General features: G+C 41.2%; 115 protein-coding genes and 1 other RNA gene (2 of these 116 running past the window's edge). 48 read left to right on the top strand and 68 right to left on the bottom strand.

From position 1 onward, the window contains the following. From KXV15_RS00720 to KXV15_RS00735, 4 genes are all read right to left on the bottom strand, one after another. Positions 1–575, bottom strand: partial view of an HNH endonuclease gene (locus tag KXV15_RS00720; protein WP_240006237.1) — the 5' portion only. It extends 607 nt beyond the left edge of the window; 575 of the gene's 1,182 nt are visible here — the first part of the coding sequence; it begins with the start codon at positions 573–575; its stop codon lies beyond the left edge, outside the window. Then, positions 575–898 (bottom strand): nucleotide pyrophosphohydrolase, encoded by a 324-nt coding sequence (locus KXV15_RS00725; protein ID WP_240006238.1) that lies wholly within the window; start codon positions 896–898, stop codon positions 575–577. Before KXV15_RS00725 ends, KXV15_RS00720 begins: the two co-directional genes overlap by 1 nt. Before the next feature lie 377 nt (positions 899–1,275). Further along, positions 1,276–3,636 (bottom strand): phospholipase D-like domain-containing protein, encoded by a 2,361-nt coding sequence (locus KXV15_RS00730; RefSeq protein ID WP_240006239.1) that lies wholly within the window; start codon positions 3,634–3,636, stop codon positions 1,276–1,278. After that, positions 3,633–5,195 carry a hypothetical protein gene (locus tag KXV15_RS00735; RefSeq protein WP_240006240.1) on the bottom strand — a complete coding sequence of 521 codons (1,563 nt, stop codon included), beginning with the start codon at positions 5,193–5,195 and terminating at the stop codon, positions 3,633–3,635. Before KXV15_RS00735 ends, KXV15_RS00730 begins: the two co-directional genes overlap by 4 nt. Before the next feature lie 282 nt (positions 5,196–5,477). Here KXV15_RS00735 and KXV15_RS00740 point away from each other — a divergent pair, with 282 nt between their 5' ends. The 4 genes from KXV15_RS00740 to KXV15_RS00755 are packed head-to-tail and all read left to right on the top strand — an operon-like array spanning position 5,478 to position 11,887. Continuing rightward, the gene (locus KXV15_RS00740; protein ID WP_240006241.1) at positions 5,478–7,607 is read left to right on the top strand and encodes a site-specific DNA-methyltransferase; all 2,130 of its coding nucleotides are present in this window, start codon (positions 5,478–5,480) and stop codon (positions 7,605–7,607) included. Positions 7,608–7,610: 3 nt separating this feature from the next. Next, a complete protein-coding gene (locus KXV15_RS00745) occupies positions 7,611–10,196 on the top strand; it encodes a DEAD/DEAH box helicase (protein WP_240006242.1) in 2,586 nt (861 codons plus the stop codon). 16 nt (positions 10,197–10,212) lie between these two features. Beyond that, entirely contained in the window at positions 10,213–10,854 is a 642-nt protein-coding gene (locus tag KXV15_RS00750; protein ID WP_240006243.1) for a hypothetical protein, read from the top strand. After that, positions 10,844–11,887 carry a phosphoadenosine phosphosulfate reductase domain-containing protein gene (locus KXV15_RS00755; protein ID WP_240006244.1) on the top strand — a complete coding sequence of 348 codons (1,044 nt, stop codon included), beginning with the start codon at positions 10,844–10,846 and terminating at the stop codon, positions 11,885–11,887. Before KXV15_RS00750 ends, KXV15_RS00755 begins: the two co-directional genes overlap by 11 nt. Before the next feature lie 285 nt (positions 11,888–12,172). Here KXV15_RS00755 and KXV15_RS00760 read toward each other — a convergent pair whose 3' ends face one another. From KXV15_RS00760 to KXV15_RS00785, 6 genes are all read right to left on the bottom strand, one after another. After that, positions 12,173–13,396, bottom strand: coding sequence for an AAA family ATPase (locus KXV15_RS00760; RefSeq protein WP_240006245.1), 1,224 nt, complete (start codon positions 13,394–13,396; stop codon positions 12,173–12,175). Further along, positions 13,386–14,297 (bottom strand): toprim domain-containing protein, encoded by a 912-nt coding sequence (locus KXV15_RS00765; RefSeq protein ID WP_240006246.1) that lies wholly within the window; start codon positions 14,295–14,297, stop codon positions 13,386–13,388. Before KXV15_RS00765 ends, KXV15_RS00760 begins: the two co-directional genes overlap by 11 nt. Further along, entirely contained in the window at positions 14,285–14,794 is a 510-nt protein-coding gene (locus KXV15_RS00770; protein WP_240006247.1) for a hypothetical protein, read from the bottom strand. Before KXV15_RS00770 ends, KXV15_RS00765 begins: the two co-directional genes overlap by 13 nt. Further along, entirely contained in the window at positions 14,794–14,973 is a 180-nt protein-coding gene (locus KXV15_RS00775) for a helix-turn-helix transcriptional regulator (RefSeq protein ID WP_240006248.1), read from the bottom strand. Before KXV15_RS00775 ends, KXV15_RS00770 begins: the two co-directional genes overlap by 1 nt. Positions 14,974–15,060: 87 nt before the next feature. Next, positions 15,061–16,086: a hypothetical protein gene (locus KXV15_RS00780; protein WP_240006249.1), complete on the bottom strand. Its 1,026-nt coding sequence runs from the start codon at positions 16,084–16,086 to the stop codon at positions 15,061–15,063. After that, a complete protein-coding gene (locus KXV15_RS00785; protein WP_240006250.1) occupies positions 16,076–17,299 on the bottom strand; it encodes a tyrosine-type recombinase/integrase in 1,224 nt (407 codons plus the stop codon). The genes KXV15_RS00780 and KXV15_RS00785 overlap by 11 nt, the downstream gene beginning before the upstream one ends. Before the next feature lie 305 nt (positions 17,300–17,604). Here KXV15_RS00785 and KXV15_RS00790 point away from each other — a divergent pair, with 305 nt between their 5' ends. Then, positions 17,605–19,752, top strand: a complete 2,148-nt coding sequence (locus KXV15_RS00790; protein ID WP_240006251.1) for a DEAD/DEAH box helicase — start codon at positions 17,605–17,607, stop codon at positions 19,750–19,752. Beyond that, on the top strand, positions 19,745–20,446 hold the full coding sequence (locus tag KXV15_RS00795; RefSeq protein ID WP_240006252.1) for a DUF2290 domain-containing protein: 702 nt from the start codon (positions 19,745–19,747) through the stop codon (positions 20,444–20,446). Before KXV15_RS00790 ends, KXV15_RS00795 begins: the two co-directional genes overlap by 8 nt. A 95-nt stretch (positions 20,447–20,541) precedes the next feature. Here the strand turns inward: KXV15_RS00795 and KXV15_RS00800 are convergent, their stop codons facing one another. Further along, complete coding sequence (locus KXV15_RS00800; protein WP_240006253.1) at positions 20,542–20,817, bottom strand: hypothetical protein; 276 nt, start codon at positions 20,815–20,817, stop codon at positions 20,542–20,544. 157 nt (positions 20,818–20,974) lie between these two features. On the opposite strand from KXV15_RS00800, the gene KXV15_RS00805 reads away from it, so the two are divergent. From KXV15_RS00805 to KXV15_RS00820, 4 genes are all read left to right on the top strand, one after another. Further along, positions 20,975–21,529: a dihydrofolate reductase gene (locus KXV15_RS00805; protein ID WP_240006254.1), complete on the top strand. Its 555-nt coding sequence runs from the start codon at positions 20,975–20,977 to the stop codon at positions 21,527–21,529. A gap of 96 nt (positions 21,530–21,625) precedes the next feature. Further along, positions 21,626–22,852, top strand: a complete 1,227-nt coding sequence (gene hflK / locus KXV15_RS00810; RefSeq protein ID WP_240006255.1) for an FtsH protease activity modulator HflK — start codon at positions 21,626–21,628, stop codon at positions 22,850–22,852. Beyond that, entirely contained in the window at positions 22,852–23,658 is an 807-nt protein-coding gene (hflC, locus tag KXV15_RS00815) for a protease modulator HflC (protein WP_240006256.1), read from the top strand. The genes hflK and hflC overlap by 1 nt, the downstream gene beginning before the upstream one ends. A 118-nt stretch (positions 23,659–23,776) precedes the next feature. After that, the gene (locus tag KXV15_RS00820) at positions 23,777–24,397 is read left to right on the top strand and encodes a trimeric intracellular cation channel family protein (RefSeq protein WP_240006257.1); all 621 of its coding nucleotides are present in this window, start codon (positions 23,777–23,779) and stop codon (positions 24,395–24,397) included. Positions 24,398–24,578: 181 nt separating this feature from the next. On the opposite strand, the gene KXV15_RS00825 is transcribed toward KXV15_RS00820, so the two are convergent. Together KXV15_RS00825 and KXV15_RS00830 are read right to left on the bottom strand one after the other, a co-directional pair. Then, positions 24,579–25,493, bottom strand: coding sequence for an electron transfer flavoprotein subunit alpha/FixB family protein (locus KXV15_RS00825; RefSeq protein WP_240006258.1), 915 nt, complete (start codon positions 25,491–25,493; stop codon positions 24,579–24,581). Further along, entirely contained in the window at positions 25,493–26,239 is a 747-nt protein-coding gene (locus KXV15_RS00830; RefSeq protein WP_240006259.1) for an electron transfer flavoprotein subunit beta/FixA family protein, read from the bottom strand. Before KXV15_RS00830 ends, KXV15_RS00825 begins: the two co-directional genes overlap by 1 nt. Positions 26,240–26,360: 121 nt before the next feature. On the opposite strand from KXV15_RS00830, the gene KXV15_RS00835 reads away from it, so the two are divergent. The 5 genes from KXV15_RS00835 (at position 26,361) to KXV15_RS00855 (ending at position 29,924) form a co-directional block, all read left to right on the top strand. Further along, the gene (locus KXV15_RS00835) at positions 26,361–26,762 is read left to right on the top strand and encodes a hypothetical protein (protein WP_240006260.1); all 402 of its coding nucleotides are present in this window, start codon (positions 26,361–26,363) and stop codon (positions 26,760–26,762) included. Between the two features lie 100 nt (positions 26,763–26,862). Further along, positions 26,863–27,933: a MaoC family dehydratase gene (locus KXV15_RS00840; RefSeq protein WP_240006261.1), complete on the top strand. Its 1,071-nt coding sequence runs from the start codon at positions 26,863–26,865 to the stop codon at positions 27,931–27,933. Positions 27,934–27,936: 3 nt separating this feature from the next. After that, the gene (locus tag KXV15_RS00845) at positions 27,937–28,347 is read left to right on the top strand and encodes an HIT family protein (RefSeq protein WP_240006262.1); all 411 of its coding nucleotides are present in this window, start codon (positions 27,937–27,939) and stop codon (positions 28,345–28,347) included. Positions 28,348–28,358: 11 nt separating this feature from the next. Next, complete coding sequence (locus tag KXV15_RS00850) at positions 28,359–29,027, top strand: HAD family hydrolase (RefSeq protein ID WP_240006263.1); 669 nt, start codon at positions 28,359–28,361, stop codon at positions 29,025–29,027. A gap of 75 nt (positions 29,028–29,102) precedes the next feature. Next, complete coding sequence (locus tag KXV15_RS00855) at positions 29,103–29,924, top strand: DUF4197 domain-containing protein (RefSeq protein WP_240006264.1); 822 nt, start codon at positions 29,103–29,105, stop codon at positions 29,922–29,924. 20 nt (positions 29,925–29,944) lie between these two features. Here KXV15_RS00855 and KXV15_RS00860 read toward each other — a convergent pair whose 3' ends face one another. Beyond that, positions 29,945–31,372 carry a pentapeptide repeat-containing protein gene (locus KXV15_RS00860; RefSeq protein ID WP_240006265.1) on the bottom strand — a complete coding sequence of 476 codons (1,428 nt, stop codon included), beginning with the start codon at positions 31,370–31,372 and terminating at the stop codon, positions 29,945–29,947. 181 nt (positions 31,373–31,553) lie between these two features. Then, the gene (gene lepA, locus KXV15_RS00865; RefSeq protein ID WP_240006266.1) at positions 31,554–33,356 is read right to left on the bottom strand and encodes a translation elongation factor 4; all 1,803 of its coding nucleotides are present in this window, start codon (positions 33,354–33,356) and stop codon (positions 31,554–31,556) included. Between the two features lie 176 nt (positions 33,357–33,532). On the opposite strand from lepA, the gene KXV15_RS00870 reads away from it, so the two are divergent. Further along, entirely contained in the window at positions 33,533–34,141 is a 609-nt protein-coding gene (locus tag KXV15_RS00870; RefSeq protein ID WP_240006267.1) for a DUF1134 domain-containing protein, read from the top strand. Positions 34,142–34,208: 67 nt separating this feature from the next. Here the strand turns inward: KXV15_RS00870 and KXV15_RS00875 are convergent, their stop codons facing one another. Continuing rightward, positions 34,209–34,586, bottom strand: a complete 378-nt coding sequence (locus tag KXV15_RS00875; protein ID WP_240006268.1) for a hypothetical protein — start codon at positions 34,584–34,586, stop codon at positions 34,209–34,211. A 36-nt stretch (positions 34,587–34,622) separates the two neighbouring features. Between KXV15_RS00875 and udk the strand changes: the two genes are divergently transcribed. The 3 genes from udk (at position 34,623) to KXV15_RS00890 (ending at position 37,317) form a co-directional block, all read left to right on the top strand. Then, positions 34,623–35,264, top strand: a complete 642-nt coding sequence (udk, locus tag KXV15_RS00880; RefSeq protein ID WP_240006269.1) for a uridine kinase — start codon at positions 34,623–34,625, stop codon at positions 35,262–35,264. Between the two features lie 129 nt (positions 35,265–35,393). Next, on the top strand, positions 35,394–35,831 hold the full coding sequence (locus tag KXV15_RS00885) for a DUF3617 domain-containing protein (protein ID WP_240006270.1): 438 nt from the start codon (positions 35,394–35,396) through the stop codon (positions 35,829–35,831). 211 nt (positions 35,832–36,042) lie between these two features. Next, complete coding sequence (locus KXV15_RS00890) at positions 36,043–37,317, top strand: hypothetical protein (RefSeq protein WP_240006271.1); 1,275 nt, start codon at positions 36,043–36,045, stop codon at positions 37,315–37,317. 55 nt (positions 37,318–37,372) lie between these two features. Here KXV15_RS00890 and KXV15_RS00895 read toward each other — a convergent pair whose 3' ends face one another. The 3 genes from KXV15_RS00895 to KXV15_RS00905 form a co-directional block, all read right to left on the bottom strand. Continuing rightward, positions 37,373–38,599 (bottom strand): EAL domain-containing protein, encoded by a 1,227-nt coding sequence (locus KXV15_RS00895; protein WP_240006272.1) that lies wholly within the window; start codon positions 38,597–38,599, stop codon positions 37,373–37,375. A gap of 76 nt (positions 38,600–38,675) precedes the next feature. Beyond that, the gene (locus KXV15_RS00900) at positions 38,676–39,389 is read right to left on the bottom strand and encodes an NAD-dependent deacylase (protein ID WP_240006273.1); all 714 of its coding nucleotides are present in this window, start codon (positions 39,387–39,389) and stop codon (positions 38,676–38,678) included. Positions 39,390–39,481: 92 nt separating this feature from the next. After that, on the bottom strand, positions 39,482–40,474 hold the full coding sequence (locus KXV15_RS00905) for an adenosine kinase (protein WP_240006274.1): 993 nt from the start codon (positions 40,472–40,474) through the stop codon (positions 39,482–39,484). 136 nt (positions 40,475–40,610) lie between these two features. Here KXV15_RS00905 and KXV15_RS00910 point away from each other — a divergent pair, with 136 nt between their 5' ends. Together KXV15_RS00910 and glmM are read left to right on the top strand one after the other, a co-directional pair. Beyond that, a complete protein-coding gene (locus tag KXV15_RS00910) occupies positions 40,611–41,495 on the top strand; it encodes an ATP-grasp domain-containing protein (RefSeq protein WP_240006275.1) in 885 nt (294 codons plus the stop codon). Positions 41,496–41,588: 93 nt separating this feature from the next. Continuing rightward, entirely contained in the window at positions 41,589–42,923 is a 1,335-nt protein-coding gene (glmM, locus tag KXV15_RS00915) for a phosphoglucosamine mutase (protein WP_240006276.1), read from the top strand. Positions 42,924–42,968: 45 nt separating this feature from the next. Here the strand turns inward: glmM and KXV15_RS00920 are convergent, their stop codons facing one another. The 6 genes from KXV15_RS00920 to KXV15_RS00945 form a co-directional block, all read right to left on the bottom strand. Further along, entirely contained in the window at positions 42,969–43,493 is a 525-nt protein-coding gene (locus KXV15_RS00920; RefSeq protein ID WP_240006277.1) for a response regulator transcription factor, read from the bottom strand. Continuing rightward, positions 43,490–44,785 (bottom strand): ATP-binding protein, encoded by a 1,296-nt coding sequence (locus KXV15_RS00925; RefSeq protein ID WP_240006278.1) that lies wholly within the window; start codon positions 44,783–44,785, stop codon positions 43,490–43,492. Before KXV15_RS00925 ends, KXV15_RS00920 begins: the two co-directional genes overlap by 4 nt. After that, a complete protein-coding gene (locus tag KXV15_RS00930; protein ID WP_240006279.1) occupies positions 44,785–46,482 on the bottom strand; it encodes a stimulus-sensing domain-containing protein in 1,698 nt (565 codons plus the stop codon). The genes KXV15_RS00925 and KXV15_RS00930 overlap by 1 nt, the downstream gene beginning before the upstream one ends. Further along, the gene (locus KXV15_RS00935; RefSeq protein WP_240006280.1) at positions 46,482–47,186 is read right to left on the bottom strand and encodes a response regulator transcription factor; all 705 of its coding nucleotides are present in this window, start codon (positions 47,184–47,186) and stop codon (positions 46,482–46,484) included. Before KXV15_RS00935 ends, KXV15_RS00930 begins: the two co-directional genes overlap by 1 nt. A gap of 24 nt (positions 47,187–47,210) precedes the next feature. Then, a complete protein-coding gene (locus KXV15_RS00940; protein ID WP_240006281.1) occupies positions 47,211–47,909 on the bottom strand; it encodes an acid phosphatase in 699 nt (232 codons plus the stop codon). Between the two features lie 142 nt (positions 47,910–48,051). Continuing rightward, complete coding sequence (locus tag KXV15_RS00945; protein WP_240006282.1) at positions 48,052–48,621, bottom strand: DUF4405 domain-containing protein; 570 nt, start codon at positions 48,619–48,621, stop codon at positions 48,052–48,054. A 139-nt stretch (positions 48,622–48,760) separates the two neighbouring features. Between KXV15_RS00945 and KXV15_RS00950 the strand changes: the two genes are divergently transcribed. After that, on the top strand, positions 48,761–49,738 hold the full coding sequence (locus KXV15_RS00950) for an acyl-CoA thioesterase (protein WP_240006283.1): 978 nt from the start codon (positions 48,761–48,763) through the stop codon (positions 49,736–49,738). 4 nt (positions 49,739–49,742) lie between these two features. Here KXV15_RS00950 and KXV15_RS13420 read toward each other — a convergent pair whose 3' ends face one another. Both KXV15_RS13420 and KXV15_RS00960 read right to left on the bottom strand, forming a co-directional pair. Next, on the bottom strand, positions 49,743–51,773 hold the full coding sequence (locus KXV15_RS13420) for a hypothetical protein (protein ID WP_275671512.1): 2,031 nt from the start codon (positions 51,771–51,773) through the stop codon (positions 49,743–49,745). 282 nt (positions 51,774–52,055) lie between these two features. Beyond that, the gene (locus KXV15_RS00960; RefSeq protein ID WP_240006284.1) at positions 52,056–52,727 is read right to left on the bottom strand and encodes an HAD family hydrolase; all 672 of its coding nucleotides are present in this window, start codon (positions 52,725–52,727) and stop codon (positions 52,056–52,058) included. Positions 52,728–52,966: 239 nt separating this feature from the next. Here KXV15_RS00960 and KXV15_RS00965 point away from each other — a divergent pair, with 239 nt between their 5' ends. Then, a complete protein-coding gene (locus KXV15_RS00965; RefSeq protein ID WP_240006285.1) occupies positions 52,967–53,140 on the top strand; it encodes a YdcH family protein in 174 nt (57 codons plus the stop codon). A 146-nt stretch (positions 53,141–53,286) separates the two neighbouring features. Here KXV15_RS00965 and efp read toward each other — a convergent pair whose 3' ends face one another. Then, positions 53,287–53,862 carry an elongation factor P gene (gene efp, locus KXV15_RS00970; RefSeq protein ID WP_240006286.1) on the bottom strand — a complete coding sequence of 192 codons (576 nt, stop codon included), beginning with the start codon at positions 53,860–53,862 and terminating at the stop codon, positions 53,287–53,289. A 110-nt stretch (positions 53,863–53,972) separates the two neighbouring features. Between efp and epmA the strand changes: the two genes are divergently transcribed. Further along, positions 53,973–55,007, top strand: coding sequence for an EF-P lysine aminoacylase EpmA (gene epmA / locus KXV15_RS00975; RefSeq protein ID WP_240006287.1), 1,035 nt, complete (start codon positions 53,973–53,975; stop codon positions 55,005–55,007). Between the two features lie 70 nt (positions 55,008–55,077). On the opposite strand, the gene KXV15_RS00980 is transcribed toward epmA, so the two are convergent. Then, entirely contained in the window at positions 55,078–55,350 is a 273-nt protein-coding gene (locus tag KXV15_RS00980) for a hypothetical protein (RefSeq protein ID WP_240006288.1), read from the bottom strand. A 303-nt stretch (positions 55,351–55,653) separates the two neighbouring features. Between KXV15_RS00980 and KXV15_RS00985 the strand changes: the two genes are divergently transcribed. Continuing rightward, the gene (locus tag KXV15_RS00985) at positions 55,654–57,963 is read left to right on the top strand and encodes a S8 family peptidase (protein WP_240006289.1); all 2,310 of its coding nucleotides are present in this window, start codon (positions 55,654–55,656) and stop codon (positions 57,961–57,963) included. A gap of 17 nt (positions 57,964–57,980) precedes the next feature. Continuing rightward, positions 57,981–58,517, top strand: coding sequence for a hypothetical protein (locus KXV15_RS00990; protein WP_240006290.1), 537 nt, complete (start codon positions 57,981–57,983; stop codon positions 58,515–58,517). Here the strand turns inward: KXV15_RS00990 and KXV15_RS00995 are convergent, their stop codons facing one another. The 3 genes from KXV15_RS00995 to KXV15_RS01005 are packed head-to-tail and all read right to left on the bottom strand — an operon-like array spanning position 58,518 to position 59,894. Further along, positions 58,518–58,973 carry a MarR family winged helix-turn-helix transcriptional regulator gene (locus KXV15_RS00995; protein ID WP_275671514.1) on the bottom strand — a complete coding sequence of 152 codons (456 nt, stop codon included), beginning with the start codon at positions 58,971–58,973 and terminating at the stop codon, positions 58,518–58,520. A gap of 8 nt (positions 58,974–58,981) precedes the next feature. Then, positions 58,982–59,458, bottom strand: a complete 477-nt coding sequence (locus KXV15_RS01000; RefSeq protein WP_240006291.1) for a glutathione peroxidase — start codon at positions 59,456–59,458, stop codon at positions 58,982–58,984. 19 nt (positions 59,459–59,477) lie between these two features. Further along, positions 59,478–59,894, bottom strand: coding sequence for an organic hydroperoxide resistance protein (locus KXV15_RS01005; RefSeq protein ID WP_240006292.1), 417 nt, complete (start codon positions 59,892–59,894; stop codon positions 59,478–59,480). Between the two features lie 305 nt (positions 59,895–60,199). Here KXV15_RS01005 and KXV15_RS01010 point away from each other — a divergent pair, with 305 nt between their 5' ends. After that, positions 60,200–60,982 carry a succinate dehydrogenase iron-sulfur subunit gene (locus KXV15_RS01010; protein ID WP_240006293.1) on the top strand — a complete coding sequence of 261 codons (783 nt, stop codon included), beginning with the start codon at positions 60,200–60,202 and terminating at the stop codon, positions 60,980–60,982. A gap of 49 nt (positions 60,983–61,031) precedes the next feature. Here the strand turns inward: KXV15_RS01010 and KXV15_RS01015 are convergent, their stop codons facing one another. The 4 genes from KXV15_RS01015 to KXV15_RS01030 form a co-directional block, all read right to left on the bottom strand. After that, positions 61,032–61,565 carry a hypothetical protein gene (locus tag KXV15_RS01015; RefSeq protein WP_240006294.1) on the bottom strand — a complete coding sequence of 178 codons (534 nt, stop codon included), beginning with the start codon at positions 61,563–61,565 and terminating at the stop codon, positions 61,032–61,034. Positions 61,566–61,617: 52 nt separating this feature from the next. Then, a complete protein-coding gene (locus KXV15_RS01020) occupies positions 61,618–62,496 on the bottom strand; it encodes a helix-turn-helix transcriptional regulator (protein WP_240006295.1) in 879 nt (292 codons plus the stop codon). A 220-nt stretch (positions 62,497–62,716) separates the two neighbouring features. Further along, positions 62,717–62,854 carry a hypothetical protein gene (locus KXV15_RS01025; protein ID WP_240006296.1) on the bottom strand — a complete coding sequence of 46 codons (138 nt, stop codon included), beginning with the start codon at positions 62,852–62,854 and terminating at the stop codon, positions 62,717–62,719. 333 nt (positions 62,855–63,187) lie between these two features. Further along, complete coding sequence (locus KXV15_RS01030; RefSeq protein WP_240006297.1) at positions 63,188–63,769, bottom strand: TetR/AcrR family transcriptional regulator; 582 nt, start codon at positions 63,767–63,769, stop codon at positions 63,188–63,190. Between the two features lie 118 nt (positions 63,770–63,887). Here KXV15_RS01030 and KXV15_RS01035 point away from each other — a divergent pair, with 118 nt between their 5' ends. The 3 genes from KXV15_RS01035 to KXV15_RS01045 all read left to right on the top strand — a co-directional run bounded on the left by KXV15_RS01035 (position 63,888) and on the right by KXV15_RS01045 (position 66,543). Then, a complete protein-coding gene (locus KXV15_RS01035) occupies positions 63,888–64,877 on the top strand; it encodes an NAD(P)H-dependent glycerol-3-phosphate dehydrogenase (RefSeq protein ID WP_240006298.1) in 990 nt (329 codons plus the stop codon). Continuing rightward, positions 64,877–65,167, top strand: a complete 291-nt coding sequence (locus KXV15_RS01040; RefSeq protein WP_240006299.1) for a YciI family protein — start codon at positions 64,877–64,879, stop codon at positions 65,165–65,167. Before KXV15_RS01035 ends, KXV15_RS01040 begins: the two co-directional genes overlap by 1 nt. A 98-nt stretch (positions 65,168–65,265) precedes the next feature. Further along, positions 65,266–66,543 carry a methyl-accepting chemotaxis protein gene (locus tag KXV15_RS01045; protein ID WP_240006300.1) on the top strand — a complete coding sequence of 426 codons (1,278 nt, stop codon included), beginning with the start codon at positions 65,266–65,268 and terminating at the stop codon, positions 66,541–66,543. A 472-nt stretch (positions 66,544–67,015) separates the two neighbouring features. Here KXV15_RS01045 and KXV15_RS01050 read toward each other — a convergent pair whose 3' ends face one another. Genes KXV15_RS01050 through grxC form a run of 3 tightly spaced genes read right to left on the bottom strand, consistent with a single transcriptional unit; the run spans position 67,016 to position 68,535 of the window. Continuing rightward, a complete protein-coding gene (locus tag KXV15_RS01050) occupies positions 67,016–67,465 on the bottom strand; it encodes a DUF1178 family protein (protein ID WP_240006301.1) in 450 nt (149 codons plus the stop codon). After that, entirely contained in the window at positions 67,458–68,279 is an 822-nt protein-coding gene (locus KXV15_RS01055) for a carbon-nitrogen hydrolase family protein (RefSeq protein WP_240006302.1), read from the bottom strand. The genes KXV15_RS01050 and KXV15_RS01055 overlap by 8 nt, the downstream gene beginning before the upstream one ends. Before the next feature lies 1 nt (position 68,280). Continuing rightward, a complete protein-coding gene (grxC, locus tag KXV15_RS01060; protein ID WP_240006303.1) occupies positions 68,281–68,535 on the bottom strand; it encodes a glutaredoxin 3 in 255 nt (84 codons plus the stop codon). A gap of 73 nt (positions 68,536–68,608) precedes the next feature. Between grxC and rsmD the strand changes: the two genes are divergently transcribed. Continuing rightward, positions 68,609–69,178 carry a 16S rRNA (guanine(966)-N(2))-methyltransferase RsmD gene (rsmD, locus tag KXV15_RS01065; RefSeq protein ID WP_240006304.1) on the top strand — a complete coding sequence of 190 codons (570 nt, stop codon included), beginning with the start codon at positions 68,609–68,611 and terminating at the stop codon, positions 69,176–69,178. Here rsmD and KXV15_RS01070 read toward each other — a convergent pair. The 8 genes from KXV15_RS01070 to ffs all read right to left on the bottom strand — a co-directional run bounded on the left by KXV15_RS01070 (position 69,175) and on the right by ffs (position 76,479). Next, a complete protein-coding gene (locus KXV15_RS01070; protein WP_240006305.1) occupies positions 69,175–69,549 on the bottom strand; it encodes a DUF4870 family protein in 375 nt (124 codons plus the stop codon). The genes rsmD and KXV15_RS01070 overlap by 4 nt on opposite strands. An 11-nt stretch (positions 69,550–69,560) precedes the next feature. Next, a complete protein-coding gene (locus KXV15_RS01075) occupies positions 69,561–71,747 on the bottom strand; it encodes a prolyl oligopeptidase family serine peptidase (protein WP_240006306.1) in 2,187 nt (728 codons plus the stop codon). Between the two features lie 63 nt (positions 71,748–71,810). Further along, positions 71,811–72,464: an inner membrane-spanning protein YciB gene (locus KXV15_RS01080; RefSeq protein ID WP_240006307.1), complete on the bottom strand. Its 654-nt coding sequence runs from the start codon at positions 72,462–72,464 to the stop codon at positions 71,811–71,813. A 115-nt stretch (positions 72,465–72,579) separates the two neighbouring features. Beyond that, positions 72,580–73,620, bottom strand: a complete 1,041-nt coding sequence (locus KXV15_RS01085; RefSeq protein WP_240006308.1) for an aldo/keto reductase — start codon at positions 73,618–73,620, stop codon at positions 72,580–72,582. Then, positions 73,617–74,231, bottom strand: coding sequence for an HAD-IA family hydrolase (locus KXV15_RS01090; RefSeq protein ID WP_240006309.1), 615 nt, complete (start codon positions 74,229–74,231; stop codon positions 73,617–73,619). The genes KXV15_RS01085 and KXV15_RS01090 overlap by 4 nt, the downstream gene beginning before the upstream one ends. 6 nt (positions 74,232–74,237) lie before the next feature. Continuing rightward, the gene (locus KXV15_RS01095; protein WP_240006310.1) at positions 74,238–74,558 is read right to left on the bottom strand and encodes a YbaB/EbfC family nucleoid-associated protein; all 321 of its coding nucleotides are present in this window, start codon (positions 74,556–74,558) and stop codon (positions 74,238–74,240) included. A 13-nt stretch (positions 74,559–74,571) separates the two neighbouring features. Next, positions 74,572–76,344, bottom strand: a complete 1,773-nt coding sequence (locus KXV15_RS01100; RefSeq protein WP_240006311.1) for a DNA polymerase III subunit gamma/tau — start codon at positions 76,342–76,344, stop codon at positions 74,572–74,574. A 38-nt stretch (positions 76,345–76,382) separates the two neighbouring features. Beyond that, an RNA gene (ffs, locus tag KXV15_RS01105) (signal recognition particle sRNA small type) lies at positions 76,383–76,479 on the bottom strand. Positions 76,480–76,622: 143 nt separating this feature from the next. On the opposite strand from ffs, the gene KXV15_RS01110 reads away from it, so the two are divergent. Then, a complete protein-coding gene (locus tag KXV15_RS01110) occupies positions 76,623–77,339 on the top strand; it encodes a gamma-glutamyl-gamma-aminobutyrate hydrolase family protein (protein ID WP_240006312.1) in 717 nt (238 codons plus the stop codon). Positions 77,340–77,344: 5 nt separating this feature from the next. Here the strand turns inward: KXV15_RS01110 and KXV15_RS01115 are convergent, their stop codons facing one another. From KXV15_RS01115 to KXV15_RS01165, 11 genes are all read right to left on the bottom strand, one after another. Next, positions 77,345–78,217, bottom strand: coding sequence for a ParB/RepB/Spo0J family partition protein (locus KXV15_RS01115; RefSeq protein ID WP_240006313.1), 873 nt, complete (start codon positions 78,215–78,217; stop codon positions 77,345–77,347). Further along, positions 78,214–79,005 (bottom strand): ParA family protein, encoded by a 792-nt coding sequence (locus KXV15_RS01120; protein ID WP_240006314.1) that lies wholly within the window; start codon positions 79,003–79,005, stop codon positions 78,214–78,216. The genes KXV15_RS01115 and KXV15_RS01120 overlap by 4 nt, the downstream gene beginning before the upstream one ends. Further along, a complete protein-coding gene (gene rsmG / locus KXV15_RS01125; RefSeq protein ID WP_240006315.1) occupies positions 79,002–79,664 on the bottom strand; it encodes a 16S rRNA (guanine(527)-N(7))-methyltransferase RsmG in 663 nt (220 codons plus the stop codon). Before rsmG ends, KXV15_RS01120 begins: the two co-directional genes overlap by 4 nt. Further along, a complete protein-coding gene (gene mnmG / locus KXV15_RS01130; RefSeq protein WP_240006316.1) occupies positions 79,654–81,513 on the bottom strand; it encodes a tRNA uridine-5-carboxymethylaminomethyl(34) synthesis enzyme MnmG in 1,860 nt (619 codons plus the stop codon). The genes rsmG and mnmG overlap by 11 nt, the downstream gene beginning before the upstream one ends. A 199-nt stretch (positions 81,514–81,712) precedes the next feature. Beyond that, positions 81,713–83,029, bottom strand: coding sequence for a tRNA uridine-5-carboxymethylaminomethyl(34) synthesis GTPase MnmE (gene mnmE, locus KXV15_RS01135; protein WP_240006317.1), 1,317 nt, complete (start codon positions 83,027–83,029; stop codon positions 81,713–81,715). Positions 83,030–83,037: 8 nt separating this feature from the next. After that, complete coding sequence (locus KXV15_RS01140; protein WP_240006318.1) at positions 83,038–83,322, bottom strand: DUF6489 family protein; 285 nt, start codon at positions 83,320–83,322, stop codon at positions 83,038–83,040. A 48-nt stretch (positions 83,323–83,370) separates the two neighbouring features. Further along, the gene (locus KXV15_RS01145; RefSeq protein ID WP_240006319.1) at positions 83,371–83,799 is read right to left on the bottom strand and encodes a hypothetical protein; all 429 of its coding nucleotides are present in this window, start codon (positions 83,797–83,799) and stop codon (positions 83,371–83,373) included. Between the two features lie 99 nt (positions 83,800–83,898). Further along, positions 83,899–85,392 (bottom strand): transcription termination factor Rho, encoded by a 1,494-nt coding sequence (gene rho, locus KXV15_RS01150; protein ID WP_240006320.1) that lies wholly within the window; start codon positions 85,390–85,392, stop codon positions 83,899–83,901. Positions 85,393–85,528: 136 nt separating this feature from the next. Continuing rightward, complete coding sequence (thpR, locus tag KXV15_RS01155; protein WP_240006321.1) at positions 85,529–86,071, bottom strand: RNA 2',3'-cyclic phosphodiesterase; 543 nt, start codon at positions 86,069–86,071, stop codon at positions 85,529–85,531. Between the two features lie 10 nt (positions 86,072–86,081). Further along, positions 86,082–88,274, bottom strand: coding sequence for a S9 family peptidase (locus tag KXV15_RS01160; protein ID WP_240006322.1), 2,193 nt, complete (start codon positions 88,272–88,274; stop codon positions 86,082–86,084). 221 nt (positions 88,275–88,495) lie between these two features. Continuing rightward, on the bottom strand, positions 88,496–89,737 hold the full coding sequence (locus tag KXV15_RS01165; protein WP_240006323.1) for an aspartate kinase: 1,242 nt from the start codon (positions 89,735–89,737) through the stop codon (positions 88,496–88,498). 181 nt (positions 89,738–89,918) lie between these two features. Here KXV15_RS01165 and ubiG point away from each other — a divergent pair, with 181 nt between their 5' ends. After that, positions 89,919–90,662: a bifunctional 2-polyprenyl-6-hydroxyphenol methylase/3-demethylubiquinol 3-O-methyltransferase UbiG gene (gene ubiG, locus KXV15_RS01170; RefSeq protein WP_240006324.1), complete on the top strand. Its 744-nt coding sequence runs from the start codon at positions 89,919–89,921 to the stop codon at positions 90,660–90,662. Here the strand turns inward: ubiG and KXV15_RS01175 are convergent, their stop codons facing one another. Further along, complete coding sequence (locus tag KXV15_RS01175) at positions 90,663–91,493, bottom strand: pyruvate, water dikinase regulatory protein (RefSeq protein ID WP_240006325.1); 831 nt, start codon at positions 91,491–91,493, stop codon at positions 90,663–90,665. Positions 91,494–91,843: 350 nt separating this feature from the next. On the opposite strand from KXV15_RS01175, the gene hemE reads away from it, so the two are divergent. From hemE to hemJ, 3 genes are read left to right on the top strand one after another with little or no spacing between them, the layout of a single operon-like run. Further along, positions 91,844–92,875 carry a uroporphyrinogen decarboxylase gene (gene hemE / locus KXV15_RS01180; protein WP_240006326.1) on the top strand — a complete coding sequence of 344 codons (1,032 nt, stop codon included), beginning with the start codon at positions 91,844–91,846 and terminating at the stop codon, positions 92,873–92,875. Beyond that, complete coding sequence (gene hemH / locus KXV15_RS01185; protein WP_240006327.1) at positions 92,875–93,831, top strand: ferrochelatase; 957 nt, start codon at positions 92,875–92,877, stop codon at positions 93,829–93,831. The genes hemE and hemH overlap by 1 nt, the downstream gene beginning before the upstream one ends. Beyond that, positions 93,831–94,283 carry a protoporphyrinogen oxidase HemJ gene (hemJ, locus tag KXV15_RS01190; protein WP_240006328.1) on the top strand — a complete coding sequence of 151 codons (453 nt, stop codon included), beginning with the start codon at positions 93,831–93,833 and terminating at the stop codon, positions 94,281–94,283. The genes hemH and hemJ overlap by 1 nt, the downstream gene beginning before the upstream one ends. Here hemJ and KXV15_RS01195 read toward each other — a convergent pair whose 3' ends face one another. Further along, entirely contained in the window at positions 94,284–95,639 is a 1,356-nt protein-coding gene (locus KXV15_RS01195; protein ID WP_240006329.1) for a globin-coupled sensor protein, read from the bottom strand. It lies immediately after the preceding gene. Between the two features lie 140 nt (positions 95,640–95,779). Further along, positions 95,780–96,439 (bottom strand): phosphoribosylformylglycinamidine synthase subunit PurQ, encoded by a 660-nt coding sequence (gene purQ / locus KXV15_RS01200; protein ID WP_240006330.1) that lies wholly within the window; start codon positions 96,437–96,439, stop codon positions 95,780–95,782. Between the two features lie 157 nt (positions 96,440–96,596). Here purQ and mutS point away from each other — a divergent pair, with 157 nt between their 5' ends. Beyond that, positions 96,597–99,263 (top strand): DNA mismatch repair protein MutS, encoded by a 2,667-nt coding sequence (gene mutS, locus KXV15_RS01205; protein WP_240006331.1) that lies wholly within the window; start codon positions 96,597–96,599, stop codon positions 99,261–99,263. 1 nt (position 99,264) lies between these two features. Here mutS and KXV15_RS01210 read toward each other — a convergent pair whose 3' ends face one another. Then, complete coding sequence (locus tag KXV15_RS01210) at positions 99,265–99,585, bottom strand: DUF1905 domain-containing protein (RefSeq protein WP_240006332.1); 321 nt, start codon at positions 99,583–99,585, stop codon at positions 99,265–99,267. Further along, positions 99,582–100,460, bottom strand: coding sequence for a LysR family transcriptional regulator (locus KXV15_RS01215; protein WP_240006333.1), 879 nt, complete (start codon positions 100,458–100,460; stop codon positions 99,582–99,584). The genes KXV15_RS01210 and KXV15_RS01215 overlap by 4 nt, the downstream gene beginning before the upstream one ends. A gap of 82 nt (positions 100,461–100,542) precedes the next feature. Between KXV15_RS01215 and KXV15_RS01220 the strand changes: the two genes are divergently transcribed. After that, complete coding sequence (locus KXV15_RS01220) at positions 100,543–101,322, top strand: DODA-type extradiol aromatic ring-opening family dioxygenase (RefSeq protein WP_240006334.1); 780 nt, start codon at positions 100,543–100,545, stop codon at positions 101,320–101,322. Here the strand turns inward: KXV15_RS01220 and KXV15_RS01225 are convergent. Then, positions 101,307–101,984 (bottom strand): YggS family pyridoxal phosphate-dependent enzyme, encoded by a 678-nt coding sequence (locus KXV15_RS01225; RefSeq protein ID WP_240006335.1) that lies wholly within the window; start codon positions 101,982–101,984, stop codon positions 101,307–101,309. The two genes, KXV15_RS01220 and KXV15_RS01225, sit on opposite strands and share 16 nt — an antisense overlap. On the opposite strand from KXV15_RS01225, the gene KXV15_RS01230 reads away from it, so the two are divergent. Further along, on the top strand, positions 101,979–102,542 hold the full coding sequence (locus tag KXV15_RS01230) for a thiamine phosphate synthase (protein WP_240006336.1): 564 nt from the start codon (positions 101,979–101,981) through the stop codon (positions 102,540–102,542). The two genes, KXV15_RS01225 and KXV15_RS01230, sit on opposite strands and share 6 nt — an antisense overlap. On the opposite strand, the gene KXV15_RS01235 is transcribed toward KXV15_RS01230, so the two are convergent. Beyond that, on the bottom strand, positions 102,539–102,940 hold the full coding sequence (locus KXV15_RS01235) for an NtrZ family periplasmic regulatory protein (protein ID WP_240006337.1): 402 nt from the start codon (positions 102,938–102,940) through the stop codon (positions 102,539–102,541). The two genes, KXV15_RS01230 and KXV15_RS01235, sit on opposite strands and share 4 nt — an antisense overlap. 395 nt (positions 102,941–103,335) lie before the next feature. Between KXV15_RS01235 and KXV15_RS01240 the strand changes: the two genes are divergently transcribed. The 8 genes from KXV15_RS01240 (at position 103,336) to KXV15_RS01275 (ending at position 113,512) form a co-directional block, all read left to right on the top strand. Further along, positions 103,336–103,803, top strand: a complete 468-nt coding sequence (locus tag KXV15_RS01240; RefSeq protein ID WP_240006338.1) for a DUF3576 domain-containing protein — start codon at positions 103,336–103,338, stop codon at positions 103,801–103,803. Between the two features lie 181 nt (positions 103,804–103,984). Beyond that, entirely contained in the window at positions 103,985–106,594 is a 2,610-nt protein-coding gene (gene leuS / locus KXV15_RS01245; RefSeq protein ID WP_240006339.1) for a leucine--tRNA ligase, read from the top strand. Continuing rightward, positions 106,594–107,088, top strand: a complete 495-nt coding sequence (locus tag KXV15_RS01250) for a hypothetical protein (protein ID WP_240006340.1) — start codon at positions 106,594–106,596, stop codon at positions 107,086–107,088. The genes leuS and KXV15_RS01250 overlap by 1 nt, the downstream gene beginning before the upstream one ends. Before the next feature lie 15 nt (positions 107,089–107,103). Then, positions 107,104–108,147, top strand: coding sequence for a DNA polymerase III subunit delta (gene holA / locus KXV15_RS01255; protein WP_240006341.1), 1,044 nt, complete (start codon positions 107,104–107,106; stop codon positions 108,145–108,147). Between the two features lie 69 nt (positions 108,148–108,216). Further along, positions 108,217–109,038: a diaminopimelate epimerase gene (dapF, locus tag KXV15_RS01260; protein ID WP_275671517.1), complete on the top strand. Its 822-nt coding sequence runs from the start codon at positions 108,217–108,219 to the stop codon at positions 109,036–109,038. A gap of 336 nt (positions 109,039–109,374) precedes the next feature. Then, on the top strand, positions 109,375–110,283 hold the full coding sequence (gene nudC / locus KXV15_RS01265; RefSeq protein ID WP_240006343.1) for an NAD(+) diphosphatase: 909 nt from the start codon (positions 109,375–109,377) through the stop codon (positions 110,281–110,283). Between the two features lie 146 nt (positions 110,284–110,429). After that, positions 110,430–113,027, top strand: a complete 2,598-nt coding sequence (locus tag KXV15_RS01270; protein WP_240006344.1) for a PAS domain-containing hybrid sensor histidine kinase/response regulator — start codon at positions 110,430–110,432, stop codon at positions 113,025–113,027. 65 nt (positions 113,028–113,092) lie between these two features. Then, complete coding sequence (locus KXV15_RS01275; RefSeq protein WP_240006345.1) at positions 113,093–113,512, top strand: group III truncated hemoglobin; 420 nt, start codon at positions 113,093–113,095, stop codon at positions 113,510–113,512. A gap of 7 nt (positions 113,513–113,519) precedes the next feature. Here the strand turns inward: KXV15_RS01275 and KXV15_RS01280 are convergent, their stop codons facing one another. The 3 genes from KXV15_RS01280 to KXV15_RS01285 all read right to left on the bottom strand — a co-directional run bounded on the left by KXV15_RS01280 (position 113,520) and on the right by KXV15_RS01285 (position 114,797). Further along, on the bottom strand, positions 113,520–113,657 hold the full coding sequence (locus KXV15_RS01280; protein WP_240006346.1) for a hypothetical protein: 138 nt from the start codon (positions 113,655–113,657) through the stop codon (positions 113,520–113,522). 218 nt (positions 113,658–113,875) lie between these two features. Further along, on the bottom strand, positions 113,876–114,010 hold the full coding sequence (locus KXV15_RS13425; protein ID WP_275671518.1) for a hypothetical protein: 135 nt from the start codon (positions 114,008–114,010) through the stop codon (positions 113,876–113,878). 145 nt (positions 114,011–114,155) lie between these two features. Beyond that, complete coding sequence (locus tag KXV15_RS01285; RefSeq protein ID WP_240006347.1) at positions 114,156–114,797, bottom strand: winged helix-turn-helix domain-containing protein; 642 nt, start codon at positions 114,795–114,797, stop codon at positions 114,156–114,158. Between the two features lie 23 nt (positions 114,798–114,820). Between KXV15_RS01285 and KXV15_RS01290 the strand changes: the two genes are divergently transcribed. Then, on the top strand, positions 114,821–115,343 hold the 5' portion of the coding sequence (locus KXV15_RS01290; protein WP_240006348.1) for a L,D-transpeptidase family protein. 5 nt of this gene lie beyond the right edge of the window; only the first 523 of its 528 coding nucleotides appear in the window; it begins with the start codon at positions 114,821–114,823; the stop codon falls past the right edge of the window.

A 115,343-nucleotide genomic window follows, 5' to 3' on the forward strand; every position in this document is an offset into this window, starting at 1 on the left:
CCGTTTGAACCAGCGTCTCTTGACTTAAGATGCGCCAGTAGGTCGCTCAGACTATCAAAATCTGATTTACCTGATAGACGGTTTTTTTTAGCAAAAAACCAATTTCCAACTTGACGCAATTGTGTTTCGAGTTTTCGCGTAAAATCACTGTCAGGTCTTGGTAATTTCGCGTTAATTAGTGGGACAATTTCTCTATTTTTAAGTTTTAGATCGGCATTATAGTAGTCATCTTCATGAATAGACACAGAAAACCCAATTTCCAGCCCGCGCTCATTTGCAATGACATAAACTTGAGGAAATCGCTCAAAAGAATCTGCTGTGTCATTGATTATCGAGGCCCATAAATCTGTCGGTCTCTGTCCTTGAATACCTCCATCTCGATAAAATCTGCAGTTCCAAGATTTAAACTCATTATTAAAAGAATTTTTCGCTATAGCAAATTCAACTGAATTAACTAGTTCCGCAAAAATTCTCTGATAAGAATCTTTGTCTTGTTCAGTGACAATGTTGTTTGAAAAAGCATGTCCTGGTGCATGCTTATATCTTTGGAAAACCTCCCAGTCTGTGCGTTCCATCAGCTATGCCCCTTGTTAAACCTTGCTTTATTTATTTCATGCTTTTCTACCACTGCTTGCAACAAGTCAATCTTCAGTACATCTGACAAATAAATTAGATAAATCATCACATCAGCAATCTCATCTGAAATTTCTTTTAGATAAATTTCATCATTAATCTTTATGCTAATTTCAACATTGGATAACCATTGGAATTTCTCTAGTAACTCAGATGCTTCGAGAACGATAGAGAGAGATAAATCTTTGGGGTTATGAAATTTTTCCCATCCCATCTCTTGCCTTAAACTGAATAACTCCAACCTAATTTTCTCAAGATTGTTCACTTCTTATCCTCACAACTTCGGCGTGATAGCCTGTTTATAAATGCATCAAGCGCCCTTACAGGGCGAGGCGTAGCCCAAACATGGTACAGCGAGCATGGGCATACTCGGTTTTGTCCGTCGTCATAAAAAATCGTCTCTAATATTTTTCATTATTTTTTGCGCGCCAAATTCAAATTTTCAAAATTAATAGACATTTAGGGTTATTAACAAGATTATTGTAATATTATTTGCAGATTCGTTTTAACCGCAAAATCAAACTATACTAAATTTGACCAGAACCCCCTGAAGAAATGCTAAAAATGCTCCAAGAAACGATACCACCACATCGCCAAGATGACATTTCAATAGTCGTTTTGGATTTGGAAAAATAAGGCTCTCTAACTTAAAATACCTCCAAATCTATCTTGGAATTTAGCCTCCAGAAGTTTTACAAGATCAGCATTAGCCTTTTCTTCCGAGATTGTTTGCGAGTATATAAGTCGGATTTGTTTAGATACGTTCTCAAAAATTTGCTTTAAAATACTAAGTTCTTTTGAGGACTCTATCGCCTTATTCACAGCATTTGCTGCCCAATTTGCTATCACTAAGTACTCTATTACACGGTTTTGCTCGTCTTCATTTGGCTCAAGAACCAAATTATTCCAAACCTGAAATCTCCCGAAATGGCAAAATAATATGCGGCAAATAAGCCTGGGCCAATCGAAACCCTCCCTGGTATAAAGAGGCAATATTTGAGGCTTTCGTGGTTTTCCCCTGATAGGCTGTGCGTAATTCAATATAATTTGAATCATTGCTCTGAATCTTACTAGCTCTGTTGTTCTGAAAGTGCTGCCAATCATGTGCTGACCGCGCTTTTCAAATTCGTTCACCAAACTAAGTATTTGTCTTGCATTAGTTTTATCCATTTCTTTCCGTCGATAGTTTTCAATAATCTCTGCGCTATTTGTGGCATTTTCTATTAATAGAGGAGGTTCATTGCTTTTTACTTCATCGCATACATCGACTGGTTCACTGATTGTAAAATCGAGACTTTCTGCTTTCAATATTTCTTGGGTTTCCATCGAGTCAAAATCATCCGACATAATGCCGATGAGACGGTTTAAGACTGTCGATAGCTGATTTGCAGCACTATTAATTCGCCCAACCGAAAACTCTGCCAATGACTTTGGGTCTTTTTGGGCTTCAATGCGCGCTTTTTCAAAGTCGTTCCTCTTAAGCAATTTATATGAAACATTTCCTGAGTCTTCGTTAGTATCTTGTTGCGCAGCTTTGATTGTAGGCTCAGTTTTCTCTAAGCTGTTAAGCTCGATCATTTCGAGTTCGTTTAATATTTCTATCAAACATAAATCCTCATCGTTGATACCCGATAACGTTTCAGACAATTTGCCAGCACGTCCAAGTTGCGGCGGCAGGGTCGCTTGAGAAATTGCGTTTAGGTCGGTAACAATAATCGGCGCCGAATAGGCATAATCTTCAAATTGTATAAGGCCATATTTTGGACGCGTGCCGTCTGCTTCTAAATCAATAGCCCAAACTTTACTTGGTTCGCCGTGTAAATCAAAAGGCTGTCCATATGAAATATCTTCGCGCGAAAAAAGTTGTAATTTTATCCAATTATTTGTTTTGACTTCAGGCGCCTTCCAAATAAGGCGGCTATTGCTAAGAGTTAATTGTCCACCGTCTCTTACGATATTTTCAACTACTCCTTTTGAAATTTGCAATTCTAAATCAGGTAGGTCTTCTTCTCGGATTGGCAGATTTAGATAATTTTGAAGATCTAATCTCTCTAGTGCTGTCTTTGTCTCAACTCGCGTGTATATACCCGCTTCCGCATTGCCTTGGTGCTTTGGGCCCATCAAAGCAGGAAAACTACAATTTATACTTCCAGATATGACATGATCCCATTCTTTGCCAATTGCTATAAACAACTTAGCATGAAGAAAACGACCTTTTGCATCTTCGTCCACCTCAAATAACTTTACACTAGACAATGAGGAAAGGGCTAATTTCGGAAAGTTTTGAGTGTTTTTCTCAACAAGTATATGCAACTCAGGGTTTCCAAGTGCCTCCCCTAGCCTGCCTAGCCCGCTTAACCGTTCATCCCAATACGGTGACATAATTATCAGCTTTTCAATTTTATCAGAGCCAACACATTCGACAATTTGTTCAATTAATGTCTTTTCCGGACGATCTGTCAAAAGCCTGATATGTTCCATTTCAGAAATATTATTTAGTTTTGAAACTGCATCAGATAACCAGGGTGCTGATTGAATTGCTCGATTATATGCCGCCTCAAACCAAGGGTCGTCATTAGGAACGTAACCTCTAATGTACTCGATAGCTTTTGCAAAAAATACTGAGTTTTCAGGAAGGTTTTTGTCATAGGAAATTGTTGCAAGCAATTCCCGATTTCCGCCTAACCCAAGTGCTGTTAAATTTGCCGAGCCCACATAAAGCTTCCCAATATTATTTCCTATAAGCATTGTAATTTTTGGATGGAATGCACCTGGTGCAGAAGTCTTTATTAGGTGATACCCACTTCCTGCAGACTTTGCTGCGCCAAAATCTGACAAGCTTTGATTTGTCATTTGTCTGTCCGCAAGAACAATAATATTCCTGCATCCCGAACGTCGAAGCTTTGGGTAAGGTATATCTTCGAAAGCTTGCGCTCCAAAGGCAAAAGTTGTCATAAAGGCAGAATGAAAGCCATGTTTGCCAAATTCCTCGAAGTATTTCATGCTTTTTCAAGCTCCGCTCTTCCCAGTTCTGTAATGCCGCTTTCATCTATAAGATCAATGTCTTTTAAGAATCGAATTGCTTGCTCTAACCTCGGGCTACTTGGAGTAACAGTAAAATCAGTTCTGTACCTTAAGAAGCCGTCATCCGGTTCCATAAGATATGTATAGGCCCTCTGGTTTCTAAACTTGCGTGAAGCAACCCAAAGGTGGCGCTTTAATACACGTTCGCCAATTACTTCTGCTATTACATTTCGGGCATTTTTGTTATCTTTATCGGATAAAAATTTCATTTCCGTATCAATTGATCTAAAATGCTCTAAGCCTCTTGGCACTTTTTCGATTGTTTCAATTAATGCATCATATCGCGAGGAAAGCGCAATGATTAACGCAAAGGAAGCACGAATCTGTAGCTCTACTGTCCCAGTTGCGTGGGCATCGCTTAATTCTTCATAAATTCTTTTGATTGTTGATCCAAATTCTTCATTTTCAATCATTGCAGATTTGAAAGATTTCCAAGACTGATTTTCAGAAAAAGTAAAATTGGACATCATTTCCGCTATTAATACGTTTAATGATAGCCTTCTATTTTCTGCACCTTCCAATATCGCAAGAGCCGCATACAACAGGTTTTCATACGCCAACCTCATCAAATCGAAAGCTTGATAGGCGGCCCAAAATTTAATGACGTCATTTTCTTCAAAATCAATGATTTGTGAACTTATTTTAGAAGAAGGCTCAAACCAGCTCCACTTCAACTCCTCGGATTTGGGTGTTTTCTTTAATAAGCTGGCAAGACTTAGGATTGCGAGCATAGTTTGCTTTCGCATTTGATCCGCAGGCAAAGGGTTAGACACCTTTCCGAGCAAAATATCCTTTAGTATTTTGTGCTCAGTTGACTGTGGGTTTAGCGAAGCGGGCTTCAGTACATTTAATTTATCAAGCAGAGATAACGAGACTTCTGCACTCTTAGCCGCTTGAAAAAAATCTTCGCACAAGCTCCCAATGTTTTTTTCAAAAGCCTCGGCAAGTGGTAATGCTCTTTCGCTGCAAAAAGGAATTGGACGTTTATCAAGATGCACCAAACCCATTTCAGACATTTGCGTGGAGTAGATTGCGAAAAATGCGCCACCATTGTTTCTCAGATATTTATGTTCTGGTTCCGATTTCAGGTCAGCACCAACACTAAAATCAATTTTAGTAGATTTGTCGTCTTGGTGTGAAACTTTGCCAATTTCTCTACCTGCCCACTCTATACCCGCAATTCCTAGTTCATAGTCGCCATAAAAACAAGCTAAAGCAAAAAGTGCTTCACATCTGCGTTGGAAAACACGAAATTGATGAGGATCACTATTTTCCTTTGTGTCCTCAATATGGTCTTCATAATATTTTAATATCCACGCGAAGAATGAGTAATACCTATAGCGCAGTGTGATTGTGCTTATTCCGGGAAGCAATGATTGGTAAATCAACTCAATCGGACGCTGCATACCCAACGGATCAAGGCCACTGTCCTGGCCAAGTTCTGTCCATTCGGGGAAGCCTTGATCTATTATATCCATAACAACTCCGCTTAATACATCTAAAGGTCCAAAACCCTATTTACCTTTGATTGAATTACGTTATTCATATTTGTTGATTACTTTCAAAACAAGTATTTTTATTTGTCAGTTATGTTCAAATATTTAGGGAAATGAATTGGTATTTTTGAACCATGCCCAAGCCGAAATCAGCATTAGACTTTGCAGAAAAGGTATAGTCTCATCTCGGCTTGTCAGTTATTGTAAAGGTAAAAACGGAGTGTCGAAGAATATGTGTGTTTTATCAAATGTGCGGAGGGGAAATTGTCCCGACTAACTGATTTAATAGCACAGGCAAAAGCAAAAGACCCTAAACTTGGACAAGAATTGGAGAGGGAGTTTAAAACTCTATCCTCCCGTCGCTCGTTCGGTCTAAATTTTGAAAGACATAAGCCCGAAAATGTTGAGCTTCCAGGGCGACCGGTTCGCAAGGGTGACAAGGTTCGAATATTGCCACCTCGCGGCACCACCGGCAAAGGCGATCAACGACTTTGGAAGGTTACAAAAATTGAAAACTTAGATGGTCAAAAGTTTGGCCAAATTGAATTGCTTGAAGGGCCTGAAAAGGAAAGCCAAAGGGTGAACACCTTGGACTTGGTGGTTGTCGCTGAATTTATGGATTATATTTACCCTGGTCTTGTAAGCACTGGAAAAGTTGAGCGTGGCGGGGAAAAACCTTATCACACGGTTATTAATGGTGAAAACTTCCATGCTTTAGAGGCACTTACTTTCACGCATCGCGGCAAAATTGACGTCATCTATATTGATCCGCCATATAATACAGGTGCGAAGGATTGGAAATATAATAACGATTACGTCGAATCTGAAGATATTTACAGACATTCTAAATGGTTAGCCTTTATGGAGCGCCGTTTGCAAATCTCACGCCAACTAATTAATCATACTAACGGAGTATTATTAGTAACTATTGACGAAAAGGAATACTTGCGCCTTGGAATGCTGCTTGAACAAATTTTTACTGACGCAAGAATTCAAATGATTTCCACGGTAATCAAACCCGGCGGAGTGAGTAGGGATGGATTTTTTGCTAGGTCTGTAGAGTATATTTTTATAGTTATGTTTGGAACAGCTTCACCTGTGGGATTACAGCTTAGCGAAGAATGGGGGGCAAAAAAGCAGAAAACGTCTGGGGATGTATTATATTGGAATACACTTTGGCGAAGCGGCTCTAGCCCTCAAAGAGAAGGCCATGCAGATACTTTCTATCCAATTTTTGTAGATTTAAGAGACGGAACTATTTCAAGTATAGGTGACCCAATTGGGGAAGGAACAGATAGAAAATCTATTAATCCACCCAACGGAACAATTTCAGTGTGGCCAATAAGAAATGATGGATCTGAAGGACGATGGCAACTTGCATCTCCAACAGCTAGGATCGCTTTAAGCAAAGGTTATATTAGGATTGGTAAATTAACAGGTGAGAAGACTAGAATTTACTATTTGGCTAGGGGTGAGCAGAGAAGAATAGAAGAAGGAACGATTTCGATAGTTGGTAGGCGTCACGATGGTTCAGTAATTGGGGGTTTTGAAAACAAAAGCAGGGATTTTATTCCGACTGACTCATGGTCAATAGCAAGTCATGATGCAACTCGCCATGGCTCTATTATGCTAAATTCGCTATTACCCAAGAGAGCATTTCCATTTCCGAAATCGCTGTATGCGGTTGAAGATGTTTTAAGGTTTTTTGTCGCTCAACATTATACCTCAACTATCTTAGATTTTTTTGCTGGGTCAGGAACAACGGCGCATGCTGTAATGAGATTAAATAAACAGGATGGCGGCAAGAGAAAAAGTATTTTAATCACTAATAACGAAGTTGCCTCAACTGAACAAAGAAATTTGCGCGAACTTGGCTTAAGACCTGGAGACCCAGAATGGGAAAAGTGGGGAATTTGCGACTATATCACTAAGCCCCGAATTGAGGCCGCGATAAAAGGAAGAACCCCAGAAGGTGATGAAATAAAAGGGGATTACAAATTCACAGATGAATTCCCAATGTCTGATGGCTTTGAAGAAAATGCCGAGTTTTTCACATTAGCCTATGAAACCCCAGTTTCGGTTAGCCACAACCGAGCATTTGAAAGAATAGCGCCGCTTCTTTGGATGCGCGCCGGAAGCGAAGGAAGACGAATTCAAAAAATTCCACCAAATGGTTGGGACTTAGCCGATACTTACGGTCTACTTATAGATTTGGACAAGTCTTCTCAATTCTGTGAAGCTATTGAAAGCAAAAATACAATTCGAATTGCATATGTGGTTACAGATGATGAAAGACGCTTCCAATCAATCGTGCGCCAATTACCCAAGAATGTTGAGCCAGTTAGGCTTTATGAATCCTATTTAACCAACTTCCGCTTCTCGATGGGGCGTTAAAATATGAAATTTACACTAAAAGATTACCAAGAAGATGCCGTTAAAGAAGTACTTGAAAGATTGCGAAAAGCAAAAAAGAGATGGCACGAAGACAATGACAAAAGCGCATTCTCTTTAACCGCAACCACCGGTGCCGGTAAAACTGTTATGGCCGCCGCTGTCTTTGAAGCTCTCTTCTTTGGAAGCGATGATTATAATTTTGAGCCGGACCCAGGCGCGGTGGTGATTTGGTTCAGTGATGATCCATCACTAAATGTTCAATCATTGTGGCGTTTACAAGAAGCTTCGGACAAACTAACTGTTTCGGATCTTGTGACAATTGAAAACTCCTTTAATCGGGATAGCCTTGAACCTGGCAAAGTTTATTTCTTGAATACCCAAAAACTGGGAAAGAATAGCTTGTTAGTTCGTGGCCATAATTCTGGAGAAGATTTAGATGATCCACAAATGCGCATTATGCCAGATATGCGCGCCTATACAATTTGGGACATAATTCAAAATACTATTGAAGACCCTTCTCTAACTTTGTATCTGGTACTAGACGAAGCGCATCGCGGTATGAAAGATGGCAAGTCAAGCAGTGTTGACGGAAAGCAGACAATTGTTAAGCAATTAATTAACGGCTCTGGCTCGGTGCCAGGAATTCCAATCGTTTGGGGTGTCTCTGCCACAGTTGATAGGTTTAATAAAGCAATGGACGGGGCCAAGAATAGGGACACTCTTTCAAATGTAGTTGTAGATTCGAAGAAAGTTCAAGATTCAGGCCTTTTGAAGGATACGATAATCTTGGATGTTCCAGATGAAGTCGGCGATTTTTCAACTGTTCTTTTGCGTCGTGGGACAGACAAATTGCGGGAAATTTCTGAAGCGTGGGAATCTTATGCCAAAGAACAAAATGAAGCATCAATCGTTCAGCCCTTGATGGTCTTACAGGTACCAAATTCGCCAGATAGCAAACAAATTGGGGAAGCACTTGACATTATTTTTGATCGCTGGCCAGTATTAAATACTGATTGCGTAGCAAATGTTTTTGGCGAACATAAAACAGAGATTTTTGGCGGCCATTCTGTAAGATATATTTCACCTGAACGCGTACAAGAATCAAACTGGATAAGGATTCTAATTGCCAAAGACGCAATTAGCACCGGCTGGGATTGTCCGCGTGCGGAGGTAATGGTTTCGTTTAGACCAGCAAACGACAAAACTCATATAACACAATTGCTAGGCCGTATGGTTAGGACACCGCTTGCGCGGAGGATCCCGGGCAATGAACGGTTGAACTCTGTTGATTGCTTGCTGCCACGTTTCAACAAACAAACCGTTGAGGAAGTTGTTAATTCACTTATGGTTGGTGGCGAAAGCGGCGATGATCTTCAAATTCGTCGAGTTTTGGTAAATCCGCAAGAAATGAAACCAAATCCAAATGTACCTGAAGCCGTTTGGGAAAAGCTATTGTCATTGCCTTCCCAAACTTTGCCTAAAAAGCTTTCTCGTCCGGTGAAGAGGTTAACTATTCTCGCTCACGAACTTGCCGCCGATAAATTGCTTGAGGATGCTGGCAAAAAGGCACATAAATTATTGCATGAATTCTTAGACAACGCGAGGCGCATATATGCTGAAGATTTAACCGTTGCGCGCAAATCTGTATTAATAGTGGAGGGAAAAGCCTTAAGAACTGATCTTCAGTCTAATAAAAAGACATTTGATGATTTTGTTGAAGAAGCAGACTATGTTGTAATTGAAGACGCATATAAGCGCGCAGGTCGAATTATCAGCCCGGATCTTGCCCTTACATACAGTGATCATTTGGCATCCGAGCTTTCCATTGACGACGAAGAAGCACTAATTGAAGCACATACAATTGTTGCAGCGGTGGGTCTTGTACCGAAAATTGCTGATTTATTAGACAAAGAAGCGGAAACGATAGCAAATACATGGCTGTCTAAATATAAGGATGCGATCAAAAAGCTAAAAGATGACCGACAAGAAATTTATAGACAAATCAGGGAAATGAGCGCCCAGCCTTTGGACGTAGATATTGCAAAGCCTAATATTTGGATACAACCGACAAAAGCAATTGAACCAGGTGGCATTGAACGCGAACTTACCAAGTTTGAAAGGCACTTAATGTGCGACGAAAGCGGACTATTCCCGGCGATAATGAATGGCTGGGAGGAAAAAGTAATTTTATCTGAGCTAAAAAAACCAGGAACAATTGCTTGGTATCGAAACCCAGACAGGGCAAGTCAAGATTCTCTGGGTATCGTTTATGAAGAAGATGACGGTCAGAAAATTATGCGACCTGACTTTGTTTTCTTTAGCAAGCTTTCAGATGGTAGTATTGTTGCCGATATAATAGATCCGCATGGCGTTCACCTAGCTGACGCGCTTCCCAAATTACGAGGGTTTGCTAATTATGCTTCAATTAATTTTGATTTGTTCCGTAAGCTCGAGGCTGTCGCAGAAGTTGATGGTAAGTTTCGTTCTTTGGATATGAAATGCGAAAGCACTAGAGAAGCGATAAAGAATTCTAAATCTGCAAAGGTATTATTCTCTTGTGAATTGGCTAAGTATTATAATACTAACTAATAATTGGAGTACCGAAATGGAGCAATCTTTGTTAAACTGGCTGCGTTTCATCACACCGGGCATTATCATTTTATTATATTGGGCCCTTACAGGACAGTTTTTGCAGACTTGGCAACCTTCCTGGCCGCAGACAATGGAACAATGGAAGGCTCCCCCCATACACATTTTTATTGCGATGGCATACTATGCCTTTTCACCGAGAAACGAAGCTAATAAGGCGTATTTCAATAAAGTTACCGAAAATCTAAGAGCGGGTTTGATTAAAATTTCTGGACGCAAACTAGCAGACGAAGGCTATGAATGGAATAAGGTTAGAAGCATATTTTTTCATTTCATTGACGAAGATAAGTCACTTTCAAATAAGGCGAAGAACGCATACTTCAATGGCTGGGTTTGGACCAGCCTCGCGGATCTTAGAGCGATATCAGCGATATATGCATTCTTATTCTTCATCGCAATGTTAATACTACAGTCAAAGGAGACCATTGAATTATTTGCAATATCAATTTTAACAGCCTTATTTTCTATTCCAGCCTCTAGATCAGTGACAGAAAGGCACATTGAAATCGGTATTCAACAGCTGGAAATAATTGAACTCAAATATTCAGACAAATTGAAAGAACTATTTAAGAAGCTAGAAGAAAAGAATGGTAATTAACGCCATCGAAATGACAAGGGATGCCCTCGAAAGAAACTCTAACTCTCACTGGGTAATTGGATTTTCTGGAGGGAAGGATTCTTCCGCCCTGTTGAAAATATTTACTGCAGCGATGAAGACGGCTAAATCATTGCCAAGTCAAATAGATATTATATACTGCGACACGGGTGTGGAAAATCCCGTTTTGGACATTTACGTTAAGTCCTTATTCAAGAACCTTGTTGATGAATTCGATACCCTTAATTTCCCCGTAAAATTCCACATATTAAAATCAAACATAAATGAGCGGTTCTTTGTACGCGTTATTGGGCGCGGTTACCCAACACCTACAAATAATTTCAGATGGTGCACTAAGGGCCTTAGAATAAATCCAGTTTCACGTCACATTAAGGCGGCGGCTAAAGATGATGCAATTGTGTTGATTGGACTGAGAAAAGGTGAAAGTAAGCAAAGGGATAGGTCTCTAAAGAATTCTGAAGAGGGTAATTGGCAATTTCAAAGAGAAGGAAATACGAGGTATCGAATTTTCCTTCCGATATTAGACTTTAGCGTTGAAGACGTATGGGATGTAATTTTCATGCCAGGCTTTCCAAAATCTCTAGATGCAAAAAAACTTGAGTTGATCTACAGAGGAGCTTCGGGCGAGTGTCCTATAATAAAAGCTCCGAATTCTGCTCCTTGCGGTTCTGGCAGATTCGGATGTTGGGTTTGCACAGTTGTTAGGAAAGATAAATCAGCAATTTCTTTGATTGAGTCCGGCCACATTGAGCTCCTACCATTTTTAAGTTTTCGAAACTGGATATCTGAATTTAGAAACGATTTGAGTATGAGGTGGGGTGTAAGGAGAAATGGATCTATAGGTCCTGGGCCTTTTTCAATTGAGGCTCGAAAACTAATTTTTAAAAAAGTAAGAGAGTTAGAAGAATTAACTGGTAATATTATTATTGATAAAGAAGAAACCCAAGAAATACATAGACTGTGGGCGTTAGATGACGAAGTGAATAATAATAGTAAATATCAAATTCTGCCCTGATTTTCAATTTTATATTGCCCCAAGAATAAAAGAAAAACATACAGTGTTAAGCATTGTAATAGACGCTTATAGAGCAAAAACGAAATAGTTGTTTATCGGGGGTCTCCGCGCCCGCCCCTCGAACGAAAAATTCGGGGAAGTACCTTAAGCCAAATACCTTATTCAGATATATATATTAACAGATAAAGTGCGCCGCGCCACTGCCACACCCTTATATAAATAAGGGGGTGTGGCGCAGTGTCGGCATTTGGATTTGCGCCATTGCGCCACCATTTGCGCCACTTGCTAAACTATGCTTGGCGCATTTTTAACCCTTACAAATTCCTTTTCATGTCGGCGGTGGTCAATTTCATTATATTTTTCCAAAATTTCTGAATTAATTGCCTCATCTATGAGCTTTCGAATGAAATGTTTATCGTCCCTGTTACCTAATTCCTTTTTTAATAATTCAGAAATTGGGATTCCAATCCAATCTTTGGCTTGGCTATTATATCGCCATTTTCCATTTTTCAGAATGGGGATTAATTCCACCCATTGTTCATCTGACATGATTTCTTGAAATACATCTATTGCTTCAAAGTTTTGAGCAACCGCCACTCCCATGCTTTCAATCTCCTGATTTGCGTTTTCAAAAAATTCAGATTCCAATTTGAAATATTTCTTCTTTGATGATTTAGCCGCAAAATTCGACTTCACTTCTGTAATTGTTACATATTGTGCAATCTCTTCATATTTGATTCCAAATCTTTCACCATCCGCATTTGATAAATTATTCAGAACCCACGCCGCGCGAACCGCCCCAATAAAGGAACTCGCCCCTCGCGCACCTTCAAAGCCAACCGCTTCGCCGCGCGACTTTCCCGAATGATGTACAAGCAACACAGCGCAATTTGCTTCTACCGCAATTTTTGCAAATAGTTTTACGACAATATCAATTGCATTATTGTCATTCTCATTCACTCTATGAAACGAAATGAACGGATCGAATATTGCCACATCAATCTTCATTTCTTTCAATTGGCTAATTATGCTTTGAATCTCTGTTTCATTTTCAACAAATTTCGAACCAGATTCAGACCATGCGCATTTAAGACTGTTTTCCAATCCCGAATTTATGAAAAATTGTCCTTCTAATTCTTTTGGATTTAATTCATTCTTCTTGCAAAAGGCATGAATCCGCCTTTGCAGATTATCCTTTGAATCTTCGCCATTAAATAGCCAAACCCTTGATTTCTGCTTCACCGTGTCAAAATAAAAGCTCTCACCAAAGGCTAAGCAAATGCCCATTCCAAGCGCAATCATTGACTTGCCCTGTCCAGCCGCGCCAATTAATGCAGAAACCGTCCCACGTTGCAAGAAATTCCCATAAACCCATTGAATTGGCGGCAATTCGCAATATTCAGAATGTAAAAAGCCCTCAATCTTAATTGGCAACTTTTGCGCTTCGCCCGATAAGGTAAACAATGGCAATTTCTGCAATCCATCAAGCGTAATTGAATCAAATGTCATAAGGATTTTCCCCTATTCTTTGAATAAAATCGTTCAAATCTTCTTTCTGAATTGGTGAAATTAGTGAATTCACATTCACGCCTCTCGCTTTCATTTTTATTGCAAGTTTTGTGAAAGCGCGAATTCCTGCGACATCATTATCCACCGCCACTATAATATCTTTAATTTGGGGCGGTGGGGTAAAGTTTGCTAGATTCCCAGCATCGCCACACGCCCAAACAGGCAGCCTCTCCAGCCCCTTTAAACGCCTTATAGAAAGCGTTGTTTCAATCCCTTCACCAATACCAAGGAAAGTGTCATTTGGTGCAAGCATTGTGATTTGAATTGCCGAATTTGCCTTATTCGAACCTTTCACATAAACCTTCCCCAATTCGCCCTTTTTGAAGCGAACTAAATGGGTGAACATGATTGCAGAGATATTATTTGACCCTAATTGCCTAAACGCCGCCCCGATAGCTGGAACTTGTTTGCCTTTGATATTTGCGTTTTCAAAGAATTTAATTGAATCGCAATTTGTCGGCAATTCAATTCCCCTCATTTTGAAATAATAATCGCCTTGGCTATTCAATTCAATTTTTCTGCCACTATCCCATAATTTATCAAAATCAACTACTGGAATTTCTTCCGCTTCTTCATTAATTTTATCGTCTTGAGCCTCTAGCAAAGCGGCATAGGAAATAGCTTCATTAAGTTCCTCAACAATTCCGGCCTTAATTAATAATTGTGGAAGCCCACCGCCTTCTTGCAATTCATGGTCAAACCACTCACAAGTCGCCGTATTTAGAACTTTTGAACCTTTAGAGCCAAATCTAAGCTCACGACGATTTGATTGGCGGTGGTTTACTTCCCCAAGAGCCAATTGGGCGATTTCTTCGACATAATTTAGATTTAAACAGGGCATTCGCTCCCCCAAACATGATGAGGAAGAGGAATAAAATCTCCAGCTTTACGGATTTCAAAATTGTAATCGGGCTTGGAGTGGTTTCGTGATTTTTTTACCCATTCGAAGCACGACAATCCCATGAGCATTTCGCAATTCAACCAGTTCTTTACCAAATGAACAATTTGAAACCCATTTCCGTCCAATTCAAAACATGATACTTTGCCATCCAAGCCAAGACAACTAATTGAGCTAAGAATGTCATATTTGAGATCTTTGACTTCAAAGTTAAAGTTGTTTGATTCAATTGTAAGAACAAATGCGCACTCGTTTTTGCGTAATTTCATCCCTATGATTGCGGATTTCGAAATCGGTTCTTTGGCAAAGTCATAATTTTCATTTTTCCAATTGTCAGAACTAGGCTTTAAATCGTATCTTCGAAGCCATAAGAGCGGCAATTCGGACTTCGCCAAAGAAATCAAGCGTGAAGTTTCGTTTTCTAAAGAATCTACAAACATTAGTTTCCTCCCTTAACAGGAAAGGAATTCAACCAATTTGTAAGCTCAGATTCTCTGACCCTTGAAGCTTTTCCGATTTTATGAATTTTAATTTCGCCACGCTTGGCAGCGCGATAAATTGTCGAACGTGAAATTTGAAACAGGCTACAAACCTGATTTATTTGAAGTAAGTTTTCCATATTGTTCTCCTCAGAGCTTTCAAGAAGCTAAGAAGAACATAAAGCCTCAAATTATTCGACTTTCGAAGTCGTGACGATTTCGGATAATTACTCGCCTCTTTTCAATGCTTTAATTAGATTTATTTTTGCAGTCTCAAGATTAATTTCTTTAGCCGCTTTACTCAATCCAATCCGCTCATTTTCATCAAATTTTTTAATATGGTCATTAATCGTGCTAGTAGGAATCATGTACCACTTCTTCTTTTTACCAGAAGCACTAGGCTTTTGAGGCGTGAAAATTTCGCGCAATCTATTCTTTAAATTGGAATCGTTTTTACACAATTCCGCAAAATTAAAATCAATCTGCTTTGCCAAGTCATTATCTGATTTGAATTTTATGCCGGAAGAGTAAGCATAAATCATGGCCGCTCTCATTAGGCTCTTTTGCTTTTCTTCTTTGTCCAACTTAGCCTGATCCATACCTGATTTTCGCGCAAAATTTGCTTTTGCATTTGTAACAGCATTTGCAATCAATTCTACTTTGGACTTACCCATGTAAATTTTTTGAGATTTATTTTCAATTTTGGCTATCAATTGCCCCAGCAACATCCAATCACGACCTGAGAATTTTCCGTAATTATTTTTTATGAATCTCAATTGTTGTTTTGCGCTTGTAACATCATAGGTTATTCCCTCATCAAATTGCGAATTCAAGAAGCTCTCTACTTCTTCCATCTCGTCCAAATCTGACATTAAATTCCTCTTATTAAAGGGGAAATTCACAAAGTACTGCCATATAGTCAATTCTTCAAAATTTGAAGAAGGCGCATTATTGTCATTAGACAACATGGGAGTATCAAAAATTGGATCGTATTCACAACAAACTAATGCCGCTTTCCACCTTGTTTCATCTTCTATATCGAAGAATATTTTGTAATTTAGCGATATTACATGCCCTTTAAAAACCTTTTCAATTTTAAAATCTTTTGATTGTTCTACACTAGATTTGCATTCAGTGTGACTATCAAGTTCTTTTTCCAAATCCCCCAATACAGTATCCCAAAAATCTGACTTTTCCCTCCAAGTTGCAGATTTTAATTCTTTTGCCGTAGCTTTATAGTTATTATTTTCCATTGGCTTTCTTTCTTACCAACTTAACAACATTTGCACCCTTACCTTCGCAATAGCTCGCCCATGCGTTCATCATTTCTCGCCGCTTCTCAAGCATATTGCCGCGCCGATACGCCCTTTCGGCGTGGTTCTTGATTGTGTGAGCAAGTGCCATTTCTGCCAAATCGCCGTCAAATTGGGTTTCGTTTGCAATCCAATCTCTAAATGTAGATCGGAAGCCATGAATGGTTACATCAAAGCCCCATTCTTGAATTGAATCGGTTAGGATATTGTCGCTTAGCTCCAAATTTGCACTATTACCATGAAACACTAGATCGCAGTCTTTATGAATTTGCATTTTCTTCGCTTCTTCAAAAGCCGCCTTTGCTTGCTTTGATAAAGGAACTTTATGTTCTGTTTTGGCTTTCATTCTTTCGGCTGGAATTGTCCAAACATCATTTTCAAAATCAAATTCAGACCACCGCGCTCCACGAATTTCGCCACTCCTTGCGGCGGTTAGGATTAAGGCTTGAATAGCCAATGCAGCTACACCTCTCTTAGACTTTACAACTTTCAAGCATTTTGAAATTTCAGAATATTGTAAAGCCGCGTGATGCTTTGGCTTATGCGATACTTTTGGCAAAGCCTTATCAATTGCGCCCATTGGCAAAGCGTGTTCACGATAACCACGCCCCACCGCCCAATCAACAATAGCTTTAATTCTTTGCTTAATGCGCTTTGCGGTGACGTGCTTTTCAACCCAAAGGCTTGCCAATGCATCAACAACATATTCATGCTTTAATTGGTCAATTTTTGTATTGCCAATTTTAGGGAAAATATATCGCTTTAAGTCGTTAATCCATTGGTTCTTATGTTTGTCATTCTTAAAAGTTGGCGAAAGTTGTTCAAATGTTTTGTAAGCCGCTTCCTCAAAAGTTAGCATTTGGTGTTTTTTGCGTTTTTCCAATATCGGATCGAGGCCATTCAAGATTTCTTTCTTCTTTTGAATAACCAAAGCCCTTGCATCGCTTAAAGTTACAATTGGATAGCTACCAAGGCCGATATTATACTCCCTGCCATCCTTTACGGTACGCAAAACCCACGAAGCCTTACCCTTTGCCCCAAAAACCAATCTGAGGCCGTCACCGTCTATTAAAACACGTTTCCCTTTGGAAGTTTCAATTTGCCTTGTGCTTAATTTACCCACCGCAAAACCTTTACCCATATTTTTACCCATATATGAGTGAGATTTAGGGCAATGTCAAGACACAAAATGACACACAAAATCCAGCAATATTCCTTTATTTATAGTTATTATACGAAACAAAGAGACACCATGAAAGACAAACTCTTCCCAGACTCTCTGTCCGCCATTTATTTGATGCAAGTTATTGAATTTCCTTGATATTATAAAACTTAGCCCAAAGCGTTCCAGCTTTTATTCCATCCTATAGTTAGTAAAGAGCTTTGGCTTTTAAAACCAAATAGTTTGCCTTTTGTTTTCTTATATTCTAGAAAAATAATAGTACAGGAAATATGCGAATGGCTTTAAAAAGAATAATTACAACTGATAGATGGAATAATGACCCAACCTCAAGGGAGATAGTTGATTACTTAAGCGATAATCAAAATATCCTTAACCTCGAGAATGCGTTAGTATATTATGATTTCCCATCTTATTCAGATTATGAATCAAGCGTATTTAGACCAGACTTATTGATATTTTCACCTGAACATGGAATATTGGCAATTAGATGCTATGATCCGGGGATTTTCCAAAGATCAAACGAAACAATTGTTCAAGTTGATGAGTCTTTGGATGACTTTATCAGTAGCCTATACTCTAAATTCATTAAGAGCAGAATACTTAAGAAATCAAGCCAAACCATTATTTTTAATATTCTGCCAATTATTTTCGCTAAAAACACTACAAATGATGTGGTTGCTGCACAAGATATAACCTCAAAAATCTGTTCTAGTTTTGAAAACATTAAATCCATATTAGATGAATTACATGCTGTTGAACTTTCACCGGAGGTATGCAAGGAAGTTAGATCAATTGTTGAAGGCGCGAAGGCGCTCGGAAAGCCCAATAAGAGAGTTATAGAAAACCCGGCGAATTCACCTTTTGCTGTTGCAGTCGATAAAATTGAACAAGAAATTGCTAACTTTGACGAAAAACAACGGCATATTGCTTTAATTGATATCAAAGGCCCAGCACGAATTCGCGGATTAGCCGGTTCAGGAAAAACCGTGATTTTGGCAATGAAGGCGGCTCATCTTCATCTAGTTTACCCTGAAAAAAAAATACTTTTTACCTTCTACACTAAAAGCCTTAGAAGCACGATCAAGTCTTTCATTACAAAATTTTTCCGAATATACTCGGATAGCGACCCAAATTGGAAGAAAATTGAAATAAGACACGGCTGGGGTGGCTCCAACATAGCGGGCGTTTATTCAGATGCATGCAGACGCGCGGGAATTCAAATTCTGAACTTGGATATGGCTCGAAGAATAGCAAAAGTGGGTGAATCAGAATTCGCAGCAGCATGTAAAAACCTTTTAAGCTCTAATAAAGTTGAAGAATATTATGACTATGTACTTATTGATGAAGGGCAAGATTTCCCCGATGCATTCTATCAACTTGCTTACAAACTTACAAAAGGGGAAAGGGACAAAAAAAATATTATTTGGGCTTATGATGAACTTCAAGATATTTTAAATGTAAAAATTCGCCAGCCTAGCGAATTATTCGGTAGAGATCCCAATGGTCAGCCAATAGTAGATCTAGATAGATCGAGGGGCAACTTGCCACCAGGTGCGACTAATGACGCAGTGCTAAGCAAATCATACAGAAACCAAAAAGATGTCTTAGTCTCATCTCATGCATTAGGTTTTGGAGTTTATGGTGAAATTGTTCAGATGCTTGAAAGTTCTGAACATTGGGAAGATGTGGGCTATAATGTTCTGACTGGTCCATTAAAAATAGGTAAACCAGTCGATGTTTTCAGGCCAGATGAAAATAGCCCAACTAATATTGGTAAAATTGGTGACGCAGAAATAATAGAAACATATACAGCAGCTAATATCGGAGATGAAATTAATTATGTTACCGAACAGATTAAAAAATTCGTCTCAGGCGGCCTTTATGCCCACGAAATAATCGTTATTTGCTTGGACGATCGCCATGCTAAACATTACCTATCAGGAGTCTCCGCGAGTTTGGCTAAAAATGGAATAGCCTCTAACAATATTATTGCCGATCCTTATAACGAGCCACCATTTATAATAAACGAAAAAGTCACGCTCTCCACGGTTTATCGAGCAAAAGGCAATGAGGCAGCACTAGTATTTGCAGTAGGAATTGACGCGATAAACGGTAAAGCCAGATCTGGACGGAACAAACTATTCACTGCATTTACAAGAACAAAAGGATGGTTAAGAGCGTCAGGAATAGGATTGCCAGCGAATAAATTGCTTGATGAACTTAAACAAGCATTATTGAACTCACCAAATATAAGGTTTGTGATGCCTGATCCAAGTGCAATTGATACTATTCAGCGAGGTCTAAGCAAAAAGGAAATAACCGCAAAAAAAGCAATTGAGCGCATGATAAACGATTTAAGAACTGCCGGTTTTACAGAAGCCGAAATATCTGAGCAATTCACTAAAGGTATGAAAAATGAATAGGCAAGATTTAATTGCTGAAATTAGATACGTTTGGGATGTAATAAGCCAAATGAAGATTGACTTAAGTTTTTCCAATCCCATCCCTTTAGTCGCCAGCGAAAAATTTAAAGAAGTTTCTCGGGATCGATCAAGCAGCTATGAGAGAATATACTTAGTAGGTTTAAAAAATTCAGAGTATAATATCTTGCTTGCGGATCACTCTTATTTCCAGTTTGGATTTGCTGGCCAAAACTCCCTAAGATTCGCATACTACCCAAATCCTTTTTTTAGCCTGTCGGAAGCCAATTCGGAAATGCTAAAAGAGCTCGAATACTATCTTGAAGAAGGCATTGTTTCTTATGAAGATTATTTAATGAAACTTAGCGAGCTTCGAAATGGTAATCATGCTCCGTACCTTAGATTTGATTATTCGGCCGCAGAGTATAAAAAATTGTCACATCCCGCAGCACATTTGCACCTTGGAAATCATTTTGAAAATAGGTGGCCAACACGGAAAATCCTTACTCCAAAGGCATTCGCATTAATAATTCTCAAGCACTTCTACTCCAATTATTGGGAAGACATTAAAACTGTTTCAATCTTAGGAGTTCCTCATGAGCTAAATGCTCTTTTAGCAAGGTGCAAAATGGACTGTTCGATTGTTCCTATTGAATTCTTCGACGCAGATGAGGAAAACCAATTTCATTTAGCTTAGGTTACTAGAAAATGGTTACGCATAAAATTTTACGCAAATCGCCTTTAATTGGCTGCATATAAATAGCGAATTGGTTATGCACCGAGTTACACAAATTATATTAAACTGAGCAGCTTAACTTCCAGCTTCGCTAATTCTTCATCACTTATGAGTTCTAAAATTCTTAAATCATCCACTGATTTTTCGTCCGAGCATGCAACCTTCTTTTCAAGATACCCCAATAATTTAGCCTTGCCCATAATAGCTGATATAGCAGCATTAAAATGAATAATTTTATTATACATGGCCTTAACTCTGGTTTCTTCAAGTTGATCGGCAATGTCTCCAATTGTTATACCGACCAATTCCACTAACCCTACCTGAATTTTCACCACTCAACACCATTTGGTTATATTTTTGATAATCTACTTGTCAACTCTCTGTCCGCCATTAATTAATAACGCAATTTAATTGCTAAGCCTGCATTTTGCGGCAGAATATATAATTACCTTCTTCCCCGCTTTTGCAAATCCTTGTAAAGCCCTCATTATGACAAAAACCCCAATACTTTCTATTATCGTTGCGCGCACCAAAAACCATTGCATTGGCATTAATGGTGATTTGCCGTTTCATTTGCGTTCGGATTTGCAAAATTTCAAAAAGCTAACTTCTGGCAAGCCAATAATTATGGGGCGCAAGACGTTTCAATCATTGCCAAAATTATTGCCAAATCGCACCCATATTGTGATAAGTCGAGACTATAATTTTAAGGCAGCTTCGGGTGTCAATAGCGCGGTTTTGGTATTCTCAAACCTTGTTACCGCCACCGCAGCCGCACGCGCCATTGCCAGTGAAAATGGCCTTGATGAGGTTTTTGTAATTGGCGGTGGTGAAATTTATAATCAGGCGCAATCACTTGCCGATAAAATCTACCTTACCGAGGCAGATTGCGAAATTGGCGGCGATACGTTTTTTGAAATCAATGATGAAAGCGCATGGGAAACCATAGAAACCACGCACTTTGCTGCCACAGAGCATGATCAATTCCCATTTGACATTAAAATTATGGTTCGCAAACCAATCAATGGCGGAAAAACCACTTAAAAACTTGAACTTTGTGCAAAAAGTCCCTTTATATAAAAGAATTGAAAAGAATTATGGCGTAGGCACATAATTAATTTTTTAAATAAGGGAAAAATAATGTCTGATGACAATGGTTCGGATGATAAGAATCCGAATAGTGAAAAGCCAAACAGCCCCCCGAAGCCATCAAGCCCTTGGGGTAAGCCACAAGACACAAGCAATAATGGGAATGAACCCGTAAAGGGTCCTTGGGGGCAATACCCAAATAACCGTCCAAATAATTCGCAAAACAACCCAAACAATCCTTGGGGCAATGGCGGAAATGGCCAACAATCACAAAATCTTGATGACCTTGCTAAACGCGTAGAAGATAAAATTCGCGGCATGTTTGGCAATGGCGCAGGTGGTGGTGGCAATAATCCGCCGCAATCATATTCAAGTGGTGGCAATGTTGATGGTCGCGTGTTTGGCTATATTGGCATTGGTATTTTCGCATTATGGCTGGCATCAGGTATTTATAAGGTTGACGCCGGTGAACAGGCGATCGTTACCCGATTTGGGCAATATGTTCGTATCGCTGGTGATGGTCTTAATTACCGTCTTCCATCCCCGATTGAGCGGCACACAATTGTTAATGTGCAAAAGGTAAACACCCTTACAGTTGGTGCAGATGGTGATGAAAATTCCACCAATGGCCTTATGCTTACGGGTGATGAAAATATCGTCAATGTTGGTTTCCAAGTTTTCTGGCGCGTAAATAATGCACCAGATTTTGTGTTTAATGTTGCACACGGCCCCGACAATAATGGCAATGCCGACCAAACCATTAACGCAGTTGCCGAAGCGGCAATGCGCGAGGTTGTTGGTCGTTCGCAGCTTGAAAAAGTTTTGACAACAGGCCGTTCACAGGTTGAACAACAAACCAAAGAACTAATTCAAAAAACGCTTGATCAATATCAATCAGGTATTGTGATTACACAGGTGAATTTGCGCCGTTCCGAGCCGCCTTCATCGGTTGTTGATGCTTTCCGACAAGTTGCGGCGGCATCACAAGAGGCCGAAACCAAGGTTAACCAAGCCACAACCTATCGCAACTCTGTTGTGCCACAGGCACAAGGTGAGGCGGCACGGTTTAACCAGCTTTATCAGGAATATAAATTGGCGCCCGATGTGACACGCCAAAGGATTTATCTTGAAACCATGGAAAAAATTTACGAGCGGGCAAATAAAATCATTATCGATGAAAAGGCCGGCAACGGCACGATGATGGTTTTACCGCAAGATCTTCTTAAACCTGCGGCACCAAAAGATGCACAAAATGCAAACAATGGAGGGAATAAATAATGAATAAATCTTCTTTATTATTTGCGCTTCCGATTGCGGCAATTGCGGCGGCAACCTCGCTTTTTGTTGTGCCACAAACAAAACAGGCCTTGGTTTTGCAATTCGGGCAACCAAAACGCATCATCAACCAAGATGGTCTTGACCCCGGTCTAAAAATTCGGGTGCCAATCACCGAAAACGTTGTTCTATTTGAACGCCGCATTCTTGACTTGCAGCCTAATAGCAAATCAGAAATCGTAACAGCCGACCAAGAACGTCTTGAAGTTAATTCATTCGTGCGCTGGCGCATTACCGATCCGTTGCGCTTTTATCAACGTGTAAGAACTGAAACCGTGGCACGCGCACGACTTGAAAGTTTGCTTGAGGCATCAATGCGTAATGTTTTGGGCTCATCGTCTTCAAGTGATATTATCTCTGGTCGTCGTGCGGCATTAATGGCGGAAATCAAACGCGTAATGAATGTTGAGGCGCGTGATTGGGGCCTTGTGATTGTGGATGTTAAAATCCGTGCTGCCGATTTGCCACAAGCAAACGAAGAACGTGTATTCCAACGTATGCGTTCTGAACGTGAACAGGCCGCAGCACAAGTTCGTGCCAATGGTGACCGTAAGGCACAAGAGGTTCGCGGTGCCGCCGACCAAGAACGTGCAAAAATCCTTGCCGATGCCTATAATCAAGACCCTGATTTTGCGGCATTCTACCGTTCTATGCAGGCATATGATAAGGCATTCCCAGAAGGCACAAATATTGTCATAAGCCCAGATAGCGATTTCTTTAGATATTTTAAATCGCGCAAAGGGCAATAGGTTTGCCAAAATTTCAATGAATAAAGGCTCGCACCATCTGCGGGCCTTTTTTCTAGAAAGCATACCCTCAACATGTTATAACTTAATGGGTGCAATTGTGGCTGCGGGAAAAATCTGAATGACGGATTTAAAAGACATATTTTTTACTCTTGATTTGGTGGGCACATTTATTTTTGCGGCAACCGGTGCATTGGTTGCGGCGCGAAAAAAGCACGACATAATAACCTTTGGCTTCTTTGCTTGTGTTACTGGTATCGGTGGCGGCACACTTCGCGATTTGCTGATTGATGTACCAGTTTTTTGGATTCACCAACCCGCCTATATTGCCACATGTTTAATTTCAGCATTATTGGTCTGGCTGTTTGGTAGTGGCGTATTTAAGTTTGATATTATTATTTGGCTTGATGCGGCTGGTATGGCGGCATTTTCGGTCGTTGGCGCATCAAAGGCACTGGCAAATGGGGTATCACCACTTAATGCAGTAATAATGGGCGTCATCACCTGCGTCTTTGGTGGGGTAATACGTGACGTATTGGCAGGGCAGCAAAACATGCTTTTGCGCCGCGAGATTTATATTACCGCCGCATTATTGGGATCGACCGTTTTTGTTGGGCTTTATTCATTGCATATTGGGTTCTGGCTTGCCGCAATTCCAGCAGTATTATTGGCATTCTGGTTGCGCGGCTCGGCAATTGTATTTGGTTGGCAATTACCAGGCTTTGGCAAAAAACACGAATAAAATAAAAGGCTTGGATATTTTTACATCCAAGCCTTTTGAAATATGTGCTAATAAAATGCCTATCTCATTACTACATATCAGTATATGACCGCGATGAGATAGGAAAAGTGTGAAGCGGTTTTCCGCAAATCGAAGAGCAAATTTGCCCGAACGAAGCGAGGAATCGCAAATTTTTAATCACTTATAGCGCGCCCATCAATTCAGGAACGGCATCTTTATAATCAGCAACCAAACCAAAATCCGCAACCGCGAAAATTGGTGCATCTGGATCTTTGTTAATTGCCACGATGGTTTTTGAATCTTTCATACCAGCAAGGTGTTGAATTGCGCCAGAAATACCAACCGCAACATACAATTCAGGGGCAACAACTTTACCAGTTTGGCCAACCTGATAATCGTTTGGCGCATAGCCGGCGTCAACCGCCGCACGTGATGCACCAACAGCGGCACCAAGTTTATCAGCCAATGGCACGATAACTTTGTTGAATTCTTCTTCTGAACCCAATGCACGACCACCCGAAACCACACGTTTCGCACCCTGAAGCTCAGGACGGTCTGATTTCACCATTTCTTCAGAAACAAAGGTTGCGCTATGTGCAGGTGCAGCCGGTGTAATAGTTTCCACCGCAGCCGAACCACCATTTTCTGCCGCCGCAAATGAAGTGGTACGAACAGTGATGATTTTTTTTGCATCAGAGGTTTCAACGCTTTCCAACGCATTGCCCGCATAGATTGGGCGGGTGAAAGCATTTGGTGCATTTACCGCAATTACATCTGAAATAAAGGCGCAATCAAGTTTTGCCGCAAGACGAGGTGCCGCATTTTTGCCCGCCGCACCCGCAATGAAGATAATTGCTTCATACGCATCAGCAAGCGGTAGGATTGTTGCCTCAATCGCTTCGGCGATATCTTTTGAAAGGGCTTCAGAAGACGCACTCAAAACCTTGGTTACGCCAGTGATTTTTGCCGCACCTTCTGCATCAGCAGTTGTTAAAACATGAACATCAGAAGAAATTGCCAATGCCGCAGTAACCGCTTTATTGGTTGAATCTTTTACATGAACGCCATCAGTTTCCGCATATACTAAAACAGTCATTAGATTACCCCTGCGTCTTTAAGTTTTGCCACTAATTCACCCACTGATTCCACCTTGATACCGGCAGAGCGTTTAGGAGGTTCGGTTACTTTGGTAACTTTCAAATGTGGCGCAAGGTCAACACCGTATGCAGATGCTTCTTTGATATCAATCGGCTTTTTCTTGGCTTTCATGATGTTTGGCAACGATGCAAAACGTGGCTCGTTAAGGCGAAGGTCAACCGTAATGATTGCAGGAAGTGCAACTTCGAGGGTTTGCAAACCGCCGTCAACTTCACGGGTTACTTTGGCCTTGCCGCCTTCAACCACAACTTCTGACGCAAATGTTGCTTGTGGAAGGTCAAGAAGTGCTGCAAGCATTTGACCTGTTGCGTTATTATCGCCGTCAATTGCCTGTTTACCCATAATAACCGCATCTGGTTTTTCTTCTTCAAAAACCGCTTTAAGCAATTTCGCAACTGCCAAAGGTTCAGGATCAACATCGGTAGTTAGAAGAATTGCGCGATCTGCACCCATTGCAAGAGCAGTCCTTAAGGTTTCTTGCGCTGGGGTAACACCAATAGAAACAGCCACAACCTCGGTCGCGATGCCTTTTTCTTTTAGGCGAACCGCCTCTTCAACCGCGATTTCGCAAAATGGGTTCATGCTCATTTTAACATTGGCAAGATCAACACCGGTTTCATCGGTTTTAACCCTAACTTTAACATTATAGTCGATAACCCTTTTGACGGGCACTAAAATTTTCATCCTCAACTCCCGAGTTTTGATACGTTAGTACCGTTTTAATAACAATTAAAAGCCATTTGGCAATGTTTTTTTTTGTTGCGGTGCATAAATTATACAAAACAGCGTTTTATCTGGTGCTAACATGTTAAATCGACGTAATTTATTGAAAATCAGCATTTCAGCCGTGGGGCTTATTCCTGGTGTCACTCTTGCTGCGGGTGCGAATAAACCAAGCGAAAGTAATTATGTCGGGACGGCACAAATCACTGGTTCGTTAATGAACGGCACACGAACCACGGGTATCATGCAGGTTGACGCAACGGTTTACACGGTTGATCCGGCATTAAAACAGCGGCTTTTGGCATCGCAACCACTTATCCAATCAAAATGGCGAAATGCATTACAATATTATATCGCCAATTATTATATGGTTGGCAATGTACCCGATGCCAGCCTGATTGCCGCATTGTTTCAACGGGCAATTAGTGCCGAAATTGGCAATTCACGTGGGCGCGTTCTTATCATTGCGGTTATTGCCCGCTAAATCTAACACCCCCAAAAGTCTTACGATTTTTTGACTTTTAATTTTATAAATTTTGTGCAATGCAAAATGTCATTTAAAAGCATTACTGATGGGTGAGGATATGAGCAATAAAACCAATTCAGGTCATTTTTTTGAAGATTTCAAGGTTGGGCAATCAATACAGCACGCCACACCGCGCACTATTACAGAGGGTGACGTCGCACTTTATATTGCATTAACAGGTTCGCGTTATGCGCAATTTTCATCACAAAAATTTGCGTTTGATGTTGGTTTTGAAGTCGCGCCTGTTGATTCTCTTTTATTGTTCCACATTGTTTTCGGAAAATCGGTTCCTGATATTTCATTGAATGCAGTTGCCAATCTTGGCTATGCGGAATGTAAATTTTTACGCACCGTAAAAGCCGGCGACACCATAAACTCACAATCAGAAATTATCGGCGTTAAAGAAAATTCCAATGGTAAAACCGGCGTTGTTTATGTTCGCACCCGTGGTTTTAACCAATTTGGCAAAGAGGTTTTATCATATTGCCGCTGGGTGATGGTGAATAAGCGTGATGCAAACCATCCTGCGCCGCGTGCCGAATTACCAAACCTTGCACCATTTGTTGCCCCAACCGATCTTGTTGCACCATGTGAATTAAAGCCAGAGGCATGGGATTGCGATTTATCGGGTTCAAAATATTCCTACGAAGATTATGAAATTGGCGAAAAAATTGACCATAAAGACGGTATGACCGTTGAAGAAGCCGAACACCAAATTGCCACCCGTCTTTATCAAAACACTGCAAAGGTGCATTTTGATGGCTTTGGCATGAAGGCATCACGCTTTGGAAAGCGCCTTATTTACGGTGGCGTAGTTATTTCAACCGCGCGCGCAATTGCTTTTAACGGCCTTGAAAATGCGGGGCAAATTATTGCAATTAATGCCGGACGCCACGTAAACCCGCTATTTGCAGGTGATACGATTTATGCTTGGTCCGAAGTGCTGGACAAGGTGGAAATTGGCGGCGGTTGGGGTGCGTTGCGCCTTCGCCTTATTGCGACCAAGGATTTACCATGCGATCACTTCCCGCTAAAAACCGAAAGCGGCGATTATCTTCCTGATGTCTTGCTTGATTTGGATTATTGGGTGGCAATTCCTTTGCGCCGTTTTATGCAAATTGGGGTTTAATTAATGTTTGAACTTCACCCGCGCCTTATGGCGGATACATTTGAAATCTGTGAATTGGGGCAATCAAAATTGCTTTTGATGAATGATGCACGTTACCTTTGGTGCATCATTGTCCCACGGGTTGCGGGTGCGGTTGAATGGCATGATTTGGATGACGCCACCGCGAATGCGGTTTTCAAAGAAACTATGGAAGTTTCAAAAGCCATAAAATCCATTGGTGGCATTGATAAAATTAATATTGGTGCAATTGGCAATGTGGTGTCACAGCTTCATATCCATGTCATTGGGCGCAAAAATGGTGATGCGGTTTGGCCCGCACCGGTTTGGGGCAATGGTACGGCCGAAAGCTATACGGAAATTGGTGCAAAAAATATTATTGAAAAAATAAAAACTGCACTACAAAAACCTCTTTAATGGGGGTTAATTTGAAAACGCTTGGTTCGAAAACTTTGGCGGCATTTGATGTTGACGGCACATTAACATGGACCGATAGTTTCATGTTGTTTTTGCGTTATTATTCGGGGCGCACAAAATTCTTTTTAAACCTCATACGTCTTGTACCAACATTTTTGCTTTATGGCTTAAAACTTATTGGCCGCGACACCGCCAAAAACCACCTATTAACAGTGTTTTTTGCAGGTGATGATTTTGAACATTACCGCGCAAAGGCACAAGAATTTGCAAAAAAAGTCTATCCCATAATTTACCGCAAAGATGGGCTTTCTGCCGTAAGTGGGCATAAAAATATTGGTGACGAGGTGGCGTTGGTATCGGCATCATTGGCTGATTATCTTGAATTTTGGGCAGTTGATCTGGGCGTTAAACACGTTCTTGCCACACGGCTTGAAGTGGTGGGCGGTAAATTAACCGGAAAAATGGCGGGCCCAAATTGTCGTGCCGAAATTAAATTGCAAGAAATCCGCAAACATTTCCCTGATTATGAACTTGTGGCCGCCTATGGTGACAGTCGCGGGGATAAAGAAATGCTGGAGGCCGCCAAAACACCATTTTACCGTAAATTAGTTTCCGAACCGCGATTTGCCAAAAAAGCCCGCAATGATCTTTATTTTGGTAATTTGATGGAAACAACGTAAAATATTTTCATTTCAGGTTCATCTAAAGAGTGATAGAATCGTAACCTCTTATAAATTCGGGCAGGAGGGCGCGATATGGAAATTGATAAACGCAAACTAATTATGGGCATTGGCGCAGGGTTTCCATTATTTTTGTTTGAAACGGCGCGCGCACAAAACGTTGATTTAAATTCCATATTGGGCGTTATTACCAAAACAAACACCCAAAGCACGGGTGGTTTACCACTTGGCGTATCCGAGGCCGACGCAAATTCCGGCATGAAAGAAGCATTGATAAACGGTGCGGCGGCGGCGGTTTTACGCCTTGGCAAACTTGATGGCTATTGGCAGGATGGCAAAGTTCGCATTCCATTGCCGAAACCATTTAATCAAATTCAAAAAAATCTTCAGCCGCTTGGGCTTTCAAGCAAGTTTGACGATTTGCAATTAAAAATCAACCGTGCCGCAGAAACCGCCGCACCAAAGGCCAAGGCAATTTTTGTAAACACTATTAAATCGGTAACGCTTGAAGACATTACCGGTATTATTCGCGGCGGCGATACTGCGGGAACGGAATTTTTAAAGGCAAAAACCAAACCCGCATTAATGACCGAATTCCGCCCACCAATGTTGACGGCGGTTAATTCATCGGGTGCAGCGAAGTCGTTGGCGAATGTTAATGCCAAATATGGTTCACAAATTCAGATGCTTGGCGGGCTTTCTAATTTGCGTGGTCAAAACAATGTCGAAACCACAAGGGGCGCAAAAGGCGATCTTACCAGCCAATTTGTTGACTTTGCTTGTTCCAAAGCATTGGACGGCTTGTTTTACTATATCGCTCAAGAAGAAGCATCAATCCGCAAAGACCCACTAAAACAAACCAGCAGTTTGCTGAAAAAGGTATTTGGTGGGCTTTAATTCCTTCTAAAGTGTCTGAATTATTTAATTTTGAAATAGTTCCTGATTGCCAAACCAAACAAGAAAATAAGTATTCCTACAAAAATATTTTGGAATACTAAAAAGACATCATAGCCACTTGGGGGTAAGCATAAACTACTATCATTAGGAATATACCCACAAAATAGAACCCTTTTCATCTGTGAATCTAGTGCTAATTGGCCAACAATTGGAATATGGTTCGCTAAATTGGCTGAGCTTGCAATTTGATTGTATACTTCAGGACTAATAACTAGATTAGTTTCTATATTTTTGGGTCTATTTTCCCATATTTTTTTAAACACGAATAAATTGTTGTGCCCAGAAAATAATATGAAGCTTATAAAATACCAAAATGCTGGCAAGAAAATTGAACGTCCATAATTTGATAGAATTCCATACGCCGCGCTAAAAAATATTATCAATAATGTTGCCGGTAGTTTATAGAATAAGCAGTGAAGTTTTTCCCAAATTGTGTTTTCGCCTTTAGTGAGAAAATTCAAATTATATAATAGTGATAACCCCTGTTCTACACGTCTTTCTTCAATATATAGGTCGCGTTCCAAATCATGGTTTTTTGTTTCTTCGGCAATTTTTCTTAATAGCCGAATATTAATTAATTCTTTTTCATCTAATTTAATAAATGGCCATGAACCACTCGTAATTTTTAGCTTTACATTATGGAAATTCGCAGCACTGTGATTTTCACATCTTAACAATTTAGGCAATGAGTGAAATATACTACCCGTAAAATCGCAATCCAAATCCCTTCCGGATATATCCAATGTTTTCTCAAATACACACGATTGAAATTTAGGTAGTGATTTCTGCGCAACAAACGTAACAAAGTTTACAGCTTCGACAAAATGGCATTTATAGAAACGAGTTGCATTAAATAAGACGCAAATATAAAAATCTGTGGCAACAAATTTACAATTAATAAACGTTCCGGTTCCACCAATATGCGCCTGTTTAAAATTTGCATTTTCAATTTTCGAATTATGACACTCTATATTTTGAAAACTTGTATTTTCAAAAATAGCTGATTTGTAATTTACGCCATTAAATTTTGTTTCAGATGAAAATTTAGAACTTGAAAATGAAATATATTCATCGCTTGTAGATTCGGAAAAATCTGTACCATTACCAAAACCACAGCTTACAAAACTAACAATATGCTTTCCAAATTTTGCCCCCTTAAAATTTGCAAATTCTCCAAAATTAAAGTGGCTGAAATTAGGGATACTTTCCAAAGAACTAAAATCAAAGTTTTCAAAATTTACATAATTTGTACAAATTCCGTTTTCTTTGTGCTCTTGAGCGTTTCTATTGCGCCAAGAATTCCAAGAGCTCTCCCCTCTTTTAGCTAACTCAAGGAAAAATTCTGGCGATTCTGTAATTTTTTCTGCGGCTTCACTAGAGGCATTCATTCAAAATATAAACCTAGAAAGATATAATCATAGGTTTAATATATTACATAAAAACCATTGCCAACAGAAAAATTAGTGGCAGAGAAAATAAAACCAGAAATCGCTGTTTATTGTTTATATTACGCTTTTCCCCAAGTCGCTGAGTGAGGAGCGGAGCGCCGAAGGTGGCGACTTGAGACCTTTAATTTTCGTCCATCTTAAGTGCAGCAATAAACGCCTCTTGCGGGATTTCCACTTTCCCGAACTGCCGCATTTTCTTTTTACCTTCTTTTTGTTTATCAAGAAGTTTGCGTTTACGCGAAATATCGCCGCCATAACATTTTGCGGTTACGTCTTTACGAAGTGCAGAGATGGTTTCGCGCGCAATAATACGCCCGCCAAGTGCCGCCTGAATTGGGATTTTAAACAAATGTTGTGGAATAAGTTCTTTTAGCTTTTCGCACATTGCACGCCCGCGCCCTTCGGCACGACCGGCATGGACAAGCATTGAAAGGGCGTCCACCGGCTCATCATTTACCAAAATCTGCATTTTCACAAGATTGCCAGAACGATAATCAATTAATTGATAGTCAAATGACGCATAGCCTTTGGAAATTGATTTAAGGCGATCATAAAAATCGAACACAACTTCATTAAGTGGCAATTCATAAACCACCATCGCGCGCGTACCAATATAGGAAATATCAAGCTGATTACCGCGTCTGTCTTGGCAAAGTTTGATGATTGAACCCAAATATTCATCGGGTGTAAGGATGGTTGCCTTAATCCACGGCTCGTCAATGGTTTCAATTGACATCACATCAGGCATGTCGGCGGGGTTGTGAAGCTCTAATTGTTCGCCATTTTTAAGGTTGATGTGGTAAACCACGCTTGGGGCGGTGGCAATCAAATCAAGATTGAATTCACGGCTTAGGCGTTCTTGAATGATTTCAAGGTGAAGTAGGCCCAAGAAACCGCAACGGAAACCAAAACCAAGTGCCGCAGATGTTTCCATCTCAAAGCTAAAAGATGCATCATTAAGGCGAAGTTTGCCCATTGCGGCGCGTAAATCCTCGAATGAGGCGGCATCAACCGGAAACAGGCCGCAGAAAACCACAGGCTGCGCAGGTTTAAATCCAGGTAACGCCACGGCATCACGCAGTTTTTCATCAACAATTGTATCGCCCACCAATGCGTCCGCAACTTCTTTGATTGATGCGGTTAAAAAGCCAATTTCACCCGGACCAAGTTCGGCAATATCGGTGATTTTTGGTTTGAATACACCAACCTTGTCCACGCCATAGCTTGCACCAGTTTGCAGCATTTTAACCCGCATACCTTTTTTAAGTGTGCCTTGGATAATGCGCACCAAAACCACAACCCCAAGATATGGGTCATAATAAGCGTCCATCAAAAGCGCTTTTAACGGTTGGGTTGGATCACCTTCTTTGGGTGCGGGAAGGCGCTCAACAATTGCATCAAGCACCTTGTCCATGCCAATGCCGGTTTTGGCCGAAATTTCGATTGCATCACTGGCATCAATGCCGATTACTTCTTCGATTTGTGCCTTGATACGCTCTGGCTCGGCGGCAGGAAGGTCAATTTTATTTAAAACCGGAAGAATTTCCAAATCGGCGTCGATTGCCTGATAAACGTTGGCAAGTGTTTGTGCCTCTACCCCTTGGGAGGCGTCAACCACCAAAAGCGCACCTTCGCACGCCGCCAAAGAGCGTGAAACTTCGTATGCAAAGTCAACGTGCCCCGGGGTGTCGATAAGGTTTAAAACATAATCTTCGCCGTCTTTGTGATAATCAAGACGGACAGTTTGTGCCTTGATGGTAATGCCGCGTTCGCGTTCAATATCCATATTATCAAGGACTTGTTCTTTCATTTCACGTTGGGTCAAGCCACCTGTCATTTGGATAAGGCGGTCAGAAAGCGTGGACTTGCCGTGGTCAATATGGGCAACAATAGAAAAATTGCGGATATTTTGTTGTTTAGTCATGCTTTCCCATAGCTTATTTTAATAAAAACTCAAATGTTACTGGCATTAAACCAACTGCAAGACGGGAATTAATTAACATTATGAAAATTTAATCATCTTGTTAACCTAATTTAAGCCATATTAATCCAAAATAATCCGTACAGGGGCGAATAACCTTTATTTATCCGGAGTTTATAATGAAAAAATCAATCACTATCCTATCACTGCTAGCAGGTTCTATGTTGGCTGTTCTGGCGATTGGTTCACCAGCATCCGCACAAGAAATTTCCGAGGCACAGATTTCACAAGCATCAACCGATGCATCAACCTATTCTAAAGATGAAGTTTTAAAGGCCGCAGTTGACTTTTTCGGCACTTCTTCGGGTGCATTGGCACAGGTTGTTGAAAAAGTATTCAAAGACCAAGGTGAGCCTGTGGGCTATATCGTTGGCCAAGAAGGCAGCGCATCATTGGGTGTTGGCCTTAAATATGGTCATGGCGAATTGATTATGAAAGATGGCACAAAACGCAAAGTTTACTGGCGTGGCCCATCAATCGGTTTTGATACCGGCGCAAATGGATCAAAAGTATTCACACTTGTTTATAACCTTGGCAACCCAGATGGCATTTATCGCCGTTATCCGGGTGTTGAAGGTTCGGCATTCTTTATTGCCGGCGTTGCCGCAACCTATCAGCAAGCAGAAGGTGTAACCCTTGCACCAATTAGAACTGGTGTTGGTCTGCGTCTTGGTGCGAATGTTGGCTATACCGCATATTCTGCAAAAAGCCACATTAACCCATTCTAAGGTTTTTTGAATTTAGAGAAGCAAAAAGCCGGAAATTGCTTTCCGGCTTTTTTGTTTGTATTTTGGTTTAATGAACTACCAATGGTCTTTCATTTTCGGGTTCAAAAACCATATGTGCCACGCCAATTTTACGGGCGGCCTTGATTAATGCGGCAACCTCCGGCTCCCAACCATCGTCTTTATTGGCGATTGGCAATGCATTGCGCACCTTTATATCAATCCAACCATATTGACCCAATGTGGCATCCAAAAGCGCACCGGCATTTAACCCCTCATCATGCATATAATCATAAAGATGGCCAGTTTCGGCAAGTTTGTCACAATCCACAACGCTAATCATGGCGCATTTGCACCCTTTTGCGACCTTGGGGTGATAATTTTCGGCAACCACGGTTCCGATAAGGATAATTTGTCCTGAAATAATACTGTCTTCTTGCATATTCATCATTGACGCAAATTCCATACCGGCTAAATTTTATAGATGGTTAATAATTTCTTAATAGGCATAAGCGGTGGATCTTGTTCTGGCAAGACCACTTTTGCAAAAAAACTTGCATCCCTAATATGCAACAACAGTCCGGCGCTTGGGGTACGTATAATTTCCGAAGATGATTATTACCACGATCGTGAAACCCTAAATGACATTGAATTTTACGACGGGATATTCGATGACCCAATAATTCGTGACCATGATTTATTATTGGCAAACCTTGCGCAATTGGCACGTGGTCAAAGTGTTGAAATTCCGCAATATGATTTTGTTCACCATCGGCGTGGCGATAGTTTACAAACCATTCACCCCGCAAATATCATTATATTAGAGGGGCTTCACCTTTTTTGTAATGATGCACTTGTCGAAAAAATTGATTTCAAGGTTTTTATCGAACTAGAAGATGAGACAAGACTTTCGCGCCGCCTTACACGCGATATTAATGAGCGCGGGCGCGATGAAGCATCGGTACTTTCACAATATAATGGGGTTCGCCGTGCCTATAATAAATTTATTGAACCCATTAAAACCCGTGCCGATATAATCACAAGGGGTGATTTTAATGATGAAATGCTGCAAAATATTTATCAATTAATTCAAAATCGAATTAATAAAGCGGAAAACCATTTATAGTAAATGGTGGCATAAAAAGTTATTCAACTGAAACTTAAATAAAATATATGAAACTTGTTATGTTTCATTCAGATTTTATATGTATAATTAAACCATGTAGTTCAGTAATAACTATTAAAAGAGATTGAGATGAAAAATAACGGTTTTAAAATTCTATCACTTGCGGCAATTGGCATTGGTCTATTTGGCATTGGTGCGGCGGCATACGCACAAGCGCAGGCGGCAAATCGCCCGCTTCCCGGGCGCTGGGAATTTAAGACTGTTGCCGCGGGTATTTATAATGATTCCGATGATTATTGCTTGTCACAAGCCGAAATCGATCGGTTTTATAATAACCCTTGTAAACGCAATAGCGTTTGCGTTTATTCGGTTAAGAAATTTAATCCAGACGGAAGCGCAACCTTTAAAGGCACATGGACCGATCGCAAAAAACGCGTAACCAAACTTAATGTTAATGGCGTTTTCCAGCCGGCTAAACTTACATTAAAAGGAACTGCAAGCATTTATAATGTCCCAGTTCCGATAAATTTCACCGCAACCAGAATTGCGGCGACCTGTAAAAAATAGCTCTAAAATTTAATTTTAATAAATGGCGGCGCAAAATGCCGCCATTTTTGTCATTTAAGCCTTTAATATTGCGTGATTTTATTTCACCACGCATAATTAATGAGATTTACTGCCCTAATGACGTAAAAATGTCGGATTCTGTTAGTAGTTTGTCTTGACCTATGATAAAATTCCTTTAACCCATAAATCACATTTTTGTGGAGCAATTGGTTTGAGCGAAGAAGAAAACACTGAAACCCAGATGGAACAGCAACCCGAAACTACTGAAACCGCATCTCAACTCGCGGCAGAAGCAACGAGTAATGATATAGAATCTTCTGCTGCCTCTGAAACAGATGCAAAAGAAGCCAATTCGGAATCCACAAGCGAAGCGCCAAAAGAGACTTTAATTCTGGGCGACTTTGGTGAAATCATCTGGAATGATGAAACAATTGCAAAAGTTACCACCGGTAACGCGCATCTTGAACCAAAATTTGAAATCACACGTGAAGAGCTAAACCGTGATGAAACCCGTGATGTGGTTACAGAACGTCTTAGCAATTGGCTTGAAGACATGCTTCACACTGATTTGTTTCCTCTATTCCGTTTAAAATCAGCAATTGAACATGTTGCGCCGGAGGCAAATGCCGAAGTTGCCGCCACAACAGAAGCTGTTGCAGAAACCACAGAAGCGCCTGCCGAAGCGGAAACTGCCGCTGCTGCACCGGTTGTTCATACCGTCCTAAGTGATGAGGCAAAAGTTCTTGCGCAAAAATTGCTTGATTCACATGGTATTTTAAACCGCGCCTATGTTGAAAAAGAGGTTGCGGCATTATCACAAGAAGTTCGTAAAAGCCTGCGCGTACTTGGTATAAGATTTGGTCGCTCTGCGGTTTATTTCCCACTACTTCTAAAACCAAAAGCAGTTCGATTGAATGCAATTCTTGGTTATTTATCCGATGGTGCCAAATCTGAAAAACCATTCTTGCCACCAATTGGCGTTACCTCTTTTGAAGCGGATGAAACCCGCACTGAAAAAGAATACGATTTAATCGGTTTCCGTAATATTGCCGGTCGTTCAATTCGTATTGATATTCTTGACCGCGTTTTGGACGTTTTATATGAGGCACAAAAAGAGGCAAAGGGCGCAATTCCAATGCCACAATCTGTTGTGTCATTCCTTGGTGTATCCAATGAAATCGCCGAAAAAGTTGTTGAGACATTGGGTTGGGTAAAAAGCACCGATGAAGAAGGCAAGGTATTATGGCAATTTAAACGCCCTAAACCACCGCAAAAACCCTTTAAACCACGTCCACAAACTTCTGAGGGTGGTAATCGCGAATTTAAGCGTCCTGATCAAAACTTTGGTGGTAAAAAACGCAAAGATAACAAAGGCGGCGGCAAACCAAAAGGCGGCCGTGATTATTCATCTGGCCCTAAACGCAACGATGGCGATAGCCCGTTTGCAATTCTTGCCAGCCTTAAATTAGGCGATAAAAAAGAATAATTCAAAATATGGGTTTTAAAAACACCGGATATTTCAAATGAAATGTCCGGTTTTTTTATGCGCGTTTACGCAAAATATCACCATCAGTATCGGGCGCGATAACTTCACCCAATGGGCGCGGCGCACCGAAAAGATTACCTTGGGCAAAGCCTAAATCAAGTTCCAATGCTTCGATAATTACGCGCTCATCTTCTACGCGGTCGGCAATTAAATCAACGCCATAACGGGCAAATAATGATGCAACATCTTGTGGTTCAAATTCGCGCGCAAGGCCAGTAATTGGGCGAACCCCATCGCGTAACAATTGTTGCACCAATTTGTTGCCGGCGATTTTAACGTAGCGCACGCCCATTCTTTCAAGTTTACGCAAATCAACATCAATTGAATCACAGCGATCAATTGAAAAACGATAACCAAGGTCAAATAAACGACCCATATTACGTTCAGCGGTTAGACCCAATCTTTCAAATGCATCGCGCGGTAATTCAAAAATTAATGAGCCAACCAAATCACGGTTTTGTTTTAAATAATCAATAAATTGCGCAAAGAAGGTTTCATCACCCAATGAAGTCGGTGAAATATTGCAAAATAATGAAATGCGGCGGTCACGGCGAATGGTTTGCCGCGCAAGCTGGACACATTTTAACAATAACATATTGTCGATTTCGGCAACCAAGCCAGAATTTTCAGCAACCTTTAAAAACTCACCAGGCATAATTAATTGGCCAGTGCTGTCACGAAGGCGGGTAAAACATTCGTAAAAGGAAACCCGTCTTTGCGGAAGGGTTACGATTGGCTGCAAATGAATTTCAACACGGCTTGCGTCGATTGCCTCTTGAACAGCCGCAAGCAATGAACGCTCTGTACGCTTAGGGCGTGTTGAAAGCGGTGTAATATTATCAACACGCGCCTGCTTTTGTGCGGCAAAGGCGGCAATACTATGGGCAAGGTCTTTTAATTCATCGACAATTTTTTCTTCGCGCTGGCGGCTTTCTTCAAGGATTTGTTCTTTGAACTCTTCAAATTCGGCGCGGGTCTTTTCGTTTTCAAGACGTAATTGTTCAATCTCACCATTTAATTGATTGGTGAATTGGCGTGGTAGGCGGATTTTTTTTGGCAAAAACACTGAATGCAACAAACCGCAGGCAAGCGTGAACATTCCACCAAGGCACATTGCAACCGCATTTGTGTATTGAAAATAAATACTGGCAACCATGCCAATACCAACACCAAGTGCGATATAAACAATTGTTAGAATAATATTAATAGCCGCCGCGTACAAATTAACCACCATTTTCTATGATGAACCGAAAAAATCTTTTAAATATAGCGGTTAATTTGGTTAACACATGGTTAATTTATTCATTTCTTAACAATTCATCAACATATGCTGGAACGGTTTCTGTGGCTTTGCCAATGCGGGTTTCGTCAAACAAACTATTGCCAACACTTGGTTCAATATTGAATTCAACAGTATGCGCACCAGAACGTTTTGCAATTTCAACAAAGCTAGAAGCAGGGTGAACGTTTCCCGATGTTCCGATTGATAAAAACAAGCTTGATTTCAAAAGCGCCTTATAAATTTCATCCATATCAAACGGCATTTCGCCAAACCATACAATATGCGGACGCAATGTTGCGGTTTTGTCAAATGGTGAAACCGTATCGGGTAAAATATCCCCATGCCATTCGGTTGGAAAATTGGTTTTGGTGCAACGTGCTTTTAATAATTCACCATGCAAGTGGATAAGATGCCCAGGAACGCCATATTCCTTGGCGGCACGGTCGTGTAAGTCGTCAACATTCTGGGTAACAATTAAAACTTCGCCGCGATGCCAATTTTTAACAAGCTTCGCAAGTGCTAGGTGTGCCTCATTTGGCTTCACCTCGGACAGTTGGCGACGACGGGCATTGTAAAACTCATTAACAAGATTGGGGTCGCGGGCATAGGCTTCGGGCGTTGCCACATCGTCAATTTTATGGCCATGCCAAAGCCCATCCGCAGCGCGAAAAGTCTGAAGACCAGATTCCGCAGAGATACCAGCACCAGTAAGAATAACAATGTTTTTCATTTCAAATCTCCCACCGCAATATGTTTTGCACTTCATATGGCGTAATTATGCCATATTAAAGGCGACATCATTTTAATCAGGCGGGAATATTTTTATAATTCCCGCTGCTTTGCCATATTGGCAAGGCTTTGTTCAGGGCGTGGTCCATAATGAGAAATAATCTCATAGGCACACAAAGATCCTAGCTTGCCACAGGCTTCTAGTTCGCGACCCGATGCAACACCATATAAAACACCGGCGGCATATAAATCACCGGCACCCGTTGTATCGACAACTTTTTCAATTGGAATTGCTGGAACCCGAACCAATTCATCACCACGCGCCAGAACCGAGCCATGTTCCGAACGTGTCAGGCAGACCATTTCACAATCGCCACGTGCATATTGTAATGCCACCTCAAAATCATCGGTATCATAAAGGGCAAGTATTTCATTTTCATTGGCAAACAAAATATCAATATGGTTTTCTACCAAATTACGGAATGATTCCTTGTGACGCTCAACACAGAAAATATCAGACAATGTAAGTGCGGTTAAACGATTGTATTTCTTTGCAAATTCTGCCGCCTTTACAAAGGCCAATTTGGCTTCTTCGCGGTCAAATAAATATCCTTCAAGGAAAACGATTTTAGAAGCACCAATTTTCGCCTCATCCAAATCGGTTTCGCTCATAAGTGGGGAGCAGCCAAGATAGGTGCACATTGAACGCTGCCCATCTGGGGTAACATTTATTAAACAACGTGCGGTTGATGGACCATCTTCTAGTGGTTCGGTATTAAACGCCACACCGATTTCGTTAATTTCTTCGATAAAATAAGATCCCAAAGTATCATAAGCAACTTTGCCAATATATGCCGCTTTGCCGCCAAGTGACGCAATGCCAGCCATAGTGTTTGCCGCAGAGCCACCAGAAACCATTTTTCCAGCCGACATTGTTGCATAAAGTTTTTCAACCTGCCCCTCATCAAATAAAAGGGTCATTGCACCTTTTGTAATTGAATTTTTTTGCAAAAATTCATCACTTGCTGGGGCAATTACGTCAACAATTGCGTTACCCACGCCACAAACATCGTATTTAATTTCCATTCGTCACTTTCCTATTGTTGAATTCTCAACAGTCTTATAGCTTTATTTTACCAATTAAAAGCAATATTAAAATGTGACAAATACACATTAAAAGATTCAGGCTAAAATTGGGGATTGCCATTTGAAATTCGCATTAATGGTTACGCATAAATATTTTGATACAAATTCAACAGAGTTTTATGCACCAATGGTGAAAAAACAATTTTCACTTCTTGCCGCTGCTTTACAAAAATATGCGATAGAACTTGTGCCAATTTTTTGGGAAGATGCGCCCATTGATTTTAGTGAGTTTGCCGCAATAACCCCCATTAATTCGTGGTCATACCCTGAAAAAACCGACATTTTTAAAAACTATATTGCGGCAATTGAACAAAGTAATACCCGACTTATTAATCCATTGTGGGTACTGCGCGATAATATGAATAAATCATATCTTGAACGCCTTTATAAAGCGGGTGCGCCAGTGCCACCAACCAAAATTGTTGATGTCAAAGAACATGAAAAAATCTATGCCGCTTTTGATGATTTTTCCTGTGATGAAATTATCATTAAACCCATAATTGGTGCCGGGGCATGGCGACAAGTTCGCATGAAAAAAGGTGACATTTTGCCAAGTGCTGATTTATTACCGCCAGATTTGGCACTAATTCAGCCATTCTTGCCAAAAGTTGCCGAAATTGGTGAATTGTCAATGTTGTTTTTTGGCAATGAATTTTCACACGCACTTATGAAAACCCCAAAGGCGGGTGATTACCGTTCGCAAACAAAATATGGCGCAGTTGAAACCAATATCACCCCACCACCTGAAGCAATGGAGGCCGGAAAAAAAATTCTGCAATCTTATGACCCCAATAATGAGCTTGGCTACGCCCGTATTGATATGGTGCAAAATGCCGATGGACAATGGCTTTTGATGGAAATGGAAATGATAGAGCCATATTTATATCTACCATATGATGGCAATGATGGTCTTTTGGGTGCGGCAAATTTTGCCAAAGCAATTGCGGCAAAAATCCTGTAACTTATTGAAAATATTTTTTGGTAATATTTTTATCTTTTTCGTCTATATAGGCAAAATTGAAATTATGGGACGGCACAACCCGCAGGAGTTAACATGAAAAAACGTTTTTTTGGTACAGATGGTATTCGTGGTGAAGCAAACAAACACCCGATGACATCAGAAACTGCACTATATCTTGGGATGGCTGCGGGAACGTATTTCAAAAAGGCAAACAGCCAAAATATGGTAATTATCGGTAAAGATACACGCCGCTCTGGTTATATGCTTGAATTTGCACTTGTGTCCGGTTTTGCTGCGGTTGGTATGGATGTTAAAATCCTTGGCCCAATCCCAACGCCTGCAATTGGTATTCTGACCCGCTCTTTACGTGCCGAACTTGGCGTTATGATTTCGGCATCACACAATGGATATGCTGATAATGGCATTAAATTATTTGGCTCTGATGGCTTTAAACTAAGCGATAAAGAAGAATTGGAAATTGAGGCATTACTTGCCGAACCTGAAAAAATCAAACGCGCAGGCCCAAAAGATATTGGTCTTGTGAAATCATTTGAAGATTCACGCGGCCGATATGTTGAAGTTGTTAAGGCATGTTTGCCACGTGGTCTTCGCCTTGATGGATTGCGCATTGTTATCGATTGCGCGAATGGCGCGGCCTATAAAACCGCCCCTTGGGCATTATGGGAATTGGGTGCCGAAGTAGTTGAAATCGGCGTAAACCCGAACGGTATGAACATTAATGATGGATGCGGTTCAACCAATTTAACGCAATTGCGTGAAAAAGTAATTGAACGCCGTGCTGACCTTGGTATTGCCCTTGATGGTGACGCCGACCGTATCGCGATTATTGACGAAAAAGGCAATGAAATTGACGGCGATCAAATCATCGCCTCAATCGCAAGCAATATGTTGGCATCGGGCAATTTGCGCGGGCCAGTTGTTACCACTGTTATGTCTAATTTGGGTCTTGAGAATTTTATTAAATCACGTGGCGCAGAATTCATTCGTACTGATGTTGGTGATCGTAACGTTGTTATGGCAATGCGTGAACATGGTTCAAATCTTGGTGGTGAACAATCAGGACACGTTGTCGCCCTTGATTATGCGACAACTGGTGATGGTTTGATTTCGGCATTATTGGTTCTTGGTGCAATGGTTGAACAAGAGAAAAAGGCGTCCGAAGTTTTAAATTGCTTCACGCCAATGCCGCAAATTCTTAAAAACATTCGTTATACTGGTAAATCACCTCTGTTGGTTGATAAAAACGCAAAATTGGTTGAGCAAGTCAAGCAAGATATGGCGGCAAAAGGTGCGCGTCTTGTTGTCCGCACATCTGGTACAGAACCATTGGTAAGGCTTATGGCAGAGGGTGAAGACGAAGATATGATTCGCAAAACCATTGATGAACTTGCGGCGGCAATTGCATAAAATTTAAACCAACCATCCCCGCAATAATTGCGGGGTAGCGGGTTTTTATTTCACTGGTTGCTTTTGCAGCTTTCTGGCAAGCGTACGGCGGTGCATCCCCAATCTGCGTGCGGTTTCCGATATATTATAATTGGTCTCTTCCAAAGTTGATTGGATTGTTTCCCATTCAAGGTTTTTTATCGAACTTGGGCGGGCAGTAATTGGCGCGGAAATATCGCCGTCACCTTTTTCAAAGGCTTTGATAATTTCATCACTATTCGCTGGTTTGGCAAGATAATGACAGGCCCCAAGTTTTATCGCCTCAACCGCAGTGGAAATGCTGGCATAACCGGTTAAAACCACGATTTTTAATTCGGGTTGCAGATCCAATAATTCTTTTACACATTCAAGACCAGAACGGTTTTTAAGGCGGAGGTCAACCACCGCATTATCGAACTTTTCTTTTTGGGCAAGTAAAATTGCGTCTTCATATGAGTTTACGGTTCGCGCATTAAAGCCGCGCTTTTGGAAGGATTTTCCAAGCGTTTCGGCCAATGGCACATCATCATCAATGATTAAAATCCGCCTCATATCATAATTGCCTTTAACGGAAAATGCATGGTTACGATAACACCGCCATTATTCGGTTTATTATCAAGGTGCAAACCACCGCCCAATGCCTTCATTGTTCCTTGTGCTAAAAACAGACCAACGCCAAAACCATTTTCATTTTTGGTTGAATAATTTTCTTTTCGGATTTTTTCCATAAGATTAACAGGCGCGCCTTTTCCAAAGTCCTCAATTTTAATTATGACACTCTCATCATCCAAATAGGCCTGCAATGCGATTTGTTTTGCCTTATTTTCAATACTGGCATCTTTCGCATTATTAAGAATTGTCACAATTGCCTGTTCAAGAATTAAATCACAGGCGGCATTTATGTTTTCAAAATTTATTTCATGCAACAATTGGACATTTTGTCCATTATGGCTTTCCCAATCTTTGCAAATGCCAACCAAAAAATTGCCAAAATCATCATGCCGCGCCCCTTGACCACGAATTTGCCCCGATGATGCAAGGATACGGGTTAGGATATTTTTCGCGCGTTCAAGCTGTGACAAAAGGGTTTTAACCTCTTCGTCCCGTTCTGCCTTTTTTGATGGTGGGTTTAAAACCAACCAATCATTCAAAATTATTGACATGGTCGCAAGCGGGCCACCAAGTTCATGCGCCGCACCCGCACTCATAAGACCAAGGCGTAGAATATTTTGTTGTTCGGTGGCATTTTGCTGTAATTCAAAAATTGCCTTGTCGCGCTCTTTTAAATTCTGCATGGCCTTGGTAACAAAATACACCAAAATCAGGCTCGATAATGCAAAGCTAAGCATCATGCCCTGTGCCTGCACTTCAAAAAAGGCTGTATGACGAGATTTACCAACCACAAAGGGGCTTTCAACAAATTCGATAAATAAAAACCCAATTATGCCAACCACATAAATTGACCAAGCATAACGTTTTGATAACAGCAAAGAGCCAAGAATAATTGGAATAATTAATGCAAGCAAAAATGGGTTAGATGGCCCACCGGTTTGCAGCATTACAACAATCAAAAAAATCGTATCAAGCAATAGCCAAACAAAGGTTTCGGCATCGTTGATGGGATTTTTTGATTTTAATCGCATAACCGCAAGAAATTGCATCAATATCATCAATTGCAATTCAATCATCAAAGTGCGAATTGGGATAAATATCGACAAGACATTATAGGCAACCATGAAAACAGCGCCATAAATAATAATCGCCAACAATCGAAGCATGACCAAAAGTCGGAAATTTTTACGGCTGGTAATTGCCTCTAATTGCTGCGGATAAGAAGAGCTCATTATGCCGCCCCTTTTGGTACATTTGCCGCCGGAAGCTCCATAATAAAGCGTGCACCCTTTATTTCATCACCAACTTTACGGTTTTGCGCCCATAATTTACCGTTGTGATTCTGCACAATTTGCCGCGCAATCGCAAGACCAAGGCCAGAATGCGTGCCAAATGCCGCCATTTCTTTTGGTCTTTGGGTATAGAAACGTTCAAAAACGCGGGACAATGCCTCTTCTGGAATACCCGGGCCTTCATCTTCAACAAAAATACGGATTTTTTTCTTTTTCACTTGTGCAAGCACCCTTACCCTTGCCCCTTCTGAAGAAAAGCTAATGGCGTTATCAAGCAAATTAATCAAAACCCGCTCAATCGCTTCGTAGCGGATATTAGCAAAAAGCAAATCTGTATCATTTTCAAAAACCGCACTTATTTTTAAGTTTTTGTCATGCGCAACAGATTGATAATTGGCGACAAGATTTTCAATCATTTGGCGCATATTGCGGGTTTCACGATTTTCACGGGCAAGTTCGGCATCAAGGCGTGATGCATTGGAAATATCGGTTACAAGGCGATCGATGCGACCTAAATCAGACAAAAGGATTTTTTCCAATTTTTCTTTTTGTTCGGGTTTAAGATTGCCGCGTAACAATTCCGCCGCATTTTTCACCGCTGCCAATGGGTTTTTAATTTCATGGGCAACGTCGGCGGCAAACCTTTCATTGGCCTCAATCTTGTCTTGAAGGCTATTGGTCATGCGGGACAACGCCTCGGCAAGTTCGCCAATTTCATCGGGACGCGCCAATAATTCCTTGTCAGTAATAAACGAAGACCGCCCTGAACTAACGGCATCTGCGGCATTTGAAAGCTGCTGCAATGGGCGCGCAATCACCCATGCAAGTGTTGATGCCGACAAAAGGTTTGCCAAAACCGCAGCAACAATAAAAGGGATAAGGGCGCGCCGTTCATTGGCAATAATATCCGAAACATCAGAACTTTCGAGGGTTAAAACACCCACCACTGAATTCACCCTTTGAACCGGAATTGAGACGGAAACCACACGTTTCCCCTCTTCATCAAAGCGTTCATGGGCAACAATATTCCCCTGTATAGCGGCGGCAATTTCATCATTCAATGCAATTGCGGGGTCGTTTTGCGAACCTTGGGCGCGGATGCGCACTTTTTCCACCGCATCATTAGTTGCTTTTTTGAAATCAGGAATTTTTTGATCAAGTGGTGGCAATTCACGCACCGAAACTTCATCATATAAAACATCAGAATCGGTTATTAATTGGCGGTTTTTATCAAAAAGCCTCAGCCTGCCACCTGGTTCACGAAAAAGACGCTTTAGCACCACACGCGCGCTTTCGCCATCAAGATAAAGCCCTGTATCATCTTCGCCAACTGCAGCCTCGGCAAGAACGCTGGCGATTGTCATGCCTTGGGCACGCAATGTATCTGCACGCGCTTGTGTAAGACCTGCCCGCAACTCGTTCAAAATAAGTGAACCAAGTACCAATACCGCAAGACCAGCAAAAGAGCCGATAAAAATTACGCCCGCAATGCCGCCACGCCGACTTTTCTTGGGGTCCGTTACAAAGTCAGAGAAAAACTTCCGCTTTTGCTTCTTCTCTTGTTTAATATCCGCATTAGCGGTGATTTCGTCACCACTTGCGTCCAGAGAGGAAGAATTTCGCGGTGGCGATTGCATTACCCCTCCATATATCTGTAACCGACACCATAAAGGGTTTCAATTTTGTCAAATTCATTGTCGATTTCACGGAATTTACGGCGAATACGTTTTACGTGGCTGTCGATTGTGCGGTCATCAACATAGATGCTTTCGTCATAGGCGGCATCCATAAGCTGATCACGACTTTTTACAAAACCTGGGCGCTGCGCCAAGGCATTAATCAGCAGGAATTCAGTTACCGTTAGTTTTACCGGCTTACCCTTCCATGCGCAAATATGACGATTTGGATCAAGGGTAAGATTGCCGCGTGAAACCACCTTTTTATCACTACCCGGGGTCGGGGTTTCAATAACATTGCCAAGGCGCGCGCGGCGCAAAACCGCTTTTACCCGTTCACTTAAAAGGCGGGCCGAAAATGGCTTTGTGATATAATCATCGGCGCCAACCGAAAGCCCCACCACCTCGTCAATTTCATCATCTTTTGAAGTTAGAAAAATCACCGGAACATCAGAGGTTTCGCGTAAACGGCGCAATAATTCTACACCATCCATACGCGGCATTTTAATATCAAGAATTGCAATATCAGGTGGCGAAGATGTTAAAGCCGGTAAAGCGGCCGCACCATCGCAAAAAGTGACTACATCATAACCTTCGTTTTGGAATAAAATCTCCAGTGAAGTACGAATATTGTCATCATCATCAACCAGCGCAATTTTAGTCATATTCAATTTTGCCTTTTTACAATATTAGTTTTGTATTTTAACTTTTGCCATTAATTCGCGGAAATCTTTGTCATTTTGAAGGCGTGTAAAGATTACATCACCTGTAACACGGCCTAAATTAACATCAGACGGGTAATGCGCGCCACATACCACACGGCTTTCGCCATATTCACGACCACGCGCAATAATTTCATCTGATTTATTTGGGTAAACACGTGCCAAAATCATTGCCGTTTCCCAACCCCACGCCGAATGACCAGAAGGATAAGATGAGCCATAAGGCTCATCACCCTTAGCACAGAAAACCACATTCTTTTTATCATAATATAATGGGCGAACGCGGTCATAGGTTTTTTTCGCATCACCGCTTAATTTAAGGTGATATTTAAGCGCATAAGTAAAAACCGCCGCGAGTTCAGGGTTATTTTGTGCAGTAAAGTCTTTGCCCAAAACCTGTTGATACATTGCGAATGGCTCAAACTTATTGTCAAATTCCGCTTGGTTCCAGCGCTCACCGCTATGGTTTCCTTGCGCTTCGATAACTTTGCCGATTTCGGTTTCATTATCGGGTGGGGGCGGTAATATAATTTTCCAATTTACAGATTGAACATTGGTTGGCGTTAATGCCACCTGTGCAACCGCACCAGTTGTTTTTATAGTTTGGCATGCCCCAAGGCCAACGCCAGCAAAAATAATAAAAGAAGTTAAAAGAATTTTTTTCATATCAGACGCATTTTGTTTTTTTGAATCTTGCAATAATTTATTGTTTAAATCAAGAAGAATGCACCTTTAATAAAAAAACCCTGCCACACGGGGTTTAGGGTGCGGCAGGGTCAACACAAGCGAAATGCTTCGGTTGTATGTTTTAATCGCGGTGATTTTCGCCTTTTTCATCACCATCATCATCGCCACCGGCTTTACCTTTGCCGTTGCCTTTTTCAGATGCAAAAACCGCATTTAAAACGGCTGTGCTTTTCTCTTTACCACCGGCAACTGATGCCAAAGTTTGTTCTGTTGTGGTTACATTAAAGCCTTTTGCGCGCAAATCACTAACTAGCTGATCTGGTGTTTTGCCAACAATCGGTGCAACTTGAGAAATCGGTGCCGACTGAATTGTGCTTGAGATTGCTTCAAAAGGTGGTCTTCCACCTTTGCCTTCTTTTTCGCCGCCCAAAAAGAAACTAGCGGTCAAAATTGCGGCAAATACCCCAATAATGGCAAGTGCCAATGGCTTTTTAAGATAAACTTGGAATGGTTTGAAATTTATAAATACATGTAGACCGACCCCAAGCAAAAAAGCCCAAGATAGCCACTCATGCGCAGGCTTGTTAAGGCCAACTGCTTTGTGGAAAAATATTAAAACGCCTGTAACCGCCATTAGCAAGAATGCGCCAATGGTTAACGGTGTTGCGATTTGTCTTAAAAATTTAGTCATCATCTGCCCCTTTATATTAACTCTAACGTTTACGTAAAAAAATTCCGTCGATAAATTTCATCTTTTGGTACTTGTTTTATTGTACAAAAAATCCAAATATTGGAATGAATGGGTAACAGGGACACAATAAAGGCACAAAATGACACCAAAAACCAATGCAGAAGCCGTTAAAAATCTTCTCGATTTGCTTAAATTAAAGAAAAATGGCGAAGACATTTTTACTGGTCCAATAAACCAAGAAGATTGGGCACGAGTATTTGGTGGGCAAGTTATTGCCCAAGCACTTTTGAGCGCGTGTGAAACCATTGATGATGGCCGTATGCCGCATTCACTTCATGCCTATTTTATTCGCCCAGGTCGCCCAGAATTGGCGATTGATTTTAATGTTTCGCGTGACCGCGATGGCAAGAGTTTTTCTGTTCGCCGTATTGCGGCATCACAAAATGGCGGGGATGGCGATAAAATCATTCTTAATATGGCATGTTCATTTCAAACCCCAGAAGATGGTTTGGATTATCAAAAACCTATGCCAAAAGTGGCGTCACCCGATGAATTACAAAACGAAACCACACTTTATACGCAATTGTTCGAAAATCACCCTGACTTAACGGGCAATATTCCAGAACGTTATAAAAACCATCTTTTGCGACCACGCGCCATAGAATTTCGCCCGATTAATCAAGATCGATATGTTGGCACACAATCAACCGAAGCGGCGCAATCATTTTGGTTCCGGCTTGCAGCACCATTGTCTAAAGAAGATACCAATAATCAAATTTTACAACGTGCTATTCTTGCCTATACAACAGATTTAATGTTGTTATCGACATGCCTTTTGCCGCATGGAATTAAATTTTATGACGGGCGTATTCAAGTTGCCAGCCTTGATCACGCTCTTTGGTTTCATGAAGATATTAATCTGAATGAATGGCATTTATATGAGCAATCATCGCCATGGTCCGGTGGCGGGCGGGGCATGAACCACGGCCTGATTTATAAACAAGATGGAAAACTGGTCGCCAGCGTTGCCCAAGAAGCACTTATAAGAATGCGAAAGGGGCAGGAAAACCCCGCCCCTTCACATATTCAATCTAATATAATTTCTTTATTAGAGTAATTTATTAGTGACCTTTGCCACCACGGAATGAGCCCATGTTACCGGCCGCAAATGATGAGTTGTTGATGCTTCCTGCGCGTCCTGCATTTACGTTGGCAAAGCTTGAAACATTGCCGTAATTTGCTTGACGGAAGCCACCAACGCCACCACCAACACTTGTGCCGCAGCTACCACAGCCAGCGCTTGAACCTTTGTTCCAGCCACCGCGAGATGAATAAGAACCATAGTTACCCGCTGCAAAGCTGCTGTTATTGATGTGGCCCGCACGACCAGCATTTACATTGGCAACGCTATTGATGTTGCCATAGTTGGTTTGATGGAAACCACCATTGCCGCCAATTGTACCGCCGCAACCGCTTGTGCCACCGCAACCACCGTTGCTGCCACCATTGTTCCAACCACCACGGCCAGAATAAGAGCCATAATTACCGATTGCGGTGCTGCTGTTGTTGATGTGACCCGCACGACCAGCATTTACATTGGCAACGCTATTGATATTGCCATAGTTGGTTTGACGGAAGCTACCGCCGTGACCAGCATATGAGCCATAATTACCCATTGCAGTGCTGTCATTATTGATACGTCCGCCATAATTTACGTTAACATTGGCGTGGCTATTAATATTGCCGTAATTGACTTGGTGGAAATTTCCACTGGCGCCGTTACCGCCCCAGCCACCATGTCCGCCGTTGCCACCATGGCCACCATGTCCGCCGTTGCCGCCGTTGCCGCCGTTGCCACCATGGCCACCATGTCCGCCGTTGCCGCCGTTGCCACCATGGCCACCATGTCCGCCGTTGCCGCCATTACCGCCATTACCGCCGTTGCCACCATTGCCGCCATTACCGCCGTTACCACCATGGCCACCCCAGCCGCCATGGCCACCCCAATGGCCGCCGCCATTGTTGTTGTTGTTGTTGTTGTTGTTGTTGTTGTTGTTGTTGTTGTTGTTGTTGTTGTTGTTGTTGTTGTTGTTGGAATTATTGTTCCAATTTCCGTTGTTAATCCAACCGTTATTTGTCCAACTACCGTTATTTATCCAACCATTATTGGTCCAGCTTCCGCCGTTATAAATGTTGCCATTGTTATTCCAGCTACCGCCGTTATTGGTGTTATTGGTTGTATTGTTGTTGGTATTGCCATTCCAAGTTCCACCATTGTTGGTGTTATTGGTCCATGATCCACCATTATTGATGTTGTTGTTCCAGGTACCGTTGTTAACATTATTGTTCCAAGTACCACCATTGTTGTTATTGGTGGTGTTGTTGGTTGTATTGTTCCAAGTACCGCCATTATTGTTGTTGGTAGTATTGTTAGTGGTGTTGTTGCTGTTGTTAACACTATTATCAACGCTGTTATCGTAATTATAAGTGTTACCACCATTGATAACCATACCGCCAAAACGGCTGCCACCATTGTTTACAACAACCATGCCGCCGCCACCGCCGCCGCCGCCGCCGCCATCTACACCATAGCCAACGCCATCGTTAAACATATTACCGTTTAATTCGATTGATGGTTCAGTATATGGGATTGGTTGCACTTCATAATTTGAAAGTGGAATGACTTGGCACATGCCAGTTTGCTGAAATTGTTGAACTTCGGTAACCGCATGGCAACCGTGTGATGCCGCAACCGCTGTAACGTTTGTTTCATCAACAACCGCAACAGAATTGCTATAAGCAGATGCATATGCTTGTGATGCGTTTTGCGCAGGTACAAACGGTGTTGCACCAGTTACTTGCCAACCAGAATCATAAGTAACCGCACCGCCGCTTTCAGAAGAAGTTTCTGAATAAGTATATGAACCGTTATTTGCCGCGTAACCATATGAAGGCGCAAAGTTTGCCGCCATGGTTTGCATTGGAATAACGTCATTTTGAACGGTTAATTGAGGCACAACCTTCATTGCACCGGCACAAGGGGCAGGGGCGCCGACATTCATCATGCAACCATCACCCGCAAGAGCATTTGAAGCAGCAAAAAGTGCAATACCTAAAGCTGATGCACTAAAGAAAAATTTGTTTTTAGACATACGACACCCATTCGTTAATAAAAGGTAAATGTAAATTTCATATGCCTAAAAGCACTTATAGTAATGCGTTTTCAACCCTTTGCACCTATTAGGGGAATCTTAATATTTACGATTCTTTTACTATAAGAATTGTGATTATAAATGATGCAGGGGCAAATTTGATGCCAAAATTTTCTTGGTCTTTATTGTGAAATTGCGGGAGAATTAACCATAATATTTAGGTTAGAATCACAAATTATTATAGTTTTACTGTAAAAAAATGCAGGAAATATGTGATTATTTTTATCGTCGAATAATTTTATCACAATATTTGGACGTGATTTCATAAAAATCGCGCATATTTTTGAAGGTATCAATCGCGCCAACACTTCGTAATGCTTCATCATGACCTTGGGCAATGTGACCGCCACCCAAAAAGCCGATAACTTTCATATTTGCAGCACGCGCACCCATTACACCAGAAATGGAATCTTCGATAACCAGACAATCTTCCGGATCATAACCCATATTTTGTGCGGCAAATAGGAACACATCGGGCGCCGGTTTTGGTCTTTCAACCTGTGAGGCCGAAAATACATTTTCGCCAAAAAAGTCGATAAGCCCAACATTTATAAGATTGGTTTTCAATTGACCTAAGCGCGTTGTGGACGCCACACAAAACTTGTTACCAAGACTTTGTAATACTTCATCAATACCATCGATTATTTTAAGTTCAGTTTTATATGCCTCATGGACAAGGTGTTGCATTTGGCGAAAGTCATCTTCTTTGAACTCTATACCAAGTTCTTCGCAAATGGTTTCCCATACAATACGCGATTGTTTTCCAGAAAAACGGGTTGCCGATTCTTCGGCTGTTATGGGATGGCCAAATGAATTTGCGTAATCAGCGCCTATTTTTGCGGCAATTACTTCGCTATCGATTAAAACCCCGTCACAGTCAAAAATAACCAACATTTTTCTTTTTTTCCTAAATTACCAAAGCCTTTTGCCGTGATAATGCAAAAACACAAGATATAATTTTATTTAATCCCTGCAATACAGCAAATATTTAAGGCATTAATACATGGTTAACCATGGTTTGTAACATCTTGTGATATGACAGTTTTATGAAACCGTGTTTCCTTATTCATGCTCGCAACTTCATGCGGGCAACCCTTTGATTAGGGTTTAGTCATCATAAGGAGGTAAACTCAATGGCTTTAGAATCACATATCCGCGAATTAACTGACAAACATTCAAAACTTGATGCTTTGATTCAAAGAGAAACTAAAAGCCCCTCAGTCGATGATACGCAGCTTAAAGCCATGAAGCTACAAAAACTGCGGCTTAAACAAGAATTAGAAGGCCTAAGAAATAAATTAAACTAGGCGAATATATTTCAGGGAAAATGGGGGCGGGTTTCGCCCCCTTTTTAGTTTAAAAATTTGCATGGCAAATTTTGCTCTTCGTTCAAATATAAAAAACCCCGCAGAGTGTGCGGGGTCTTTTTTTAAATAATCATCACAAAAGATAATTATTGTTCTTTTGCACGCTCTACGTATGAGCCGTCTTCAGTCATAACCACGATTTTTGTACCAGCAGTCAAATATGGTGGAACCAAAGTGCGAACACCATTTTCAAGTGTTGCCGGTTTATATGATGATGACGCTGTTTGACCTTTAACCGTTGGTTCAGTGTCGGTGATTTCAAGAACAACGCGGGTCGGAAGCGTGCATGCAAGCGCAACTTCGTTGAAAATTGTAAGCCAAACTTCCATATTTTCTTGAAGATAAACCGCATCATTGCCCAAAACGTCTTTTGGAACGCTCATTTGTTCGTAGTTTTCAGGGTTCATGAATACGAAATTGTCACCATCGTCATAAAGATAGTTGAATTTGATTTCTTCAACGAATGCTTTTTCAACGCTGTCGGTAGTTTTGTAACGTTCAGTAATTTTGATACCATCGACAATACGGCGCATCTCAACCTGTGTAACAGGGGTGCCTTTACCAGGGTGAATATTCTGAGAATTCATAACGACATATAATTTGCCGTCTTCATGCTCAATAACGTTGCCTTTGCGGATAGATGAAGCAATAACTTTTACCATAAAAATCTCTTTTTAATTGAGGAAGTGGAATTATGCGCTGCCATAAGCTAAAATAAGCAATATTTCAATTGCTTTAGTGTGATTGGTGGCAATTGGACGGATTTGGGCGAATGACAAAGTGGAATAAAGATAAATTACAAGACAAATTACCGTTTTTACACGCCCGCAATATTGCCAAGAACGCGATTCGCAATTGGTTTATTTCCCAAAATTTTTATGAGGTTGAAACCGCCCAATTACAAACATCGCCCGGTAATGAGGTTCATCTTTTGGGGCTTTCAACCATTTGGACAGCACCCGATTTACAAAACCAAGAAATGTTTTTCGCCACATCACCCGAATTTTCGTGCAAAAAACTTATTGCCGGCGGCATGGAAAGAATATTTGAATTTGCACGCGTTTTTCGTAATCGCGATCTGTCGCCAATTCATACCCCCGAATTCACCATGCTTGAATGGTATCGCACCAATGAGGATTGGAATAAAGTTATTGAAGACACATTGGCAATTTGCAAGAATGCGGCAATTGCAAATGGTGCTGAAAATTATCGCTTTGGTCAAATTTCAATTCCGATTTCAGAACCAACCGAACGCATAACATTGCAACAAGCATTTTTGAAATATGCGGGGGTTGATATGCTTTCAACCATTACAGAAAATTGCACAACAAATCGCGATGAGTTTGCGCGCCTGTCACTATTATCTGGTGTTAATGTCGATGATAATGATAATTGGTCCGATATTTTTACCAAAATTTTAGTGGCAAAAATTGAACCCCATCTTGGCATTAGTGCCCCAACAATATTATGCGAATATCCATTGCCAGAGGGGGCATTGGCGCAAAAATGCCGCCACGATCCCCGCGTAGTTGAACGGTTTGAGCTTTATATTTGCGGCGTTGAAATTGCCAATGGTTTTGGCGAATTAATCGATAGTATTGAACAACGTAATCGCTTTGAGGATGCCATGCGCCAACAAAAAGAAATTTATGGCAAATCATATCCCATTGATGAAGAATTATTAGAGGCACTAAAACATATGCCACCTACATCAGGCGTCGCATTGGGTTTTGAACGCCTTGTAATGCTTATAAGTGGGGCAAGAAGAATTTCAGATGTGCAATGGGATGAATTTAAAGGGGGATAATATTTTGGCGTGCAAGGGACACTGTCTGAGGAATAATTAATCCCCAAATTTCACGGAATATTATTAATTCCTATCCTTCTTTCGCGCTTGGGCACACAAAAATATAACCCGCAGCACCGTAACAAGTTTTGCTTCCAACACCGTATTTTACATCAAAACGCGAAAATAATTTATAATCTTCACGCGAAATCGGTAAATATGATGCCACATCAGTCATTAGGCGTTTTTGCGCGCGCATTACTTCGCGAAAATGTTGGGTCGTCGGATTGGTCGCATATAGGCCAACCACCGCCACAAACGTCAGTAGAAAAAGGCCACCCATATTTGCACTTCGTTTAGTCATATTTGATCCCCTGCAAATTAAAACTATTCGTAAGTTCTTGAATCATTTGATGGCGATAATTGGGCAAACAAGCTTACAATTTCACCATTTTTTCAATATCTGTGATATTCATTACATTATTGTTAATTTGCCCAAGCTGTAAAGCCTTTAAATTGAACACATTGTCGCAGATTGCCCATATTTTTCTTGAACAATTTATTAACATTAAGGCGATTATAAATATTGTAATCATTGGTGATTCTTTCTGTCTTAAGTTGGTTTCACAATGACGACAAAATAAAAGTTTCACCCGGAGATGTGGATATGAATACTCGTATGATGTTTTTATTGCTTGCCGCAAGTTCATCACTTCTTTTGGGTGCATGCGCCGGTGGTGGCGGTGGCGGTGGCGGTAATACAACACCAATAATTGTTTCGCCACCTCCTCCCCCTCCACCACCTCCTCCACCGCCCCCTCCTCCGCCACCACCACCACCGCCGCCGCCAGTTGTCGCAGGGGTTGATTATCCCTTAAGCACATCATCGGAATTCAAGCGTAATTACGCATTATCAACTATAAAGGTGCAATCGGCGTGGGCACGTGGTGCAACCGGCGAAGGAATAAAAGTTGCAGTGATTGATACGGGCGTTGATAAGGCCCAAACCGATTTGGATGCCAATGTTATCGTAAATGAAGATATTGAAACCGCGCCACGCGCCGCAGATGATTTTGATCGCCACGGAACAATGGTTTCTGGATTTATTGCCAACGAGTTTAATAATATTGGAACTGTTGGGGTTGCCTTTAAATCAAGCATTTTAGCTTATAGGGTTGATGAGGCCGGAAGCTGTCAATCGGCTGATGATTGTTCATTACTTGAATCATATATTACAACCGCCATTGACCGCGCAATTTCCAAAGGCACAAAAATTATAAACCTATCACTAGGTTCAGGTGCAGATAAAACAGGCGCGGCATTTGAATATGCGCTTTTGCGGGCGACAAATGCAGGAATTGTTGTGGTTATTTCATCTGGCAATGATGGCGATATTCAGGTTGATTGGCCGGGACGTTTTGCGTCAGATGCACGCTTTAAAGGGCGTTTGGTTGTTGTTGGCGCAACAAATTATGATAACACAATGGCGTCTTTTTCCAATAAAGCCGGTGAATATAAGGATTATTATTTGGTTGCACCCGGTGCAACATCATTTGATGCCAACGACAAATATATTCCTGGTCAAACTCTTGCGACCGATTGCGATGAGCAGAATTCTTGTTATCTGGTTTCTGGCACATCATTTTCCGCACCACAAGTTTCGGGTGCCCTGGCATTATTATTTCAGGCATTTCCCAATTTAACAGTTGATCAGGCAATTAAAATTATCCTTGATAGCGCAACCGACCTCGGAACCACAGGAATAGATGATGTTTATGGACACGGTCTATTAAATCTTGACGCAGCATTTTCGCCAATTGGTAACACCACTTCAAGCACAATAAGTGGTACGCGGGTTTCATTAAATTCATTCAACGCAACCTCAAGCCCTGCATTTGGTGACGCATTGGGCCGCGCCAATCTGGTTACAGGTATTCGTGATAAATATGACCGTAGCTTTAATCTTGATATTGGTTCGCGTATTAATGCGCCATTATCGCCAATATTTGCCAATAGTTTTGGAAATGAGCTTGCGCCACAACGAATAGAAACCAAGAATGGTTTCATATCATTTGTTCCACAACTTGCGCCCAATATGGGTTTAAATAGCTTTGTAAGCGACACCAAAAACCAAAAAGTTTCAGGTGGTGGCCGGTTTGCATTAAATGGGTTTGATGTTGAATATGGTTTTGCCTCTGGTGGCATGTCGTTATTTAATCAAACTGCCGATAATCCCGTGGGGGATGGGCAGAAATTTGGTCTTTATGCCCTTAGTCAGGCTGAAAATAGCCTAAGCATTGGTTTACACAAAGATAATTGGGGCTTTGGTTTTATTTCATCACAAAATACAAGATCAAAGTCTTTGCATTATGATGATGCCCGACAGGTAATTAATCAATTTGATTTTAATTATGCAAACGAAAATAATAAAATTAATTTTGGCATCGGTAATTATTATGAAAATGGCTCGGTTTTAGGGATGCAAATGACTGGCATTAACGAAACCCCGCGGGCCGCAACCGGATATTTCAATATTGGTTATTCCCATATTTTTGGAAATCGTTTCTTGTTTAATGCGCGTGCACAATATGCAAAATTGAGCAATGCAAATTATGGTGAAATTTTCAACGTCTATAAAACCCCATATGCCAACGCATTTGGCCTTGAAATGACGGCCTTTGACAATGCTGGAAATATTGTTTTTGGAATTGAACAACCGATGCGCGCCTATTCAGGGTCATTGCAATATAATCTTGCAAATGCCTACACCGATTGGAATGTCGATAGCGGTAATAGCGTAAGAATTATCGGAATTGAGCCAAGCGGACGCGAAATTCGGTATAGTTTGGTACGAAATCAACAAATTTTCCAAACGGGCTATTTTTCATATGGAATTGGGGGTATAAACGAACGTGGAAATTCCGCCTATTCCAAGCCGGAAGCACATATTTTTATTGGAACTGGTTTTAAATTTTAATTTTGGGAGAATTTGTTTTGAGAAAACTTTCCATTTTATCAGTGGCATTTTTAGCAATTCTTGGGGCCTGTTCACCAAAAGCTGAAAAGAAAATCCAGGTTACAAATCCTGAAACCGGCGAAAAAACCGAAGTTGCGGTTAGCAAATCTTTGATGGGCGATAAAGAAACCACCATTACCAATAAAGAAAATGGGGCGACCCTTACGGTTAAAGAAGGTTCTTTGCCAGCCGAATTCCCGTCTTATATAACGCTTTATCAAGGCGCAAAAAATGTTGCCACCTTACAAGCAAATGATGGCAAAGGCACTGATAACAAAGTGGTTATGGTAAATTTCACCACCAATGACGATGCCAATAAAGTTATCGAATTTTATAGCAAACAATTGGCGGCAAATGGTTATACTGCAAAAGGAACCGCAAATATGGGTTCTATGGCAATGACATCGCTTATCAACGAAAAAACCGAAGAAGCATTGCAAATTGTCGCCAGTAAAGCAGATAATAAGGATGAAACCGCCGTTCAGCTTATATTTGCGAAACAACCAAAAAAATAATTATTGCTCTTGTAAATCTGCAATTAAATCTTCAAGCGATTGTTTAAGTGTGGCTAATTTACTATCTGGCATACATAGGCTTTTTGACATTTCCTGTGGCACATGTTTGCATTGCGTTTTGGTATTTTTTCCCTTTTCAGTAAGTGTGATTTCAACCGCCCGCTCATCAATTTTTGAGCGGGTGCGCACCACAAAGCCATCATTTTCAAGACGTTTTAATAATGGCGTCAAAGTGTTGGTATTTAAAAGTGCGCGGTCACAAATATGGGAAACCGAACATGGGGCATCTTCCCACAAAATCATCAAAACAATATATTGCGGATAAGTAAGCCCCAAGGGTTCAAGTAATGGCTGGTAAAGGCGCGTTACCAGACGTGATGCCGCATAAAGTGGAAAGCAAAGTTGTTTATCAAGTAAAAGCAAATCTTCTTGTTCTTGTTTTTTTGTTTGCGTCATCTTTATTCCTATGAATTTAGCATGCTTATAATATCTGGCTCAATTTCATTGGGTGGGGTAATCGGGGCATAGCGGCGAATTGGTTGCCCATTGCGCCCCAAAAGGAATTTTGTAAAATTCCATTTAATTGCATCCCCCAAACTGCCACCCAATTCGTGTTTAAGCCATTTAAACAACGGATGGGCATTTTTACCATTAACTTCAATTTTGGCAAACATTGGAAAAGTAACACCGTAATTAATACTGCAAACCTCATTAATTGCATCGGCATCTCCGGGCTCTTGATTGCCAAATTGATTACATGGAAACCCAAGAATAACCAGACCATCATCCTTATATTTTTTATAAAGTGTCTCAAGTTCGGTAAATTGTGGGGTAAAACCGCAATTGCTTGCAGTATTCACAATTAAAACAACCTTGTCCGCAAAATCGCGCATTGAAACTTCTTCGCCGCGTAAAGTCTTTGCCGTAAAATCATAAAACATGGTCTGGCGCCTTCGCTAATTATAATAAAACTAAATCAACATCCACATTACCACGTATGGCATTGGAATATGGGCAGAATTTATGGGTCTCTTTTACCAATTCCCACCCAAGTTCGCGATCTATCCATGGAATAGAAATCTCAAGAGTGACTTTTAAGCCAAATCCAACCGGCTCTATTGCGCCAATTCCCACTTTTGCCGTAACTTGAGAACCAGAAATTTTAATTTTTTTCGTTCCGGCAATATAGTTTAATGCACCGTCAAAACATGCAGCATAACCAGAAGCAAACAATTGCTCAGGATTGGATTTTTCACCACCCGGGCCACCCATACTTTTGGGAACAGCAAGTTGTAAATCAATTAGACCATCATCACTGCGAACGTGGCCATTACGACCACCTTGAACAGTTGCTTTTGCTTCGTATAAAATTTTCATAATTTATTCCTTTTAGATAATATAAGGCTTTTGCGATTATATCGCGTGCGATATATAATTAATTATATCGATGCAATTTGTCAAATTAAAAACCACGAAAAAAATAAAAATATAATGATGATTACAATTTCTTGCCAAACCTAGTTATATAAGACAGTCATAATTTTTGTTCATCAAGCCAAATAAAACCCTTACAAATTCGGACTAAGACCAAAATCGAATTAAAAAATTTCATATTCCTACATTTTTGATATTTACAAATCCTAACTCTTGGCTCATTAAGGCGATAGCTAGGGAATATAACAATGGTTGAACTAACTTTACCTGCAAATTCACGCGTCAAACAGGGTAAACACTGGCCCGCTCCTGAAGGTTCTAAAGATATCCGCACCTTCCGCATCTATCGCTTCGATCCAGACAGCGGTGAAAACCCACGTTGGGACACTTTTGAAGTTCCAAAAGATGCATGTGGCCCAATGGTTTTGGACGCACTTATCTGGATTAAAGATAATGTCGATTCCACACTTACTTTCCGCCGCTCTTGCCGCGAGGGGGTTTGTGGTTCTTGTGCAATGAATATCGATGGAAATAACACTCTTGCCTGCACCAAAGGGCATGAAGAGTGCAAAGGTTCTACGGTTTCAATTTCTCCACTTCCGCATATGGACGTTGTAAAGGATTTGATCCCTGATTTAACCAATTTCTATTCACAATACGCAATTGTTGAACCGCATTTGCAACACGTTACTGTTGCACCAGAAAAAGAATGGCTACAAAGCCCGCAAGATCGTGCGAAACTTGACGGTCTTTATGAATGTATTCTTTGTGCGTGTTGTTCAACTTCTTGCCCATCATATTGGTGGAATGGCGATCGTTATCTCGGCCCTGCTGCTCTATTGGCGGCATATCGTTGGGTTATTGATTCGCGCGATGAAGAAACCGGCAAACGTCTTGATAATCTTGAAGATCCGTTCCGCCTATACCGTTGCCACACTATTATGAACTGTGCGCAGGTTTGCCCTAAAGGTCTTAACCCTGCCAAGGCAATTGCTGAATTGAAAAAGATTATGGTTGAACGCCAAACCTAATTAATGGCAAAAATCAAAAAACAAAGCCCCGATTTTCGGGGCTTTTTTGTTATTTAACATCCATCACTGTGGTTGATTGGGGGCCAAAGGTTCTATCCGTTGGCTTAATTGGCATTTCAGTTCCAGTTGGGGAAACCCGATTCCGGTAATCATTGGTTCCAAGTTCATCGCCGCAATATGTTGCATAAACTTTTCTGGCATTACCATCTGCATCGCGACGAATAGTTTCAATCATTTGACAAGTTGCCTGACCACCGCCGGCAGAAAGCCCAAAAATATCATTATTGACCATAATCGGTTGACCGGCGGCAACTGGTGCCTCACCACATGCGGCAGATGCCTGACCATTAGTTATTATGCAAAGATTTGGCTCGGTATAAAGTGTTTTTGCGGGGTCAAAATTGCGAACATTTTCATCCGCACCAATACGGGCATTGGTAGGGTTTTCAACAAGATCCGCAGGCAATGCACCATCTTCCGCATTTTCGGATTTTTTAATATCAGCAGTAATCGAGGCATTGTGCGCGGCAATGACATTACCATTATCAACCGGTTCTTGCATCATCAATAATAACGCCAACATAATTTAATTCCCTCAACGAATTTTCGCCTATATTATGCGGCAATAATATTACTCAAATACTAATTCCTTTTATTTTGGGTTCTGCCATATCTTTTGCTAAATGGCTGGCGATTATTGGGTTATAATCATTGGCGCTTTTAAAACACGGCTTGCCCGCACTCTTGGTTTCAATCAAATAAATAACATCGTCATCTTTTTTGGGTCTTATGATATTATTTGCCAATGCCTTGGCGACGGTTTGAATACGATTAATTGCCCCAAGCTTATTCTGGCAATTAGTGATATGAAACTGCACGGTTCGCGGTGATATTCCCATCAAAACCCCAATTTCCCAATTGGTCTTGCCATCAATTACCCAACGCAAACATTCAACCTCCCTCCCACTTAGCTGCACAGTACGACGGGTTTTAAAAAGCGATTTTGCAAGAAATTGTTTAATTCGTTGATATGCCATAACGGCAACCAATAGTAATGCCTCATCATCATCAATTGTTAAATCAAGAAAATTTACTGATCCATAATTCAAAATCGCCAGGCACCCTTCTGGCCCATATACTGGAAGGCTAAGACCGTCTTTAATACCGTTTTCACGCATTTTGATAATAAATTCACGCTCTTTAACGCCGCGTGCCGCCGCAAAAACCTTGCGCCAACTAATTAACTCAGGCCTAAATATCGCAATATTGCGACATGGGTCTGATAATGCACTTTGCTCATTGGCATAATATTCCAAAATATCGGCCGGATAATTTCCAAACCCCAACAAATTATTTGCATTATTCATTGGGTTTTTTGGCCCTGGAATCGCTTGAAAATATTGCGCGCCAATCATTGCGCCCAAACGTGCCAAGGCTTCGGATAATTCAAAATGGGTGCCAGCTTTTCTTAGCTGTTGAATTGCTTCGCTTGCCGCCATTTGCACTCTTGTCATTTTGCGCTCCAAATTAAATGTTCTTGTTTTGTTCTTTTTATAGCATAATAATTGCTTAGTCGAATAGAATTTATTGCGACTTGTTAAAAGTACGTCCGTTTATGGCATATGCAAATGCCCCACCTATATAGGCGGGGCATTAACTTTCGGGAGGAAACTTTTAGGTGTCGCAATAAATTATTATTATATTATAGCGACATTAAATTTGATTGGCGGCTAATTAATAGCCCGCCATTCTTGCTGCCATAAGACCGATTGGTCCAAACAATGCGGCAACAATAAGCGCACCTGCGATCAATGACTGAATATGAGGGACAGGTGCAGTATCAACATCATAATTTCTAAATAAGTTTGACATATCTATGCCCTTTCTTTTTGTTTTGAAATCACGCCTATTTTTCTATTAAAACGTAATTCCATTTTTGGGGCGCAAAGTATCCATCTGGATTATCTCTTTATTACCCCAAGATTTGGTTAGTTGTTTAAGCCACCTAACCTATTGTTTATGCCGGAATTAAAGTCGCCGGCGTTTCGGCTGTGCATATAGTCACCCATTTAGCACAAGTCAATGAACACTTTGTTAATTATTCACTGTTCATTGGCAAGGCAGTCATGCGTTTACGCATAGTATTGCGCGAACACTTATGCAATTATGAATGAAGTTTTAATGAAATAGATAAAATTTTATGGTTTACTCAAGACCACGAAATATAAGGTGCAGAACTTCATCAAGCTCAAGCGCCAATTCTTCCATATCTTTTTCCACCTCAAGATCAGGATTGGTGAAATATAATGTTGCATGAAGCATAGCCTGCATGGTTTTTTCACGATTGTGCGGCTCGGAAAATTCACCGTTTTTAATGCCTTCATCATAAATTTTAAGAAGGTATTCAAGCTTGCGTTTGCGGCGCTCTTTTACAAAAAGCGGCTTTTCCTTACTTAGGGCAAGGATAAAATCACGCGAACGGTCGGTTGGGTTATTAATATCAAACGCTTCCTTTAATCTAAGGAAGAAAATCTTTTCAAATTTTTGCTTTGCGCTTATGTTTTGGTCAATAATATTTGCGACCTTGTGATATTCATCACGCTCATGGTTTATGGCAATATGTTCTGCAATATCAACTTTTGAAGGAAAATAACGATAGAGATTGCCGGTGGACATATTCAAATCGCGCGCAATTTCGGCCATTGTGGTTTTTTGATAGCCATAGTGCATAAAACGTTTACGAGCAGCGTCAATAATTAGCTGACTTGTTTCTTGCATTTGTTCCATGAAACGCGCTAATCCTTTTAGAAGAGACTTATTAGAAATGTATCATAGTGAAATATACATTAAAAAATGAATGGTCAATAAATGATTCATTTATTAGACTAAAGATGCGGGGGTAGCGATGACAAAAATTGGTGTTTTGGGTGCTGGTGCATGGGGAAGTGCTTTGGCACAGGTATGTGCAGCGGCAAATGATGTGGTTTTATGGGCTTTTGAAAAAGAAGTTGTTGACGAGATCAATCAAAATCACACTAATGAAAACTTTTTGCCAAACACAAAACTCGATGCAAAAATTCATGCCACATCGGATTTGGCACAAATGGGTGATTGTGACATGTTACTTGCGGTTATTCCCGCACAATTTATGCGCCGCTCTTTTGCCAATCTTGCCCCACATATAAAGGCTGGCACACCAATTATCCTTTGTTCCAAGGGTATTGAACGCGGAACACATTCTTTGATGACCGATGTTTTAAAAGAAACAATACCCCAAGCTGTTCCGTGTGTTTTATCGGGCCCTAGCTTTGCCAAAGACGTGGCGGTTGGTAAGCCAACCGCAGTAACCCTTGCATGTGAAAACCGTGAGTTGGGCGAAAAGATACAGGCGGCAATTTCAATCCCAACCTTCCGCCCATATCTTGCGGATGATTTAATTGGCGCAGAAATTGGCGGCGCGGTTAAAAACGTTCTTGCGATTGCGTGCGGCGTTGCCGAAGGGCGCAAACTTGGTGAAAGTGCGCGCTCGGCACTTATTACACGCGGCTTTGCCGAATTGGCGCGCCTTGGCGTGATTATGGGTGCAAAAACCGAAACCCTTATGGGATTATGCGGACTTGGTGATTTGGTTCTGACTTGTTCGTCAACAACTTCGCGTAATTTTTCTTTAGGCAAAGCATTGGGCGAAGGACAAAGCCTTGAAGACGCTTTAAAGGGTAAATTATCGGTTGCTGAAGGTGCCGCCACCGCACCCGCCCTTTTGGAATTATCACTTAAACATGGTGTTGAGATGCCAATTTCAACCGCCGTTGCACAAATTTTATCGGGTGAAAAATCGGTTGAAACCGCAATCATTGAGCTTTTGAATCGCCCATTAAAACAGGAGAAAAATTAATGCCAATCTATCATCTTACGGCAATTGATATTGAAAATGGTTTTGCATTGCGCGCAGATACCCGCCCAACCCATCTTGAATACCTAAAAGATTTGGGTGATGATTTATTGATGGCAGGTCCAATTTTAAATAATGAACAAAAAGCAGTCGGCACAATTGCAATAATCACCGCAGAAAATGAAATTATTGCAAAACAAATTTTTGATAAAGATCCATATGCAAAGGCAGGTTTATTTGCATCTACTGAAATAAAAAATATAAATCCATTATTTGGTAAATGGTGTGGATAAGTATTTAATTAAACACTATTTTTAATCTTCATTAACCAAAGCGCGGCATAGAGCAAGTTTTTAAATTAACCAAATTTGCATTCTTTGAGACGCTTTATATGAACCTAAATCTCGCAAACACAAAAATAAGTAAAAAACTACCGCTTGTGATCACTTCATTGGCGATGATGTCATCAATTATTTCAGGCGGTGCAGGTTTCGTGGTTTCATTATTGGAACGTAGCAGCGCCGCCGGCAATGAAATTGGCAATCAAGCGATTGCCGCAATTATCACAACCCTTATTGCCGGGGCAATTGCAACATTTTTCGGGTTAAAATTTTCAAAAACCATTACCACACCCATTGATACACTTAATGAAAGCATGCGCAGGCTTGCGGATGGTGATGCAAATTCAAAAATTCCAAACCAAGAGCGCGGCGATGAAATTGGCACAATGGCTCAAGCGGTTGAGGTTTTTCGCAAAAATGCCATTGAGCGTGCCCGAATGGAAAAACTATCGCAAGAAGATGCAATGTTACAAATTCGTCGTGGCGAAGCAATAAAGACCGCCACCGCAAATTTTGAACGTACTGCCGGCGATATGTTAAAAGCCGTTGCCGCCGCCGCCAGCGAGCTTAACGCCACCGCAAATGCCATGACCAACGCAGCAGAACGTACTAACCAAATGGCGTCATCAGTTGCCGCGGCCGCAGAAGAATCAAGCGTAAACGCCAATGTTGCCTCATCATCTGCACAAGAGCTAACGGGGGCAATTGCACAAATTGAACATGCATCAAACGAATCGAATACTGTTGCCACCGAAGCGGTTGAAACCGCCAATGAGGCACAAGCAGCCGTTGGCGAACTTGTGAATGCGGCACAAAGTATTTCAGAAGTTGTTGATCTTATTCGCGGCATTGCCGAACAAACCAACCTTCTTGCCCTTAATGCGACCATAGAGGCGGCACGTGCCGGTGCGGCGGGTGCGGGTTTTGCCGTTGTTGCACAAGAGGTTAAAAACCTTGCGGGTCAAACTGCAATTGCAACCGATGAAATCGGTAGCCATATTAATTCAATCCAGAGCGTTGTTTCATCGGCAAGTGATGCAATGATTAGAATTACCGATGTTATATCAAAAATTTCGACATTATCGGGAACGATTGGCCATTCGGTGCAAGAACAATCAGTTGTTACCGATGAAATCGCGCGCTCAATTACCGAGGTGGCAAGTGCGGCGCAATCAGTAACCACCGATGTTATCAAGGTAACAGAAACCGCATCTGAAACCGGTGTTGCCGCCGCCCAAGTGCTTTCCGCTAGTGAAGAACTGACAATTCAGGCCACCCGCCTTGAACAAGAAACCAATAAATTCCTTGCGGCTGTACGCGCGGCATAATTTATACCTCACGGCTAATTCGGGGCATTTAACTCCTTCCCTTGAGGGAAGGTGGATTTTGACCAAGGGTCTAAAGACGGAAAGGCGTTTGCCACGCAGACGCACACTTGCGCGCTCGCGCTCCCCGTATTCGTTTGAACCAATTTTTATTTTAAATATTCGCAAAATAAAATCGGAAACCACGTTTTTCGATTTTATTTTTCCTTTGGTTTCCACTTTGCTAAGTGAGCGAAGCGAGGGCGGCAAAGTGATGCTAAAGTGGTGGAACCATCTTTCCCGTAGAATGTTGAACTTCCCCATACGACCTGAAGATACAGGTGGGTGCCAGGTGAAAGGAACCACGATTCCAGCCAGCGCCAGCTCCCGATGGATTAGTTAGGTCAGAAGGAATGTTTAATTCCACAAAGAGGACAGAACCACCAATTACAAATTAGGTACTAAAGCCAATTTACGCAAGGGTGCAAAGCATATGTTAATTTATACTTGTATCTTTTTTTGGGTTGGCAAGAGGCGGAATTGGGGCGATATTTATCCCCTCCTCTATTAATTCGCGCGCTTCCTGTGGCGTGGTTTCACCGTAGATTGGGCGTTCTGGTGCTATGCCGTCATTTATATCGCGTGCCTCGCGGGCAAATGTATCACCCACATAGTCAAAATTCTTTTCAATGGTTTCACGCATGTCTTCATAGATCTTACGCATCTCTGGCGGCACTATGTTACCACTGGTAACGGGAATATTTGCGCTTACTTTTGGCGGTGTCTTTGCAATTGATGGCGCCATTGGTGCTTTTTCAATATTCTTGCTCTCACAAAATGGGCACGCCAAAAGACCGCGTTCCTTTTGGGCATCATAATCACCGCCTGACGGGAACCACGCTTCAAAAATATGATCATTATCGCATTTAAGGCTATATTTAATCATAAATATCAAAACTCTTGTTTAAACCCCATGCCGGGATTTTTTTGCGCGCCGCACTTACCTCATCAAGATTGATTTCGGCAAGAGCAAAACCTGTGCTTTTTCCATCTAATTCGGCAATAATCTCACCCCATGGGTTAATAATCATTGAATGGCCATAGGTTTTACGACCATCGGCATGCAAACCGGCTTGTGCCGGGGCAATAACATAAGCGCCATTTTCAATTGCCCGCGCACGCAAAAGCACTTCCCAATGCGCTTTTCCAGTAGGGACAGTGAATGATGCCGGCATCGTTAAAATCTCGGCACCCTTTTGGCAAAGCATGCGGTAAAGATGGGCAAAGCGCATATCATAACAAATAGAAAGCCCAAACTTACCAATTTCTGTGTTGGCAAGAACCGCAGTTGTACCGGCCTCATAGGCATCACTTTCGCGCGCCTCCTGCCCCATTCCAAGATTAACATCAAACAAATGTATCTTGTCATAATGGGCAATCAATTTACCGTCTGGCGCAAAAAACAAGCTACGGTTTACCGCCTTTTTGCCAATTTGTTGAAATAGCGCCGAGCCAATCAAAAGATATATGTTTAATTCCCGTGCCAATTCAGAATATTGGCTAAAGCCATCTTCTAGTTTTGGGCAGATTTGTTTAAACTTTTCACGGTCACGCTCTAATAAATTGCTTCCTTCTGGGGTTGCAACGAAATATGCCCCTCTTCCCGCCGCTGCGCGCACCAATCTTTCCAATTCAGACCAAGCTTGCGCGGGGTCATTTGATGTATTGGTTTGAATGATTGCGGCGGTAAATTTGCTCATCTTATGCCGCCAATAATTCGTCTAGCTTGCCTGCACGCTCTAGTGCATAAATATCATCGCAACCGCCAACATGTTTTTCACCAATGAAAATTTGTGGGTATGTAGTGCGACCTGATTTTTGCATCATTTCTTGGCGCAATGTGGGGTCAAACGCTGCCACGATTTCATTTACGTCCGCCTTTTTTTCTTCGAGTAGCATCATAGCACGAACGCAATATGGGCAACCGGGTTTGGTATAGATTGTAACTTTTGGCATTTAATACTCCTGTGTATAATAGATAAATGTATTTTTTGGGTTTTAAAGCCCCCAATTTCGATATAAATGCACTATGCGCATTATTTCAGGGCTTTTACGCGGCAAAAACCTTTTAACCCCCGTGGATTGGGATACACGCCCAACATCCGACAAAGCACGTCAGGGTGTTTTTAACATTTTGGAACATGCGCCATGGTCCGAAGGGATTATCGGGAAAAATGTGCTTGATATCTTTGCCGGAACCGGTGCAATGGGCCTTGAGGCGGCATCACGAGGTGCTGAATTTGTGGGTTTTGTGGAAAATAACCCCAAGGCAATAAAAATCTTGGAACAAAACATCAAATCCTGCCGCCTAGAAAATTCAAGTAAATTGTTAAAAACCGATGCCCGCAAAATCGGGGTAATACCAAAAACACTACCAAAATTTGATTTGGTAATACTTGATCCACCTTATGGCAAAGATTTGGTATTACCCGCAATTGATGCCCTTATAAAAGGTGGCTGGTTGGTAGAAAATGCAATAATAATCGCCGAAACCAAAAAGGGCGAAGAATTAACCCCGCCCCCAGAAGCCGAAATCTTACGCGAAGTAAGCTATGGCATAAATGGTTTTAAAATTATGCGCCTTGGCAACAAGCCCTAAACAAGCCAACTTTGTGGATTTGGGATTTCTTGTTTTTTAAAATACAAATTAAGCCCCACAATGGTGCGTACCAAAAATAATATCATGGACGCAATCAATACTGGAATTCCCACCAACACAAAAATAAGCAAAATCCCAATAAAGCTATATAATAATGTTATCCAAAAAGTGCGGATAAGATATGTATAATGGCTTTGCATCCAATATTCATCTGCCTCAGGCTTTTTAACATATGCAATGATAAGACCGATAATAGAGGTTATGCCAAACACAAACGATGCAAGATACAAAAAATAACAAATTGAAATTGAATTTTCTGTATCCATCACAAGGTTTGATTTTGGTGTGGTTTCAGGTGTTGGGTCTTCCATATATTCCCCCATTAATCCATAAGTTTTTCAGTCAGATATGTGAATTCTAATGCACGACGTTTTGCGGTTTCAATCAAGTTTGCCGCCGCGGCATGTCCACCATCAGTGTTTTCATAATAAAGGAATGGCATGCCAAGCTCTTCCATTTTTGCTGCATATTTACGTGCATGACCAGGGTGAACCCTATCATCCTTGGTTGAAGTTACAAAGAATGGCTCTGGGAAATCGGCGCGTTTATGCAAGTTTTGATATGGCGTAAGTTTTTCAAGCCATGCGCGTTCTTCTGGAACGTCTGGGCTGCCATATTCGCCAACCCATGATGCGCCCGCAAGCAATTTATGGAACCGAAGCATATCAAGCAACGGTACCTGTACCACAACGGCGTTGAATAATTCAGGGCGCTGCGTAAGCATTACGCCCATCAACAGACCACCATTTGAACCACCCATAATTCCCAAATGGCGTGGGCTTGTAAGTTTGTGATTTATTGCCCATTCAGCAATGGCGATAAAGTCATCGTAAACCACCTGTCTTTTGGTTTTTAGTCCGGCATCATGCCATTTCGGGCCATATTCACCACCGCCACGGATATTGGCAAGAATATAAACCCCACCGCGCTCAAGCCACATTTTCCCAATATAAGCGGAATAATTTGGCTGCATTGAAATTTCAAAACCACCATAGCCGTATAAAAGCGTTGGGTTTGTGCCATCGTGCTTGATGCCCTTTTTATGCACCACGAAAAACGGTACCTTGGTTCCGTCTTTGGAAGTTGCAAATTTCTGCTCAACCACAAGGTTTGAGGCATCAAATTTTGCGGGTTGCGACTGCACCACAACTGGTTTTGCAGTTTCATTTGCAGCATAGAAAACCGATGGCGGGGTCAAAAGATCATTATACGAATAGAAAACTTCGGTTTCTTTCATATTGGTGTCGGCAATTGATGCCACACCATTTTCTGGTAGTGCCACCACACTATAAGTCCATTTGCCGTCCGATGCCGTTGGATAGAAACGAACCTGTGATTTTACATCTTTGGTAAGTTCAACCATCAAACCATTTTTGGTGAATGAAACACCCTGTAATGCCTCTGATGGATCGGGGGTATAAATTGCCACCGCATTAATTGCCCCATCTTTGGCAATCATCTCACTTAAAGGCGCACAAATTAATGACCCTGAAGCAAAGTTTTGGGTCGTGCCACGTGGTATCCAATCTTGTTGTAATGTGAAATATAACAAGCCCCCGCGAATGCCAGTAATTGAATTCTTCTCTGGCAATGCTACTTCGATAATTTCACCGCTTTCAGATTGGTAGAAGGTTTTTGAAGTAAAGAAGGTAACGCCGCGATTATACAAAGTATGGTATTTTTCACCATCATATACGCGGTATGCGCCGGCGGAGACATCGGTCTTTTCACCACGGAAAACTTCTACTGCGTCTTCAAGTTTTTGACCGCGTTTTAGTTTTTTCACAATGTATGGATAACCGCTTTCGGTTAATGTGCCATCGCCCCAATTGGTTCCAATCAAAAGCGTGTCTTTATCAAGCCAAGTTACGTCTGATTTTGCTTCAGGGATTGTAAAACCGCCATCAACAAAGCTGCGGGTTTTCATATTAAATTCGCGCTTGATATTTGCATCTTTACCGCCATTAGAAAGCGATAATAGTGCAATGGTATTCCAAATATCATATGGGTCAAGCATTGAAGAACCCTTATAGACCCAGTTTTTCCCCTCATCTTTTGAGAGTTTGTCAAAGTCTAGAATAGTTTCCCATTTTGGGTTGCCTGATTTCCATGATGCAAAATCGGCGCGACGCCAAAGACCACGAATTTGCACATCATCTTGCCAGAAATTGCTTATATAACCATCCGAATAGCCGCCAAAGGTTAGGCGGTCTTTAGATTTAACGATTGCCAAGGCGTCGTTTTCAAGCCCCTTGTAACGTGGATCGGCCTGAAGTTTTTTAAGGCTGCGATCATTCTGCCCCTTTACCCATGAAAGTGCTTTTTCACCTTCAACATCTTCGAGCCATAAATATTTATCGGGACCTAAATCAGCTTTAATTGTATCGTTCATTACTATGTTTTCAGCAGATGCTTTTACACTGCGATCAGCGCTTGCGCAGGCGGTTAATGCGATTGTCGCGGAAGAAATTGCGAGAAAGTTACGTTTAGATATAGTCTTACTATTCACTTCATGCTCCGTATTTTTGGGGCATGATTGCATGGATTTTAAATTATGAAAAGTGTGAAAACACTATTTTTCATTTTCAAGCAATGGATTACCATTTTCATCGGTGAAATATTTGGAAAGCAAGATTATATTAATAATCCAGAATAGGGCATTAATAGAGAAATCGCCCCACATGTTATATATAACCCAAGTTTTTTCCGGTAAATTACGCCAAACAAGCTCATTAACAATGGCAAGAAAAATATTCCAAACACCAACCCGCAAGGCAAGTGTGCGCCAAATGGCCTCTGGCATGTGAATCATGCCATCAAAAATTGTTTTTAAAACATTCCGATTAAATGCAACCGAAACCAAAAGTATTGACCCAATTGCAGTATAAAGCGCGGTCGGACGCATTTTGATGAATAATTCATTTTTCAAGAAAATTCCCAAAAGTGAAAATCCGCCAACTACAATAAATGTGAATATACCGATTGGTGAAAGTTTTTTTTCCTTTATCCATGAATAAACAAATCCCACGACAGCCGCCGGTAAAAACGCCATGGTCGAAAATATTAATGGTTGGGGATGTTTAATTTTTTGCGCAATAAAATAAGCGATAAAAAACACCAATGCCGGCCCAAGGTCGGAGATAAGGCGTGTTAAAGATGGCCCAGCAGGCATCTTTGCAGTGGTATTATTATCAGGCGCTTCGGTCTGTTGGGTTTCTTCTGTCATCTGCACTTAAATAGGGTAAAGAAAATAAATTAACAATTAAATTTCGGATAAAAATAATAAACAGGTAAAATTCAAAATTACGCTACGCATTTAGTATAAAAAGTTATTTATTAAATCATGGGCAAGGATTTGGGCAAGAGCGGTGCAAATCATTGACCGCATTTTCCATTTCTTCTGTCCAATCAATATCAAATGCTTTTAAATCTTCTTCTAGCTGCACCATTTTGGTGGCACCAATAATAACCGAAGTCATGAATGGGCGCGTAGCACAAAATTTAAGTGCAAGGCCCGCAGATGTAACCCCAAATTCTTTGGCCAATGCCACATATTTTGTAACCATATCCTCCGCGGCCGGGGTTTGGTATCTTTGCCCGCGATCAAAAAGTGTAAGGCGGGCATCCGCAGGACGTGCACCATTTAAATATTTTCCGGTTAAAAAGCCTTGTGCTAATGGCGAATATGCCAAAAGGCCAACTTTTTCTTCTATTGCGACTTCTGCCAAATATGGTTCAAAAGTTCGGTTTACCAATGAATAGGCGTTTTGTATTGAAACCACACGCGGCAAACCATTTTTTTGGGCCGCATTCACAAATTTCATAACACCCCAAGGCGTTTCATTTGAAAGGCCAACATGGCGGATATTACCTTTTTTGATATGCTTTGCCATTACTTCAAGAATTTTTTCAAAATCCTCATATTCATCGGCATTAGGTGCATAAGTAAATGAGCCAAAATTACCAATTAACCTATCAGGCCAATGGATTTGATAAATATCAATATAGTCCGTTTGCAGACGTTTTAATGAATGTTCAACGGCATAATCAATTTGTGTTTCGGTAACGCGGCACGGTTGTTTGGGGTCACGAAACCAGTTCATTTGTGAACGACCGCAAACCTTGGAAGCAATTGTAATTTTATCGCGGTTGCCGCGCGCCTTTAACCAGTTTCCAATAATAGTCTCGGTTGAGCCTTGTGTTTCTGGCTTTGGCGGGATTGAATATAATTCAGCCGTATCAAAAAAATTAACGCCATTCGCAAGCGCATAATCCATTTGTTCAAAACCCTGTTGTTCAGTGTTTTGTTCGCCAAATGTCATTGTGCCAAGGCAGATAAGTGGAACTTTTATGTCTGTATTGCCGAGCTGTTTATATATCATTTTAAAATTCCAATTTCTTTTAGTGCGATTTCAAGACCGCCGTCATTTTTAAACAAATGGGTTTTGAAACCCATATTTGCCGCCGCCGCAATATTTGCGGGGTTATCATCGGTAAAAAAAACTTGATTTGCCTCTAAACCCATGCGCGAAAGTGCGATTTCATAAATTTTGGCATCTGGCTTTACACATTTTTCCGCGCCCGAAACGATAATATCTTTAAAATATTGGCGAAGGTTAAAGGGATTAAAACAAACATCCTCTACTTCCTCGGCCATATTGGTAAGGCAATATTGGGGTATGTTTTGGGCGTGAATTTGTTTTAAAATCGCAACCGATGACGTTATTTCACCTGCCAATGTATCGCCAAAATTGCTTTGCCACATTGCAATTTCGCGGGCAAATTCAGGAAACTCTTTTTGACGACGAGCAATATTTTCCGCCATGCCAATTCCGGCATCATTTAATGTATGCCATTCCATTGAACAGACGTTTTCAAGAAAATAATCAAGGCGCGCCACATCGTGGATTATGGTTTGATAAAATTGGCGTGGCGACCAACCAACCAAAACATTACCATAATCCCACAAAAGTGCTTTTATTACGGTATCCATCATCAATTAAAACGGCATTTTAAACCCAGGAGGCAAAGGAAGGCCGCCCATGATGTCACCTTCCATGCTTTTGCGGGCATCTTCGGCTTTTTTGCGGGCATCTTCAAAGGCCGCTTTGATTAAGTCTTCAAGAATTTCAACTTCTTCAGGATCACAAAGGCTTTTATCAATTGAAATACCGCTTAGTTTTTCGCCGGTCAATGTAACTTTCACCATTCCGGCGCCGGCTTGACCTTCTGCTTGAATGGATTCCATTTTCTTTTGTGCTTCTGCAAGTTTGACCTGCATTTGCTGCATAGATTTCATCAATCCGCCAAGATCTTTCATTCTCTAAATCCTTTTATTTCTCATTACTGCGTTTTTCGGCCGGATTAAAATTCACCAATTTTATTTTCGCACCTGGAAACGCGGTTAATATCGAACTTATTTGTGGCATTTGTTTGGTTTTTGCAAGTTGTTGATTGTATGCCGCTTCATTTTTTTCGGCAATTGTTGCACCGCCATTATCCTCTAGATAGACACGCCATCTTTTAAAGGTAATTTTTTGCAAGGCCGCAGAAATGCGCAAATGGAAATCGCGCGGTGCACCCGGCGTTGGTTCAAATGTGAATAGACCATCTTTTAACTGAACCGGTCTTAGATAGCGTTCAATATCACTTGAAAGTGCTTTGTCACCAAGGTTTTCCTCAATATAAAAGCACATATCTTCAACGGTTTCGATTTTAATTTCTGGGCGCGCGGCAGCGGTCGCATCATTATTTACATTATTTTTTTTTTGATCGGTGGCGGACGTATCGCCACTTGGTGCGCCATCTTTGATAATGCGCATCAATTCCTCTGGGCCCGGCATATTTTGTGCCGCCGCAATCCGAATAATGCACATATCAATTGCTTGAAGCGCATCGGGTGCGCGTTTTATTTCATCAAGGCCTTGCAATAACATTTGCCAAATTCGTGAAAGTTGAAGTGGGCTTGTGGCCTTTGCCATTTCACTTATTTTTGTAAAGCCATCGCCAGATTGAATTTTGCGATATTCATCACCAAGATAATGAAACTTTGAAACCTCGTGAGAGAGTTCCATAAGGCTTTGAATAATATTTAATGGCGTTGCGCCAAAATCATATTGTTCGTGCAATTCATCGATGGCGGCCTTGGTATTTGCCGCCAAAATATGCGCAAAAAGCGCATGGGTGCGGTTTTTATCCGATAGCCCAAGCATATCACGAATTTGGTTTGCCTTGATGACATCACCACCGGTTTCCTGCACAATTGCCTGATCAAGCAGAGAAAGCGCATCGCGCACCGAGCCATCGGCGGCAATTGCAATTAATTCCAAACCTTCCCGCTCAATTGAAACATTTTCTTTGGTGCAAATATTACCAAGGTGATTGGTCAATGCCTCGCGCGAAAGGCGGCGCAAATCAAACCTTTGGCAGCGTGAAAGAATCGTAACCGGAACCTTGTGAGTTTCGGTTGTGGCAAAAATAAACTTTGTATGTGGTGGCGGCTCTTCAAGGGTTTTCAACAGCGCGTTAAACGCCGCCGTTGAAAGCATGTGAACCTCATCGATGATATAGACTTTATGGCGTGATTGGGTCGGCCCATAACGTACATTGTCCAACAATTCGCGCATATTATCGACACCAGAACGTGACGCGGCGTCAAGCTCTAATACATCGGGGTGGCGGCCTTGGGTAATCGCATCACAATGAAGACCACGGATTGATAAATCCATGCTTGGTGCATCATGCCCGGGGCTAGAATAATTTAATGCCCGCGCAATAAGGCGGGCAGTGGTGGTTTTACCAATCCCACGAACGCCAGTAAGCATAAAGGCATGGGCAATGCGGTTTTGCTTGAATGCATTGGTAAGGGTTTTAACCATTGCTTCTTGGCCAACCAAATCCTCAAACACCTGTGGGCGATATTTGCGCGCCAAAACCAAATAAGGTGAATTGGGGATTATTGTTTCGCCAACAAATTTTTCTTTTTCAGGAAGGGCAGGGGCAGAAGAACCAAACATATCATTTGTTTGGTCATCATGATTATATTCGGCGTCAACTTCGCCAAATTCATCATCTTCAATTTCGTCATCATCGAAACCGTCTGCCAAATGAAACCCCGAAGTAAAAGACGAAATTTAAGGAATAGGGTGGAGACCGAACAAGCGACCCGCAAAGAAATCGTTACGGCTGCTTTCTTCCGAACCTGACCGGGTTGGCGAAAATTACGTCCACCGCCGATCTCCACAATCTATATCGCTTTTTTATGGTAATTTTTCAAGGGGCGCAGGTGAAAATAATTTTTATGTTTGCTGTTGAGTAGCATTTAAACAGTTTTAAAATCGACATAACATAATGCCAAATTGAAATGAATAAACTGGGTTTTAAAATGACTTTACCACTATTGGGAATAATTTGTTGCCGCCGTATTGTTGGGGATGCACCAAATCATGGCGTTGTTGAAAGATATATCACAAATACCGCCCCATATATGAATGTTACGCCGGTATTAATTCCCGCAACTTTTGAAGTTATTGATTTTAAGGCTCTTGCCTCACGTCTTGATGGTGTATTACTTACTGGGTCGGCATCCAATATTTACCCGACTTTTTATGGCGACGGGGAAGAAGATGCGGTTGGTCCGTTAGATTTTGATCGCGATAAAACCGCAATGGCACTTTGCGATGCCTTTATAGACGCACAAAAACCAGTATTTGGAATTTGTCGCGGGTTTCAAGAATTAAACGTTCATTTTGGCGGCACGCTTTCACGCGATCTTGTTAATCACCATGCCCCAGTAGAGGCGGGTTATAATGAAATGTTTGACTTCTCACACGAGATATTGCTTGAAAAAACCTCCCCGCTATTTAATGTATATAATCGTGATAGAATTTTGGTAAATTCCGTTCATTTTCAAGGTGTTAAACGCCTTGGTGACGGATTAGACGTTTATGCCAAAGCCGATGATGGCATTATTGAGGCCTTTGGCGGCGATGTTAATGGTGCAAAGGTCAATGCCGTACAATGGCACCCCGAATGGGAAACCGCAAACAATCAAGATTATCAAAGCCTGTTTAAATATTGGGGCGAAGTTATTCGCGGTTAAGCATTTTATTGCATTAATCGGCGGCAAAGCTCATCCAATTGTTCAAGTGTTTTATAGTCTATCACAAGGCTTCCACTATTATTTGCATTGTGTTTTAACTTCACGCCCATTCCCAAAACTGCGCTTAGATCATTTTCTAATGCCACGACATCTGCACTTTCCGGTGTTTCACGTGAAACTTTTTTAGGCTTATTGACCGGCTTGGTGACTAATTTTTCGGCATCGCGCACACTCAGATTTTTTGCGACCATTTCTTTTGCCGCCGCCACCGGATCATCAGAAGACAATGCCGCACGCGCGTGGCCAGCGGATAGTTGCCCACCCTTTACCAATTCTTGTACTTCGTTTGGCAACGCCAATAGGCGCAAAGTATTGGTAACATAAACGCGTGATTTACCAATAGTTCCGGCGATTGCCTGTTGATTATAGCCAAAACGATCCATCAATTGACTAAACGCCAATGCTTCCTCTATGGCATTAAGGTTTTGACGTTGAAGGTTTTCAACAATCGCCACTTTTAATGTTTCAAGGTCGTCATAGTCTTTCTCAACTGTTGGCACTTCGTGTAAACCTGCGATTTGGGCGGCGCGCCAACGTCTTTCACCAGCGATAATTTCATATTCGCCTTGATTGGTTGGGCTTGGGCGCACCACGATTGGCTGCACAATGCCATGTTCTTTTATTGTTTCGGCAAGCGCATTTAATTCTTCTTGTTCAAAAGTTCGGCGTGGCTGATTAGGGTTAGGGCGGATTAAACCAACCGATATTTCACGCGCGCTTCCCGCACGTTGGCGCGGGGCAGGGGCTTCTTCACCCAAAAGTGCAGATAATCCGCGACCAAGACCACGACCTGATTTTGCTTTGTCGAGCTCACTCATGCAACTTTCAACCTTTCCCTTTGTATCAACTCACCAGCAAGCCTTATATATGCGCGGCTGCCTTGGCAATTATAATCATAGATTAACACCGGTTTACCGTGTGATGGGGCTTCAGAAACACGGACATTACGCGGAATCATGGTTGTATAAACCTTGTCACCAAAATGCCCGCGAACATCGGCGGCAACTTGTTCGGATAATTTATTGCGGTTATCATACATGGTTAGAACCACACCCTGTATCTCAAGATCAGGATTAAGCGAGCCTTTCACCAGATTTACTGTGCGCATCAATTGTGACAGCCCTTCAAGCGCAAAGAATTCACATTGCAATGGAACAAGTATTGAATTTGCCGCAGTTAGGGCATTTATCGTCACCACATTTAATGATGGTGGACAATCAATAATTACATAATCAATATCAACGCCACCACTTTGTTCATTGCGGACAAAGGCTTCTTTAAGGCGGAAGGCGCGGTTTGAAACATTGGCAAGCTCAATTTCGGCCCCTGCCAAATCAACACTTGATGGTAATACCATAAGGTTTGGAATTTTGGTTTTTGTTATGGCTTCTTTAATTGTGGCTTCACCCATCATTACTTCGTATGATGTAACTTTGCGTGACAGGCTATCAACACCCAAACCAGTTGAAGCATTGCCCTGCGCATCCATATCAAGCACCAAAACTTTTTGCCCAATAGCCGCCAAAGCAGTGCCAAGATTTATCGCGGTAGTGGTCTTACCGACACCACCTTTTTGGTTGGCAATTGCAATAATTCTCGGTTTCATTCAATAACCTTTGTCAAAGACTTTATTTCAATTATGCACCCACGATTATCACTTAAACTTGGATGAATTTCATAATCGAAATTCCAGTTTTGTTTTGCCTCTTTAATTTCTTTATCGACTTCTTCGCCTTTTAGAAATAACATTCGTGCATTTAATTGTGCAAAACCATAAGAATAGTGCAATAAGTTATCAAGCGAAGTAAAAGCACGGGCAGTTATAACATCCGCTTTAAACGTTTTTATGTCTTCAACTTTTTTATTTTCAATTTTTACATTAGCACCGAGAATCCGTGCTCCTTCACGTAAAAAGGCACATCTTTTTGCGCTTGTATCAACCAATGTAACAAGTGAATTAGGGTTTTTAGAACTTAAAAGTGCCGCCACAACAAGCCCAGGAAAGCCCGCACCACTTCCAAAGTCAACCCAATTAATTTCATCGTCATTGGTATATTTAAGGATTTGGGCACAATCAATTATATGGCGGTTCCAAAAATCATCAATTGTGGTCTTTGATACCAAATTTATTCGCTTTCCCCACAGGATTAATGCTTCACGGTAGTGCTCAAACCGTTCTAATGTTTCACGTGAAACATCGAACTCCTCAGTAAAGCGGCTTTTGGTATTACTTTCAGAAAACGAGCCAGTTTCTTTAGGCGACATTCTTATTATCCCGGCGTTTAACATATGCCAAAAGTGCGGTTATGGCACTTGGTGTAATTCCCTCTATACGCGCCGCCTGCCCAATTGTTGCGGGACGGATTTTTTCAAGGCGATCACGAATTTCAATAGAGAACCCGCCAACTTTTGCATAATCAAAGTTTTTAGGAATCAATAGGTTTTCATCACGATTAAAGGCGGCAATGTCATTTTCTTGTCGTGCCATATAACCAGAATAGATTGCATCAATCTCAAGCTGTTCACGGGTTTCTGGTGTATATTCCCGAAGCTGCGGATAAATATCGGCAATTGTTTCAAACTCTACGCCTTTTAATGCCAAAAGCTCGGTAATATTTCTTTTGCGTCCATCTTGTTTAACCGGAAGCCCTAGCTTTACACCTTGGGCCGGTGTTGTAAGTGTATTTTGTACAAATTCACGCGCGGCATTAATTTCTGCCATTTTATTATTAAATGCGTCAACCCGTTCTTTAGACAATATTCCAAGCTCGATGCCAAGTGGGGTTAGGCGCTGATCAGCATTATCGGAACGCAGTGTAAGACGATACTCGGCGCGTGATGTAAACATACGATATGGTTCACTAACACCCTTGGTAACAAGGTCATCAATCATCACACCAATATATGAATTTGCCCGAGAGAAAATTACGTTATCTTGACCACCCGCAAAGCGCGCGGCGTTAAGGCCGGCCACAAGACCTTGTGCACCCGCCTCTTCATAGCCAGTTGTACCATTAATCTGACCGGCAAGGTAAAGACCATTATATTTTCGAACCGCTAAATCAAAACCTAATTCGGTTGGATCGACAAAATCATATTCAATGGCATATGCCCAGCGAAAAATTTCAACATTCTCAAACCCAGGTATAGAGCGTAAAAATGCATCTTGAACTTCTTCAGGGAATGACGTTGAAATACCATTTGGATAAACCCAATTTGTATCAAGCCCTTCGGGTTCAATAAAAATTTGATGGCGATCTTTATCTGCAAAACGGGTAATTTTATCTTCGATGGATGGGCAATATCTTGGACCCCGTCCTTTTATCGCGCCGGTATTAATTGCGGCAAGATGAAGATTATCACGAATTATTTGATGTGTCTTTTCACTAGTCCAAGTTATGTGGCATGGAACTTGTGGGTTTTTAATTTCCTTGGTGATGAAAGAAAATGGTTTTGGATTGTCATCGCCCGGTTGAAAATCACAAACAGAATAATCAATCGTTTCGCCATTAAGACGGGCAGGGGTTCCGGTTTTTAATCGCCCCATCCGAAGACCAAGTGAATATAAACTGTTTGCAAGACCAATTGATGGCTGTTCATCGATCCGCCCAGCGGGCCAAGTTTTCTGACCCAAATGAATTACGCCGTTTAAAAAAGTTCCAGCAGTAATAACAACTGCGGCGCATGAAATAATTTCACCGCCCGCAATTTCAACGCCAGTAATTTTATTATCTTTATGAATTAATTTTTCGGCCGATGCCTCAAGCACCGTAAGGTTTTCAATTTCAGATACAATCTTTTGAACTGCGGCACGAAATAATTTTCTGTCTGCTTGTGCGCGTGGCCCACGAACCGCAGGTCCTTTAGAAGCATTAAGAATTCGGAATTGAATGCCACCCATATCGGTCGCCAAACCCATAACGCCACCAAGTGCGTCAATCTCACGAACCAAATGCCCTTTGCCAAGACCGCCAATTGCAGGGTTGCAAGACATTTCACCAATTGTATTTTTATTATGGGTAATCAGAATTGTTTTTGCGCCCGCGCGTGCCGAGGCGCTTGCCGCCTCTACGCCCGCATGTCCACCACCGATTACGATTACATCTGTCTGCATTTTCTGTCCTGTTAAGAGGCGGGCTTAATATAATATTTTTGCCATTAAGTCGAGGTTTTGTTTTTGGCAATGACAGGGGCAGGGAGTATGCAAATTATAATATCAATTTAGTTCTTAAAGAAATTGTCCGCAATTATAGAGGCACGCGTCCGGCACTACCAAAATGTTTCACGTGAAACATAAGTAGTGCCAAAAAGTATTACTTCCCGATGCAGAAGCTAGAAAAGATTTTATCAAGGATATCATCGACGCCAACTTCACCAGTAATTTCACCCAAAGCCCGCGCGGCAATGCGTAAATCTTCGCACGCTAATTCCAAGGCTTCAGATGGGGCATCAAGTGCAGCCTCCAACGCCTTAATGGCTTCTGAAACCGCAAATACATGGCGCGCACGGGTAAGCGGGGCAGAAACAGGCGCAAGTCCAGTGTTAATTTTCATAAGAATTAAGTCTTCTAATTCTTTGATACCACTATTATTTTTTGTGGAAATAGCAATTTCATCAATACCATCTATTTTCAAATAATCTGGGCTTTGTAAATCAGATTTTGACCAAACCAAAATATCTCCCGCCGCCAAATGGCTTGCAATTTCTTTTGCCGAAGCCGCATCTGGTGCAAGCCCAATCCGAAGATCTGAATGTTCGGCACGTTCAAGCGCAATTTTAACGCCCTGTTCCTCAATTTCATCAGATGTCTCGCGCAGCCCCGCAGTATCTGCAACAAAGACCAAATTCCCACCAATATTAAGCGATATTTCAACCACATCGCGCGTTGTTCCGGCAATTGAGGAAACAATTGCGGCTTGACGACGGGCAAGGGCGTTTAAAAGGCTTGATTTTCCTGCATTTGGTTCACCCAAAATGATAATTGAAAAACCATCACGAATTCTTTGGGCGGATTTGGAATCTTCGATATGTTGTTTAAGCGATTTTATAAGGTTTTTTACGGTGCTTGACGCGCGTGCACTTAATCCATCTGGTAAATCTTCATCGGGAAAATCTATATATGCCTCGGATTCAGAGAGGGCAGATATTATTTCCTCGCGCCATTCGCGCGCCAATGCCCCAAGTTCGCCACGCATTTGTTTTTGCGCTTGTTTTAATTGCGCGTTGGTTTCAGCATCAATTAAGTCGGCAATTGCCTCAGCCTCGGTTAAATCCATACGCGAATTTTCAAAGGCTTGGCGCGAAAATTCACCCGGATTAGCAGGGTAACAAAGCCCTGTCTCAAGTGCAGTTTCAAGGAAATTTTTTAAAATTGCCATGCCACCATGCAGGTGAAATTCAACAACATTTTCACCGGTAAAGGAGTTTGGTGCGTTAAACGCAATCACAAGCGCATTATCAATTAAATCGCCCTTGGCATCAAAAAGGTTTCGCAAAACTGCATGACGCGGGCTTGGCGTGGATTTACCAGATAATTTTTCCAAAAGTTCAAAGCTATTTGGGCCCGAAGCACGAACCACAATCACACCCGATTTAACCGCCGCCGAAGCTGGCGCAATAATTGTACGCATTTAAATAATTACTTATCAGTTTTTTTGGGTTTTGATTTTGTATCAACTTCGGATGCCGCCGCATTTACCGCAGTGAAAAATGTATTGATTGCATCGGTCGCAATCCCGCCCATTGAATTTCCCATCGATGTCCATGCCTTTAACATCGGTTCAATATCGGCATTTGGTGCGGTTTCTTCAACCTTGGACTTGACGGCATTAAGCCATGTTTCGTGCATTTGTGAATAATTCGGCAGGCCCAAAAATGCGCGCGCCTCTTCTGGCGTTAGGTCGATTTCAATATTAACTTTCATCACAACCCCTTTTGGGAAAACCGTTAAACAGGGGTCAACGCTACCAAATTATTTCTCACACCGCAAGAATATAGACGTATCAATATTGTCATATGAAATATCGGCGCTTTGGTCGGTAATATTGCTAAAAGTTAGGTTAAATTTGCTTTCGGTACCATTTGCGGCAACTACATCAATTCCATCACCATTGCTTGTCATTGATATTACCCTTTGGGTAATAATCCCTGATGGGCGCAAACTATCAAAAAATACGCCGCCATTTTCGATTTTAAAAACATAGCCTTGTTCAGCATTTTTAAAATCGCAACCAATACGACCATTCACAGGCTTGCCCAAAAAGGCAACCCTGCCATTTCCAAAAATAAACGTTTTATGTTCTGGCGTTAATTCCGCCATTGGATCTTTCGGCTCACTTTTGCCACATGCGGCAATCACGCCGCAAAAAAAGACTAATAAAAGCTGATTTCTTATCCGCATTCATTCACCTCCCCCGTTTGGGAAGGCATATATTTGCATATAAAGATTAAATAATTGTTTTTATAAAACAAAGGGCGGGAAAACCCGCCCTAATTCGTTTTAGTTATTCATGCTGGTGAAAAACTCATCATTGGTTTTTGTACCTTTGAGCTTATCAAGCAAGAATTCCATCGCATCCATTGTGCCCATTGGCGACAAGATACGGCGAAGCATATACATTTTTGGAAGATCTTCGCGCGGAACAAGCAATTCTTCTTTCCGTGTACCAGATTTGATAATATCAATCGCAGGGAAGATACGTTTATCAGAAACTTTACGGTCAAGAATAAGCTCGGAGTTGCCGGTACCTTTGAACTCTTCAAAGATAACCTCATCCATTCTTGAACCGGTTTCGATCAATGCGGTTGCGATAATTGTTAATGAACCACCTTCTTCAAGGTTACGCGCCGCACCAAAGAAGCGTTTTGGGCGTTGTAATGCGTTGGCATCCACACCACCGGTAAGAACTTTACCAGAAGATGGAACAACGGTGTTATATGCACGACCAAGACGGGTGATTGAATCAAGCAAAATAACAACATCACGGCCATGTTCGGCAAGGCGTTTTGCCTTTTCAATAACCATTTCCGAAACTTGAACGTGGCGGGTTGCCGGCTCGTCAAATGTTGATGAAATAACTTCACCCTTAACCGAACGTTTCATATCGGTTACTTCTTCTGGGCGCTCGTCAATCAAAAGCACTATTAAGAAGCATTCAGGGTGATTAGTTTCAATCGATTTTGCAATATTCTGCAAAATAACGGTTTTACCGGTGCGCGGCGGCGCAACAATCAATGAACGCTGTCCCTTACCAATTGGGGCAACAATATCAATAACCCGACCAGTTTTATCTTTTAATGTTGGGTCATCAATTTCCATTTTGAACCGCTCATTCGGGTAAAGCGGGGTAAGGTTATCAAAATTCACCTTGTGTTTTGCGACATCGGGGTCGGTGAAATTAATGCTTTCAACGCGGGCAAGGGCAAAATAACGCTCCCCCTCACGTGGTGATTTTACCGGACCTTCAACAGTATCACCAGTGCGCAGGCCAAAACGGCGGATTTGCTGTGGCGATACATAAATATCATCAGGGCCAGGGAGGTAGTTTGATTCCGGAGAACGAAGGAAACCAAAACCATCTGGCAAAACTTCTAATACGCCAGAACCACCAATTTCGGCGCCATTTTCCGCTTGCTCTTTTAAAATTGCAAAAAGCAAATCTTGGGTGCGCATTGATGCCGCGCCGTCAATCTCAAGACCTTCAGCCATGGTTACAAGTTCGGCAGGTTTTTTAAGTTTTAATTCTTTTAATGTTGTGCGAACCACTGGGCCGGTTGGTTTTTCATATTCGGCATCTTCTGCGCCAGTTGATGCTTCAACCACTTCGTTACCACTGGTAACTTCTTCGGTTGTTTCTTCTGCAACCACTTCTTCTTGGGCTGGTTCTTCGGTTTTGGCAGAAAGTCTAAGGCTTAGTTTACGTTTTGGTTTTACCGCCTCGTTATTTTCTGGGGCTTCTGGTGTTTGTTCGCTCTCTTGAATATCGTCTGACATTTGCAATTCTTTTATTTAGATTGTTGGGAATTTTAAATTCGGCAAAGAACATGCCGAACGAGAAAGTGTGAAATGACAATAATATGAAACAATACCAATTTCAAGATGGGCGATGGAAAATAAAAACTTATACTAATTACCCAATAAGTGGGTATTCGGCTTCGATATTATAATGGCTTGGGCCATTGCCCATGTGTGATGAATAAAGATAAAACCTATCAACCAAAAAAGGTTCTGATTTATATGTTGTATGGCGTGCCTGCCACTCCAACACATCGCGCAAATTCACTTCACGCTTTAAATAGGCAAGGGTGACATGCGGGGTATATTTGCGGGTTTCTGGTTCATGCCCCAATTTACGACATGCCGCTTCGCAACGCCCCGCAAGAATATTTAATTCTTCACTATTTGCGACAAGTGCATGAATTGAATGGGGTTTTTCTTTGCCAAAAAAGCCAACGGAATTAAGCGATAATTCAATTGGCTTTTGCTTAATTTTTTCAACCATCGCGTCAAGTTCGGCGGTTTCTTTTGCTTCTAAATCGCCGATGAAGCGCAATGTAATATGAAAATTTTCACGCGGGCTAAAATTCGCGCCATCAAGCCCGCATTGCATCGGCAAAAGTGTGCTGGCAATTTCATCGGGGATTTCAATGCCAAGGAATAAACGAAGTGTCATTCCCGCACCTTTATTTCTTATCTAATGCCCAAAGCATGAATGCCTGATAACGGGCAATCTCGTGAAGCCTGTCAAAACGACCTGGTGCTCCGCCGTGCCCCGCCTCCATATTTACATCTAGTAAAAATGGACCGGCATTTGGCGAAGTATCACGAAGTTTGGCAATCCATTTTGTCGGCTCCCAATAGGTTACTTGGGAATCAGAAAGTGCGGTTTGCGCATAAATCGGCGGATAGGCACGGGTAGCAACGTTATCATAGGGTGAATATGCCGCCATAGTGTCATAATCATCCTTGTTGCGGATTGGGTCGCCCCATTCCGTCCATTCTGGTGGGGTAAGTGGAAGGGTTTCATCGGAAATTGTGTTCATCATATCGACAAAGGCAACTTGGGCAACAATTCCTGCCCATAAATCCGGCCGTTGATTAACCACAACACCCATTAATAACCCGCCCGCAGAACCACCATGGGCAACAATTTTACCTTTTTTAGTATAACCCGCGGCAATCAATGCCTCAGCAGAGTTTATGAAATCACTAAAGGTATGTTGTTTATTGCGTAACTTACCGTCCAAATACCAATTATATCCACGTTCCATACCACCACGAATATGGGCAATTGCGGTTATAAAACCACGGTTTACAAGGTTTAAAACATTGGTGTTAAAACCATCGGGCATGGAAATACCATACGAACCATAGCCGTAAAGATATAATGGCGCGCTGCCATCAATCTTCGTGGTCTTTTTATAAAGCAATGTTACCGGAACTTTTGCGCCATCGGTTGAATCAGCAAAAATACGTTTAACAACATAATCTTGTGCGTTGTGGCCCGATGGGATTTCTTGGGTTTTTAATAATTTCCGCTCTCGCGTTGCCATATTATAATCAAACACCTGTGCCGGAGTGGTCGGTGATGAATAGCTAAAACGTGTGATTTCTGTATCAAATTCAAAACCGCCCGAAATATTTAGATCATAGGCTTCTTCGGAAAAATCAATCGAATGCTCTTTGTTCGTAGAAAGATCAAACACCACAATACGCGGTAGGGCATCATACATTTCTTGGCGAATTAGATAGTTTTTATAAAGACCAAAATCTTCAATCAACGTGCCGGTATTGTATGGTATAAAATCTTCCCATTCAACGATTTCCGGGTTGGTAATTGGTGCGCGCATGATTTTATAATCAATTGCTTTATCTTTATTGGTGCGGAAATAAAAATATTCACCGGCTTGATCAGGGTGGTATTCAAACCCCGCTTTGCGCGCGGCAATAAGTTTTGGTGATGCCGTTGGATTGTCAAGCGGTAAAAAGCGAACCTCATTATTATCTGATGCACTACTGATAAGGAAAATATAATCACCCGCCGAAGATTCACCAATTCCAAGGAAATAGGCATGATCTTTTTCTTCATAAACCAAAATGTCTTTTGCAGGGTCATCACCAATTTTATGGCGCATAACTTTTATTGGGCGGACATTTTCATCATTTTTAACATAGAAAACCGTGCGGTTATCTTTTGCGAAAACAACTTCGCCAGTGGTATCTTCAATTTTATAGTCCAAATCATCGCCGGTTTCAGGGTTTCTAAAACGAATATCGCAATTTCTTGCACCCTCATAATCGACCGCATAGGCAATGATATCTTGTGCTTTATTTTGCTGCCAATTATTTAATTTCCAGAATGGTAAACCCTTGGCCTCTTTATCGCCATCAATAATGGCTTTTTCACCCAAAACCACACCATTATCAGCAAGTGATTGGCGCATAATAATTGGGAATTGTCCACCTTCACGATATTTGCGGTAATATGCAAACTTTCCGTCTTTGGTTGGCGGTGATGAATCATCCTCTTTAATACGCCCTTTCATTTCCTCAAAAAGTTTGGTGCGCAAATCGGCGGTTTTGTCCAAAAACATTGCCTTGGTATAGGCGTTTTCCGCGTCAATATGTTGTTTGATTTCTGGAGTTAGAGTTTTTGGATCATTCAAAACATCTTGCCAATGTTCATCACGCATCCATGCATAATCATCATGGCGAACACGACCTAATTGTTTGATTGTAGTTGGGATTTTTTTTGCAATTGGGGCTTTGATATTGGTCATTTCTTTGGCGAATACTGATGTTGAGTTTAAAAAGGTCGCGATTGTCAAAACACTCGTACCAAGTAGGACTTGTCTGCGGGAAAAAGGATTATTCATACCTTAAACTTGGCGCGTTTTTAAAAGATGTCAAGGCAAGGAAATTAAAAAAGCCCCCAAAGGGGCTTTAAAAAATCTGTGCAAAATAAAACCGGAAACCGCGTTTTTGAATATTTATACCTCACGCCTCCGGTGGGGCGGCGGACTCCCGCCGGCACTCAGTCGTGCTTGCGCTTCGCTTATAATTTAGTTCCATAAAAATCTTTACTTCTGGCGATTTGCTAAGAGTCTAACCCATACGCCGTATGAAGCGCACGAACCGCAAGTTCGGTATATGACGCATCAATAAGCACCGAAATTTTGATTTCAGAAGTAGAAATGTTTTCGATATTGATGCCTTTTGATGACAATGCTTCGAACATGATTTTTGCAACACCAACATGTGAACGCATACCAACACCAATAACCGAAACTTTAGAAACATCTTTTTTCACGATAATATCGCGGAAGCCAATGGTTTCTTTGATTGAATTCATAAGATCTTGGGTACGGTCGGCATCGCGTTCAGGGATGGTGAATGTCATATTCACTTTGCCTTCGGTGCGGCTAGGTGCCTGTACAATCATATCAACGTTAACATTGGCATCGGCAAGCGCACCAAAAATACGACCTGCAACACCTGGATTATCAACAACGCCAAGAATTGAAACTTTTGCTTCATCGCGGCTATAGGCAATACCTGAAACGATTTGTTTTTCCACGATTTCTTCCTCATCACAAACTATTGTACCTGGGTTTGGTTCACCCGGCTCTAAAAATGAACTTAAAACTCTAACTGGCACTTTTTTCGCCATTGCCAATTCAACTGAACGGGTTTGCAATACTTTTGCACCCAAAGACGCCATTTCTAGCATTTCTTCGTATGAGATTGCTTTCATACGCTGCGCCTTGGAGGTAATGCGTGGATCGGTTGTATAAACACCGTCAACATCGGTATAAATATCACATAAATCGGCCTTAACCGCCGCCGCAACTGCAACCGCAGAAGTATCAGAACCACCACGACCAAGTGTGGTAATACGTTCTTCTGGCGTAATGCCTTGGAAGCCCGGAATAACCGCAATCACACCATTTTTCATGGAATCGATAATTGCATCTGATTTAATATCAGCAATACGGGCAGAGGCGTGAACATCAGAAGTTTCAATTGGAAACTGCCAACCCTGCCAAGAGCGGGCCTTTAAACCCAAATTCCGCAGGCAAAGAGACAAAAGACCAGTGGTAACTTGTTCGCCAGTGGCAACAACAACGTCATATTCATCATCAAAGTCTTTTGGCGAAAGCCCTGTTCCAGCCTCATTTGCCAAGGCAACCAAACGATTGGTTTCCCCCGACATTGCCGAAACGACAACCGCAACCTCATTACCCTGCGCCTGTTCATGGGCAACAAGGCGGGCAACACGTCTGATACGCTCTATGTCGCCAACCGAAGTCCCGCCGAATTTCATCACTATGCGTGCCATTTTTTACCTTTAATACAGAACCGCAAAATAATGCGCAAAAAACCGATTTTAGGGCAAAGGTCAACTATATATCACACATAAATACCGATTTTTTAGGAAAAGATTGCGCTATTGCATCATTTTTTGGGTTAAAAGAAATTATTATTGGTAATATTATCAATTTTGTGGCAAATGTTTTGCTATGACTGATACCAAAATTAATTCCGTGAATGATGATGAAATCGCAAAATTTGCCGCAATGGCAGAGGATTGGTGGAATCCAAACGGAAAGTTTAAACCGCTTCATAAATTTAATCCCACACGCCTTGCCTTTATTCGCGATAATGTAAAGCGTCATTTTGGGATTGATGATAATTCACAACCTTTAAAAGGTTTGAAATTGTTGGATGTTGGTTGTGGCGGCGGTCTTTTAAGTGAACCAATGGCAAGAATGGGCGCAAATGTTACCGCCATCGATGCCACTGAAAAAAATATAAAAACCGCATCAGTACATCGTGATAAAATGGGGCTTGAAATTGATTACCGTTTTACCACCGCCGAAGAATTACTAAAAACCCACAAAGGCGCATTCGATGTGGTGCTTAATATGGAAGTTATTGAGCACGTCAATAATCCAAAGGAATTTTTGCAAACATCACTCCAATTATTATCTCCTAATGGAATAATGTTTATTGCCACCATAAACCGTACGCCAAAGGCGCGCGCCTTGGCACTTTTTGCGGCGGAAAATATTTTGCGCTGGCTGCCACCCGGAACCCATGATTATGATAAATTGGTAACGCCAAATGAAATTATGGATGCTTTATCAATTGAAAAATCGTTGAAAATAACTGGTCCAATTGGGGTTTCATATAATCCGTTGTTTGATAAATGGTCATTGGGTAATGACACATCAATGAATTATATGGTTGTTGCAGAACGTTAATTATCCAAATTGTTCGCGGTTTCTAGTTTCCACAAGGTTTAAAACTGCTGCGGCGGTTTCTTCAATAGAGCGGCGTGTAACATCAATCACCGGCCAACCTTGTCGTTCAAATAGGCGATTGGCAAAAATAACTTCTTCACGAACCGCATCTTCGGAAACATAATCTGTATTTGCCTCGGCATTTAAAGATAAAAGACGATTTGTACGAATTGCAATCAATCTGTCGGGCGAAACTTTTAAACCAACCACAAGCGGCTTTTTCAATTCCAATAATACTTCTGGAATTGGGCCACCATGCACAAGAGGATAGTTTGCGGTTTTATATCCACGGTTTGCAAGATAAATTGAAGTTGGGGTTTTTGAAGTTCGTGAAATACCAACCAAAACAATATCCGCATCATCATATTCATTAACAATCTGCCCATCATCGTGGGACATTGTATAATTCATCGCCTCGATACGACGGAAATAATTGGAATCGAGGGTTTGTTTCATACCCGTCTGTACTTTTGGCACAATTCCTAGGTGGCGTGAAAACAAATCCAATGTTGAATCAAGTAATGATTGGCAAGGAATATTCCATGCCTTGCATTTTTCTTCGAGAATTAAACGTAATTCCTGTGATGCAATAGTAAATAAAACTACGCCAGGTCGCGATTCAATTTCTTCCAATACTTTATCAAGCTGACGACGTGATCGCACAAGATAATACGATCTTTCAAGTGCCGTAACATGTTCAAACAATGGGGCAACAGCACGTAATACCGCATTTAAAGTTTCACCGGTGGAATCCGAAATCAAATGAACATTAAGGAAAATATTGGTTTGCATCTATCTATAAATTAACCTGTTGTTAATAAGTTTTAATAAGCTGTGAATAAGTATGGTAAACAAATCATTAAGAAAAATTTTCATCCCCTTTGTCCCAAAATTGCACACATTTGTCCACAGTTTTTCAACAGCATGGGGAAAAGATAAAGGTTAATAAAATCTTAATCACACATTAACCGTTAATCTTTCATTAACTTTTAAAATAGGCAGGTTTTAGGGGATATTATTTGAATAAGTTGTGGATATTTTTCCTATAAAAGTGGTTTTCATGTGAATAAGACCAAAATTCTTGATTTTATCCACCTTACTAATTACTACATACTTCTTTTAATTAATAAAGAAGACAGATTTTGAAAAAAGTTCTTATAGAGACCCTTGAGGGAAACAAAACTAAACGTGTTCCAATCTGGATGATGCGCCAAGCAGGACGACATTTACCAGAATATAAGGAATTAAGGGCAAGGAATAAATCGTTTCTTGATTTTTGCTATGCGCCCGCAGCAGCAGCAGAGGCAACCTTACAACCAGTAAGGCGTTACGATATTGATGCGGCAATTATATTCTCTGATATTTTGGTTATTCCACATGCCTTGGGTCAATTTGTTGATTTCAAAGAAGGCATTGGACCAATTCTTGAACCGATTAATACTTTAGAAGGTTTAAAAACTTTAGAAGGTTCAAAATTCGCTGCACGTCTTGCGCCTGTCTATGAGGCTATTGAAAGAGTTCGTGGTACTCTTGATGCTGAAAAGACACTTCTTGGCTTCTGTGGCGCGCCCTGGACCTTGGCGACATATATTATTCAGGGAAAAGGCGGCAATCGTGATGTTGCAAAAATTCATGCTTTGCAAAACCCAGAATTTATGAATGAATTATTTGATATGTTAATCGAATATTGCGCATTGCACCTTGCTGCACAGCTTGATGCCGGTGCCGATGCGGTTCAGATATTTGAATCATGGGCAGAAGATTTGAATGATGAGTGTTTCCAAAATCTTGTAATCGAGCCAAATCGTAAATTGGTTGCACGCCTACGTGAACTTCGCCCAAATGCAAAAATAATTGGTTTTCCACGTGGCGCATCGCATCGCGCAAAATATTATTATCCACAAACCGGTGTAAATGCGGTCGGTCTTGATATTTCTGCTGATTTGAAAACAATTCGTTCTGAACTTGGTAATGAAGCATGTATTCAGGGCAATCTTGATCCATTGGTTTTGGTTGCAGGTGGTGACGGTCTTAAACGTGCTGTTGAAAATATTATGGAAACCGCTGCACTCGGTCCGCATATATTCAATCTTGGTCATGGAATTGTGCCACAAACACCAATAGATAATGTTATTGAAATGATTAAAACAGTAAGAAGTTTTGAAGGTAAATAATGAAAAAAAAATTGGCGGTTGTATTATTTAATCTTGGTGGTCCAAATGCGCCCGAAGATATTCGCCCGTTTTTGAAAAACCTATTTTCAGACAAAGCAATTATCGAACTGCCGGCAATTTTTCGAATGCCGCTTGCATATCTTATTTCGACAACACGTGCGCCAAAGGCAAAGCCACTTTATGATTTGATGGGCGGTTTTTCACCACTTTTGAAAAATACCAAACAACAATCAGAAGCGATTTTAAACTCACTAACCAAAAAACTTGAAAATTATGAAATTAAAACCATAATTTCAATGCGTTATTGGAATCCATTAAGCAAAGAAGCCGCCACAGAGCTTGTTGAATTTAACCCTGATGAAGTTGTTTTATTGCCGCTTTATCCACATTATTCAAAAACTACTACTGGATCTTCGGTAAAAGAATTTCAAAAATATTATAAGGGTAAGGCACGTTTGGTACGTGAATATCCGGTTTTGGATGGTTTTGTAAAAGCCAATGTTAAATCAATCATGGCAGAATATGAAAAATTAGGAAAACCAGAACGGGTTCGTATTTTATTTTCTGCGCATGGTTTGCCACAAAAAGTTATTGATAGTGGTGATGTTTACGAAAAACAAATTAAACAAAGTGCGGCCGCCATAACAAATGAATTACCATCAAATTTTGAAACTGTGGTTTGTTTCCAATCAAAAGTTGGCCCATTAAAATGGCTTGAGCCATCAACACCAAACGAAGTTAAACGCGCAGGCAAAGATAATATTGCAATTATTATATGCCCTATTGCTTTTGTAAGCGACCATATCGAAACACTTGTCGAACTTGATGTTGAATATAAAGAATTGGCTCATGAATTAAAAGTTCCACAATTTGGTCGCGCCTCAGTTGTTGGTTGTGATGAAGATTTTATTGATGGTTTAACTGATTTGGTAATTGAACATCTGGAGAAATCTTAATGGAATGGTTTTCTGCGCATTATGATTTTTTTCGTGCCTTGCATATTATTGCGGTAATTGCGTGGATGGCGGGTCTTTTATATCTTCCGCGACTTTATGTTTATCATTCCCCAGTTGAAGTTGGGACGGATCTTGATAAAACCCTTATTATAATGGAAAAAAAGCTATTTCGTTATATTATGGAACCATCAATGTATGTGGTTTGGGCGCTTGGGATTTGTCTAATAATGGCGCGGGGCATGGATTTGTTTAAAATGCCATTTTTTCATGTGAAACTTTTGTGTGTTTCATTAATAAGCATTATCCATATGTTTTACGGAAAGTGGCAAAAGGACTTTGCCAATGGCAAACGTCCTTTAAACCACGTCTTTTTCCGCGTCATAAATGAAATGCCATTCATTTTGATGATTATTGCGGTATTTATGGTCGTTCTTGAACCAAGTTTTGGCTAATTACGCCGCCTTTAATGAGTTTATAAAGTTTTGAACTTCGGTTTTAAGTGCTTCTGATTGTTTACTCAATTCCTCAGCAGCAGAAACTACCTGTGATGCCGAACGTGCAGTTTCACTGGCATTTGTTTGAATGTCGGTAATTTCGACTGTAACACTTCTTGATCCGGTTGATGCTTCTTGTGTGTTGCGTGCAATTTCAGAAGTAACTGCTGATTGTTCTTCAATAGCGGCATTTACCGAAACCGTAATGTTGTTAATGCTGTTGATTGTATCACGTATAGAACCAATGGCATCAACGGCGGATTGCGTACTTGCCTGAATTTCACCGATTTGTTTTGAAATATCATCGGTTGCACGTGACGTTTGACCTGCAAGGTTTTTAACCTCTGATGCAACAACGGCAAAACCTTTACCTGCTTCACCAGCACGCGCACTTTCAATAGTTGCGTTCAGTGCAAGGAGATTAGTTTGGCTTGCAATTTCGCTAATCATTGAAACAACTTCACCAATTTTATCAGCAGCAGTTGAAAGATTTCTAACGGTTTCAACCGAATTTTCTGCTAATGAAACAGCTTCAGATGAAATTTTTGCCGAAGATGAAACTTGGTGCGAAATTTCGCGAATTGATGCCGACATTTCTTCCGATGATGCCGCAACCACGGTAACGTTTGCAGTGGCTTGTTCTGCGGCGGCGGCAACAGTATTTGATTTATAACTTACGTTTTCAACCAATTCGTCCATTAATCTGGCAGTCGAGCTAAGTTCTGCGGCGGCACCGGCAACGGTATTAATCATGCCAAAAACACTAGTTTCAAGGAAATCTTGCGATTTTTTTGCAAGTGCCTCAACTTTATCATGTTCAATTTGAATATAGGTACCAATTGCAAAGTCCATGTCCAAAAGCGCGGCTTTAACAAAAGCCGAAACCTCTTTTTTAACTTCTTCAACCGTATCACTATTATTAACCATCATTCCTTGTGCTTTGGTTTTTTCAATGAAAAGATTAATAACTTCGGTAATGATGAATGAATAGCCGCCGATATAAAAACCTGGCTCAAGACCAATTCTTGCGTGGGTTTGACCAATTTTGGTTACGCTATTTATATAATTATCGGAAAAGCTACCCTCAAGAATTGATGACCAGTGGCGAACCTGCGCACTTTTCGCGGCATCCATATGGCCGTCACCGGAAAAGAATTTATTGGTATCCTTGAATTTTTTTACAATCTTATAAAAGTCAGTAAGCACGTGCGGCAAAGCTGATTCGATTGTTGGTTTTATATCATTTAGGCTACTTTTGGTTGCGCTATCAATATTATAAAAGTCAAGCTTTTCAGCTATATCTTCGTGTTTCATTTACTTACCCCTAAGCCTGATATAATTTGGTTTTATATTTTTATTTAAATAAGGTTACTCAGGGGTTATAATATTCTAAAAGATTAATAAAATTCTAAATGAAAACAAAAAAACAATATATTATTGTTAATAACTGCCATTTATAATTGCATGAGACTTTTGAAAACGTTTGCGCCATCATCAGAGCCTAATTCTTTTGCAAAGGCACGGTCAGGGTGGGGCATCATACCCAAAACATTACCCTTTTTATTAATGATTCCCGCAATATCACCTTTAGAACCATTTGGATTTTCAAGATATTTGAAAACTATTCGATTTTCATCTTCCAAAAGTTTTATGGTATCATCATCGGCAAAATAATTACCTTCGCCGTTGCCAACAGTCATCATTGCCTTGGTTTGATTACCATATGCTTTGGTAAATCTGGTGTTGTTATTGGTAACATCAAGCATAACATCTTTGCAGATATATTTCAGACTGTTGTTACGTAATAAAGTGCCTTCTAAAAGTCCGGCTTCACACAAAATTTGGAAACCGTTACAAATGCCAAGGATTGATGTACCGCGTTCGGCATGGCGTAAAATTTCGGCATTAATTGGTGAAACAGATGCCATGGCGCCACAGCGCAAATAATCGCCGTATGAAAAGCCACCAGGGATAATAATTAAATCCAAATCATCGGAAAGATGGGTTTCTTTGTGCCAAACCATCTTAACATCGGCATTAACAGCAGTTTCCGCAGCAACTTTACAGTCGCGGTCACAATTTGATCCAGGATATACAATAACAGCAGCTTTCATAACGCCCGCTTTAAAACAATTCTCAACAAAACAAAAGTGCTTGTTTGTAAGAATTTTGCCGATTTGGGTGGAAAATTCACAAAACCAAGAAAATTCAGTGAAAAAACTATCTGACTAATTGCTTGAAATTACCCACTTTCCCCTTTAATCAATTGGTATGTCTTTAAATACAAAAGAAAAAGCCCCAACACCGTTCATGGCGCAATATCTTGCTGCCAAAGAGAAGCATCCCAGCTCTTTATTATTTTTTCGTATGGGCGATTTTTATGAAATGTTCTTTGAAGACGCCAAAACAGCGGCGGCGGCACTTGATATTGCCTTAACTAAACGTGGGCAGCATCAGGGTGATGAAATACCAATGTGTGGGGTTCCTGCCCATTCGGTTGAACCATATATTGCCAAATTGGTACGCCAAGGTTTCAAAATCGCAATTTGTGAGCAATTGGAAACCCCAGAGGAAGCAAAAAAACGTGGTTATAAAGCCGTTGTTCACCGCGATATTACCCGCATTATAACCCCGGGAACATTGACCGAAGAATCATTACTTGAGGCAAAAAAATCAAACCGTCTTGCGGCAATTGTGTTTTCGGTTTCTGGTCTTGAAGCCGCAATTTCATGGGCCGATGTTTCAACCGGTGAATTTGCGGTAATTTCGGGAAGCAATGCGCGGGTAATGGATGAAATATCTGGGCTTTCAATCGGTGAAATCTTATTGCTTGATAAGGATTTTAACCGCGAAGAAAGTAAATTCATTGCCAAATTAATTCCCGCAATGTCACCGCGCCCAACAATTAAGGGCGACGTTAAATCATGTGAAAACCTTTTGCTTGATGGCTTTGGCGTCAAAACCCTGTCTGGTTTTGGTGATTTTTCAAAAATTGAAATTCAGGCACTTGGCTTGATTTATGACTATGTATTAACAACACAGGCCGGCGTTGCCCCAAAATTGGTAATTCCACAAAAGCATGAGGTTTCGGGATTTTTGGCAATTGATGCCGCCACCCGCAATAGCCTTGAGATTGAAAAATCAACCAAGGGCGCACGCAAAGGCTCACTTCTTGGCACAATAGACAAAACCAAAACCCCACAAGGTGGGCGGCAAATTTTGGAAGATATTTCACGGCCATTACTTGATATAAATGCAATTAATGCGCGTCTTGATGCCATTGGTTTTATGCTTGAAAATCAAAAGCTTGGTTCGCAAATTTCGGATGTATTGTCACAAATGCCGGATATGGTGCGCCCACTTTCACGGGTTGAATTAAACCGGGCATCACCACGTGATTTAAAGGCAATTGGAAAGTCACTAGAGCTTGCCAATATGGTTTGTGCAATCCTTCCCGCCGAAGTACCGGAGATTTTGGCAAATGCCGCTAATGCCATTAATTTGATGCGCCATAATGAATTGGGCGAACTTGCAACATATTTAAAAGAAGCATTAGACGATGAATTACCATTTTTGGCACGCGATGGCGGTTTTATAAAGCGCGGGTTTGATAGCGTTTTGGATGAATATGTGACGCTTCGTGATGAAAGCCGCCGCCTTATTGCGTCATTATCTGCCAAAGTTTCTGAACAAGCAGGGCAACCATTAAAAATCAAATTTAACAATGTTTTGGGCTATTTTATCGAGGCAACACCAAAACAAGCACCACCACTTCTTGAAGCACCACTAAATGAAGTTTTCATTCACCGCCAGACATTATCGGGCATGGTGCGCTTTACCACAAATGAATTAATTGAATTAAATTCCAAAACCGCACGTGCCGCTGATTTAGCATTAAATCGTGAGTTGGAATTATTTGATCTTGCATGTCAAAAGGTGGCCACACTTGGCGCACAAATTCGTTATGCCAATGATGCAATTGCCCGCATTGACGTAACGCTTTCTGCAGCAGAAATTGCGGGTGAAAATAATTATTGCCGCCCAAATATTAATGAAAACAAGGCATTAAAAATTATCCAAGGTCGTCATCCAGTTGTTGAAGACAGTCTAAAAAAGGATGGTGGGGTTTTTACCGCCAATGATTGCACGCTTGATGCCGAAATTCTGGACGGTGCGCGGCTTTCATTAATTACCGGCCCGAACATGGCGGGTAAATCAACATATCTACGGCAAAATGCAATTTTGGTTATTATGGCCCAAGCGGGGTTTTATGTTCCCGCGACCACAATGGAATTGGGCCTTGTGGACCGCGTGTTTTCAAGGGTTGGCGCGTCCGATGATTTATTTGCGGGGCAATCAACCTTTATGGTCGAAATGGTTGAAACCGCCAATATTTTAAACCGTGCAACCGACATGTCATTGGTAATTTTGGATGAAATTGGGCGCGGTACAGCAACTTATGACGGCCTTGCAATTGCCTGGGCGGTAAGTGAATATTTACATGAAATCAATAAATCACGCGCGCTTTTTGCCACCCATTATCATGAATTAACCGACCTATCTAAACAATATGATGGTATTAATAATTTATCGCTTTCTGCCAAGGAATGGAATGGTGATTTAATATTCTTGCATAAAGTTATAGAGGGGGCGGCAGATCGTTCTTATGGCGTGCAGGTGGCAAAGATTGCTGGCTTGCCAAAAACTGCGGTGGAGCGTGCCAAAGAAGTTCTTAAAACCCTCGAAAACACCCACCATGTTGGGAAAAAGGGGCAAAAGCCTATTGATGACCTTCCATTATTTTCGGAATTTATTCCACAGGTCGCAGTTGTGCAGGAAAAAAGTGAGGCAGAAAAGATACTTGCGGCACTTGATATTAATGATTTATCACCACGCCAAGCACTTGATTTATTATATGAATTAAAGGGAAAATTATAATCTATATTAATTCAATTTGAACTTTAATTTCATCGCCGGCCTTGATATTTTCGGCTTTGCGGACACTTGCTTTGATTGGCAAAATATAGGTTTTATCTTTGGAGTTTGGAAATATTGACGTGGTGAAAATGGTTTCGCCGACAATTGCCCGCACTTTTACCGCGCCAAACCCACGCTTAAGGCCAAGTGTTTTTAATGAAGTGGCAAAATAAATTTCATTGGCAATTTTTTCGGTAATTGTAAAAAAATGCCAAGAGCCTTTTTCACTATTCCAAAGCCAAACATTACCTATGCAATCATATATTTCGTTGTCTTCACTCATTCTTTTAGACCAGAAAACGCATCAGAAATAACATCAATAACCGCACGAATCCTTGGCATATGACGCAGATCGCTATGAACGCCCAACCAAACATCACGCCGTGGCAATTCTTTTATTTCATTTAATTCAATCAATTCCGGTTCAATACTTGCACGGAATTTAGGGATGCAGGCAATGCCAATCCCTTGTTTACATCCCATAATCATGGCTTCGCGGCTATTGGTGCGCAGGGCGATTTTGGCATTTGAAAAATTTTGACCTAAAGCACGGGCTTCTTCAAGATGTGACTGATCTTCTAAAACTTGAATAATTTTATGATTGTCTGTGTTTTGCGGATGACCATGTTTTTCAATATATTTTTGTGAAACATAAAATCCCGCGGTCATGGTGCCGATTTTTTTGGTAACTAAGTCCATATTTTCAAAGCGGGTGAAACGCACCGCAATATCTGCTTCACGCCGTGAAAGACTAAGGAGGCGGGCATCAGGTATAAGTTCGACAACAATATTGGGGTGTGTAGATTGCAAATTGGCAATTGCCGGAATGATAATTCGTGATGCAACAACATCAACAGCCGTAACTTTTACAATACCTTCAAGGGCAATATCGCGCCCTTTTATTACGCGCTCGGTGGCAATTACTTCAGCTTCGATGCGTTCAGCATTTCCCAAAACCTGCTCGCCCAATGATGTGAGGGCAAAGCCACGTGGATGACGCTCCAAAAGGCGTGCGCCAACTTTTTGCTCTAATTTAGTAAGGCGTCGCCCCATTGTCGGCTGGGTGGTATTAAGTGCCTTGGCCGCAGCAGATAAAGAGCCTTCGCGCGCAATAACTAGGAATGTTTGTAAATCGTCCCAATCCATGAGATGCTCCATACAAAAGCGCATACATCACCAAAGATATTACGCAATTGCATACGGGTATAATGGATTTATAATTTTGGCAAGAGGATTAGAGATGCAAAAAAGATTACCTTCACTATTTATATCGCATGGCTCACCAACTTTATATTTTGATGATGTACCTGCGCGTGATTTCTTGCGGGATTTGGGCGCAAAAATTGATCGTCCAAAAGCCATTTTGGCTGTATCTGCGCATTGGGAAACCGAAACCCCAACCGTAAATATTGTCGATACCAATTCAACAATTCATGACTTTTATGGCTTTCCAAAGCAAATGTATGAATTGCAATATCCTGCTAAAGGTTCCAAAGAACTTGCGTTAAGGGTGCAGGAATTGTTGGGTGAACATGGCGTTCGCACCGAAAGCGATTTAAACCGTGGTCTTGATCACGGTGCATATATTCCATTGATGTTAATGTATCCGGATGCCGATATTCCAGTGGTTCAATTATCAATCCAGCCGCATTTGGGAACTGGTCACCACCTTGAAATTGGTCGTGCCTTGCAAAAACTACGTGACGAAGGGGTTTTAATTGTTGCCACCGGTTCATTTACCCATAATTTGCGGGCAATTAAATGGGATGGTGGACAAGAGGACGATTGGTCCAAAGAATTTGCTGCATGGTTTAATGATGCACTTAAAACTGGGCGTACTTGCGACTTGCTTGCTTACCGTAGGCTGGCACCATTTGCGCAAATGGCACATCCAAAAGATGAGCATCTATTACCAATTTATGTGGCAATGGGTGCGGCATATCCTGATTATAAAGCAACACAAATCCATAACAGCGTTACCTTTGGTAACTTACATATGGATTCTTATAGGTTCGATTGATAATTACGTGCCCCAAATAGTGCGGTTCCAACCCGCACATGGGTTGCGCCAAATTTGATAGCGGTCTCAAAATCTGAACTCATACCCATTGAAAGTGTTTTTAAATCATGGGTTTTGGCAAGTTTTTGGAGCAATGCAAAATATGGCGCAGGCGGCAATTCGGCAGGCGGAATACACATTAAACCTGTAACCTCTAGCCTATAATGTTCGCGTGCCAAATCCAAAAGGCGTGGGAATTCATTTATGGCGACCCCTGCCTTTTGCTCCTCATTGCCGATATTAATTTGCATCAGAATTTTAGGCGCTTTTCCAATTTTTTGAATTGATTTCTGAAGCGATGCGCACAAATGTTCGCGGTCCAGTGTCTCAATAACATCAAATAATTTTACTGCTTCGTCCGATTTATTGGTTTGTAATGGGCCAATAAGTCGTAGTTCAAGATCTGAACAATCACGCTCACCCCAATGACTATATGCCTCTTGAACACGGTTTTCGCCAAAAATCTTCTGCCCATCTGATAGCGCTTCATCAAGCTTTTCAGGTGTTTGGGTTTTACTTACGGCAACCAGTGTAATATCATCGGGGTTGCGGCCGGCCTCTTTGGCGGTGGTGGCAATTTTTTGAAGTATTTCAAGACGGTTTTGGGAAAAATCACTTTGCATAAAGCTGATATAAAAAAAATCTCACAAAAAGCAAAGAACTTGTTCGGTAATGGGCAGGTTTTTGTTTTATCAGATCCCATTAGAAACCCAAATTTGAATGAAATAATTACCAATAGTCCAAAGGATACATTAATAATTTATCGTAATTATGGCGCACCAATTCCAAAATTAAAAAAACAATCGAAAAAACAAATTTTGGCAAGTGTTTCGCCAAAACAAGCCTTCAAACATAAATTATTGGGAATCCATATTCCAAATAAATCCCTTAAACATCATCATTTATCAAAGGCAAAGGGGCTTATGACGACTGGTTCGGCGCATAATTTACGTGAAATTACGCGGGCGATAAACTGCGGTATTGAAAATGTTATTATATCGGCAATTTTTCAATCAAAAAGCAAAAGCGCAGGCAATCCAAAGGGAAATATCAAACTTGCGCAATTGATTCGCCTTTTTCCAAAACAAAAATTTATTGCCTTGGGCGGAATAAATCACAAAAGCCTAAAACGACTAAGAGGGATTAAATTAAAGGGGATAGCCGGAGTTAGTTTTAATTAAAAACGGAAAGCAGATTCGATTTTGATGCTTGGGCTACGTTTATTTTTATCCTGATTGATATTGTCATCAGGGATTACAACGCCGCCGCCAACACGAAGGTTGCGGTTAACGTCATAAAATGCGCCCGCAGATGTTTGACCATTACGATTGTCAACCGGGCTTTGTCTTGAAGGTTGCATGCCAAAGCTAACACCCCAGCGAGATTTAGGCGAAACTTTAACGTTTGCCTTGGTTTCACCGCGTGGTGTCCACGCATTCACACCAGAATTAAATTCAGAACCAAAGGTAAATCTTTCATACCAAGGTGCGGTCGGTGTTGTGTTGCGACCCTCGGCACAAGCGGTACCGGCCGCGAAAAACGCAGCGAGACCAATTGCAAATGCCAATGTCTTTTTCACCACAAAACCCCCAATTTAATATAGAGTGTTGCAAACAATATAGCTTAGCTAAACCTAAAAAAATCGTTAAGTCAATTATATTAAATGAATAACAATTCCCATAGGGACTACGCCTAGACGAGAATATAGCTATTTTAAACACAATTTGAAACAGTTTTATGGCAATAAATTTTTTTGTTGCAATTGTATCACAATATTGTTTGCATTTTGTGCAGTTTATTAAGCAAAAATTCAGCTAAACTCAATGTTATTTAATTTTAAAGCTACACAAAGTCGCTTGATAAACTGTCTCAAACATTGTTAATAGCAATAAATATGCTTTAAATAGCCCTTTATTGTTATTATTGGCACAAAGTGATATAGCCTTGTGCCAACCTTATTGTCGGAGTTTCAATATGCGCCGTATTGCGCCAATTCTTTTAGCTACATCGTTTGCGATTGTTCTTGGCGGCTGCGCCCATAAACCGGCTACTGATGCCCAAGCTGGCAGCCCAATGAAATTTAATTTCGGTAAAAAGAAAGATACCCAAGCAGGTATTGGCGTGAACGGTTATTTGTGGCGCGCCACTTTGGACACATTAAATTTTATGCCGGTTGCAAGTGCCGACCCGTTTGGCGGTACCTTTATCACCGATTGGCATTCAAATGATGCTACGCCTAATGAACGTTTCAAAGTTCAGGTTTTCATCCTTGATAATCGTCTTCGTGCCGATGGTATCGCGGTTCAGGTTTTCCGTCAGGTTAATAACGGCTCTGGTTGGACCGATGCATCTGTAAGCCCTGACACAACTTTGCAGATTGAAAACGCAATTTTGACCCGCGCACGTCAATTGCGCATCGCAAACATTGAATCTGAAAAATAGTTTCAATTAAGCCAAAAATGATACCCCGCACGTGTTGCGGGGTCTTTTTGTTTATGAGACCACCAACCCAAAACCCCTTGATTTTCCCGACATTTCAGAATAGTTGAAACGCATTATGGCTTTGGTCGAAATAATTGGCCAGAAATTGGCTAGATTAAGATTTTCACACATTTGGTAAAACATGACTGATAATAATAAAATTGCTGAAAACATTAAATATGACGCAATAAAAACCGAACAGAAACAACGCAAAATTTGGGATGATAGTAAATTATTCTTTACTGGCGAAATTAATAAAGATGCCAAAAAATCCTATGTTTTGGAAATGTTTCCTTATCCTTCAGGTCGGATTCATATGGGGCACGTTCGTAATTATGCGCTAGGCGATGTAATTGCACGTAAAAACCATGCCCAAGGCTATCAGGTTTTGCACCCAATGGGTTGGGATGCCTTTGGTTTGCCGGCGGAAAACGCGGCGATGGAACGGGGCGAACATCCTGGCAAATGGACCTATGAAAATATCAATGTGATGAAAGAGCAATTGAAGCTTTTGGGCTTTTCAATTGATTGGTCACGTGAATTTGCGACTTGTGACCAAACGTATTATCAACATCAACAGCGTCTTTTCATTGAAATGTTTGAAAAAGGCCTTGTTTACCGCAAAATGTCAAAAGTAAATTGGGATCCGGTTGAAAATACCGTTCTTGCCAATGAACAGGTGGTTGATGGTCGTGGCTGGCGTTCTGGTGCCTTGGTTGAACAGCGCGAATTAAACCAATGGTTCTTTAAAACCACCTATTTTGCCGATGATTTGATTGATGCACTAGAAGGCTTAAATGAATGGCCAGAACGCGTTATTTCGCAGCAATTCAATTGGATTGGTCGTTCTGAAGGCTTAAAATTTAAATTTGATTTAACCCAAAAATTTGGTGATTTTAATGGGTTAGAGGTTTATACAACCCGCCCCGATACATTATTTGGCGCATCATTTGTGGCAATTGCCGCCGATCACCCAATTGCCAAAGAGCTTGCTAAAAATAATGCGGATTTAGAAGCCTTTATTAATGAATGCAAACAATCCGCGGTCACTGCCGAGGCATTGGATACCCAAGAGAAAAAGGGCTTCAATACCGGCCTGAAGGTTAAACACCCATTTGACGACAATTGGGAAATTGATATTTGGGTCGCAAACTTTGTATTGATGGAATATGGTACGGGCGCTATTTTCGGCTGTCCGGCGCATGACCAGCGCGATTTGGATTTTGCCCGTAAATATGACCTAAAAGTTACCCCTGTTATTTTGCCAAAAGATGCCGATGCGGCAACTTTTAATGTTGAAAATGAAGCATATTCAGGTGATGGTAGCATTTTTAACTCTGATTTCTTAAATGGCCTATCTATTGAGGCCGGCAAACGTGCCGCAATTGATAAAATGGTGGCATTGGGACGTGGTGAAGCAACCAAGGTTTTCCGTCTTCGTGATTGGGGTGTGTCACGTCAACGTTATTGGGGTTGCCCAATTCCGATGATTCATTGCGATACTTGTGGCGCGGTTCCAGAGAAAATTGAAAATCTACCGATTGCCTTGCCAGAAGATGTTACTTTCGACAAACCTGGTAATCCGCTTGATCGCCATCCAACATTTAAACAAACCAAATGCCCAAAATGTGGTGGTGATGCCCGCCGCGAAACCGATACATTGGATACTTTTGTTGATTCATCATGGTATTGGGCGCGTTTCTGTGGCCTTAATCCTGATGCGCCAACCGATTTGGAAGGGGTTAATCACTGGCTATCTGTTGACCATTATATTGGCGGTATTGAACATGCGGTTCTTCACCTCCTTTATGCTCGTTTCTTTGCCCGCGCGATGAAATTAACTGGTCATGTCAATGTTTCAGAGCCGTTCAAGCATTTGTTTACCCAGGGCATGGTTACACACGCCACTTTTAAATCCGAAGATGGAAAATGGGTTAACCCTGCGGATGTAACAATTGACGGGAAAAATATTTTTGAAACCGCAACCGGTAAAGCTGTTACCATGGGTGCGGTCGAAAAAATGTCCAAGTCCAAGAAAAACACCATTGACCCCGAATATATTGTTTCGACCTATGGTGCGGATGTGGCACGCTTGTTTGTATTATCCGATTCCCCGCCTGAGCGTGATGTTGAATGGTCACAAGCGGGTGTTGAGGGGGCAAGCCGTTTCGTAAACCGTGTTTATGCACTATTTGCCAAACATGCATTGCAATCTAAAACCCCGGTCAATGAAACCCCAAATGATTTGGACGGTGATGCACTGGCCATTGTTAAGGCTGCACACAAAGCGGCACTTAATGTTACCAATGCAATTGATCGTTTTGCCTTTAATGCGGCAATTGCCAACATGTATGAATTGCTTAACTTCCTTCGCAATTTTGATGGCAAGGATGATGCAAAAATTATTAATGCACGTGGATTTGCGCTTTCGGTATTTGCGCGGCTTTTACAACCATTTACCCCGCATTTGGCCGAAGAAGTTTGGACGTTATTGGGTAATGATGGTTTCTGTGTCAAAGCACCATGGTTTGAGGCCGATTTGAAATATGCAATTGATGATGAGGTGGTAATTCCGCTTCAGATTAATGGTAAAAAACGTGATGAATTAAAAGTTCCAAAAGGCTCTGAACAGGATTACGTTTTGGAACTTGCAAATTCTTCAAAAGCGGCGGATATCTATCTTAATGGAAAAACCATCCGCAAGGTGATTTTCGTAAAAGACCGTATCCTTAACATTGTGGTGAGTGATTAATGAATAAAAAACCCGCGTCCCGTCGTTTGGTTCTTGCTCTAATGGGGCTTGGTTTGCTGGTTGGCGGATGTGGGTTTTCGCCGGTTTATTCGCAAAATGGTGCAGGCATTGGGCCAGTAAATATTGCGCCAATTGATGGACGAACCGGATATTTTCTTGAACAAGAATTGCACCAATTGGCGGTTCTTGAAAAACAAGACACTACACCGCGTAATTTAAAAATCAAACTTACCCGTGATTTTTCAAATATCGCATTGGGTCAGGATTCTTTTTATAAAAGAATTAAAATTAATTATTCGGTTGAATACACCCTTGAAGCTGGCAACAATAGACCAGAAATAAAAGGTAATTTTGCTGATTCAATTGCTTTTTCCGGCAGCGCCAACCCATATTCCGAAGTTAGTCTTCAAAAAGATGCCGAACAAAAGGCCGCCAAAGAAATTGCCGACCGTATTTGGCGTGAGTTGTTGATAAAAACCAACGCCACCAAATAAAGGGGGGCGGCCCAAATGGTAAAAATTGCCAAACTTGTTGACGCGATAAAAGATGCGCAAGCGGGGCGGGCGCCGCGCTTTGTCATTATACATGGGCCAGACCGGGGGATTTGCGCCAAAAATCTTGGAATAATTGCGGATAATCTTAAATCACGCCATCCCAATCTTGAAATGCGGAGTTTTAACGAGGATGATTTGGCGCGCGATTTCACCAAACTAGAAGAAGCTATTATGGGTTCATCGCTATTTGGTGGGGCGTCAATTGCCCGCCTTAATATCAAAACTGATGGACAAGGTTCAAAATTAATCCCGCTTTTGCAAAATTACGGTGAGGTAGGGAATATTGATGGCGCATTATTAATTAATGGTGCAGGGTTGGCCGCCAATTCAAAACTTGTGGCAGCGTTTGAAAAGGCCCAATCGGCATGGGCAATCCGCACCTATGAACCCAATGCCGCCGAATTTGCAGGCCTAATTCGTGAAAAAGCCAATCAAGAGGGTGTTAAAATTTCCAATGAGGCGGTTTCATATTTAATTGAAATCACGGTTCAGGATTCCGAAATTCTATTGAACGAGATTGAAAACCTTTCGCTTTATGTCGGTAAAGGCAATGAGATAACAATTGATGCCATAAATGAACTTTCGGTTGGTGGTCGTGAAGGCAAGGTTGACGAGATTTTAAACGCCGCATTTTCTGGGCTTGCCAAGGCAACAATTATCAAAAACTATCAATCGCGTGTTGCAGGTTTAAACCAAATTCAAATTCTTAATGCACTTGTGCGTCGTTTGCGGCAATTAATGTTTTTACGCGCCGATTTCGATAAAGGGCAAACCGCCGAAGCAATTGTAAAAGATCGCCGACATAATATTTTTTGGAAAGATCAGGAAAACTTTAAAAAGCAAATTGCAATTTGGACAATTCCTGCACTTGAAAGTGTTTATTCGCGTGCGGTACAAACCGATATTTTATTAAAACAATCTAATTATCCAATCCAAGAAACTTTGGAAAAATTATTTATTTCGATTGCTGACTTTGCCGCCCGTAAAAGAGGGCGATAAATTTAATTTGATAATTGGTGGCAATATTAACGCTTTAAATTAAACCTTAATTCTGATAATGGCGTGTTCATGAAATATTTGAAAATGAACGGTTTGGGTAATGAGTTTGTGGTTCTAAAAAGCCATGAACGTCTGCACCTTGGTGAAAATCAGGTTACGGCATTGCATCGCCCGCAAGATTCTCTTGGCTTTGATCAGCTTTTGTCAATCGAACCTTCTGATTATGCCGATTGTTTCATGGGTATTTGGAATCAGGATGGCTCAAAAGTGGCCGCTTGTGGTAATGGCACGCGCGCTGTGGCGTGGGCAATGATGGAAGAAACCGGCAAAGACGAAATTTCAATTGAGACCGAGGCGGGAATTTTATACGCCAAAAAAGCTGGCGACAAATTCGTTTCGGTCGATATGGGTGAACCGCGCCTAAAATGGGATCAAATCCCACTTTCTGAAGATATGCAAACCATCCGTATGGAATTACAGATTGGCCCAATTGATAACCCGATTTTGTGGGGGCCTTCTGCCGTTTCAATGGGTAATCCACATTGCGTTTTCTTTGTTGAGAATGCCGAAACCGCACCAGTTAAAGAAATTGGACCGATGATTGAATATCACCCACTTTTTCCAGAAAGAACCAATGTGGGCTTTGCGCAAATTATCGATCGTCAAACCATAAGATTACGGGTTTGGGAGCGTGGTGTGGGTGAAACCCTTGCCTGCGGCACCGGTGCATGCGCGGCGCTTGTGGCGGCAGTGCGCCGAAAATTGGTTGATAATAAAGCGCGAATGAAACTTAATGGCGGTGATTTATTCATTGAATGGCGTCAAAGCGATAATCACGTCTATATGACGGGGGCGGTGGAAACCACTGGCTCTGGTGATTTGAAGATTTAGTTTCATTTTGGGGCATTTATAGACCCAAAATTTGCATCAATTTATAACAATTCCGTATTTAACCCGCAAAATATATGATTTTTGCGGGTTTTGTTTTGGCATACGCTTTGCATCAGTAGAATTACCGCGGGTTCTCCTATCCGCATCCAATTATTGTTTTCAATATTTTGGATCCCTACACATACTTTACTATACCCACCCTATCCCACAGGGTGGGTTTTATTTTGGGTGGGTTTTATTTTGCCCCAAAATACCGCAAAAAAACTTGGTCACAAAATTTTTAATTTTAATTCCTGACAATTTGCGCTAACCAGATAATAGGGAATTAAATTATCTATGAAACCAATAAATGATATTGCATTTTGCCTTAATGACCTTGATAGATGTGGCGAAATTCGTGGTGATAAAGACAAATTATTTGAACTATTCAATTCACCAACGGCAAAAATAATTTTATTTAAACAAATTATGCCATTGATGGGTAATGATGGTGATACGCTTTTTCCAATTTATTTAGCTTCAGGCAAGCTGCCGCCATTTGAAAAATCTATATTCTTGGGAATTGATGGCGAAGACACCCCATATTTTGCCGTACAAAATATGGATGAAGACCTTGAACCACTTTTGAATGGTGAGTTTTTGGAAATAAGACAAAATATGCTTAAAATTGATGTCCGCGATATAAGTATATTGGGGACGGCACGTTCATTACTCATGTGGCATGATGCGCATGGCTTCTGCCCCAAATGCGGACATAAAAGCATTATTTTAGACGCAGGTTGGAAAAGATATTGTGAAAATTGCCATACAGAACATTTCCCACGCATTGACCCCGTGGCAATCATGTTGGTGCTTTACGGCGATAAATGTCTTTTGGCGCGATCGATAAATTTCCCCGAAGGGCTTTATTCCAATCTTGCTGGTTTTATTGAGCCAGGTGAAACATTAGAACAAGGATGCGCGCGCGAAGTTTTGGAAGAAGTTGGTATAAAAGTGGAAAATATCCAAATTATCGGCAACCAACCTTGGCCAAATCCGTCGCAATTAATGATTGGCATGGTTGCACACGCCCAAAGCGATAAAATAGAAATAAACCCAACTGAGGTATTGGACGCCGGCTGGTTTACCAAAGAAGAAGTTAGGGCATTGTTATCGGGTGGTATGGAAATAAAGGGCAACCATTGTTATGGGCCACGCGTCACGGCGATTGCCTATCATTTATTGCAATATTGGTTGAACGAGTAATTAAAGAACCGATAATATTTGCAATCATTTATTAGGCTTTTTGCGCTATATTTTACCCATTGGTAAGGTATATGTGGAAGCAAATAATTGAAAAATTAAGAGGTTTTTTTCCGCGCAGCAGTAAAGAGGGCGCGCGGTATGGCCTGTTGCAAACTTTATCATATTCAAAAGATTTAGGAAAAAATCTTTTTATAGCCAGAATATTAATTGCTTTAGCGATATTTCATTTCATTAATGCCTATCTTGCGATTGCATTTTTTGTAACGCTAAACATAATATCTTCCTTTGAGATTAAAACCATTAATTTGGTCTCAGATGAGTTTGATAAAGGCGAAATAGATATTGAAACGGCTGAAAATCGGCTGTTTAAATTTATTTTTGTTCGCTTAATGGTTGCCAGTTCTTTATATACTGCTTATCAGTTTGGGGCGATTGGTTATAATTATAACCGCTTTTTTGCCGAGGGTGTAACATTCTATATCGCCGGACTATCTGCAATATCGATATATCAAACCGCCTCTAGTCCACGGTTATTGTTTTCAACTTTATTGCCAACGCTTTTTATTGTTTTAATCGCCGCAATTGGTGCAGCCGTAAGAATGAACACCATCATTCCCGTAATTGCGCCCGTAACATTTGTTTTTGGTTCAATAGTTGTAGCAATATCAACATGTTCAGACAGAATTAAAATTAGCGAGATATTCCTTGAGAATATTAAAAAAGCCAAAGAGTTCTCGGCCCACGAAAAACAAAAACAACGTGATTCAAAAATCCGTGACAGTGTTGAGAGAATTGCCTCCCTTGGTACATATCAAATTTATTTTAATGGTGAAGAAAATATATGGTCACCTGGTGCATGTCGTATTTTTGGTTATGACGAAAACACCCACGTTCCAAACCGTATCGAAATCATAAAATTGGTTCTTAATGAAAGTCGCCACACATTTATTAAATCATTCTTTCAATGTGCCCAATATGGCACCCCATTTGAGATTTCTATTAAAATTAAAGACTATTCTAGCAAGCTCAAATATATATTGATTAATGGCGTACCGATTTATAGCGATGAAGGAAAGATCGTTGGCATAGATGGCATCGTGTTGGATGAAACCCGCCATTACAAAGCAATTTCAGAGGCAAAGAACGCCGAAGACCTGTTAAACCTCGCTCTTAGAAATGGCCGCGCGGCGGTGCTTGAACATAATTTTGCAACTGGAAAAATGCGTGGTTTTGGCGCGCTTGATATTTTTGGTTTTAATAGCGAAACCAAAAGTGCGGGTCTTGAAAAAGCGGTTATGAAAACTTTTGGCCGCTCTAATACTAATGTGATATTTGGTGCAATGTCGGAAGCAATGCGTACCGGCGAAATTCAAATCCGCGAACACAGAATTATTCTTGATAATGGCAAAGATATTCATGCACGCTTTGCAATGGCGGTAACAGGTAACATTATGCAACGCCAAGGGCGTATGATAACCATCACAACAGATATTGGCGATGAAATCCGTCACCGTGAAGAATTATCTGATGCACTTGTAGAGGCGGGGCGTGCCACCCGTGCAAAATCTGAATTCCTTGCCAATATGAGCCATGAAATCCGCACACCGTTAAATGGCGTTATTGCAATTGCCGGAATTTTGGCAAAGTCAAAATTAAACAAAAAACAGAAAGAAATGGTCGAGCTTATAGAATCATCGGGCGAGACATTAAAATCATTGCTTAACGATATTCTTGACTTGGCGCGCGTTGAATCGGGTCGTCTTGAGATTGAAAACATTAAATTCAATCTTGATAGTGCTTTAAAAACCTGTGTCGCCTTATTTACCGCCAAAGCAGAGGAAAAGGGGCTTGATTTTGTTTCAAACTTTGACGATGCGGTCGATAAAATTTATGAAGGCGATCCAAATCGTATCAAGCAAATCATAAATAATTTGCTTTCAAATGCGATAAAGTTCACCCCATCTGGTCAGGTTGCCCTCAATGCTTATTATTCACGCAGCTCTGATAATCCGAAAAGGTTTAATTGGGTTTTTGAAGTTTGCGACACAGGCAAAGGCTTAACCAAAGACGAAATTGGAAGTCTTTTTGGTCGATTTGAACAATTAGATGGCTCAATAACCCGTGAACATGGTGGATCTGGGCTTGGTCTTTCAATTTCAAAATCACTTGCAGGATTAATGGGCGGAACAATTGCGGTTGAATCGGTTGTTGGAAAAGGCTCAAAATTCAAATTATGCCTGCCGTTGTATGAGTGTGTAGCAGAACAACAGACACAACGCCCAACCCAAGACAATCAAGAAATTGAAAATGATGCCGAAAATGAAGAGGTAAATCTATCAATCCTTGCCGTTGACGATAATGCAACCAATCGCAAAGTAATTGAAATGATACTTGCCCAATCTGGCGTAGATTTATTCTTATGTACCAATGGACAAGAGGCATTGGATGCCTATAAAACCAATAATTTTGATTTAATCCTTATGGATTTACAAATGCCGATTATGGATGGTTTAACCGCCACCAAAAAAATTCGCGAATTTGAAAGAGAAAATCATTTGCCACATGTGCCATTGGTTGCGGTTTCGGCAAATGCAATGTCGCATCATATTAAGGACGCAATTGATGCAGGCGCCGATGCCCATCTTGCAAAGCCATTTACACCTAATCTATTGCTTGAATGTATTGAAACCACTTTGGAAAATGCGCAAAATCAACAGCAACAGAATAATATGGCGGTGCAATAACCATTTTTTAAATGTGGGCGTTTATAACGCATTGAAATAAACAAAAATATTCCTATCTAGGTACTATGGATTACGAACATACAAATCAGGCCCGCGAAGCACAAATTGCGTATGCCAATTCAATCGGGATTGACGGTGAGTTGATAAACACGCTTGTTGAAGAGTTCTACGCGCGCACCAGAAAGCACCCAAGTCTTGGACCGATATTTGAACAACGCGTCAAAGATTGGGATGAGCATTTGTATAAATTAAAACACTTTTGGGCATCAGTCTGCCTAAGTTCGGGAACTTATACCGGCAGACCAATGCCGGTGCATTTGCAAATCACCGAGGTGCAGCAATACCATTTTTCACAATGGTTAGAGCTGTTTGAACAAACTTTAAACGATGTAAGCCCAACAAAAGAAGCAACCCAATATTTTATGGAGCGGGCAAACCGCATCGCACATTCTTTTATGTTGGGAATGTTTTATCGTCCAAAATAATATTTGATTAGGCTTTTTTTGGTTTTCCGTGCCAGCGTGTGTACAACCACGCCGCTAAACCGATTTGAAGAACAATAATAACAACTAGCCAACCGATAGCAATCATTGCTAAAGGATCCATGCTTGCCAATTTTGCAATAACCATAATTAACCTCCTCATTTATATAGTGAGAGGTAAAGAATTATTATAAAAATTGGAAAGCATAATATGACTGCGTGCCGCGCGACAACATGCCGCGCAATGCCTCAATCAGCGTATTAATAACGCTGATTTTATATTTTTCCGCAGTTTTATAACCCAAAACGAAGGTAATTTAATATTTTTACCCGCGCGTTTTGCCATCAAGGCAAATATTCAGGCTATTAAGCTTTTTTCTGTTTACCCATATGTCCCACAAGCCATACGCCCAAGCCAAGGGTAATGCCAAGTGTGATAACCAAGAAAGCAATCGCAATCCATGCCAACGGGTCAATTGTAACCATTCTTGCAAGTAACATAATATTCTCCTCATCCATTATGGAAGGGCTAATGGTTATTCCTAATATTATGATGGGATAATATGACCACGTGCCGCGCGACATCGTGCCGCTTTATTGTAGTGCCCGTAACATAAATGTTTTTGTCGGATTTGTGATCAAATTCTTAGTCTGATTTAAGGCTATAACCACCCTCTTCGGTGATTAATAAATCGTCTTTTCCAAGCGCGTCATTAAGTTTTTGGCGCAGGCGATAAATGTGGGTTTCAAGCGTATGGGTTGTTACCCCTTCATTATAGCGCCAGACTTCGCGCAATAATTCCTCCCGCGAAACCTTGCCCTCTGCTTGGTTAAGATAGGTCAGAATTTCGATTTCTTTGTCCGTAAGTTTTAAGACCTCTTGATTGCCAAGCATAAAGGCACGTTTAAGGGGGCTAAATTCAAAGCCATTTAATTTCAATGCCGCCATTTTACTGGCTTCGCGCGTGCGGATTAGGTTGTATATCGCTGCTTCCAGCTCGGCAAAGCGGAACGGCATGGCAATGGCAATCAAATCTTTGCCAGAAGCAAACCTATTTGCATCAACAATATGCGGAATTGCGCCTTTAAAGATTAAAATTGATGGAATATTAATCTGCGAAATTTCTGGTTTAAGGCTATTATAGAATAATATTTGCAAATCGGGTTCAAAGTCATCATCATTCGAAATGTTGAAATTATTCTGTGCTGCAAGCCATTCATAAATGGCAGCACTTATTAACTCATCAAAACCCTTTATTAGAATCTTAGTTTTATATATCATATTCATTACAAATCTTTGGGATATTAAAAATGATTTTTGAAGTCCAGTCAATCGATGGTGGTCATAAAGGCAAAATCAAGGTTGGTGATCAGGTTTTTGATTGCGCACTTGGTAAAAAAGGTGTGCTTGCCGCCGCCGAAAAGCGTGAGGGGGATAATAAAACCCCCGCCGGTAAATGGGCTTTTCGTAAAATCTTTTACCGCAAAGATAAAATTCCGCTTTTGGTCGCGCCACTTGAACCGGTTGCTCTAGAGGAAAACTTTGGCTGGTGTGACGCCGCCGATGATGCGAATTATAATAAATTTGTTCTTCACCCATATCCAAAGTCTGCTGAACATTTGTGGCGCAAAGATGATGTTTACGACATTATCGTGATTTTGGGTCATAATGACGATCCTGTGGTTCCGGGATACGGCTCTGCAATTTTTATGCACGTTGCCCGCCCGGATTATTCAGGAACCGAAGGCTGTGTCGCCCTTAAAAAAGAAGATTTAATCACGCTTTTGGCACTTGCTGCCAAGGATGCTGATGCTGATTTTATTGAAGTAGTGG

Source organism: Pseudaquidulcibacter saccharophilus (genome assembly GCF_019455445.1).
Classification (GTDB): Bacteria; Pseudomonadota; Alphaproteobacteria; order Caulobacterales; family Aquidulcibacteraceae; genus Pseudaquidulcibacter; species Pseudaquidulcibacter saccharophilus.

Coding starts and splice junctions, on each gene's coding strand:
- KXV15_RS00730 (WP_240006239.1), bottom strand. CDS start 3,636: ATGAAATACTTCGAGGAATTTGGCAAACATGGCTTTCATTCTGCCTTT.
- KXV15_RS00735 (WP_240006240.1), bottom strand. CDS start 5,195: ATGGATATAATAGATCAAGGCTTCCCCGAATGGACAGAACTTGGCCAG.
- KXV15_RS00745 (WP_240006242.1), top strand. CDS start 7,611: ATGAAATTTACACTAAAAGATTACCAAGAAGATGCCGTTAAAGAAGTA.
- KXV15_RS00750 (WP_240006243.1), top strand. CDS start 10,213: ATGGAGCAATCTTTGTTAAACTGGCTGCGTTTCATCACACCGGGCATT.
- KXV15_RS00755 (WP_240006244.1), top strand. CDS start 10,844: ATGGTAATTAACGCCATCGAAATGACAAGGGATGCCCTCGAAAGAAAC.
- KXV15_RS00760 (WP_240006245.1), bottom strand. CDS start 13,396: ATGACATTTGATTCAATTACGCTTGATGGATTGCAGAAATTGCCATTG.
- KXV15_RS00765 (WP_240006246.1), bottom strand. CDS start 14,297: ATGCCCTGTTTAAATCTAAATTATGTCGAAGAAATCGCCCAATTGGCT.
- KXV15_RS00770 (WP_240006247.1), bottom strand. CDS start 14,794: ATGTTTGTAGATTCTTTAGAAAACGAAACTTCACGCTTGATTTCTTTG.
- KXV15_RS00775 (WP_240006248.1), bottom strand. CDS start 14,973: ATGGAAAACTTACTTCAAATAAATCAGGTTTGTAGCCTGTTTCAAATT.
- KXV15_RS00780 (WP_240006249.1), bottom strand. CDS start 16,086: ATGGAAAATAATAACTATAAAGCTACGGCAAAAGAATTAAAATCTGCA.
- KXV15_RS00785 (WP_240006250.1), bottom strand. CDS start 17,299: ATGGGTAAAAATATGGGTAAAGGTTTTGCGGTGGGTAAATTAAGCACA.
- KXV15_RS00790 (WP_240006251.1), top strand. CDS start 17,605: ATGGCTTTAAAAAGAATAATTACAACTGATAGATGGAATAATGACCCA.
- KXV15_RS00795 (WP_240006252.1), top strand. CDS start 19,745: ATGAATAGGCAAGATTTAATTGCTGAAATTAGATACGTTTGGGATGTA.
- KXV15_RS00805 (WP_240006254.1), top strand. CDS start 20,975: ATGACAAAAACCCCAATACTTTCTATTATCGTTGCGCGCACCAAAAAC.
- hflK (WP_240006255.1), top strand. CDS start 21,626: ATGTCTGATGACAATGGTTCGGATGATAAGAATCCGAATAGTGAAAAG.
- hflC (WP_240006256.1), top strand. CDS start 22,852: ATGAATAAATCTTCTTTATTATTTGCGCTTCCGATTGCGGCAATTGCG.
- KXV15_RS00820 (WP_240006257.1), top strand. CDS start 23,777: ATGACGGATTTAAAAGACATATTTTTTACTCTTGATTTGGTGGGCACA.
- KXV15_RS00825 (WP_240006258.1), bottom strand. CDS start 25,493: ATGACTGTTTTAGTATATGCGGAAACTGATGGCGTTCATGTAAAAGAT.
- KXV15_RS00830 (WP_240006259.1), bottom strand. CDS start 26,239: ATGAAAATTTTAGTGCCCGTCAAAAGGGTTATCGACTATAATGTTAAA.
- KXV15_RS00835 (WP_240006260.1), top strand. CDS start 26,361: ATGTTAAATCGACGTAATTTATTGAAAATCAGCATTTCAGCCGTGGGG.
- KXV15_RS00840 (WP_240006261.1), top strand. CDS start 26,863: ATGAGCAATAAAACCAATTCAGGTCATTTTTTTGAAGATTTCAAGGTT.
- KXV15_RS00845 (WP_240006262.1), top strand. CDS start 27,937: ATGTTTGAACTTCACCCGCGCCTTATGGCGGATACATTTGAAATCTGT.
- KXV15_RS00855 (WP_240006264.1), top strand. CDS start 29,103: ATGGAAATTGATAAACGCAAACTAATTATGGGCATTGGCGCAGGGTTT.
- KXV15_RS00860 (WP_240006265.1), bottom strand. CDS start 31,372: ATGAATGCCTCTAGTGAAGCCGCAGAAAAAATTACAGAATCGCCAGAA.
- lepA (WP_240006266.1), bottom strand. CDS start 33,356: ATGACTAAACAACAAAATATCCGCAATTTTTCTATTGTTGCCCATATT.
- KXV15_RS00870 (WP_240006267.1), top strand. CDS start 33,533: ATGAAAAAATCAATCACTATCCTATCACTGCTAGCAGGTTCTATGTTG.
- KXV15_RS00875 (WP_240006268.1), bottom strand. CDS start 34,586: ATGAATATGCAAGAAGACAGTATTATTTCAGGACAAATTATCCTTATC.
- udk (WP_240006269.1), top strand. CDS start 34,623: ATGGTTAATAATTTCTTAATAGGCATAAGCGGTGGATCTTGTTCTGGC.
- KXV15_RS00885 (WP_240006270.1), top strand. CDS start 35,394: ATGAAAAATAACGGTTTTAAAATTCTATCACTTGCGGCAATTGGCATT.
- KXV15_RS00900 (WP_240006273.1), bottom strand. CDS start 39,389: ATGAAAAACATTGTTATTCTTACTGGTGCTGGTATCTCTGCGGAATCT.
- KXV15_RS00905 (WP_240006274.1), bottom strand. CDS start 40,474: ATGGAAATTAAATACGATGTTTGTGGCGTGGGTAACGCAATTGTTGAC.
- KXV15_RS00910 (WP_240006275.1), top strand. CDS start 40,611: ATGGTTACGCATAAATATTTTGATACAAATTCAACAGAGTTTTATGCA.
- glmM (WP_240006276.1), top strand. CDS start 41,589: ATGAAAAAACGTTTTTTTGGTACAGATGGTATTCGTGGTGAAGCAAAC.
- KXV15_RS00920 (WP_240006277.1), bottom strand. CDS start 43,493: ATGAGGCGGATTTTAATCATTGATGATGATGTGCCATTGGCCGAAACG.
- KXV15_RS00925 (WP_240006278.1), bottom strand. CDS start 44,785: ATGAGCTCTTCTTATCCGCAGCAATTAGAGGCAATTACCAGCCGTAAA.
- KXV15_RS00930 (WP_240006279.1), bottom strand. CDS start 46,482: ATGCAATCGCCACCGCGAAATTCTTCCTCTCTGGACGCAAGTGGTGAC.
- KXV15_RS00935 (WP_240006280.1), bottom strand. CDS start 47,186: ATGACTAAAATTGCGCTGGTTGATGATGATGACAATATTCGTACTTCA.
- KXV15_RS00940 (WP_240006281.1), bottom strand. CDS start 47,909: ATGAAAAAAATTCTTTTAACTTCTTTTATTATTTTTGCTGGCGTTGGC.
- KXV15_RS00945 (WP_240006282.1), bottom strand. CDS start 48,621: ATGACTAAATTTTTAAGACAAATCGCAACACCGTTAACCATTGGCGCA.
- KXV15_RS00950 (WP_240006283.1), top strand. CDS start 48,761: ATGACACCAAAAACCAATGCAGAAGCCGTTAAAAATCTTCTCGATTTG.
- KXV15_RS13420 (WP_275671512.1), bottom strand. CDS start 51,773: ATGTCTAAAAACAAATTTTTCTTTAGTGCATCAGCTTTAGGTATTGCA.
- KXV15_RS00960 (WP_240006284.1), bottom strand. CDS start 52,727: ATGTTGGTTATTTTTGACTGTGACGGGGTTTTAATCGATAGCGAAGTA.
- KXV15_RS00965 (WP_240006285.1), top strand. CDS start 52,967: ATGGCTTTAGAATCACATATCCGCGAATTAACTGACAAACATTCAAAA.
- efp (WP_240006286.1), bottom strand. CDS start 53,862: ATGGTAAAAGTTATTGCTTCATCTATCCGCAAAGGCAACGTTATTGAG.
- epmA (WP_240006287.1), top strand. CDS start 53,973: ATGACAAAGTGGAATAAAGATAAATTACAAGACAAATTACCGTTTTTA.
- KXV15_RS00980 (WP_240006288.1), bottom strand. CDS start 55,350: ATGACTAAACGAAGTGCAAATATGGGTGGCCTTTTTCTACTGACGTTT.
- KXV15_RS00985 (WP_240006289.1), top strand. CDS start 55,654: ATGAATACTCGTATGATGTTTTTATTGCTTGCCGCAAGTTCATCACTT.
- KXV15_RS00995 (WP_275671514.1), bottom strand. CDS start 58,973: ATGACGCAAACAAAAAAACAAGAACAAGAAGATTTGCTTTTACTTGAT.
- KXV15_RS01000 (WP_240006291.1), bottom strand. CDS start 59,458: ATGTTTTATGATTTTACGGCAAAGACTTTACGCGGCGAAGAAGTTTCA.
- KXV15_RS01005 (WP_240006292.1), bottom strand. CDS start 59,894: ATGAAAATTTTATACGAAGCAAAAGCAACTGTTCAAGGTGGTCGTAAT.
- KXV15_RS01010 (WP_240006293.1), top strand. CDS start 60,200: ATGGTTGAACTAACTTTACCTGCAAATTCACGCGTCAAACAGGGTAAA.
- KXV15_RS01015 (WP_240006294.1), bottom strand. CDS start 61,565: ATGTTGGCGTTATTATTGATGATGCAAGAACCGGTTGATAATGGTAAT.
- KXV15_RS01020 (WP_240006295.1), bottom strand. CDS start 62,496: ATGACAAGAGTGCAAATGGCGGCAAGCGAAGCAATTCAACAGCTAAGA.
- KXV15_RS01025 (WP_240006296.1), bottom strand. CDS start 62,854: ATGTCAAACTTATTTAGAAATTATGATGTTGATACTGCACCTGTCCCT.
- KXV15_RS01030 (WP_240006297.1), bottom strand. CDS start 63,769: ATGGAACAAATGCAAGAAACAAGTCAGCTAATTATTGACGCTGCTCGT.
- KXV15_RS01035 (WP_240006298.1), top strand. CDS start 63,888: ATGACAAAAATTGGTGTTTTGGGTGCTGGTGCATGGGGAAGTGCTTTG.
- KXV15_RS01040 (WP_240006299.1), top strand. CDS start 64,877: ATGCCAATCTATCATCTTACGGCAATTGATATTGAAAATGGTTTTGCA.
- KXV15_RS01045 (WP_240006300.1), top strand. CDS start 65,266: ATGAACCTAAATCTCGCAAACACAAAAATAAGTAAAAAACTACCGCTT.
- KXV15_RS01050 (WP_240006301.1), bottom strand. CDS start 67,465: ATGATTAAATATAGCCTTAAATGCGATAATGATCATATTTTTGAAGCG.
- KXV15_RS01055 (WP_240006302.1), bottom strand. CDS start 68,279: ATGAGCAAATTTACCGCCGCAATCATTCAAACCAATACATCAAATGAC.
- grxC (WP_240006303.1), bottom strand. CDS start 68,535: ATGCCAAAAGTTACAATCTATACCAAACCCGGTTGCCCATATTGCGTT.
- rsmD (WP_240006304.1), top strand. CDS start 68,609: ATGCGCATTATTTCAGGGCTTTTACGCGGCAAAAACCTTTTAACCCCC.
- KXV15_RS01070 (WP_240006305.1), bottom strand. CDS start 69,549: ATGGAAGACCCAACACCTGAAACCACACCAAAATCAAACCTTGTGATG.
- KXV15_RS01080 (WP_240006307.1), bottom strand. CDS start 72,464: ATGACAGAAGAAACCCAACAGACCGAAGCGCCTGATAATAATACCACT.
- KXV15_RS01085 (WP_240006308.1), bottom strand. CDS start 73,620: ATGATATATAAACAGCTCGGCAATACAGACATAAAAGTTCCACTTATC.
- KXV15_RS01090 (WP_240006309.1), bottom strand. CDS start 74,231: ATGGATACCGTAATAAAAGCACTTTTGTGGGATTATGGTAATGTTTTG.
- KXV15_RS01095 (WP_240006310.1), bottom strand. CDS start 74,558: ATGAAAGATCTTGGCGGATTGATGAAATCTATGCAGCAAATGCAGGTC.
- KXV15_RS01110 (WP_240006312.1), top strand. CDS start 76,623: ATGACTTTACCACTATTGGGAATAATTTGTTGCCGCCGTATTGTTGGG.
- KXV15_RS01115 (WP_240006313.1), bottom strand. CDS start 78,217: ATGAGTGAGCTCGACAAAGCAAAATCAGGTCGTGGTCTTGGTCGCGGA.
- KXV15_RS01120 (WP_240006314.1), bottom strand. CDS start 79,005: ATGAAACCGAGAATTATTGCAATTGCCAACCAAAAAGGTGGTGTCGGT.
- rsmG (WP_240006315.1), bottom strand. CDS start 79,664: ATGTCGCCTAAAGAAACTGGCTCGTTTTCTGAAAGTAATACCAAAAGC.
- mnmG (WP_240006316.1), bottom strand. CDS start 81,513: ATGCAGACAGATGTAATCGTAATCGGTGGTGGACATGCGGGCGTAGAG.
- mnmE (WP_240006317.1), bottom strand. CDS start 83,029: ATGCGTACAATTATTGCGCCAGCTTCGGCGGCGGTTAAATCGGGTGTG.
- KXV15_RS01140 (WP_240006318.1), bottom strand. CDS start 83,322: ATGAAAGTTAATATTGAAATCGACCTAACGCCAGAAGAGGCGCGCGCA.
- KXV15_RS01145 (WP_240006319.1), bottom strand. CDS start 83,799: ATGCGGATAAGAAATCAGCTTTTATTAGTCTTTTTTTGCGGCGTGATT.
- rho (WP_240006320.1), bottom strand. CDS start 85,392: ATGTCAGACGATATTCAAGAGAGCGAACAAACACCAGAAGCCCCAGAA.
- thpR (WP_240006321.1), bottom strand. CDS start 86,071: ATGACACTTCGTTTATTCCTTGGCATTGAAATCCCCGATGAAATTGCC.
- KXV15_RS01160 (WP_240006322.1), bottom strand. CDS start 88,274: ATGAATAATCCTTTTTCCCGCAGACAAGTCCTACTTGGTACGAGTGTT.
- KXV15_RS01165 (WP_240006323.1), bottom strand. CDS start 89,737: ATGGCACGCATAGTGATGAAATTCGGCGGGACTTCGGTTGGCGACATA.
- ubiG (WP_240006324.1), top strand. CDS start 89,919: ATGACTGATACCAAAATTAATTCCGTGAATGATGATGAAATCGCAAAA.
- KXV15_RS01175 (WP_240006325.1), bottom strand. CDS start 91,493: ATGCAAACCAATATTTTCCTTAATGTTCATTTGATTTCGGATTCCACC.
- hemH (WP_240006327.1), top strand. CDS start 92,875: ATGAAAAAAAAATTGGCGGTTGTATTATTTAATCTTGGTGGTCCAAAT.
- hemJ (WP_240006328.1), top strand. CDS start 93,831: ATGGAATGGTTTTCTGCGCATTATGATTTTTTTCGTGCCTTGCATATT.
- KXV15_RS01195 (WP_240006329.1), bottom strand. CDS start 95,639: ATGAAACACGAAGATATAGCTGAAAAGCTTGACTTTTATAATATTGAT.
- purQ (WP_240006330.1), bottom strand. CDS start 96,439: ATGAAAGCTGCTGTTATTGTATATCCTGGATCAAATTGTGACCGCGAC.
- mutS (WP_240006331.1), top strand. CDS start 96,597: ATGTCTTTAAATACAAAAGAAAAAGCCCCAACACCGTTCATGGCGCAA.
- KXV15_RS01210 (WP_240006332.1), bottom strand. CDS start 99,585: ATGAGTGAAGACAACGAAATATATGATTGCATAGGTAATGTTTGGCTT.
- KXV15_RS01215 (WP_240006333.1), bottom strand. CDS start 100,460: ATGGAGCATCTCATGGATTGGGACGATTTACAAACATTCCTAGTTATT.
- KXV15_RS01220 (WP_240006334.1), top strand. CDS start 100,543: ATGCAAAAAAGATTACCTTCACTATTTATATCGCATGGCTCACCAACT.
- KXV15_RS01225 (WP_240006335.1), bottom strand. CDS start 101,984: ATGCAAAGTGATTTTTCCCAAAACCGTCTTGAAATACTTCAAAAAATT.
- KXV15_RS01240 (WP_240006338.1), top strand. CDS start 103,336: ATGCGCCGTATTGCGCCAATTCTTTTAGCTACATCGTTTGCGATTGTT.
- leuS (WP_240006339.1), top strand. CDS start 103,985: ATGACTGATAATAATAAAATTGCTGAAAACATTAAATATGACGCAATA.
- KXV15_RS01250 (WP_240006340.1), top strand. CDS start 106,594: ATGAATAAAAAACCCGCGTCCCGTCGTTTGGTTCTTGCTCTAATGGGG.
- holA (WP_240006341.1), top strand. CDS start 107,104: ATGGTAAAAATTGCCAAACTTGTTGACGCGATAAAAGATGCGCAAGCG.
- dapF (WP_275671517.1), top strand. CDS start 108,217: ATGAAATATTTGAAAATGAACGGTTTGGGTAATGAGTTTGTGGTTCTA.
- nudC (WP_240006343.1), top strand. CDS start 109,375: ATGAAACCAATAAATGATATTGCATTTTGCCTTAATGACCTTGATAGA.
- KXV15_RS01275 (WP_240006345.1), top strand. CDS start 113,093: ATGGATTACGAACATACAAATCAGGCCCGCGAAGCACAAATTGCGTAT.
- KXV15_RS01280 (WP_240006346.1), bottom strand. CDS start 113,657: ATGGTTATTGCAAAATTGGCAAGCATGGATCCTTTAGCAATGATTGCT.
- KXV15_RS13425 (WP_275671518.1), bottom strand. CDS start 114,010: ATGTTACTTGCAAGAATGGTTACAATTGACCCGTTGGCATGGATTGCG.
- KXV15_RS01285 (WP_240006347.1), bottom strand. CDS start 114,797: ATGAATATGATATATAAAACTAAGATTCTAATAAAGGGTTTTGATGAG.